The organism is Hymenobacter polaris (genome assembly GCF_012927305.1).
In the GTDB taxonomy this organism is placed as follows: Bacteria; Bacteroidota; Bacteroidia; order Cytophagales; family Hymenobacteraceae; genus Hymenobacter; species Hymenobacter polaris.
Genome location: NZ_JABBGH010000003.1, coordinates 1074128 through 1188540 on the forward strand (window position 1 = coordinate 1074128; position 114413 = coordinate 1188540).

Sequence of the window (114413 nt, forward strand, 5' to 3'; positions counted from 1 at the left end):
CGCGCGAGGCCGCCATTAAAGGGGTGCTGGCCATGAAGGTATTTGACGATGCGCTGGTGCCTCGCAACCAGGCCCTGGCCAATTACAAAGGGGCCCTGGCCCGCCACGCCCCCCCCGCCGAAGTGGCCGTTGCCCTGGCGCGCTACGGCAAAGCCAATAAATACAACGATTCGCTGCTGGTAATTGCCAACCGCTACTCGGGCGTGCGGGACTCAACCCGGCTTGGTACCGAGCTGGCGCACGTGTACCGCATCAAGAACAAGACCGGCGCGCTGGTAACTGATAGCGCCACCTTCGTGGTGTACAAAGGCGGCAAGGTAGAACAGCTGTAGCCCCTAGGGCACAAGCCGGCCAACAGGCTGGGGCTGCCACTAGAAACAACGTATTTTTAATTGCATTCTACGCGGGTCGTTGCCGCGCCAGTGCCGCTTGGGCCTGCTGGCGGCGGCACCTGTTTTTGGGGCTTTTGTAAAATTTGAAGTCAGCAATCTGTTTTGCTGACTTTTTACGTAAACAATTGTTAGTCAACATACTCTTGCCCGCTCACTTTTTAGTCTCTCCTCACACCTAGTTAGCTATGACTACCCTCGCCGAAATGCCCGCCCAGATTCAGCAAACCATGGAGGCGCGCGGCCTGCTCCAAACCCAGGCGCTGGGCGACGAGCAGCCGGCGGCCGTGCAGCACGCCCTGCCCCGCGTGAGCGAGCTGGTAATGACCAGCCTGGCCGAGCTGGCCAGCCAGCCCGAAGGCCGCGACCAAGTGTGGAAGCTGGCCCAGGAAGCCGCCGCGGCGCCGGCCAGCAGCCCGGTAGGGGCGGGCCTGGTAAAAGAGGTGCTGGTTGACCGTTTTCACGGCACGGTGCATGCCATTGCGACGGCCGCTGGCGTGCGGGCCACTACGGTAGCCAAGCTGCTCGACGTGGCCACGGGCGCCGCCCTAGGCCTGCTGGGAGGGCTGGTAGCCGAGCATAACTGGAGCGCGCCACAGCTGGCGCATTGGCTGCGGCCGCACCAGGCCGAGCCCGTGCTGGCTCCCCTGGCGGGTGGGGTGGCCCCCCTGGCGGCCGTGGGCGCCGGGCCCGAGCCGTCGTGGTTTGCCAGCCGCTCCAATTGGCTGCTCATGGCCGTTAGCGTGGTGGCCGTAGCCGAGCTGGGGTACATTATTGGCACGCGCTCGGCTGATGCCGATGTTGCGGCCCCAGCGGCTACCAGCGCAGCGGCGGGCAGCAACCGCCAATACACGGCCATTCCGGTGGCTAACCTGGCAACCAAGCCGGTGGCTTCGGCTACTACGGTGCCGGTCCCGGTCGTGCTCAAGCTCAAGGACGGCGTGCGGCAGGTAATCGGGGCTACTTCGACGGAAAGCAAGCTCTACCAGTTTCTGGTTGACCCCAGTAAGGGCGTGGACCCCACCGACCCCACCAAGGACTGGATTGGCTTCGACCGTATTTACTTCGACAGCAATAAGGCGACCCTGACCAACGAGTCACTGTGGCAACTCTCGAACGTGGCCAGTATTCTGAAGCGGTTTCCCGACGCCAAGATTAAGATTGGCGGCTACACCGACAATACCGGCCAGCCCCTCAGTAACTTGCGGCTGAGCAAGGACCGCGCCCAGGCCGCCCTCGACGCGCTGGTGAGCCTAGGGGTGCCTACCAGTCGCCTCACCGCCGTAGGCTACGGCGTGCTGGATAATATCGCTAGCAACGACACCGAAGAAGGCCGCGCCGTGAACAGGCGCGTGAGCATGCAAGTGGTGCAGAAGTAGCCGGCTGGCTACCCGGCGCCCATACGCACAACCGGGCCGGCCTGCATCAGCAGGCCGGCCCGTTGTGCGTAGATAGGCAGCGTTCCTCTTAGCCATTGCGCCACTTGTAGAAGCGGAGCGTCTGGATAGTTTCGGGCCGCTTGCGGAAATTGTTGGTCAGGCCATCCAGCATGGCTTCGCTGTAGAGGAGCGTATTGTAGAGGCGGTTGGCGCGCTTGGCTAGGGCTTGCTGTAAGGTGGCTTTGGCGGCCCAGGCGGCGAAAACGAAGCGGCCCACCGTGTTGCCAAACTGGTTTTGCAGCACCCGGCGCTGGTTGCGCACGGCGTAGTACTGCTTCCAGGCGCCGGGCCACGGAATGCCGTTGCGGTCGAAGGCCGCCGGGTGGTAGAAAACGCTGCTCGGCACCGTCACCACCGGAAAGCCCATCTTCTGAGCGCGGGTCATGTACTCCACCTCATCGCCCCAGATAAACAGCGCTTTGTCGGGGATGCCAATAGCCTTGACCACCTCCGAGTGAATGAGCGTACCGTTGAAGAAGGAAGCCACGTCGTACACCAGCTCCACGTCGGTCATATCGCTCACCAGGCGGTAGGTTTTGTGGGGGCGCTGCACGAAGAAAGCCAGTTCCTCGTGGTTGCTGGCGCTTACCGACATCGAGTTTTTGATGCACGGCCCGAGGTGGGGCGCGGCCAGCAGCTGGGCCAGGGCGTCGGGAGCGGCCAGGCAGTCGTCGTCCATGCACCACAGCCAGGTGTGGCCGCCCCGGTAGGCGGTATCGATGCCCGTAGCGAAGCCGCCCGCCCCCCCTAGGTTGGGCTGGTTGGTTACTTGCAAGTCGGTTTGGGTGGCCAGCCACTCGGTGGTGCCATCGGTGCTCCCGTTGTTGATGACGTAGAAAGCATCGAGCGGGCGGCTCTGCTGGCGCAGGCTATCAAGGCATTTCTGAAGGTCGGCCAGGCGGTTAAACGTAACCACGACGGCGGCAATAGTTTCCATAATAAGCAGGTTGGATAGGTTGGATAAGCTAAGCTGAACGTTTGGTCAGGGCCAGCCAGCGCGACTTGGTGAAGTCCACGGTTTCGCGCAAGTGCGAGAGTTTGATAACTTCGATGCCTTTCCAGCGCAGGTAGCCATACATGGCACCCGTGATGTACAATTCGGTGATAACCAGCGCGTAGGCGGCCCCTACGTGGGCAAAGCGCCGGATGAGCAGCCAGTTGAGGGCGAGCCCTACCACCGAGCCCACGGCCGTGACCAGGAAAAAGGCCCGGTCCATGCGCAGGTTAAGCATAGTGTGCAGCCCTAGCAGGTTGCTGAGGCCGATAACCAGCGGCAGCACCGCCACCACGCGCAGAATAGTGCCGGCCTCCTGAAACTTGGCCCCGTAAAGCAGCGTGAGCACAAACGGCCCCACCAGCCACAGCCCTAGCGCCACCAGCACCAGCAGCCCTACCAGTGGGAAAAAGGTGTTGCGCACCATGCGCAGCCCCTCCTCACGGCCTTGCCCAAAAGCCTGCGCTACCACCGGAAAAAACGCCTGGTTGAGTGCTAATCCAATAAACGACTCGGCCATGCCCTCGAGCCGGGTGCCGGCCGCGTAGATGCCCACGTTATAGGGCACGCTCATCAGCCCCAGGATGAAGATGTTGGAGCTGGCGTAAATGGTAATCGTGACCGAAGAGAAGAACAGCGTGCGGTCTTCCCGAAACCGATTGGCCAACTCGGCCCGCGTGGGCCAGCGCAGCTTGATGTGGAAGCGCCGCAGCGCTACGTACAGCGCCCCCACGCTCACCAAAATCTGCGACACGCTGATGGCCAGGTTTTGGTAGAAATAGTCGCTAGCCTGCCGGATGAGCAGCAGCACCGACAGCGAGAAAATGAGCTTCACCGCCAGGTTGAACAGCGCCACCCGCCCTAGGTCCTCCATAGCCTGGTAGAGCCAGAAAGGCGACAGCACCGTGCCGATGCACACTAGGTAGGTGCACACGTGCAGCAGCAGGTGCTGCTTGAACTCGGGATTGGAAAGCGACACTACCGCGAAAATGACGGTAGATAGCACCCAGAGCAGTGCTTTGCCGGCCAGCACCTGGCTCACGATGCGGTTGGTGGCGTCCTGGTCGCTGCGGTTGGCCGCAATGGCGCGCACGGCCGCCATGTCGAAACCGTAGTTGATGAGCAGGCTGAAATACGTGACGTAGGCCTGCGAAAAGTTGAGCAGCCCCAGCTTTTCGGGGCCAATGATGCGCACCACGTAGGGCACGGTAAGCAGCGGCAGCAGAAAGTTGGCCACCTGCACCCCAAACAGCGATGCCACGTTTGTGGCAAAGCGCCGCATGCTGGTGCGAGCCACGCCCGCTTCGTTCTTAACAATAGTTACTTCTTCGCTCACTGGTTGCGGGGGCTAGGGCAAAAAGGCAGCCAAAAAGCAGACCGAGTAAAAGGACGCTGCTACCACCCTAGCATGGACAGCGCGACTACATACGGAGATAACTCGCTTTTAGTCAGTGAATTCTTCATGAAAACTTTTGCCGGGTTGCATTAATCCGCGAAACGCACCAATTAGCAGCGCGTCCTTTTCTGAGCCCTAGCTACCGCCAATGTACCGCCTGCTAGCATCTTAGCAACACGGGAGCGGGCCAGCGCCGGCTCCTTGCCAAAATGCATAAAAAACTTGGCCCATTGCTGAAAATAACTGCGGTAGGCTGATTTAACGGCCCTGCCCCTACCAGCCAGCGGCCCTAGGGCCTGCCCACCCGGCCAAGCCGCGTGGGCCCTGGGCGCCACCTTTGCAGCCATGAACTACTGGCTGGTTAAATCTGAACCCGAAGCTTACGCGTGGGCCGACTTGGTGCGCGACGCCGAAACCGACTGGACGGGCGTACGCAACTATCAGGCCCGCAACAACCTGCAAGCCATGCAGCCCGGCGACCTGGTGCTGTTTTACCACAGCGTGAGCGAAAAGGCGGTGGTGGGCGTGGCCGAAGTGACGGCCGCCGCGGCCCCCGATGCCACCGCCGAGGCGGGCAGCTCTTGGGTGGCTGTGCGCCTGCGCCCCCACGCGCCCCTGCCCCAGGCCGTGCCGCTGGCCGCCCTCAAGGCCGAGCCCCGGCTGGCCCAGCTGGGGCTGCTGCGCCAGTCGCGCCTGTCAGTAACGCCCGTGAACCCGGCCCACTTCGACTTGGTGCTGGCCCTAGGCAGCCCCGATGCCTAAAAGTTTAGGAGCCGCCCAGGCTTGGGGACCTGGTTACCCACAAGCTCGCCCGTAGGTTGCGCTGGTGCTGCCAGCCCTAGGGCCTTATGCCCGTAGGTAGCTTGGGTCGCTGCGGGTAGAGCAACCCTAGGGGCTGGCAGCGGCAGAAATTTTGGTAGGCAGCCGGTGCCGTTGCGGGGCAGGCAGCCATTGGAAAAGCGGCTAAAAAGGGGTATCTTCGTAAGGAAGGCTGCCCGGCCGCGTGGGCCGGCTTGCTGAGTACTTGGCTATGAGACAATTTCTTACTATCCTCTTGGTTTTGGGGGCGTTGGGCGCCCGCGCGCAGCGCCACCCCGCGCCGCCCCCGCCGCCCGATGCGCCCCAGCAGCTGGCGCGCGCCGAGCTGCTGCTCGACCCCGACCTAGACGAGGTACAGGTGCAGGCCCTGCCCGCCGACACGTCGGTGGTGCTCTTCATCCGGCACCAGGCGCCGGGGCAGCGCCAGGTGCGCTACGCCTTTCAGCGCTATGGCCTGCAGCTGCGCCTGCGCGATGAGGAAGCGGTGGAGATTCCGGCCGAGTTTGAGCTGCGCCGCATGTGCAGCGAGCCGGGCGTGGTGTACGCCCTCTTTAGCGCCCTCGATGGCAAGGGGCGGCTGCTGGCGGCGGCCTACGACGTGCGCGGCGGCCAGGTGCGGGTGCAGGCCTTCGACACCAAGCTGACCCGGCAGGTGGGAGCCCTCAAGGCCCTGAATGGCCGGCTGCTGGCCAACGTATCGCTCAGCGACGACCAGCACCAGACGGTATTGCTGCTCGATGTGGCCAGCGGCAAGTTTCAGTTTTTGCCCACCGTGTATGAGCCGCTCAACAGCGAGCTAACCAGCGTGGCCGACCGCCCCGGCCGCCGGGCCGAATTTGTGCTCAGCCAAAGCAACGGCCGCAAGCAGCGCCTCATGCTCAAGCGCCTCTCGGCCGAGCAGGGCGAGCTGCTCAACTCGGAAATGGTGCAAACCGAGAGTGAGCGCAGCCTGCTGACGGCCCAACTGAGCCCGCCGGCCGATACCACCACGCGCCTGCTGGCCGGTACCTACGCTCTGCGCGACGTGCAGTACGCCCAAGGCTTGTTCGCCACCGACCTCACCAAGTCCGCCAATGCCGCCAGCAAGTCGGCGCTGCGCTTCTACGATTTCCGGCGCTTGCGGCACTTCTTCGACTACCTCAACCCCGCCCATGAGGCCCGCCTGCGCGACCGCGCTGCTCGCCGCGAGGCCCGGGCGGCGGCCCCCATTCGCTGGCGCTACCACCTGCTGCTGCACGAGCTGCTGCCCCAGCCGGGCGGCGGCTACACGCTGGTGGCTGAGGTGTACACGCCCCAGTATACCTACCCCAGCAATGGCTACGGCAATGGCATGTTTACGCCCCTGGCAACCACCTATGCCGGCGGCCCCCGCACCCTAGGCATGCCCGGCGGCTACTATGGCGGGGGCCGGGTGCTGCTAGGCTTTCGCACCTCGCACGTGCTGGTGTGCGGCTTCGACAAGCGCGGCGGCCTGCTCTGGGACAATACCTACGTGGTGACGTCCGACGTCGTGCGCTCGGAGCTAGAGGAAGCCGTGCAGCCTCTTACGCTGGCCGATGGCCGGGTGGTGCTGGCATACCTCAACACCGAAAACGAGCTGCACTATAAGTGCATCAACCAGGGCGAGGCCGGCGCCAACGACCGCCAGGTGCCCTTGCTTACGTACAGCACCGATGGCAAAACCCCTGATAAAGTGCTCCATACCAGCCAGCCCGAACTGATGCCCTGGGCCGAAAACCAGTTTGTGGCCAGCGGCTTCCAGCGCGTGCGCAGCGGCCAGGGCCCCGAGCGGCAGGTGTTCTTCTTGCAAGCCCTGCGCTTCTAGGGACTGAGTAAGAACCGGGTCAAATAACCCGCCTGTCATTGCGAGCTTGCGCAGCAATCGCACCAGAACAACTGCCCTAGAGGGTCGTCCGGGTTGCGATTGCTTCGCTTGCGCTCGCAATGACAGCCGCCTTGTTTTGGCCTTGCTTACCCCCTAGGGCCGACTTTTACGCTATGTCAGCCTTTTTCCTAAGCCCCGGATGCTGCCCACCCCTCTGCTAGCCAGCCACACGGGCCACCCGCTGGAGGCGGGCCTTGATGAGGCGGGGCGCGGGTGCCTGGCCGGGCCCGTGTTTGCGGCCGCCGTCATTCTGCCGCCCGATTTCAATCCGGCCTTCCTCACCGACTCGAAGCAGGTGAGCGCCCGCCGCCGCGAGGTGCTGCGTGTGGCCATTTGCGCCGAGGCGGTGGCCTGGGCCGTGGCCGAAGCCAGCCCCGACGAAATTGCGGCCCTCAACATTGCGCAGGCCAGCTACCTGGCTATGCACCGGGCGGTGGCGGCCCTAGGGGTGCCCGCCGCCCACCTGCTGGTTGATGGCAACCGGTTTCGGCCCCACCCCACTATTCCGCACACGTGCATGGTGGGGGGCGATGGCCGCTTCCGCCACATCGCGGCGGCCTCCATCCTGGCCAAAACCTTTCGCGACGAGCGTATGAGCAAGCTGGCCCAGGAGTTTCCGGCCTACGGCTGGCAGCAAAACGCGGGCTACCCTACCGCCGCGCACCGGGCCGCCATCCGCGCACACGGCCCCACGCCCCACCACCGCCTAGGGTTCCGGCTGCTCTAAAAAGCAGGTGGCGCGCAAAAACCGACTTTGTCGCGGGCGCGTGCAACCGTGGTGGCTGCGGTCCGGTCAAGGCCGTAACCTAGCTACCCTACCCGTATGAACCGCGTCTTTGCCTTGCTTGCTGCCACACTAGCCCTAGGGGGTACCGCCTGCCAAAAAACCGAAGCGCTGCCCCAGGGCCAAGGCTTGGTAGGCGAGTGGAACTGGGTGCAAAGCCGGGGCGGCCTGACCGGCAACCAAACCTATACCCCGGCCTCGACGGGCACCACCATACGCTGGGTATTCCGGGCCGATAGTACCGTGCAGGTGAGCACAACCCGGCAGGGAGTGACGCAGCCTATGCAAATGGGAACCTACTCGCTAGGGGTAGCCAAGAGCATTTACAGCGGTCAACCCGCCCGGGCGTTAACCATCCGTTTAAAGCAAGCTCAAACCTATATACTTAGCGAGCTTAGCAGTAACCGGCTAGTAGTGGATGATAACGCGTATGATGGCTTCGGCGATACCTACGAGCGTCTCTAAGTGGCTACTCCACTACCTGTTCTTCAGCTGGAGCAAATCCAGAAATAAGCTGAAGCTATCGACGCCGCCGCCGCCTTCTCCAAACGAGTCGAAAGTGAGGGGCTTGATGATGTAGCCGCTCACGCCCAGCTCCCGAGCCCCCGAGCGGTCAAGGTCGAGGTCGGAAGTGGTCATAATAAACACGTTGAGGTCGCTAAATTCGGGGTCGTTGCGCACTATTTTCAGCAGCTCCAGGCCATTGAGGCGCGGCATGTTCAGGTCGAGCATAACCAGGCTGGGGCGGTTGATTTTGGTTTCGCCGTTTTCGCCGCGCAGCAGGTTCAGGGCTTCGCGGCCGTTGCGGGCGTGCACGAGGGGCACGGTGATGTTTTGCTTGCGCAGCTCGCGCTGCACGTTCATCACATCCATCTGGTCGTCTTCGACTAGCAGAATGGACGGGGAAGAATCAGGAGACATGGAAGAGGCAAATAAAGCGGCGCCACCGCTGGGCACCTTCACGTAAGCTTAACGCAAGCGCTGGTGAAAAGATGTGAGTGAGGGCCCTAGGCCGGGTGGGCAGCTACCAGCTGAGCCGCCGGCACGGCGGCGCCCGCCGAGACGGCGGCCGGCTTCTTGGGCCAGGTAAATACGAACGTGGCGCCCTGCCCCTCGGCCGATTCGACGGTGATGCGCCCGCCCTGGCGCTCCACTATCTTCTTCACGATGGCCAGGCCCACGCCGGTGCTTTCCAGGGCATCGCGCTCCACCAGGGTCTGGAAAATAATGAAAATGCGCTCGTGGTACTCTGGCGCAATGCCCGGCCCGTCGTCCTGTACCGAAAAGCGGTAAAACTGCTCGTTCAGGTCGTCGCAGCCAATGCGGATGGTGCCGGTGCTCGGGTGGTCATGGTACTTGATGGCGTTGGAAATCAAGTTGCTAAATACCTGATGCAGCTGCGTGCGGTTGGTGTCGAAGGTGGGCAGGAAGAAGGGCAGTTCCAGGTGCATGCCGTCGGGCAGGCCAATGGTATCGGCTATTTCACGCAGCAGCTGGCGCACGAACACCGGCTCGGTAGCTTCCACTACCTTGCCCACCCGCGCTAGCGACAGAATGCCCGTAATCAGGTTTTCCATACGGTGCACGCGCTGGCGCATCAAGGCCAGAAACTCGCGGATGTGGGGCGGCAGGCCCTCCTGGCCCATGTCCTCCTCAATCCAGCGCGAGGCGCTTTCGATGCCGCGCAGCGGGGCCTTCAAGTCGTGCGACACCACGTAGGCAAACTGGTCCAGCTCCTGGTTGCGGCGTTCCAGTTGGCCGATGTTTTCGCCAATAGTGCGGGCCATGGTGTTGAGGGCCATCGTCAGCTCGGTTACCTCGTCGTGCTCGGTATCCACAATCTGAGTGTGATAGTCGCCCTCGGCCAGGCGGCGAGCCAGCCGTATCATGCTGCGCAGGCGGCGCGACAGCAGCCGCACAATGTAGAGCGCCCACAGCAGCCCAAACACCAGCGCCGCCCCGGTAATAAGGCCCGAGAGCTTCTGGGCGCGGTCGATGCTGTCGGCCAGGCGCTGGCGCTGGCCTAGGCGCATCTTGTTTTCCACGCGGTCGAAGTTGCCCATCTGCATCCGGATGGCGTCCATGAGCTGCTTGCCCGCGAGCGACTCTACCAAGTAGCGGTGAGGCATGCCAGCGGTGCCCGTCTGCGCGTCGTTGCGCAGGCGGGCGGCGCGCTTCTCGCTAATCATCAGGTGCGTGTAGGCCGACCATTGGTCGAAATAATGCTGCGTAGAATCGAGGCGCTGGCGCTGGTCGGGCTCTAGCTGCAGCTCCTCGCGCAGCTGCTGGAAGCGGTGCAGCAAGTCGCGCTCGCCGTTGTAGTAAGGCTCCAAAATCTGCTCGTTGCCCAGCAGCAGGTAGCCTCGAAAGCCCGTTTCCATGTCAATAATGCTGCGCAGCAGCGTGGTGCCGTCGGCCGACACGTGCTGGCTGGCTTCTACGCGCTGCGAGTTGCGCAGCACCTGCTCGGCTAAGCGGTAGTTCACGAGCACCACGGCCGCAAACAAGCCCAGCAGCAGCAAAAACCCCGCGAACAGCTTGGTAGCGAGTTTAATTTTCATAAAAAAAGCGCCGAAGCGCTGTCAGCTAGCTAGTTATCAACGTTGGCAGTACGCACTTGGGCCTCAATGGTTCGTAGCAGCTGCGTAATAACGTCGGCCGTGTGCTGCACGTTGGCAAAGCCCGCCTTGGCCTGGTCGGGCTGCCCGGCCCGAAATAAATCCATGAGTTGGTTGGCTTGCTGGTGAATATGGCGGTGCTGCTGGTCGAGGGCCTTCATTTCGGGCACCTGGCGGTAGGCCCCGCGGCGGCGCTCGGCTATCCACTGGCCCAGCACGCACTGCGCGGGGTCGCGCAAGGGCCCCTCGGCGCTGTTGTTGCCATACAAGAAGGAGCGCAGCCGGGCCTTAAAAGCCAGGTGCTTCACCAGGGCCGATTCAAAATCCTGTTTTATCTCGTCAGAGTTCATACGGCGCTTGTATACGCAAGCCGGGCCGCCGGGGCCGGGCCGCCCGTAGCTTTGTGGGCGAGTAACCCCCTAGGCTTCTTCTTTCGTTATGGATTCGACCCCGCTCAAAACCGTTGCCCTGCACGACACCCACCAGCAGCTCGGCGCCAAAATCGTCCCCTTCGCCGGCTACGCCATGCCCGTGCGCTACTCTTCCGACTTAGAGGAGCACCACGCTGTGCGCCGCGGCGTGGGCATCTTCGACGTGTCGCACATGGGCGAGTTTCGGGTGCGCGGCCCCCAGGCGCTCGGCCTCATCCAGCGCACCACCAGCAACGACGCCAGTAAGCTTACGCCCGGCAAGGCCCAGTACTCGTGCCTGCCCAACAACGAGGGCGGCATCGTGGACGACCTGCTGGTGTACATGCTGGGCGAGGAGGACTACTTTTTGGTGGTGAACGCCTCCAACATCGACAAGGACTGGCAGTGGCTGCAGGCCCACAACACCGAAGGTGCCGAGCTGGAAAACGTGTCGGACGAGCTGAGCCTTTTCGCCGTGCAGGGCCCTAGGGCCGCCCAGGCGCTGCAAGGCCTGACGAACGTGCCGCTGACCGACATCCCCTATTACAGCTTTGTGCAGGGCACGCTGGCGGGCGTCGAAGGCGTCATAATCTCGGCCACCGGCTACACCGGCGCAGGCGGCTTCGAGCTGTACGTGCCCAACGCCCACGCCGCCGCGGTGTGGCAAAAAATTATGGAAGCCGGCCAGCCCTACGGCATCCGCCCCATCGGGCTGGGCGCGCGCGACACGCTGCGCCTCGAAATGGGCTACTGCCTCTACGGCAACGACATCACCGACACCACGTCGCCGCTCGAAGCTGGCCTGGGCTGGATTACCAAATTTACCAAGCCTTTCACCAACAGCGACAACCTTAAAAAGCAGAAAGAAGCCGGCGTGGCGCGCAAGCTGGTGGGCTTCGTGATGAACGGCCCCGGCGGCCTGCCCCGCGCCCACTACCCGCTGGTAGATGCCACCGGCGCTTCTATTGGCGAAGTCACCAGCGGCGGCCAGTCGCCCACTCTGGGCCGGGGCATCGGCCTGGGCTACGTGCAAACCGAGCTGGCCGCGCCGGGCACGCCAATCTTCGTGCAGGTGCGCGGTAAAAACCTGCCCGCCACGGTGAGCAAGCTGCCGCTGGTAAAAGGCACGGAGGAGGCCTAGGCTGATGTAGAAAATGTAGTGAATGCGAAAAATGTGAAAATGAAAAGGAGCGGTTAGGAAAGCTGCATTTCACATGCCTCTCACCTCATTTTCACATCTTTCACATTCACTACATTTTCTACATTCTTTTGAAATTAGACATTTGTTTCTCGCCCGAGCTGCTGCCCCTCTACGACCTGCGCGGCCAGGTAGCCGTGATAGTGGACGTGCTGCGGGCCACCAGCACCATTGCCACGGCCCTGGCCGCGGGCGTAACGGAGGTGTACCCGGTGGGTAGCTTGGACGAGTGCGCCGCCCTGGGCCGCGAGCACGGCTGCCTCACCGCCGCCGAGCGCGACGGCGTGGCGGCCGCCGGCTTCGACATGGGCAACTCGCCCTTCGAGCTGCTGCACGAGGATTTTCCGGTGCGGGGCCGCGCCCTGGCCATCAGTACCACCAACGGCACCAAGGCGCTCCTAGGGTCGCTCAGTGCCGAAGCCATCGTGTGCGGCGCCTTCCTGAACCTGCAGGCGGTGGCCGAGTTCTGCGCCGCGCAACAGCGCGACATCTTGGTGGTAGCTGCTGGCTGGAAGGGCCAGTTCTGCCTCGAAGACACGCTGCTGGGCGGGGCCCTGGCCGAGCGCCTGTTGCCCCTGGGCCTCGACATCAGCCACTCCGACGCCGCCCTGGCCGCCCACGAGCTGTGGCAAAACGCCCAGGCCGACCTACCCGGCTACCTGCTGCAGTCGGCCGCCGTGCGCCGCCTGCGCAAGCTAGAGGCCAACGACGACTTCGTGTTTTGCACCAAAATCGACATTTACCCCGAGGTGCTGCCGCTTTGGGACGGGCAGAAGCTGGTGCGGAGGTAACGTTTCGTAGCTTACGGAGGTACTTGCCCTCAACTACCTAACCGTCTCACGATGCGCCGTTTATTCGCTTTATTGCTTTGGGCTGGGCTCGCCTTCCTAGGGCCGCAACGCCTCGCGGCGCAGCCGGTGGCGCCGGTGCGCGTGCTGGTGTATCCGGGCACGGAGCTGCTGCAAGTAATTCATCTGCTCTCCGACACGGCCCAGCTGGCGCAGTCCACCTACAACGCCGAAGTGGCGCGCTACTTCGCGCCCTATAAGCGACACCCGGCCGTGCTGGCTGCTCGCCATTTATCGCGGCGCATCAGCTGCGACTTTCCGGTGCGCCTCAGCTGGGCCTTCTACGATTTTCCCAACGTGAAGCTGGCTACCATGCGGCCCGAGCATATGGATGGTTACGAAACGGTGATGCCGCTGGCCGAAGTGCAGGCCTATTTTCAACAGTGCGTTGCTTTTTACCACGATGCCCATTTCTGGGAGTTTTACCAGGCCCACGCTGCCCAGCGGGCCGGCTGGGTGCGCGCGTTCGAGCAGGGTATGAAGCAGCAGCAGCTGCTCGAAACCATCCAGCAATTTTACCGGCTGCCGCGCCAAAAGCCCGTGGCCCTGACCCTAGGGGTGCTCAATTGTAGCTCCTACGCCATGCAATCTATGCGCGGCATCAACCCGAATCTGCCCGACCAATACACCATTATGGTGAGTTACCACCAGCTGATGCAGGGGGAGGATTCGCTCGCCAAGGCTCCGCAGTTTCAGCCCACGGCCTTCACCTCGCAGCTGGTGTGGCACGAGCTGGGCCACGTGTACCTCGCGCCCGTCTTTGCCCGTCACCAGGCCGAAGTCAACCAGCTGGCCTACCTCGCCCAGCAAGACCCTAGGGCCAAGCGCTGGTCGGAAGCGCGCGGCAGCTGGGCCAACTTCCTGAACGAGAACGTAACCCAGGCCGCCACGAGCTTGCTGCGCGTGCGCACCGGCAAGGCCACGCGCGCCGAAGCCCTAGAGCCCGACGACTTCTACATCTACTACCCCGAGCTGGCGGAAATAATTGAGCGGGAGTACTACCAAAACCAGCGCTACAAGAACTTTGACGAGTTCTTTCCGGTGCTGCTCCAGGAGTTCGGAAGAAAGCATCCTGCCGTAGCTGGTAAGTAGCTCGTGCGCTGCTTGTTACAGGGCGGCTGCTAAGGCTTGGCGCGCGGCGACAGCAGAAACCGCAGCGGCTCGGCCAGGCGGCGGCTCCAAGCGCGCTCCGAGTGGTCGGCGCCGGGGTACACGCGGGTTTCCCAGTTGGCGGCCGAGTAGCCGCGGCGGCGCAAAATGGCGTCGATGGCCTGCTGGTGCGGGGCGTAGAGACTGTCAAGCGTAGTGCTGCCGTGGTCGAAGTACAAGCGGTGCCCGGTATTGGCCGGCGGCAAGTGCGCCTGCACATACTGCTGGAAGCCAGCGGCCAGCGCTGCCCGGTCGGTGCCCCAGCCGCCAATCCAGTGCGTAGAGAGGCAGGCCGCCCCGCCGAATACCTGCGGGTACTCGCACAGCGCGTACAGCGAAATCAGCCCGCCCATGCTGCTGCCCATGATGAAGGTATGGTCGCGCTCGGGCCGCGTGGCAAAGGTCTTGTCCACGAACGGCTTCAGCTCCTGGGTTAGGAAGCGGAGGTAGTTGTCAGCCAGTGGCGGGCTCTTGAACACGCCCTGCACCAGCCGGCGCCGCACGGCCGTGTCGAGGGTGGCCAGGGGCTTTTGCGGGTAGTATTCGGGATGGCGCAGGGCGCCGTTGTTCCAGATGGCCACCACGATGGTGGGCCGCACGGTCCGGCTGGCTTCCAGGCGGCCTAGGGTTTCGTCTACCTGCCATTCCTGGTGGTTCCAGGTAGTGGTGCTGTCGAATAACGCTTGGCCGTCGTGCATATACAGCACGTCGTAGCGTCCGGCGGCCGGGTAACCGGCCGGCAGCCACACATCCACCGAGCGCGGCGCCACAAACTTCGACGGGAACGCCTCGAAGCGCCGCACGGTGCCGCTGGCCACGTGGGGTAGGGGTGGCTTAGGCACCGGCGCCTGCCCTAGGGCAAACAGGGGCGCAAAGGCGTGCAGCAGGCATAGCAATACTATTTGCAATTGGACTGCCAGGGGCTTGCGCATGACGTACTGCATCACTGCTTGAAAGTAAGCCTGAACTCACTCAAACTCCTTCACTGCCTCGCCCAGGTCGTACACGGGCACACCGGGCAGCGCATGCTGAATAATGCTGGCGCCCGCCGCCGAGCGGTAGCCGCCCGCGCAGTGCACCAGCACCGGCTTATCGGCCGGCACTTCGCTCACGCGCTCGCGCAGCTCGGGCAGCGGAATGAGCAAGGCATTGGCAAATAGTGGTTGGGCGGCTTCGGTCGGGTTGCGGATGTCCACGATGGTGAACTGCTCGGGGTGCTGGCGCACTGCCTCCACGTCTACCGAAGGGCTGGTAGCCGGCTGGGCAGCGGGGGCCAGCAGGGCGCCTTTGATGTGGGCCTCGTAGCCAATTTTGGCCGCCTTGCGGATAACCGCGTCGAGCTGAATCTGAGTGTCGGCCAGCAGATAAAAATCTTCGTCGGGCGCCACGACCGAGCCCAGCCAGGTTTCAAACTTGGCGCCGTCCATGAGGTTGAGGGCACCCGGCAGGTGGCCGGCCCGGAACTGGGCCGCCGGGCGGGTATCGAGCAGCAGCACACCGGCTGCGGGCTCGGCCTGGCCGCTCATGAGGCGCGGCACGGCACGCACGCTGTCCTCAAAGTTGGTGGCCCCCAGCTTGTTAAGCTGCACGTCGTAGCCGAAGTACTTGGGCATGAAGGGCTGGTCGCTCAGCAGCTGGCGCACAAACTCGGCCTCGGCCATGGGCTGCAGGGCGTAGTTGGTGGCCAGCTCTTTGCCAATGGTGCTGTCGAGGTCGGGGCTGGTGGTTTTGCCGCAGAGTGAGCCGGGGCCGTGGGCCGGGTACACCCGCGTAGTGGGGGGCAGCGGCATCAGCTTCTGGCGCAGGCTGTGGTAGAGCTGGGCGGCTAGGGCTTCGCGCTGGTGACCACCCACGGCGGCGTCCTCGCGCAAGTCGGGCCGGCCCACGTCGCCCACAAACAGCGTGTCGCCCGTAAAGACGGCGCGGGTTTGGGCCAGGTCGTCGATGAGCACGATGCTGATGCTATCGGGCGAGTGGCCAGGGGTATTGAGGGCGTGCAGCTCGACGGTGCCGAGCTTGATGCGGTCGCCATCGTCGAAGTTCTTGTGGGGGTAGCGCGCGCCCGTCAGCTTGCTGCAATAGAGGGTGGCGTCGGTTTCCTGCGCGATTTCGAGGTGGCTGCTCACGAAATCGGCGTGTGGGTGGGTTTCTATCACCGCGACTATCTCGGCGTCGTGCTCGTCGGCAAAGTCGTAGTAGGGCTGGGGGTCGCGCCCCGGGTCGATAAGGGCTACCTGGCGGCCGGCGCGCACGGCGTAGGACGCCTGGGCCAGGCCCTTATCATAAAACTGCTGAATTTGCACCGCGGGGGTGCTACTACTCGGTAGGGGCATTGGGGAGCGCGGCTAACTGCTTGATTCGCTGGCTGCCGCAGGAAGTGGTAAACCCCAAAGTTACGAATTAGCGCCGAATGAATACCGGGAAAATCTGGGGGCGAGGTGCCCAGGTGCGCTGCTGGTAAAGGGCGGCCCGGTTTCGCTAATTACCCAGGGGCCCGCCGGGAGTCGGGGCGCCTGCCCGCGCCCGGCGGCCCTGGCGCTGCGCCAGCAGCTGCTGGTAGCGCCCGTACTGGTCGGGGGTAAGCACGGCGCGAAGCTGCTCATCAGTTTGGGCGCGAGTGGCTTTCCGCGCCCGGCCCGTGCCCCGGCGCAGCCCCGTGGCCTGCGCCTGCTGGCGGGTAGCGGCCAGGTTCTGGTACGCGCCCAGCAAAATCTGGCGCACCTGGCCTTGCTGGGCGGCCGAGAGGCCTAGGGCCCGCGCCAGGTGCTGGCTCTGGCGGTCGGCCTGCTGGTCGGGGGGCAGGGGCGCACGGCGCGCGGCCGTTGGCGCCGGCGCGGGCTGGTTGATAAGCGGCACGCCCGAGGCGTCGGTAGCCGGAGTTGTTTGGGCGCGGGCCGCCAGCGCCGAGGCAGCCACCAGGGCCAGTAGCAGCAGGTTCTTCATAGCTTCAGAAAGTCGATTTGCAGCAGCTAGGACGCCCCGCAGGCCCTAGGGTTTAAGGCGGCCGCTAAAGCGGGTTTCCACAGGCCCAGCCCGCTGCCCCAGGCCCGCGCCCTGCCGCTCGCCAGCGAGCAGCAAGGTGCCCGGCGGCGCGGGGGCAACTACCTAGTTGCTAGTCCGTCTGCGAGGTCATGCGCAGTTGGCCGATGCGCTGCGCCTTGTACTGCTGGTAGCGCACGTACTGGGCCGGCGTCAACACCTCGCGGATAAGCTCTTCCGATTTGGCGCGGTCGTAGGCCATGGCGGTGCGCAGGGCGGCGGGGTTGGCGGCGTTGGCGGTGCGGTCGGCATCCATGTGCTGGCGCGTGAGCAGCAGCACGTTGCGCAGGCGGCCCTGCTGGTCGGGCGAGAGGCTTAGCTCGTGCGCTAACTGCTTGGCCTGGCGCTCGACGGCGGCGCGGGCGGTAGGGGTAGCGGCGGGCAGGCTGGTTTGGGCCTGTGCGCCGGCAACCAGTAGCCAGGTAGCGGCCAGGGCCAGGAGGATTTTCACGGAATGACGCATAAAGCACTAGCGATAGAACGTACTTGGTTAGGAGAATAAAGCGATTAAAAGTACTATAACCTGGGCCGTTGCCCGGCCAGGTGGCCTAGGGCCACCACCCCCCTAAAACGCGGGAGTCACAAAGTTTCGCGTATTTTCGGCCCGGCTGGTACCCTTCGCTGGTAAAAATTCATTGCCGGCTGCCCCTGTCTTTCGACTTTTCTCTACCCACTGGTTCATTCTCTTCTCTTTGCATGGCAAGTATTTTCGCTAAAAAACCACTCGCGCAGCTGCTAGGCGAGGCCAACTCGGGGCACGGCGGGCTGCAACGCACGCTAGGCGCCGCCAACCTCGTGGCCCTGGGCGTAGGGGCCATTATTGGCGCCGGCCTGTTTGTGCGCACCGCCGCCGCCGCCGCCCAAGCCGCCGGGCCGGGCGTCACGCTGGCCTTCATCGTGGCGGCCATCGGTTGCGCGTTCGCCGGGCTGTGCTACGCCGAGTTCGCGGCCATGATTCCCATCGCCGGCTCGGCCTACACCTACGCCTACACTACCATGGGCGAGTTCGTGGCCTGGATTATCGGCTGGGCCCTCATCATGGAATACGCCCTAGGGGCCGCCACCGTCAGCATTGCCTGGAGCGAATACCTCAATAAGCTGCTCAATATATTCGGCACCGAGATACCATTCAACTACTGCCACGCGCCCGCCGAGGGCGGCTACCTCAACCTGCCGGCCCTGCTGGTTATCGTGGCCCTGAGCTTGCTGCTCATCAAGGGGACGCAGGAGTCGGCTACGTTCAACGCGTTTATCGTGGTGCTGAAAGTGGCTATCGTACTGGTGTTCATCGGGGTGGGCTACCAGTTCATCAACCCCGCCAACCATACGCCCTACCTCATTCCGGCCAACCAGCCCGATGTGCTCGACAAGACGGGCAAGGTGCTGATTTCGTACCACGGCTTCTTTAAGCACGGCATCGGCGGCATCGTGGGCGGCGCGGCCATCGTGTTCTTCGCCTTCATCGGCTTCGACGCCGTGAGCACCGCCGCCCAGGAGGCTAAAAACCCCAAGCGCGACATGCCCATCGGCATCCTCGGGTCGCTGGTGGTGTGCACCATCCTCTACATCCTGTTCGGGCACGTGCTGACGGGCGTGGCCAACTGGACCGAGTTTGCCGACCCCACTAAGGGCCGCGAAGCCAGCGTAACCTACGCCATCGCCCAGCACATGCCCGGCTACGGCTGGCTGGCCAACGCCGTGACGCTGGCCATCCTGGCCGGTTTCTCATCGGTTATTCTGGTGATGCTCATGGGCCAGAGCCGCGTGTTTTTCTCGATGGCCAACGACGGGCTGATGCCCAAGGCCTTCGCCGAGCTGCACCCCAAGTTCCACACGCCCTACAAGTCGAACCTGATTCTACTGGTGTTCGTGGGCGCCTTCGCGGCCTTCGTGCCGGGCTCGCTGGCCGGCGACCTCACCTCGTTTGGCACCTTGCTGGCCTTTGTGCTGGTGAGCGCCGGCATCTGGATTATGCGCAAGTCGGACCCCGACCAGCCCCGGCCGTTCCGTGCGCCGCTCTCGTCGGCCAGCTTCCCGCTGGTGCCCATCCTGGGCATGGTTATCTGCGGCGGCATGATTGTGGCGCTCGACAACTTCACGCTCGAAGTAGCTATGGGCTGGATGGCCCTAGGCTTCCTGGTGTACTTCCTCTACGGCCAGAAAAACTCTAAGCTCCAGCAGGGTATCGTGGTCATTCCTACCGAAGTGGAGAAGGAAGCCTTCATCAAGCCCGACAAGCACAACGCCTAAGACCGCAGATTAAACGGATTTAACTGATTTCGCGGATACGCTGCTTCGCAGCTGACTACGCGAGACTGAAAATGCGGCCCTGGTCATCGACAGATGATGGGGGCCGCATTTTCAGTTTCTGGCTTCTCATTATTTCGCAAATTCTCAGCCTTTGCGCGCTTACTAATCACACACTGCGCGTAGTCAGCTTGCCGCAGGCAAGCGTATCTGCGAAATCAGTTAAATCCGTTTAATCTGCGGTCTTCACTTCGCTTTGCAGCTTGAGCACCTTGTCGCCGTTGTCTTGCACGATGACCAAGGCGGGGTCGTCGGCGGTGCCGTTGCGGGTGATGTCGCTGCCTTTGAGCTTGCGGGTGATGGATTCCTTGTGGATACTTTCAATTTTGCCGGTGGCCGTGCCGGTGCCGTATTTCCAGCTGACTTTGGTGCCTTTGCGCATAAGGGTGGGGCTAGGGTTTTTTTTTGAGATTTACGCGGGGGCGCGGCCGGAGTTGTGCGCAACCTTGGCCCTAGGCGCGCTACTTTAGCGCCGGGCGGCGGGCTCCTTATTCTTCAATTCATTCTTTATCGAATACACATTGACTCTTACTCGGAAAACCTTCCCGCGCCTGGGGCTGGCCCTGCTGGGCCTAGGCGCCGCGGCGCCGGCGCTGGCGCAGCCCGGCACCTACCCGCGCAATGGCGTCTACGACCAGCGGCCGGGCCTCTACGCCTTCACCCACGCCACCATTCAGGCCGATTACCAAAACCGGCTTACCGACGCTACGCTCGTCATTCGGGATGGGCGCGTGGTGGCCCTAGGGCCCACGGCTACCGTGAAGGTGCCGGCCGGCGCGGTGGTGCAGGACCTGAGCGGCAAGTACATCTACCCCGGCCTGGTGGATATTTTCAGCAGCTACGGCGTGCCCGAGGCGAAGGCGCCCGAGCGCCAGGGCCGGCGCGGCGCGGGCCCGCAGTTCGACTCGCAGAAGCCGGGGGCCTTTGACTGGAACCAGGCCATTCACCCCGAGGTAAACGCGGCCGAGGTGTTTAAAGTGAATGCCGAGCAGGCCGGCGCCTACCGCAAGCTGGGCTTCGGGGCGGTGCTCACGCAGCAGCCCGACGGCCTTATGCGCGGCACGGCGGCCCTGGTCAGCCTCAACTCCGACCGCAAGGAAAACGAGGTGCTGTTGCTCGACCGCGCCGCCAGTGGCCTCTCGTTCGATAAGGGCAGCAGCACCCAGGACTACCCCAGCTCCTTGATGGGCAGCATCGCGCTGCTGCGCCAGAGCTATATCGACGCCGCCTGGAACCAGCGCAACCCCAAGCGCGAGCAGAACCTGTCGCTGCTGGCCCTGACGCAGCAGAAAAGCCTGCCCGCCCTCTTTGAGGTGCGCGACAAGAACTCGGCCCTGCGCGCCGACAGGGTGGGGGATGAGGCTGGCGTGCAGTACATTATCAAGGGCCGCGGCGACGAGTACCAGCGCCTGCCCGAGCTGAAAACCACCGGCGCCACCTTCGTGCTGCCCGTCAACTTCCCCGAAGCCTATCAGGTCGAGGACGTGTACGACGCCCAGCGCATTGCCCTGGAGGATATGCAGCACTGGGAGCAGGCGCCCGCCAATGCCGCCCGCCTCAAGCAAGCCGGCGTGGCCTTCTGCCTCACCAGCGCCGACCTCAAGGACAAAACCAAGTTCTGGCCCAACCTGCGCAAAGCCGCCCGCTACGGCCTCACCGAGCAGGACATCGTGCAGGCCCTCACCGCTACCCCCGCCCGCCTGCTGCGTGCCGAGGGCGAGGTGGGCAGCCTGCAACCGGGCCGGCAAGCCAACTTCCTGGTTTGCTCGCGGCCCCTGCTGGATGAGGCTAACGTGCTGCTCGATAACTGGGTGCAGGGCGAGCGCTACCAGCTCAGCACCCTGCCCACCGACTACCGCGGGGTGTACGCCTTCCGCCTAGGGCAGCAGCCCGAGCAAAAGCTGCTCATTCAGGGCAGCAAGCCCGAGGCGCCCGAACTGCGCGTGGTGCCCACGGCCGGCGACACGGTGAAGGGCACCCTGGCCGTGAGCACCGAGCTGGCTACCATCGTCTTCAACCCCAAGGATAAGGTGAAAGGCAAGGCCGCCAAGCAGCCCGCCAACAGCCAGCCGGCCGCGGGCGACCCCGGCGCCATCCGCCTCAGCGGCTACTACGCGGCTGAAAACAAGACCTTTAGTGGCGACGGGCAGTTGGCCGACGGCACGCCCGTGACCTGGAGCGCCCGCCGCCTCGACGAGGCCAGCCGCCAGGCCCGGCGCGACTCGGCCAAGACGCTGCCGCCGCTGGTGCTGGCGCCCGTCACGTACCCGATGGGGGCGTATGGGCTAAGCGCCGCGCCCGTGCTGGAAACTGTGCTCATCAAGAACGCGACGGTGTGGACCAGCGAAAAAGCCGGCAAGCTGGAGAATACCGACGTGCTGCTGAGCGGCGGTAAGATTCAGAAAATCGGTAAGAACCTGGCCGCCCCGGCCGGTGCCCGCACCCTCGACGGCACCGGCAAGCACCTCACGCCGGGCATCATCGACGAGCACTCGCACCTGGCCATTGCCGAGGGCGTGAACGAAGGTACCCAGGCCGTGACGAGCGAGGTGCGCATCGGCGACGTGATTGACCCCGAAGACATTGGCGTGTACCGCGACCTGGCGGGCGGCGTGGTGGCGGCCCAGCTGCTGCACGGCTCGGCCAACCCCATCGGCGGGCAGTCGGCGCTGGTGAAGATGCGCTGGGGCGCCACCGGCCAGCAAATGAAAATCGCCGACGCGCCCGGCTTCATCAAGTTTGCCCTAGGGGAGAACGTGAAGCAAAGCAATTGGGGCGAGCTGAATATCAGCCGCTTCCCGCAAACGCGCATGGGCACCGAGCAGGTGTTCGTGGATGCGTTTACCAGGGCCAAGCAGTATGAGAAGGACTGGCAGAGCTACAACAAGCTCAGCAAGAGCCAGCAGGCTAAAGCCGCCGAAACCCCGCGCCGCGACCTGGAGCTGGAGGCGCTGGTAGAAATACTGCACGACACGCGCCACATCACCTGCCACAGCTACGTGCAAAGCGAGATTAACATGCTGATGGGCGTGGCCGACCGCATGAACTTCAAAGTCAACACGTTCACCCACATTCTGGAAGGCTACAAGGTGGCCGACAAGATGAAGGCGCACGGCGTGAACGCCAGCACGTTCTCGGACTGGTGGGCCTACAAGAACGAGGTGCGCGACGCCATCCCGTTCAACGCCGCCATTATGCACCGCGTGGGGCTGAACGTAGCCATCAACTCGGACGATGCCGAGATGAGCCGCCGCCTCAACCAGGAAGCGGCCAAGAGCGTGAAGTATGGCGGCGTGCCCGAAACCGAGGCGCTGGAGTTCGTCACCATCAACCCGGCCCGCATGCTGCACTTGGATAGCCACATGGGCAGCATTGCCGTGGGCAAGGACGCCGACGTGGTGCTGTGGAACGATAACCCGCTGAGCATCTACGCCAAAGCCGAAAATACCTTCGTGGATGGCCGCGAGTATTTCAGCCTGAAGAAGGACCAGGAGTTGCGCCAGCAGCGCGACAAGGAGCGCCAGCGCCTGGTGCAAGCTATGCTGGCTGCCCCCAAAGCCACGCCCGGCGCCACCCAGCCGCCCGTAGCCCGCACCCGCGGCTTCTGGACCTGCGACACCCTAGGCCAGGAAAAGGAGGAGAAAGAGTAAATTAAACACTTAATAACGAACGTCATGCTGAGCCTGTCGAAGCATCTCTACCGCGCCCCTAGGGAATCGTTGGGTAGAGATGCTTCGGCAGGCTCAGCATGACGGACTACCTAAATCCATGCAAAAACTTCTATCCTCCCTCCTCGCCCTAGCCCCGCTGGCAGCCCTGGCCCAGGTGCCCATGCCGGCCCCGCCGCAGGCCGCGCCCATCGTGCTGGTGGGCGGCACCCTGCACACCGGCACCGGCCAAGTAATCGACAACGCCGCCGTGGCCTTCGACAAGGGCCGGCTGGTGTACGCGGGGCCGCGCGCCGGCTTCACGCAAGCCGGCTTCGAAGCCCGCGACATCAGCGGGCAGCAGGTGTATCCGGGGCTTATTCTGCCCAATACCACCCTAGGGCTCAGCGAGGTAGAAGCTATCCGGGCTACCGTGGACGACCGCGAGGTGGGCGACTTGAACCCCAACGTGCGCTCGCTCATCGCCTTCAATACCGACTCGGACGTGCTGCCCACAGTGCGCCTCAACGGGGTGCTGCTGGTGCAACCCACCCCGCGGGGCGGCCTTGTGACGGGCCAAAGCTCCATTATGCAGCTCGACGCCTGGAACTGGCAGGATGCCGTAGTGAAGGCCGACGACGGCATCCACCTCACCTGGCCCGAAATGGTGATTAAAACCAATCCGGCCGAGGATGCGGCCGCCCTCACGCGCCGTCAGGAAGCGCGCACCCACCGCCTGCGCGACCTGGAGCAGCTGCTGAGCGAGGGGTCGGCCTACCGCCAGGCGCCCGCTGGTCGCAAGGAAAACCTGCGCCTCACGGCCCTGGGCGGCTTGTTCGACGGCTCCAAAACCCTCTACATCCACGCCGACTACGCCAAGGAGCTTGTGGAGTCGGTGCGCCTGGCCAAGCGCCTGGGCGTGCAGCGCGTGGCGCTGGTGGGCGCCCGCGATGCCTGGATGGTGCTCGACTTCCTGAAGCAAAACGACGTGATGCTGGTGCTCAACCGCACCCAGGCCCTGCCCCGCCGCGATGGCGACGACTACGACCAGCCCTACCGGCTGCCCGCCCAGCTGCAAGCCGCCGGCATTCGCTACTGCCTCGATTTTCAGGGCGACCAGGAAACCTCGCGGGGCCGCAATCTGCCCTTCGTGGCCGGCCAGGCGGCCGCGTTCGGCCTCACCAAAGAGCAGGCCCTCACCGCCGTTACGCTCAGCCCGGCCCGCATCATGGGCATCGACAAGGACTACGGTAGCCTGGAGGCGGGCAAGTCGGCCACGCTGGTCGTGAGCAAGGGCGACCTGCTCGACATGCGCACCAACGCCGTAACCCAGGCCTACATCGACGGACGCCGCATCACCCTCGATAGCAAGCAGCTGGCGCTGGACAAGAAGTTTCGGGCCAAGTACGGGCTGGAGTAAGCGCAGGCGATATACTGGTACGGCTTGTAACCCACTTAGCCGCGTCTTATGCGTCCATCTTGCCTGAACTTAACGCTGTTGGCCGCGGCCAGCCTGCTTGCGCAAGCAGGCTACGCGCAGCACGCGCCAGTAGCGCCGCTAGCGCCGGCCAAGGTGGCGGTGCAGCCTGCCGCCTCCGCCGAGGCCCTAGGGCGGCCAGTGCCACCACGAGCAGCTGCCGAAGCTGGGCTGGCGGCAATGCCGGCCGGCAACCAGGCGCGGCCCGTTATGCCTCAGCCGCTGTACCTGGCGAATTCCTGTATTATCGTGGGCAGCAGCCTTAATACAATTAACCCGCAGTCCATCGAAAATATAGTGGTCTACAAAGGCGAGGACATTCCGGTCCGCTGGCGCACGGCTACCGCGAACGGCGTCATCGACCTGACGCTGAAGCCGGGCGTCAAGATTCGCTCGGTGTCGCTGGCCCGGTTGAAGCGCCGGCAACACCTTACCGGCCCGGTTAGGTTTGAGCTGGATGGGCGGCCGCTGGCGGATACTTCCCTACGCATCGCCACGGCGGCTATTCAGGAGCTGGTAATGGGTGCAGCAGACAATAGTGGTGCTGGTAAGGTATTGAATATAAAGCTGGTGCCGTGGAATTCCGAGCCCAGCAAGCACCAGCCTGGCACCATCCTGATTCGAGGTGTGGCCGGGCGCTAAGTCAGCCGCTGCCCCTGGCCGCCAACATCCGGCCTAGGGCTGCGTTGGTAGGCTAAGGCTAGGCAACGTGAATTCTGCCCGACCTTTGCCCGCATGCTTCGAGTACTTTTCCTGTGTTTAGTAGCACTTTCGGCCGCCGCCCAGGCGCCCGTGCCGGCCACCATCTCGCCCGACGACCGCGCCCTGTACGGGGTTATTAACCGCGCCAGCGGCCGCAGCCTCGACGTGTCGAAGGCCTCGACGCTGAGCGGCGCGGCGGTGGTGCAGTGGGAGTTCACCCATGCCGCCAGCCAGCAGTGGCACCTGGTGCGCATCAGCGAGGGCAGCGAGTATTACCGCCTAGAGGACAAGAACAGCGGCCAGTGCCTGGCCCTGGAAATAGTCCCCACGGCCCCGCCCGGCGCCAACACGCCGCTGGTGCAGCGCCCCTACACCGGCGCCCTAGGGCAGCAGTGGAAGCTGGTGCCGGTGGGTCAGCCGGGCTCGTTTCAGCTCGAAAACCGGCTCGATGGGCGTGTGGCTACCCTGGCCAGCAACGACAAGTTTAACGGTACGGCGGTGGTGGCGGCGCGGGGCGTGGGGCGCGGCACCCAGCAGTGGCGCCTGTTTCAGCTGCAGCTGCGGCTGTTTGCGGGCCCGCCCTATTTCACGGTGCCCGAGGCCCTAGGGGCGCTGTCCTCGACCGGCAACGAGCTGCAGCCCGTGCCCACCCCCGATGGCAACACGCTGTACTTCAACCGCACGCGCTTTGCCGGCAACGCCGAAGGCGCCGCCGAAACCGGCGATATTTGGGTGAGCCGCAGCGCCGACCACGGCCGCACCTGGCCCGCTCCCACCCACTTAGAGGCGCCCGCCGGTCTCAACAACGGCCAGAACAACGCCGTGCAAAGCGTGGTGGGCCCGCCCGGCAGCCCGGTGCTGCTGCTGCGCGACGCCTACACCCCAAGCAGCGCAGCCGGGCCGGCAACTGGCATCGGGCTGGCCCGCATCGGCGCGGCCGGCACTGGCACGCCCGCACCGGTGCGCATCAGCGGCTTTTCGTCGCTGAGCCCCGCCACCGGCTTTTTTATGACGCCGGACGAGAAAATTCTGCTGCTGAGCTTAGAGCGCGAAGACTCGCAGGGGCTCAACGACCTCTACCTCAGCCGAGCCGACGGCAAGGGTGGCTACTCGGCGCCGCAGAGCCTAGGACTGGACGTGAACTCGCCCGGCTACGAGTTTGCGCCCTGGCTGGCGCCCGATGGCAAGACCTTGTACTTCAGCTCGTACGGCCACCAGGGCTACGGCTCCTCAGATATTTTCGTGAGCACGCGGCTCGATGAGAGCTGGACCAAGTGGAGCCCGCCCCAAAACCTGGGGCCGCGCTTCAACGGGCCGGGCTACGACGGGTTTTTTGCCCTAGGGCCCGATAGCGCGGCGTACTTCGCCTCGTCGGGCCCCAAGGATACGGCGCCCAAAAAGCTGTTTCGCACACAGCCCGGACCGCCGCCCGCGCCCGACTCGGCCGCCCTGGCCGCCGCCGCCAACCCGCTGGCCCAGCCCCGCGCCATCGTGACGGGCCGAGTGCTGAACGCCACCACCGGGCAGCCGCTGGCCGGCGGCGCCGAGGTGCAGGCCCTGATGGTGGGCGGGCCCATCGACTTCCGGGCCACGGCGCAGGCCGATGCCCTCGGGTTTCAGATGTCGCTGGCGCCGGGGCGCTACCGCGTCACCACCACGGCGGGCCTGCTCACGCGGGTCGATACGTTTTCGGTGCGGGCCGGCGAGTCGCGCCGCTACGAGCCGCGCCTAACGCCCGCCACCGCCGGCACCCGCCTCGAGCTGCCCGACATCATCTTTGCCCAAAGCCAGGCCCGGCTGCTGGGCAGCAGCTACGCCACGCTCAACAAGCTGGCGCAGTCGCTCAAGGAAAACCCTAGCCTCGAAATTCGGGTGGAAGGCCACACCGACAACCAGGGCGAAGCTGATAAGAACCAAGTGCTCAGCGAGCAGCGCGTGGCCGAGGTGAAGCGCTACTTGGTGGGCCGCGGCGTGGCGGCCAGCCGCATCAGTACCATCGGCTACGGCGGCTCGAAGCCCAAGTTCAGCAACGACCGCGAGGAAACCCGCCGCCTCAACCGCCGCGTCGAGCTGGTGATTACGAAGTAGTTGCGTAGGAATAGTAAGCAACAAAAAAGAACGTCATGCTGAGCTTGTCGAAGCATCTCTACCGCGGCAGTAATTCTAACGTCCGGAGTTAGTTACGCGGTAGAGATGCTTCGACAAGCTCAGCATGACGTTCTTTTTTGTTGCTTACAACTACGCGACCCCTAGCGCTGCTTGCGCCGCCCTTGTAGGATGCGGTAGAACGAGCGGGTTTCAATCTCCTCCAGGGTGAGGCCCGTGGGCGCGATATCTTCCTCCGAGATGGCGCCGCAGTTCAGGGCCTTGAGGAAGAAGTTGAGCAGGCCTTGGCCGGTGGCCGCGTCGTCGAAGATGTCGCCGGTGAGGGTCGAGATGGCCGCGCGCTCCACGAACACGCGCAGGCGGTGCACGGCCTCCTCGTAGGCCCCTAGGAAGAAGGCGTAGGTGGCGGCGTAGCGCATCGGCAGCTGGGCGGGGTTCAGGTCCCAGCCCTGGTAAAAGCCGTTGATGAGCGAGTGCATGGTGTGGTGGTAGGCCTGGCGCCAGGCGCGGTGCACGGCCTCGCGGTTTTCGCGCTGCTGGGCAAACGTCAGCTCGTCGCCGCGGTGCGGGCCGATGGGCATGACGTTGGTGGCCCCGTCGCTCAGGAAGATGCCGGTGCCCCCTAGGGCTACCTTGGTCATGTGGTGGGCGAAGTCGCACACGGGGTGCGCCATGGTCTGATACTTGGCCGTGATGCCGGCCGAGGCCGTGTAGTCGTAGGTGCCGAAGTGGGCCGCCACGCAGCGCCCCTCGCCCGCCCGGATGATGCGCAGCAGCGGGTTGCGCCCCTCTTCGTCCATAATGATTTGGGTGGCCTCCACCATCGTTTCCATCTTTAGGGTGCCGGCCGGTAGGTTATTGGTCTTTTCCAGGAGGTCGTAGAGGCGCACCAGCGTGGTCATCTGCTCCGGAATGGTCACTTTGGGCAGCATCACCACGAAATTAGCCGGCAGCTGGCCGCCAGTTTCTTCCAGCAGGGTGCTTAAAAACAAGTCGAGCGTGCGCACGCCCCTAGCCTTCAAATCTTCGGTAAAGGGCTTGATGCGAATGCCAATGAAGGGCGGTAGCGAGTTTTCGCGCATTCCCTTGGCTACTTCCTGGGCCGCCTGAATAGCGGTGGCGTCTTCCTCGGCATCGGGCCGGTTGCCGAAGCCGTCCTCAAAGTCGATGCGAAAATCCTCCACCGCTTCCGTCTTTAGCTTTTGCACTATCTTGCTGTGCACCGCGTGCGCCAGCCAGGCCGGGTGCTGCCGGCGCTCGTCGGGCCCTAGGGCATCGAGCTGGGCCGTGAGGTCGTGAATATCCTTCTCCAGGGTGGGCAGCGCCTCGTGGCCGGGCAGGGCCAGCACCCGCGCCAGCTCCACGAAGTTGGGGGCGTAGGTTTGGAGGTTGCGCAGGGCAATTTCGCCCATGCGGGCGGCCGTATCGGCCCGAAACAGGTTGGCCCCGCCGTACACGGTGTGCACCGGCTGGCGGTCGGGCCGGTCGCCGGGGTAGGTTTCCTGGAAGCGGCGGTTGGCGCTGCCCAACTGGTCGAGCAGGGCGCTGGTATCGAGGTCGGGGAGGGAGCGTTTCATAAGATTTTTTACCGCGGGAGACGCGGAGGATTTACGCGGAACCAAAGGTCAGCGTAGCTAAGACGCGGGGGCTCAAGAGCCGCGGTAGGTACTGTAGCCGAAGGGATTAAGTAGCAGCGGCACGTGGTAGTGCGCCTCGTCGGCCACCGTGAAGCAGATTTCTACCACCGGGTAAAAATGGGGCGTGCTCGTGCGCTCGAAGTACGCGCCCGTGGCAAACCGCAGCTTGTACACCCCCGGCGCCAGGCGCTGCCCTAGGGGCAGCAAATTCGTCAGGCGGCCGTCGGCGTTGGTGGTGCCGTGGGCCAGCTCGCGCCAGTCGGCGGGGCCGGCGGGCGCCAGCAGCGCCACGGCCACGCCGGCGGCCGGGCGGCCCAGAGTGGTATCGAGGATGTGGGTGGTGAGCTGGCTCATGCGGCAAGGAGTTTTTGCAGGCGCAGACGGGTGATGTTGGCTTGCTCGGCCATGGCTACCCTGATTTCTTCGGCGGGCGAGTGGGGCAGGCGGGCTTGCAGCAGGGCCAGCATGTCGGCGGCCGACTTGCCGGTGGCGCACACGATGAAGATGTAGCCGAACTTGTGCTCGTATGCCTCGTTGCCGGCGGCCAGGGCCCCTAGGGTTGCTTCCGAAGCCTGGGCCACGGCGCCCTGCTCGCTGGCGGCCCAGGCGGCAGTGCTAGCAAATTTTTCGCGCAGGGCACTCACGTCGCCGATTTTAGGGTGCTGGGCGAAGGCCTCGCGCCAGTCGGTTTCCGTCAGGCCGTACCACACGTGCTCGGCGGCGGCCAGCAGGGACTCTTCGTTTTCGAAGGGAAATAGCAGGTTCAGGCCCTCGACCCAGGCCGGCGAGCCGCAGCAGGTAGCCAGGGCTTCGGCGCGGGCGGTGGGGGCTAGGGCATTGAGGTCGGAGAGGGACATGGATGGTTACACTTGGCAAATACAAATCAACTAAAGAACGTCATGCTGAGCGCAGCCGAAGCATCTCTCCCGAACAACACCCTAGGCGGCGTGGGAGAGATGCTTCGGCAAGCTCAGCATGACGTTCTTTATTGACACAAGTTAAATCACCGTCGGGAAGCGGTTGACGTTTTTATAGTAGATGTACACCGACGGCTCTTTGCCGATGCTGGCGGCCCACTGCTGGCAGTACGGCGCCATCCAAATCGAGTCGCCCTGCTGCACGGGGTACCACTGCTGGTCGAGCAGGTAAATGGCTGAGCCTTGCAGGTACAGCAGGCCGTGCTCCATCACGTGGGTTTCCACCATGGGCAGGTTGCCGCCGGGCTGGTAGGTGAAGATGTTGACGGCCATATCAAACGCCAGCTCGTTGGGCAGCAGCTCCTGAATACGCAGGGCCTCGTCATTCATGTAAACGGGCGCCCGGCTGTCGTCCTTCTCGCCCCAGCAGACCCCAGGGGCCGCGTGGCCCGCCAGGGGCTCATACACCTTATGGAAGGTGAGGACCTGGGTGCCCGCCGTGGGGTTTTTGAGCGCGTAGGCCTGCCCGCCCGCCGGCACGTACACAAATTTGCCCGTCGTCAGAATGCGGCTGTCGGCGCCGATGGTAGCCTGCACTTGGCCGCTCACGACGTAGAAAAACACCTGGCTCGCCTGGGTTTCACCCGTCAGCTGGCCCGCGTCGGTGAGGGTGACGAGCGTTTGGCAGAGCCGCGCGCCCATCTGCTCGTTGATGATAACGTTGACTGTGCAGCCCGTCCAGCCCGGCACGGTGCTGTTGATGTAGCCATCGGGCGCAATGATGGCGTGGTTGCGCCGCGTGACGGAGCGCGTGAAAGAGGTAGGAAGCATGATAAAGTGTTTTCGGCAAACGAAAAAGAACGTCATGCTGAGCGCAGCCGAAGCATCTCTCCCATGTAACTAATTCCAAACGTTAGGATTATTTGCGCGGGAGAGATGCTTTGGCTGCGCTCAGCATGACGGGCTAGTAGCGGCCAAATTAAGCAAAAACCGCTCGGCCACGGCCAGGGCCGCCGCCACGTCAGGCGCCTCCACGTTCTCCAAAGGGTTGTGGCTGATGCCTTTGTAGCAGCGAATGAAGGCCATGGTGGCCGGCGCCACCGCCGAGATGGGCACCGCGTCGTGGCCGGCGCCACTTACCAGGCGCACCACCTCGTGGCCGCTGGCGGCAATGGCCTCGGCCAGCAGCGCATTGAGGCCCGCGTCGCAGGGCGCGGGGGCGGTGGCCTGCACCAGCTGCCACCCCAGGGCCACGCCGCGCCGGGCGGCAATGGCCTCGGCGTCGGCGCGCAGCGCGGCGTAGGCGGCCGCCAGCGGGCCGGCGTCGGGGCTGCGCAGGTCGAGGCTGTGCACCACCTGGCCGGGTATCACGTTGCTGGCCGCGTGGGGGATGTACAGCTGGCCCACGGTAGCCACCAGCCCTAGGCCCTGCTGGCGAGCAAAAGCCTCGGTGGCCAGCACAAACTCGGCGGCGGCGGTGAGCGCGTCCTGGCGCATGGGCATGGGCACGGTGCCCGCGTGGCCAGCCAGGCCGGTCCAGGTCAGCTCCACGCGCTGCTGCCCGGCAATGGCCGTCACCAGCGCTACCGGCACGCGGTTTTCCCACAGCACCGGCCCCTGCTCGATGTGCAGCTCGAAGTAGCCCAGCCACTCGGCGGCGGGCAGCGCGGCGGCGGCCAGGGCGGCGGGGCGGGGGTCGCCGCCCATCTCGGCAATAGCCTGGGCCAGGGTGATGCCCTGCGCGTCGGTAGTGGCCAGCAGCGCCGGGTCGAAGGCGCCCGTGAGCACCTTGCTGCCCAGGTAAGTGGTGTGGAAGCGCACGCCCTCCTCGTCGCTAAAGGCAATGACTTCTAGGTGAAAAGGCAGTTCCGCGCCCACTTGGTGGGCGTGCTCGGCCAAGTCGAGGGCCAGGAGTACCCCTAGGGGCCCGTCGAAGCGGCCAGCGTTGCGCACGGTGTCGATGTGCGAGGCCAGCACAAAGGTTTTGGCGCCCGGCCGCCGGCTGGGCAGGCGCCCGCGCAGGTTGCCGATGGCGTCGAGGCGCGGGGCTAGGCCAGCTTGCTCAAACCAGCCTTGCACCAGCTCGCGCCCTTTTATAAAAGCCGGCGTGCCAAAGGTGCGCGTTACCCCGTCGGCGTCTTCGCTGATGGCGGCCAACTCGTCGAGGCGGGCTAGAATACGGGCGGTACGGGTTTCGTAAGTGGTCATCAAGTATCCATTATACAGTCCTCAAAGAACGTCATGCTGAGCCCCGCGAAGCATCTCTGCTGAACGTCACCCGAGCGATGCAGTAGAGATGCTTTGCGGGGCTCAGCATGACGTTCTTTGAGGACTGTTAAAGGAGCTGGCCGTGGTTGAGGTGCATAAAATTGGGGTGGCGAAAGACTTCCTCGCCAGCCAGGAAGGTGTGTGTCACCACGCCCGTCAACTCGCGGCCCAGGTAGGGCGATACCTTGTGGCGGTGGTGCAGCAGCTCCTCGGTTACGGTGAAGGGTTGGTCGGGCGCCAGCACCAGCAGGTCGGCGTCGAAGCCCTTAGTAAGCTGGCCTTTGCGCAGGGCCTGGCCGGCCAGCTGGGCGGGGTTCTGGCTTAGCCAGCGGGCCAGGTGCCCTAGGGTGGCGCCGCGCGCGCGGGCGGCCGTCCAGAGCACGGGCAGCGCCAGCTGCAGCGAGGCAATGCCGCCCCAAGCCTGGGCAAAGTCGCCGCTAGCCAGGTGCTTGAGGCCAGGCGGCGCGGGCGAGTGGTCGGTGGCCACGAAGTCGATGAGGCCGCTTTGCAGTGCCTGCCACAGCTGCTCGTTGTTGGCCCGCTCCCGAATGGGCGGCGCGCACTTAAACTGGGTTTGGCCGTCGGCAATGTCCTCGGCGCTGAAAAAGAGGTAGTGCTGGCCGGTTTCCACCGTTAGGGGCAGCCCGAGGGCCTTAGCCTCGGCAATAGCCGGCAAGGCCTCGGCCGACGACAGGTGCACGATATGGGTGCGGCAGCCCGTTTCCCGGCACAGCCGTATCATCAGCTCAATGGCCGCGTTTTCCCAGTGCTTAGGTCTGGAGGCCAAGTAGTTCTGATACGAGCGGGTGTCGCCGCGCGTCCACTCCTGGTTGTCCTCGCTCAGCTCGCAGTGCACCAGCAGCGGCAGGCCGTGGCGGGCCAGCAGCGGCATCACCTGGCGCAGGTCGGCCTCGGTGGCGTTCGGGAAATCGTCGATGCCCGAGTGGGTCAGAAAAGCCTTGAAGCCCAGCACGCCGGCCGCGATGAGCGGTCCCACTTCAGCCGCGTTGCCGGGCACGATGCCGCCCCAAAAGCCCACATTGCAGTGCAATTGGCCCTGGGTGGCGGCCTGCTTCTGGCGCAGCGCGGCCACCGACGTCGTGACCGGCGCCGAGTTCAAGGGCATGTCTACCAGCGTGGTAAGGCCGCCGGCCAGCGCGGCGCGGGTGCCGGTGTCGAAGCCTTCCCAGTCGGTGCGGCCCGGCTCGTTGAGGTGCACGTGCGGGTCGATGACGCCGGGCAAAATGGCCGCGTCGCCCACGTCGAGCACGGGCAGGGCCACGGTAGTATCGGGCGGCAGCACATCGGCCAGGCGGCCATTGTCGAGCACCAGCAGGGCGGGGCGCACGCCGGTGGGCGTTACCACGGCGGTACTTTTCAGAGCTAAAGCAGGCATGGCGGAAGCGAGCGGCGAGTATCTTGCCGCCTTGGTTGGGGCCGAAAGCTACGCGCCCGCCGCAGGAAGTAGCAGCAGCAACCAAAAAGAACGTCATGCTCATCTGGCGTCCGCCTGCCGAAGCATCTCTATCGAATAGTACTGCGAGGTAGATGCTTCGGCAGGCGGACGCCAGATGAGCAGGACGTCCTTACTAAATTCATAGTAAGTACTTAAGCACATGGCCATTAAACTTGGTAAAAACCACTACGGCAAGCAGGCGGTGCACCTCACCCGCGTTATCCGCCACCCGGGCCACCACGAGCTGCGCCAGGTGACGGTGGGCGTGCAGCTCTCGGGCGACTATGAGCGGGCGCACACCCACGGCGACAACGCCCTGGTGCTGCCCACCGACACCCAAAAAAACACCGTGTACGCCCTGGCCAAAGAGCACTTCACGGGCGCCATCGAAAGCTTTGCGCTGGTGCTGGCTCGGCATTTTGTGTCGCGCAACCCGCAGGTCAGTCAGGCGCGCATCGAGGTAGTGGAGCACCCCTGGCAGCGCCTGCACTTCGACGGGCAGGCGCACCCGCACGCCTTCGTGGGCGGCGGCTCCGAGAAGCGCCGCGCCGTGGTGGAGCTGCCGGCCGGCGGCGCGCCCCCTAGGGTGTGGGCCGGCCTCCAGGGCCTGCTAGTGGCCAAAACCGCCGACTCGGGCTTCGTGGGCTACCCCAAGGATGAGTACACCACCCTGCCCGAAACCACCGACCGCATCCTGAGCACCGAAGTGGAAGCCGAGTGGGAGTACACCAGCGCCGAGCTGGATTTCAACGCGTTATTCGACAAAATACGCCTAGGGATGCTGCATACGTTCGCCGGCCACCCGAGCCAGTCGGTGCAGCACACGCTCTACGCCATGGGCGAGCGGGTGCTTGAAGCCACGCCGGAAGTGAAGGAAATTAGCCTGGTGATGCCCAATAAGCACCACATTCCCTTCAACCTCACGCCCTTCGGCCAGGAGAATACCAACGAGGTATTCGTGGCTACCGACGCGCCGTTCGGCTATATCACGGGCACGGTAGTGCGGGAGTGAGGGCCTAGGGGGCTACAGCTCCGTCACGCCCAGCTCGACCCAATAATTGTGCGGGCGGTAGCGGGGTAGCTGGGGTACGCTCAGGGAGGCGCGGCGCCAGCGCTGGTCGCGCCCACTGCTCCACGTCACGGGCTGCTCGGTAGTGACGATGGTGAGCAGGCTGATGTAGTCGGCGGCGCTTACCAGCCGGGTAGTGCCGCTGGTCTGGCTGCGCACCTGCACGTAGGCCACCCGGCGCTGCTCGCCGCCCAGCTTTTCCAGCTTCATCGTGTCGGCCACGAAGGCTTCGCCAGGCGCGGGGGCGCCGGTTAGCAGCACGAATACCCCCTGGGGCGGTAGCGCCAGCTGCCCTTGCAGCCCCAAGGTGAGCGTGCCGCGCCGGGCCCGCCGCACCTGCCGGGCAGTGAGCACGTAGGGCGCCGGCAGCAGGTAGCGGCTGGTGGGCTCGCCGGTGCTGTCGGCCGGCGCCAGCTGCACCAGCAGGCTGCCGGTAGCACTGGCGTTAAAGAGCACCGAGCAGTGCAGTGTAACCGACCGAATATCATACTCGTGCCCGGCCGCCGGGGGCTGAAACCGCACGGCCACCCGCCGCCCTGGCGGCAGCGGCAGCCCTGGCGGCAGCGGCAGCCCACCAAACCGGGTGGCCCGCTCGCCTGGTGGCAGCAGAGTCAGCTGCTGTACCTTGCCGGTCACGGCCACGGTGTCGAGCGCTACGCTGCGGGCGGCCGGGCTGGTTTGCGCGGTGGCGCGGTGCCCTAGGGCGTTCAAGGCTAGTAGCCCGGCGAGCACAGAATGCTTCTTCATGAGGCCAAAGAACGCACTGGTTTAGGCGCAGGCGGCGCAGTGCTTAATCTAGAGCATTTTCAGAGTCAGTGCACAGTAGGGGCGGGGCTGGCCCACGCCCGTCGGCCGCGCTAATTCAACGATTGTCGTTCAACGACGGGCGGGGACCAGCCCCGCCCTTACGCTCTAACTGCGAGTTTGCCGTAAGAAGCCCAACTGCCTATTTTCACAGCTGCCACAGTTCCTCGGTTTGTAAAATCATGCCCAACGCCCCCCGCGACCTGCCCGCCTGGACCCTGGCCGCCAACGCCCTGCGCGCCGGCCAGCCGGCTGCCCTGCTGCTGGTGGTGCGCAGCGAAGGCAGCAGCCCCGGCCGCCAGGGCTTTAAGATGGCCGTGACCCTATGGGCGGTGGCCGGTTCGGTGGGCGGCGGCGTGATGGAGCACAAGTGGGTGGAGCTAGCCCGCCAGCGCCTGCAAGCCGGCGACGCCGCGCCCCTGCTGCGCCCTCAGATTCATCGGCGCGAGGCGCCCGCCCACCGCTCGGGCATGATGTGCGCCGGCGAGCAGGAGCTGCTGCTCTGGCCCCTAGGCCCCGCCGACCTGCCCGCGCTCGAAGCCATTGAGGCCGCCTGCCGGGCCTTAGGGCAAGGTGCTGCCTGGGAAGTGAGCGCGGCAACCGGCCTGCGTCTGGCCGCCGAAGCGCCCGCCGCTTTTTACGACTACCAGCCCGGCCCGGCGTGGCACTACCGCGAGCGCCTGGGCTTCCGCGACGAGCTGCTGCTGGTGGGCGGCGGGCACGTGAGCCTGGCGCTGGCGCGGGTGGCGGCCCAGCTGGAGTTTGAGATAACCGTGCTCGACGACCGGGCCGACCTGCCTACGCTGGCCGCCAACGAGGCCGCCCACCATATCCGGCAGGTCGAGTACGACAGCCTGGAAATAGCCCCCGGCCCGCACCGCTACGTGGCAGTCATGACCGTGGGCTACCGCACGGATGCCGTGGTGCTGCGCCGCCTGCTGGCTAGCCCGGCCGCCTACCGCTACCTGGGCGTGCTGGGCAGCGCCGCCAAGGTAGCCGAGCTGCGCCGCGTGCTCAGCGAGGAAGGCTTCGACCTAAGCCAGCTGCGCGGCCCCATCGGCGTGCCCATCAGCAGCCGCACGCCCGAGGAAATCGCCGTGAGTATAGCGGCCGAACTAATTGCGGTGAGGAATGGCAGGCTCTAGAAGCTATGGTACACTTATAATGGTGCCGTAACAGGTTTTACGCACAATACATGCTTGATTGTCAAGAGGTATTGCTGTATTAAGCGGTGCTGCTTCAGCCCAAATAACCTTTACCGGATGTTGCCTATCATATCTCCGGAACTCGCAGAGACTCAGTACCCGAATAGTATCTCCTGCCGAAGTTTCAATGAGTGCTACCGCAGCAGCAGGAAGTAGCCCGCAAAGAAACGGAGCTGGCTGACTGGAAAGTAGTCGGCCAGATAAGGTGTCTTGTAGAGCGAAATACTGCCAGCGTGCTCTGCAGCTTGCCGCCGTGTAGTTACTTACTCTACGCGTAAAGCAGCCGGTGACGAATACGCAGAGTATTGATAATAGAGCAAAACGCATTTAACTGGTAAGATGAGCTGTTATACTAGTTGCCGTCGAAAATCTGGATGGTTATTGCACTCCTACCAGCCTTTTCGCCGCGCCGATAATAGCCAGCTCGGCCTGGCCGGCGGGCTTGGCGGCGGCTTCCAGCTGCACTTTGGCGGCGGCCACCCAGGCGGGCAGCGGCGCTTGGCCCTGCTGCAGCTGCAGAAAGCGCTGGCTTAGCAGTTCGCACACCACGCCGAGCTGCGCGGCCAGCGGGGCGTATTCAGTGAGGTTAGGGCTGGCTACTAGCAGGGGCGGCAGCTCGGTAGTGGCCTGCTGCCAAGTGGCCACCTGCCGCTGCAACGCTGCTAGTTGACGCTGGCCAGCCGCCGATAATTGTGCCGGAGCCGCCGCGGCTGTCGCCGAGGTGAGGGGGGCTAGGGCCACCTCGCGCAGCAGGCTGTCGGCGGTGAGGCCGAAGCGGCGCGCCACGTCCGACTCGGCGGGGGCGGCATCAACCAGCCGGGTCAGGGGCGTTTCAGTGGTGTACTTAAAGCCTTGGAAGTGACGCTTGTAGTCCTTCACGGGCTCGACGATGGCGGCCAGGGTTTGCAGGGCGGGCAGGGCCGCCGGGTAGGGCGCCGCCAGCTGGCGCAGCAGGGCGGCCGGGGCGCGGCGGTGGCGCAGCCCGAGGGCCTCCAGCTCGTCGCTCACCACGGCCAGGCGGCGGTAGAGGTCGGGCACGTCCTGGCTGCTGGCAGCGGGGCTCCAGAGGCGCTCGGCCACGGCGGCGGCCCTAGGCCACACCCGGCTGTCGTACACGGTGCTATCGGCAAACTCGCTCCACATGGCGGCCTCGCCCCCCAGCACCCGGCTTTGCAGCGAGTCGGGCACGCCCTGGGTGGGGTCGGCAGCGTAGTGCCTAGCGGCCGGGTAATTCAGGTCGAGGTAGTAGCCGGCCGAGTAAAGCGCGGGGTGGCCCTGCTGCACGGCCTGCACCAGCGCCTTGGGCCCGCGCCAGCTTTGCACCACCACGTCGGGGGGCAGGTTGGGACCGAGCACCTCGTCCCAGCCAATCATGATTTTGCCGTGGCGGCGCACCAGCGAGTCCACCTTCTGGCTGAAGTACAGCTGCAACAAATGCTTGTCGGGCGTGATGCCATCGGCCTTTACTTGCCCGTGCGCCCGCATAAAGGCCACGATGCGCGGCGTGCGCCGCCACTGCCGGCCATCGTTTTCGTCGCCTCCGGTATGAAAATAACGGTCAGGAAAAAGCGGTATCATTTCGGTCAGCAGCGAGTCGATGAAGGCGTAGGTGCCGCGCCGGGTGGGGTCAATGGCCACGTTGGTAGTGCGCCAAAGCTGGTAGGGCGCGTAGGTCGAATCGACGGAGGCCAGCCGGGGATACGCCACAATCCAGCTGGTGGTGTGGCTGGGCATGTCGAACTCGGGCACCACCCGAATGCCGCGCGCGGCGGCGTAGGCCAGCACCTCGCGCACCTGCGCGCGGGTGTAAAACTGCTTGTCGGTGCTGGCTTGGTTGAGGCGCGGAAATAAGTGGCTCTCTACCCGAAAGGCCTGGTCGTCGCTCAGGTGCCAGTGCAGCACATTGAGCTTCACGGCGGCCATGCCGTCGAGGTTGCGCTTGATAACGGCCACCGGCAGAAAGTGCCGGGCCGCATCCACCAGCAGCCCGCGCCAGGCAAAGCGCGGCTGGTCCTCAATGGTGCAGTACTGCGCCCGCCAGCCCCTAGGGGTGCTTTCGAGCACCTGCCGGAAGGTGGCAATGCCGCGCTGCACCCCCGCCGCCGAGCCCGCCACCAGCGCCGCCCCGGTGGGCCCCACCCGCAGGCGGTAGCCCTCGGCTGGCAAAGACGGGCTTACCTGCTTGCGCAAGGCCAGCAGCGGCGCAGTGGCAAAGCGGTAGTAGCCGGTTTCCCAGGTGGCCTGCACCGGCACGGGCAGCAGCGGGCGCTGGGCGCGGGCCGCCAGTGCCACGAGCAGCAGCAGCAGGATAGCGCCAGGTTTCGCCAAGTGGCGCCAGGTTTCGCCAGGTTTTGGCGCCCGCCCGCTTGATAAGAAAAAAATACCTTGCGAAACCTTGCTCCACCTAGCGAAACCTTGCGCGCTCATATCATACCCCTGGCCTTAAACTCCAGGTATTTATTTATCGTGTTCACCGTCAGCTGCTGCGGCGGCGTCAGCAGGGCCTGAATACCCAGGCGCTGCAGCTCCAGCACTATCTGGCGCTTTTCCTGCTGAAATTTTTCGGCAATCGTTTGGTTATAAACCTCCTCCGTAGTGGCGGCCGGCGCGTCGAGGTAGGTGCGCAGCTCGGTGTTCTCGAAGAACATCACCAGCAGCAGGTGCCGCCGGGCCAGCGCCCGCAGGTAGGGCAGCTGGCGCTGCATGCCCTGCAGGGTTTCGAAATTGGTGAACAAAACTAGCAGGCTGCGCTGCTTCACGCGGGCGCGCACCGTGGCGTAGAGCAGCTCGTAGTCGGTTTCGAGGTACTTGGTTTTTTGGCGGTACAGCACTTCCAGCAGCGTGCGCAGGTGGCCCGGCCGGCGCTCGGCCGCTACCACCGCCCCCGGCCGGTTCGAGAACGTGAGCAGCCCCGCTTTGTCGTGCTTGAGTAGGGCCACGTTGCTGAGCACCAGCGTGGCGTTGATGGCGTAGTCGAGCAAGCTCAGGCCCTCAAAGGGCATCCGCATCACCCGGCCCTTGTCAATCAGGCAGTACACCTGCTGGGCGCGCTCGTCCTGAAAGTGGTTGACTTGCAGCGTGTCGGCGGCCCCCGGCACGGTGCGCCGGGCGCTGGCCCGCCAGTTGATGGTGCGCGGGTCGTCGCCGCTGGCGTAGGGCCGAATCTGCTCGAACTCCTGGCTCTGGCCCACCCGCCGAATGCGCTTGATGCCCACCTCCGTCAGCCGGTTATGGATGGCCAGCAGCTCGAACTGCCGCAGCTGCAAAAACGAGGGGTACACCGGCACCGTGCGCCCCTGCGGCTCGCAGCGAAACCGCCGCCGCACCAGCCCTAGGGGCGAGGCGGCGTACACGTTGAGCGCGCCAAACGCGTACTCGCCGCGCTTGGTGGGCCGCAGCTGGTAAGTAATCACCTGCGTTTCGCCCGGCGCCACGGCCACCCGGAACAGCACGTCGCGCCGCTGAAACTGGTGCGGAATCTCGTCAATCACCTCCAGGTGCGCGCCGAAGCGGTAGCGGTTCTCGAGGTAGAGCTTGATGTCGTTCTCGTCGCCGTTCGAGAGCTTGTCGCCCAGCACCCGGCGGCCAAACAGCGGCGCCACCCGGCCCGGCGCGTACAGCAGCGCCGCATCGAGCAGGGTGAGCAGCGCGGCAGCCCCGAGTAGCACCCGCACCGGCCCCAGCAGCCAGGGCAGAAAGAACGCCAGAATGAAGCCGGTGGCCAGGGCCCCTATGGCGTAGAAGAACCGGTTGGTAAGGAAGAAGCTCATGCGGCGCGGAGTTGGTCGCGCACGGCCATCAGGGCAAACCCTAAAAGGTTTTCGCCGGGCCAGCTTGCCGGCCGTGCGGCATCGGGGTGGTCGGCCGCTAAGCCAATGCCCCAAATGGCATCCATCGGGCTGGCCTCCACTAGTACCCGGTCGCCGGTCGCCACCAAATAGTCGCGCAATTCGGCGTGCTGGCTGAATTTATAGAAGTTGCCCGCCACTACCAGGTTAAATTTTACCTCGTCCCAGCGGGCGGGCTCAAAGCCTTGCACCAGCCGCCCCAGCTTCTTCGCTTCGTGCGGGTGCCGGGCCCCTAGGATGCGCTGGCGCACCGCCTCATCCTCAAACAAACGCGCCTTTTCGGTCATCATCCAGTGCTCGGCGGTGGGATACGTTTCGCCCGCTACTTCAAACGCTGCTGGAAACCACTGGCTAAAGCAGCTTTTATCAACTATGCCTGGTTGCTTAGGCGTGTGGCCCCAGAAAAACAAGTATTTAGGTGCGGGCTGGGCCAGGAGCCAGTCGAGGGAATAAGGCATAAGGAAGCTATTCGACGCTAGTTAACCTGCATTATCTACCTAGGTACTTCTAAGCCCTGCACAATCTGCTGCACCACCTCATCGGCCGAGCCGCCTTCCAGCTCCCGCTCGGGCGTCAATTGTATCCGGTGACGCAGCACCGGGGCGGCCAGCGTCTGCACATCCTCGGGCGTCACGAAGTCGCGGCCGCGCAGGGCAGCCAGGGCCTTGGCGCCGTTGAGCAGGGCTAGGCTGGCGCGGGGCGAGGCCCCCAGGTACAGCGCCCGGTGCGCGCGGGTTTGGCCCACTAGCTTGGCAATGTATTCCAGCAGGTTAGCCTCTACGCGCTGCTGGCCCACCTGGCGGCGCAGGGCAGCCAAGTCGGCAGCCGTGAGCACGGGCTGCACCCGGTCGAGCGGGGTGCCGCCGAAGCCGCTGTGGTGGCCCTGCAAGATTTGCACCTCCTCGGCCAGGGTGGGGTAGCCCACGGTCAGCTTGAAGAGGAAACGGTCGAGCTGGGCCTCGGGCAGGCGGTAGGTGCCCTCCTGCTCCACCGGGTTTTGGGTGGCCAGCACCACGAAGGGCGTGCCCAGCTGGTGGGTGGTGCCGTCCTGGGTCACGGTGCGCTCCTCCATCACCTCAAACAGGGCCGACTGCGTTTTGGCCGGCGCTCGGTTTATCTCGTCAATCAGCACCACGCTGGCGAAGATGGGGCCGGGCCGAAACTCAAAATTGCCCTGCGCTGGCCGGAAGATGCTGGTGCCCAGCACGTCGGCCGGCATCAGGTCGGGCGTGAACTGAATGCGGCTGAAGGGCACGTCGAGGGTGCGGGCCAGCAGCTTGGCGGTGAGGGTCTTGGCCACGCCCGGCACGCCCTCCAGCAGCACGTGGCCATCGGCCAGCAGCGCCACCAGCAGCAGCTCCTGCAGCTCGTGCTGGCCCACGATTACCTGGCCGATTTGCTGGCGCACAGCCTCAGTGCGCTCGGTGAGGCGGGCCAGGTCGGTGCGCGGGGCGAAGGTGGCGGGCGCGGCGGCGGCGGCAGGGTCGGCCAGGGGCAGCGCGGTTTCCACCCCTAGGGTTTCGGCCACCGAGGCCTGCGTTGGCGTAGGGTCGGGCGGGGTAGAAGTGGGCAGGTCGGCAGCGAAGGGTTCCATAACGAAGGGGGCCTAGGCCCCGAGTAAACAAATAAGCGGAAAGGTAAAGCTAGCGCCGGCCCGCCTCGCGCCGAAAATCGCTGATGGCGCGGCTCAGGGCCAGCAGCTCGCGGTCGGTAACGGCGGGGGCGGTGCGGGCGAAGTTGATGAGGCGCACCAGCTCATCGACGCGGGCGCGGGGCAGACCGGCCTTCTGGCTTAGGCGCTCGCGGAAAGCCTCGTCGGCCAGGTCGGGGCTGGGCTCGTGGAAGCGGGTGCGCAGGTAATCCAGAAACAGCGCCACCTTTTTTTCGGCAATAGGGCCGTGGCGGCGGCCCTGGCGGTAGAGGCCCGCCACGGTGCGCGTAAACAGCAAAGTGGTGTTGGGCAGCGGTTTGAGGACGGGAATGACGCGCTGGCGACGCCGGGCCTCTACCAGCACCAGCAACAGGGCGCCGGCTAGCAGCAGGTAGTAGGCGGCGCGCAGGGCGGGGCTGCCCAGCACCACGCGCAACAGCGACTGCTCGCCGGCGCGGCCCTGCTTCTGGTACTCGTCCCACCACACCGGGCGGCCGGTGGGCAGCGCCGAAAGGGCCGCCAGCGCAAAGTCGCCCTGCTGCGGCCGCAGCAGCCAGTAGTTGCCCAGCGCCAGCGGCACCGAGCACAGGTAGAGGTGGCCGCGGCCCACGTCGAGGCGCAGCAGCACGGGGCGGCCCTGCGCATCGGCGGCCAGGGTGGCACCGCGCTGGGGGTAGTGGCTGGTGAGCGCCAGCCGGTAGCCCGCCACCGCCGCCGGGAAGCGAAACGTGGCCCTAGGGCCCGCCGCGCCCAGCAAGTGCAAAGCCACCGAATCGGGGCGCAGGCGAGTTGGCAACCGGCTCGCTAGCCGCCGGGCGCGGCCCCTAGGCTGCACTATAGTGCGCAGCCGCGCCAGCGAGGCAGTGGTATCGGCGGCTACCAGCTGCACGCCCAGCGAGTCGGCCAGGCTGGGGCTGCGCCCGTCAAAGCTTTCGGCGGCGATAAACACGTTGTTGCCCTGCCCAATGAAGCGCAGCAGCGCATCGGTTTCGAGTGGACTGCTCTCAAACGACTGGTTGACAAATACGTAGGTAACCCGCTGGGTGGTGAGCGGCTGCTGGCTGGCCGCCAGCCGGGCCGCGGCCGCGTCGTTGGCGCGGTCGGCCGAGTCGTCCTTAAACGCGACGTTGGTGGGCCGGCTGGCGGCGGGCACGGGCTCGTCGGCGCCCAGCAGCTGGTTGAAGATGGGCAGGCGCACGCTCACCACCGAATCGGTGCCCAGCACGGCGGGCAGCACGTCGTAGAGGGCGTAGGTGCCGTAGGGAATCTTGTCCTGGTTGCGGAGCGTGGGCGTCCAGTCCAGGGGCTTGGGCTTGTAGTATTCCAGCGCCACGTAGGCCCCAAACAGCGCCAGCAGCCCCACCAAGTACCAGCGAAACGTGTTCATAATTAGGCGCCTAGCAATTCCTGGTACACGTCCATATACTCCTGCGCGGCCTGGGCCCAGCTAAACTGCGCGGCGTGGGCCACGGCGGCGGCCGCCCGCGCGGGCGAGTGCTGGGCCAGCCCCTCGGCCAGGCGCTGCCTGAGGTGGGCGGGCGTGAAGTCGTCGAAGTAGTAGGCCGCGTCGCCGCCCACCTCGGGCAGCGACGTGAAGCGGCTCAGAAACACGGGCTTGCCCAGCTGCAGGGCCTCCACCACGGGCAGGCCGAAGCCCTCGGCCAGCGAGGGCTGCAAGTAAGCCAGGCAGTGCGCGAAGTACCAGGCCTTGTCCTCCTCGCTGATGCGTGTGAGCAGGTGCAGGCGGTCGGCCACGCCGGCCCGGCGCGCGGCGGCCAGCAGGTTTTGCGCGTAGTCGTGCTCGGCAAAGCTGCCCGCAATAATCAGCTCGTAGTCAGTGCCTTCTAGCAGCGGCAGCAGCACGTGCCAGTTCTTTTTGGCGTTGATGGTGCCTAGGCCAAATAAGAAGGGCCGGGTGGGCACCAGCGCCGGGCGATGGTCCTGGGCGGGCAGCAGCGCCTCCACGCCGCGCCGGATGTAGCGCAGCGGCTGCTCGCCGGTGTAGCCCAGCAAGTCGGCGTGCTGCAAAATGTCCTGTAGCACGTAGTCGCTGATAGTCACGATGCTATCGGCCCGGCCGATGTTGCGGCGCACCATGGCCAGCTGGCGGGTGTAGGTGTGCTCGTCGGGGTTTTCGTGCAGGAAGTTGAGGTCGTGCACCGTCAGCACCACCTTGGTAAGGGGACTGGTGGGCACGTACCAGCTCAGCTGCTGGGTGGCGTGCCAGAGCCGTAGCCGGTAGCTGTGGGGGTTGAAGTACTTGTGGAAGCTGTGCTGGGTGAGGTACTTAACGCCCTGCGTGCCCAGCACCCCCTGCGCGGCCGGTGGCGTAAAAAACGACAGCCGAAAGCGCGGCTGCTGCCGGTTGAGGGCCAGCAGCTCGTGGGCCAGCGGCACCACAAAGTGGCTGAAGCCGCTGTTCAAGTCTTTCAGCGCCTCGCAGTCGAGGCACACGCGGGGTAACGACATAAGGTAGTGAGCTAGTAGCTACTAGCCGCTGGCTAGTAGCTTCTCGGATAACTATTAACCTGCAAGCTAACTCAAGTTGCGAGGTAGCGTCAGTCAGTCAATTCCCCTCCTTAGCCAAGGAGGGGATGTTGGTGCACCGCGCCAACGGGGGTGGTTGCGGGCGTTGAACGAGTCGGCGGCCACTCCAGTAGCCGGTCGTTCTACGACGTCAACCACCCCAGCTTCGGCTTCGCCGAAGCGTCCCCTCCTTGGCTAAGGAGGGGAATTGACCGACTGGTGCTACCTCGCAACTTGAGTTAGCTTGCGGCCAACCTAGGAAAGCGGCGTGGCGGCCGGCTCACCCAGCATCCGGCCCAGCTGCTGCTGCTGGGCGCGGAGCGGCGGGTAGCTAGCGGCCCCCAGGGGCCACTCGCCGTACCACACGTACTCGAACTGGCGCGTCAGCTCGGCAAAGGCGGGGCGCAAATCGGGACGGGCGGCGGCCAGCTCGCGCCCGTACGCCTGGTTGGTTTTGTCGGGCTGCCAGTCGATGAGGTGCTGGTCGGTGAGCTGCTTGAGCAGCTGCAAGTAGCCGAGGCGCACGGCCAGGCGCAGCTGCCCGGCTGCCTCGGCCGCGGCCAGGGCGGCCCCAAAATCGAGGGCGTGAATATCCTCGCCGCCTACCGAGTACCCTAGGCCCCCCGCCCGCGCCGAGCGCCCAAACAAGCGCGCCACGCCCAGCTGCCGCAGCTTGAGCGCCGCAAACACCAGCACCCCGCTGGTCAGGCCATAAAAGACTATGTTCCAGGCCACGCGCCCGCTTTTGGTGCGCGGCGTGCGCCCCAGTAGAGCGGCCAGCCAGCGCACCAGGCGCGCCAGCAGGCCCTCACTTTCGGGCTCGGCGCTCACGTCGCGGTAGGTCAGCTCGGGGCGGGCGCGCAGGGTGCGCAGGCGCGCTGCCGGCCGCCGCACTACTACGGTCGCCGGGCCCGGTAGGGGCGCCACGGGCTGGTCGGTGGGGGCGGCGGGGGGCGCGGCCGCGGCGGCCCTAGGGCCGCCGGCCGTCAGCAAGGCCCCCAGGGTTAGCCCGATTCCTAAAAAATGCCGTGCCCGCATAAGGGGAGGAAGTAGCTTGTAAATCAAGTAGGGGCGGCGCTTAATACTCGCCCTCCTCGTCGGGCTGGTAGTGCTGCGAGCGCGCGGCGATGGCCGGCTGGCCCAGCTCATCTACCAGCAAGCGCAGGCCGAAGCCCTCGCGCCGCTCCACCAGGTTGAAGTACTGGAAGGCCAGCGCCAGCAGCGGAATGCAGTAGGTGAACAGCAGCCCCACCGAGTAAAATGTTTGGGCCACCAGCCCTAGCACGTCGGAGCCCAAGCCGGGCAGTTGCAGCATCTTGCCTCCCATTACCGCGTACTGCGGCATCGCAAACACAATGCTCATAGTGCTCTGAATCAGCCCCGACACTAGCAGCAAGCCAAACGTAGACCACCATTTGCCCCGCACCAGCTGGAAGCAGCGCCCGAGCGCCGCCGCCGCGTCGGTATCCTCCAGCCACAGCACCGGGAAGTACAAGCCGAGGGCCACGCCAGCGTAGGCCAGCAGTATTCCCAGCACCACGAAAAGCAGCATAACCATGCCCACTTTGCCGGCCGAGGGCTCGCCGCCGACACCCAGCAAGCCGATGCCCGCCACGAAGCCAAACACGACCAGCAGGTACAGCCCGCCCAGCAGCAGCAGCGCCAGCAGCATGCTGCCCAGCCGCGCCCGCAGCTCGGCCCACACGGCGGCGGGCGTCACGGGCTCGGTGGCCGGCAGGCGCAGGCGGGCCCGCAGGTAGCCATACACGGTGCTCACTACCAGCAGCATACCCAGTAGCCCGCCCATAAAGGCGAGGCCCATGCCCTGAAAGTTGAAGGCCGTGCCCAGCGAAGAGCCCGACCCGGACTGCGCAGTCCACTGCTTGTGCTGCATCACGTCCCCCATGCGGTTCCACATGGTGTTGGTCATCAGCCCCAGGCCGATGCCCATGAGCAACGCCCCCGGCAGCACAAAATACACCAGGCACTTGCCCAGCGGCCGCCAGTGCGCGCCAATGAACTCGAATGCGGCCGAGATTTTGGCGCCGAAGTCGCGCTCTTGCCAAAAGTCGGCGGGCGTGGTAAAGGTGTTTTTCATAGGGAGGTAAATAGCTTAATGGTAAGTTAAAAAGAACGTCCTGCTGAGCGTAGCCGAAGCATCTCTCCCGCGTAACTAATTCCTGACGTTAGGATTACTGCGGCGGTAGAGATGCTTCGATAAGCTCAGCATGACCGCCTTTTTTAGGCCCGCTCTCCAGCGCTACCCGCCGGGCCACTTGCCTAGGGTACACTCCGAAGTACCAGACGATAAAAGCCGCCGAGCCGCCGATGATGCCCAGGCTCAGGACCACCGGCATCTCGGTGTGGCGTGTCACGAAGCCTTCCAGAAAGGCGGCCGCCACAATGATGGGCACCAGCCCCAGGGCCAGCTTCAGGGCGTCGCGGGCGGCCAGGGCCAGCGCCGCGCCCCGCGCGTAGGTGCCCGGAAACAAGATGCCGCCCCCCAGAATGAACCCCGCCCCGCCCGCCAGCACGATGCTCGGAATTTCGAGCGTGCCGTGAATCCAGATGGTCAGCAGCGAGGCCCGCAGCACGTGGTGCTGGTAGAAAAAATACTGGAACGCGCCCAGCAGTACGCCGTTCTTGAACAGCGAATACACCGTGCCCAGCCCGAGGGTCAGCCCCAGGCCGAAGGTGCGCAGCGCCACTTTCAGGTTGTTGGCCGCAATGCCCAGAAACGACAACACCTCGCCCTGCGACTTGTACACGGCCAGCGGGTCGCCGCGCCGAATGTTGTCGAGGGTCATGTTCACGTAGTCGTCGCCCAGCACCACGCGCACAAAGTCCTCGTCGTAGGCGGCCGACAGCGCCCCTAGGGCCGTAAACAGCACAAACAGGGCCCAGGCCCAGGCCAGCGCCCGCTGGTGCCGGGCCACCGCCAGCGGCACCTCCACCGCCCAAAAGCGCCCTAGGCGGCCCCGCTCCTCGGGCTTGGTGCGGTACAGCTGCTGGTGCAGGCCGCTGGCCAGCGTGTTGAGGTAGGTGGTAGTGGCCGAGTTGGGGTAAAAGGTTTGGGCGTAGGCCAGGTCGTCGGTCAGGGCCACGAAGCGGGCGGCCAGCTCGTCGGGGCCAGCGGGGGGCTGGGCTTGGTACTGCTGCCAGCGCGCCTGGTTTTGGCGCAAAAAAACGGCCTCGCGCATACGGTGCTCAAAGTTTAGCGCTTAAAGGTAGGCAGCGCCCTTGCTGCCGCGCCAGTGGGCGGCGTATTTTCGGGCCGCCCGCGCAAGCTCCCCCGTTCTTCAATTAGCGCGGCCGCCAGCTGGCTTTCGTTTATGGCTTCCATCCGCGTTCATACCACCCAAAACGTCACCCTCGAATACCAGGTGGCCAGCATCGGCGACCGCATCGTGGCCACCCTCATCGACTCGCTGGTGCAGATAGCTTATGTGGCCGTTTGGGTGGGCATTTTCTACTGGATTGGTGCTAGCAGCGGCCGCGCGGCGCGGCACTCCGACTGGCACTGGGGCGACGCGGGCACCATCGGGGCGGCGCTGGTTTTGTTTCTAATTGCCGCGCCCTACCTGTTTTACAACCTGCTGTGCGAGATTTTTCTCAACGGCCAGAGCATCGGCAAGAAGGCCCGCCACCTGCGCGTGGTGCGCCTGGACGGCACGGCCCCGAGGGTGGGCGACTACTTTTTGCGCTGGCTGCTGCGCTTCGTGGATATGTTTTTTTACGGGGCGGTGGCCATGATAACCATTGCCGCCAACGGCCGCGGGCAGCGCCTGGGCGACCTGGCTGCCGGCACCAGCGTCATCAACCTGCGCGCGCAGCCCGCCCCCGTGCCCAGCGCCGCCAGCCTAGCCCCGCCGGCGGGCTACCAGCCGGTGTTTCCGCAAGCCGCCAACCTGGCCGACCACGACGCCGCGCTGCTGCACCGCCTGCTGGCGCGCCCCCTCACGCCCGCCACCGCCACGCTGCTGCACGAGGCCGCCCTCAAAACCAAGGACCTGCTGCGCATCCACACCGACCTCGACGATGCCGCTTTCCTGCACACCGTGCTGCGCGACCACGCCCACCTAACCCACGAGGCCGCCGCGCGCTAGCTCGGCCCCTGGCCCCTAGGGGCTACCAACCGAAAAAAGGCCGGCCCCAACGGGACCGGCCTTTTTAGCGTGGAACAAACAGAAAAGCCGAAAGCCTACTGGGTAAGGGCGGCCTGGCGGGTGCCGGCGGGCTGCCCATCGAAGCGCAGGCGGAAGAAGTAGAGGCCGGCGGCCTGGCTGCCGCGGCTCCAGCGCACGGTGTGGGCGCCGGCCGGCAGCAGGCCCGCATCCAGGGCGTCGACCTGGCGGCCCAGGGCGTCGGTTACCAGCAGCTCGACGCGGGCGGCGCGGGGCAGGCCGAAGCTGAGGCTGGTAGTGCTAGCCAACGGATTGGGAAACAGCGAGAAATCAGTAGCCAGCTCGGTGGGCCGCGCGGCCGTCACCACGCCCGCAGCGCCGGCAATGGCAATGTTGCGGGCCGCCAGGCCCTGGCCGATGGCGCCCACCAGCGTGGCGGCGCCCGTGGTCAGGTTCACGGTGTAGAGCGAGGTATTGGCCGAGGTGCCGGTGTTAGCCACCAGATACGCCGTATTGGTGCCCGCGGCGGGGCTGTAGATGTCGAGGTCCACGTTGGGCGTGCCGCTGTTCACCGTAATGCCCGAGCTACCCACCAGGTTCAGGGTGCCGTCGTTGGGCGGGGCCTGGGTGTAGAGGTTGTTCAGGCCCTGGTCGTAGTCATAGAGCGTGGTGGTCGAAGTAGCGCTGGCACCCATAAAGCTATTGGTGTAGGCCACCGCCCCGATGCTGGGCGTGCCCGTGCCGCCGGCAAACGCCAGGGTGCCATCGGTGGCCGAAATGGTGCCGTCGGCGGGGTTGAGGCGGTAGTTGGCGCGGTTGGCCCCTACCACCCGAATGCGGTCCACGGTGGGGTTGAAGTCGAAGCCAATGCTGCCCATGCCCAGCTCGAGGCGCACGGCGGTCCCCACGGCCCGCGCCACGCCGGTGGCACCGTTCACAGTGTAAATCTGCGCGTTAGCGGTAGTGCCGGTGGCGGCCGCGTTGTACCCTAGGGCATACAGGGTGTTGGTAGCGGGGCGCACGTCCAGGCCCACCAGCGTTTGGCTAGCATCCACGCCCGTAATGCCCAGCGAGGTGCGGATGGTGCCGGGCACGGCCGTGTCAAACGTCACCAGGTTGGTGCCGGCCAGCGCGTAGGCCAGCTGCCCCGTCACGGTGGCGGGCACCGTGCGGTCGATGGCCACCGCAATATCACTAATGCCGGAGGAGGCGTTGGCGCTGCCCAGCGTGCCTACGGCCGTGGCCACGCCGGTAGTCAGGTTCACAGTGTAGAGCTGCGAGGTGGCCGTGCCCGTAGCCTGGGCCGTGGCTACGGACAGGTAAGCCACGTTCTGGCCGCCGGTGTAGGCAATGTCCAGGTCGGTTGTTTGCAGCAGGCCATTCACCGTTACCCCTAGGGCCCCAATGGTGTTCAGGGTGCCGTCGTTGGGCGGGTTCTGGCTTACCAGGCGGCTAGCCGTTTCATCCACGTTGTAGAGCGTGGTGGCCGTGCTGCCGATGTAGGAGTTGGTGTAGGCCGAGGCGCCCACGCCCGGCGTCTGGCCGGTGTTGGTGTCGGTAGTGGCGTAGGCCAGGTTGCCGTCGGTGGCCGCAATGCCCCCGGTCACGGGGTTGAGGCGGTAGTTGGCGCCATTGGCCGCCGTCACCCGAATGCGGTCCACGGTGGGGTTGAAGTCGAAACCAATTTTAGGTAGCAAGTCGGCCCCTAGCGCCAGGGTAATGGGGCTGCCCACGGCCGTGAGCGCGCCCGTAGTAGCCAACCGGTACACCTGCGCGTTGGCCGTGCCGCTGGCCGCGGAGTTGTTGTACCCCAAGGCAAACAGCTCGCCCGTATTGGGCCGCGTGTCGAGCCCCACCAGCGCCTGCCCGCTGGCCAGGCCCGTAATTGGCGCCGTGGCCGTGAAGGTGCCCGGCGCCGTGGCCTGGAACGTGACCAGGCTGAAAGTAGACGGCAGCGCCAGCTGCAGGCCATAAACCGTTTGGGCGGTGGCCGGCGCGGTAGTGGCCGCGCCCAGCAGCGCCGCCAAGGACAACGCTTTGACCCCGTGAGTAAGTAGTGTTGGCATACGTTAAAAAATAGGAGGATACGAATTGCCCTAAGCCAGGCAACTGCTGCACGCAAGTACGGAAGCTAGAAGCAGTTCGGATGAATTTTAAATGAATATTCATGAAAAAATCATCGTATGCCATTGCGCGTGGAAGTATAAATGCTTGTTAGGCAACAGCTTGATAATCAGAAAAGGCCTAGGTTATCGCCCGCCAGCAAAAACGCCGTTACGGAGTACCCAGGGCTATTTTACCAAAAAAGGCCAGCCGTTTAGTCGGCTGGCCTTTAGGCAACTGGTGGCCCCTAGGGCTTAGCTGGCACGCTTAGTCGGTGCTGAGGGCGGCGGCCACGACCTTGCGGCGCGTGGGCTTGGTGCTGGGCTGACGCTCCTCGCCCTGGCTGAGCAGCTCGTCGTCGCGCTCGGTTTTCTTCACCCAGCTCACGCCGTATAGGTCCTTGCGGCGGTCGCGCAGGTTGCGCACGGCACCGCTGGTATTCAGGTCTTTCAGGAGGTCCAAGTCGAGGTCGGCAATCAGCGTCATCTCGGTGTTGGGCGTGGCCTCGGCCACGATGGCGTCGTGCGGGAAGGCGAAGTCGGAGGGGCTGAACACGGCCGATTGCGAGTACTGAATATCCATGTTCTCGACCCTCGGCAGGTTGCCCACCGAGCCCGTGATGGCCACGTAGCACTCGTTCTCAATAGCGCGGGCCTGGGCGCAGATGCGCACGCGCTGGTAGGCGTTCTTGGTGTCGGTCCAGAAGGGCACGAACAGGATTTTCATGCCCTGGTCGCTCAGCAGCCGGCTCAGCTCCGGAAACTCGGCGTCGTAGCAAATCAGGATACCGATTTTGCCGAAGTCCGTGTCGAAGCACTTGATTTTGTCGCCCCCGCGCATGCCCCAGTAGCTGGCCTCGTCGGGCGTCACGTGCAGCTTGTACTGCTCGTCTACGGTGCCATCGCGGCGGCATAAGTAACTGACGTTGTAGAGCATCCCATCCTCGTACACCGGCATCGAGCCCGCAATCACGTTGATGTTGTAGCTCACGGCCAGCTCCATCATGCGCGTCTTGATAGGCTCGGTGAAGGCTGACATCTGGCGAATGGCCGCCGAGGCTGACCGCTCCTCCACCAAGGCCATCATGGGCGCGTTGAAGAACTCCGGAAACAGCACGCAGTCGGCTTTGTAGCCGCTCACGGTATCCACAAAAAACTCAATCTGCTGGAAGAAGTCCTCCAGGCTAGCCGTGGCCCGCATCTGCCACTGCACGATGCCAATGCGCACGTTCGACTTCTGGTTGCCAATGAGCTTGTCGGTTTCCTCGTCGTAGTACACGTTAATCCACTCCAGCAGCGTGGCGTAGGCCTTGCTCTCGGAGTCGTAGGGCAGGTAGCCGCGGATGATTTTGCGCACGTGAAACTCGTTGGCCAGCTGGAAGGTCAGGATGGGGTCGGTCAGCTCCTTGTTGCGCACCAGCTCCACGTACTTGGCCGGCGTCATCTCGCCTGCGTAGGCCGCGTAGCCGGGAATGCGGCCGCCAGCCACCATGGCGCGCAGGTTTAGGTTTTCGCACAGCTCCTTGCGGGCGTCGTAGAGGCGGCGGCCCAGGCGCAGGCTGCGGTACTCGGGGTCCACAAATACGTCCACGCCGTAGAGGGTGTCGCCCTCGGGGTCGTGGGTGTCAAACTTGCCGTTGCCGGTAATCTTGGCGTAGGTGTGCTTGTCGCCAAACTTGCTATAATCCACAATGATGGCCAGCGCCGCCGCCACCAGCCGCCCGTTGTCCTCAATGCCAATTTGGCCCTCGGGAAACTTGCGCAGCAGGGCCGCAAACTCGTTGGCCGACCAGGCGCCCTCCATATTCGAGTACACCTTGTCCATGATGCCCTCCACGGCCTTAAAGTCGGAGCGGCGCAGCGTGCGCAGCACCAGCTTGTGGGCCGGCACGGCGGTGGGCGTTAGGCGCTCGTCGATGGCGGCGGTTGCGGGGCCCAGCTTACTACCTTTTTTGTGATGATGCGCGCCACCGGGCGCGGCTTTGCCATTGCTGGAAGAAGTAGCCATAAGGAGGAAAGAAACGACAGAAATAAAGCCGGCCAGCGAAAGCCCCGCGCCTGCCCCAAAGCCCTAGGGGATGCTGCAGCAAGTGGCGGGCCGCGCGGGTGCTGGCAGCTAGTGGAGTAGTTATAACCCGTAAACGGGCAAAAGGGTGCGCCGGGTTACTGGCGCACCACCCGGCAAGTGGCCGTGCCCTGGCTGGTTTTCACCGTCAGCAGCAGCACACCGCGGTGCTCGCCCAGGGCGCGGGCGTCCAGCACTACTTCGCTGGCGGCCCTAGGGCACTGGCCGCTGAAAAGGACGCGGCCCACCACGTCGGTAGCCGTTACGGCTACAGGCTCGCTGCCGGCCGGCACCGCCAGGTGCAGCGCGGCGCCCGCGGCCGAAGGATTCGGGTAGGCGCTCAGCCCGCTTGCCAGTGCACCGCTGCGGGTGGCTAGAATGACCAAGCGGCGGTACACGTCGCGGTACTCTACCCCCGTCACGGTTTCCAGCCCGGCCACGGTAACCGTCGTGATGGTAAGCAGGGGCACGTGCACGCCGTTGGCCAGCCACTTGTACTCGCGCTGCAGCGGTAGGTCGATGGTTTGGCTAGGGGTGGTGCCCATCGTCAGCACGTCGTGGTCGAGGAGGCTGCTGACCACCCGCAGCGCCTGAAACGTGCCGAAGGGCGTAGTAAGCGTGCCCCAGCCATCGGCCTGGGTGCTGCGCTGCCGCTGCTGGCTGAACGACCCTGTGCTGGCCAGCGCGGCCGGGGTAGCCAGCAGCGAGTTGCTCACCACGGCCGCCCCGCCATACGCCAGCGGAAACTGATAGATAACGTCCTGCTGCGCCTTGCTCGCGTAGGTAACGGGCACGGCCGTGCCGCTAAACGTGGCCCCGTAGCCCACCAGCCGGTAGTCGGCCGCTGTGAGCGCCGAAAACTCTACCGGGTCGGTGACGGGCAGGGCGGCGGCCGCGGCGGGCAGCTGCTGGGGCGCGGCCAGGGTAGCGCGGTTGTCGGGGCTCAGCGGGCTATTGAACGTGAGCTGCAGAAAGGCCCCCGCCACCGAGCCTACGCTGGCGTAGCGCACCACGCGCTGGCTGGCGGCCGACAGGTCGGCGTAGTTCCAGGTGCGGTTAGCGCCGTTGAGGCTCAGGGGTGGGGCGCTGGCGGGCAGCGCGATGGAGGCCGCGCTCAGGCGTAGCGTGTCGCCCACCACGGGCATGTCGGCGGCGGTGATGGTGGGCGCGGTTTGAGCGGCGACTCCGGTGGTTAGGACCAGGCAGGCAACGAACAAGGGTAGCGGTAGGCGCATAAGTAGGCTGGATGAGTTGTTTTCAGCCTAAAGCTACGCCGGCGCACCCGCTGCGCAGCCGGCTCTTTACACGCCCGTCATCTCGGGCACCTGCTCGTCGGGCACCGGCACCACCAGCCGGCCCGCCGTGGCCGCGCGTATTTGGGCTACGCTCACGCCCGGTGCCCGCTCGCGCAGCACAAAGCCATCGGGCGTCACGTCGAGCACGGCTAGCTCGGTCACTATTTTTTTCACGCAGCGCAGGCCGGTGAGGGGCAGCGTGCAGCTGGGCAGCAGCTTGCTGCTGCCGTCGCGGGCCACGTGCTGCATGGCCACGATGATATTTTTGGCCGAGGCCACCAAGTCCATGGCGCCGCCCATGCCCTTCACCATTTTGCCCGGAATCTTCCAGTTGGCAATGTCGCCGCGCTCGCTCACCTCCATCGCCCCTAGGATGGTCAGGTCCACGTGCTCGCCCCGAATCATGGCAAACGACTCGGCCGACGAGAACAGGCTGGAGCCGGGCAGCGTGGTCACGGTTTGCTTGCCGGCGTTGATAAGGTCGGCATCTACTTGCACCTCGGTGGGAAACGGCCCCATGCCCAGCAGGCCGTTCTCGCTTTGCAGCTCCACATTAATGCCCGGCGGGATGTAGTTGGCCACCAGCGTCGGAATGCCGATGCCGAGGTTTACGTAGGAGTTGTTGGGTACTTCCTGGGCGATGCGCCGGGCAATACCGTGCTTGTCTAAGGGCATGGGGTGGGAAAAGTTAAGGTAGGATAACTACAAGAACGTCATGCTGAGCTTGCCGAAGCATCTCTACCGTGTAAGTAATCCTAACGTTTAGAGTTAGTTACGCGGTAGAGATGCTTCGGCAAGCTCAGCATGACGTTCTTGTAGAAAAAATCACTTGGCCGCCAGGCGCTTGCTGAGCGCCGCGTACACGGCTTTGCGGAAGTGCGGCACCAGGTCGGGCGTGTTGGCGTGCGGAAATTTCTGGGTGTAGAGCAACACTACCAGCTTCTCCTTGGGGTCGACCCAGTAGTCGGTGCCGAAGGCACCGCCCCACTCGTAGCTGCCCACCGATTGGCCGGTTTCGGCGGCCCCGGCGGGCGTCACGATGCTGAAGCCTAGGCCAAACTTGTTGCGGCCCTGGTTGATGTCGCCCATTTGGTTTTGGGTCATCAGGGCCACGGTGGCGGGCTGCAGCAGGCGGTGGCCCTGGTAGGTGCCGCCGTTGAGCAGCATTTGCAGAAACACCGCGTAGTCGTCGATGGTGGACGAGAGGCCCCCGCCGCCCGAAAAGTACGTGCCGGTCCGCGTGGGGTAGTCGGGCCGCAGACCCAGCAGGCCGCTGGCGGGCATGGGCACGGTGCGCCCTTGGTACTCGGTGTAGAGGGGCTGCAGACGGCTGTGCAGCGCGGCGGGCAGGTAGAAATAGGTGTCGCGCATGCCGAGGGGCGCGAAGATGCGCGCCCGCAGGTACTGGTCGAGCGGCTGCCCGCTCAGCACCTCAATCAGCCGGCCCAGCACGTCCACGCTCAGTCCGTAGGTGAAGCGCTCGCCCGGCTGGTTCATCAAGGGCAGCTTGCCCAACGCGTCGACGGCCGGCCCTAGGGTGCCCGGCGGCGAGCCTACCCCGCTGGGAATGTGCGCCTTGGCATAAATAGCCCGCGCCTCGGGCGTACCAATCACCGCGTAGCCAATGCCCGAGGTGTGGGTAAACAGCTCGCGGATGGTGATGGCGTGGCGCGCCGGCACGGTAGTATAGCTCGAATCTTTGGGGTTGAACGAGGCCAGCACCCTGGCCCGGCCAAACGTGGGCAGATACTTCGCCACCGAATCGTCGAGCTGAAACTTGCCCTGCTCGTAGAGCATCAGCATGCCCACGCTCGTGATGGCCTTGGTTTGCGAGGCAATGCGCACGATGGCATCGGGCTGCAGGGGCGTTTTGGCGGCCACGTTGGCGTAGCCAAACGCCTTGCGGTACACCACCTTGCCATTGCGCGCCACCAGGGCAATGGTGCCCGGCAGCCGCCCATCGGCCACGTAGCCTTGCAGCAGCTGGTCGATTTGCGCCAGCCCCGCCGCGCTCACGCCTTCGCTGGCCGGGGCCACCGCGGGCAGCATTGTAGAGGCCGCCGCCGGCCTAGCAGGCTGCGCAAAGGCCCTAGGCCCCGCCAGCAGCAAAAGGCCCAGTGAGAGTTGTTTTATCATGTGTAAATCAATTGTAAGCTGCTGTTTGACAATTAGTAGGACTTACGCAAAACCGTCTCTCATTGCTTCGCAGGGCCCACCATAACAAGCGACCCAGGCTACTTAGTTAGCCCCACACCCACCCGCCTAGTCAGCTGCGCAGCAGCGTATCCGCGAAATCCGTTAAATCTGCGATACGGTACGCTGCTCGATGCGCTTCTCGTAGCCCTGCCCCTGGAAGATGCGCTGCACGAAGATGCCGGGCGTGTGAATGTGGTTGGGGTCCAGCTCGCCGGCGGGCACCAGCTCCTCCACCTCGGCCACGGTAATGACGCCAGCCGTGGCCATCATGGGGTTGAAGTTGCGGGCCGTGCCGCGGTACACCAGGTTGCCGGCTGTGTCGCCGCGCCAGGCTTTAACCAAGGCAAAATCGGCGCGCAGGGCGGTTTCGAGCAGGTACATCTTGCCGTTGAACTCGCGGCTTTCCTTGCCCTCGCCCACCTCGGTGCCGTAGCCGGCCGGGGTATAAAAGGCCGGGATGCCCGCGCCGCCCGCCCGGCAGCGCTCGGCCAGGGTGCCCTGGGGTATCAGCTCCACCGCTAGCTCGCCACTCAGCAGCTGGCGCTCAAATTCGGCATTTTCGCCCACGTAGCTAGCAATCATCTTGCGCACCTGCTTGGTTTGCAAGAGCTTGCCAATGCCAAAGTCATCGACGCCCGCGTTGTTGCTGATGCAGGTGAGGTTGTTGACGCCCAGGCGCAGCAGCTCGGCAATGGCGTTTTCGGGGATGCCGCAGAGGCCGAAGCCGCCCAGCATCAGGGTCATGCCGTTGGCCACGCCGGCCAGGGCGGCTTCGGCGTCGGGCACTACTTTATGTATCATGGGATGGGAGATAGAGGAGCGTAGTTCAAAGGTAGAAACTCGCCCATCTTCTCGAAGCCCCAGTAGTCCTGCACCAGCACCGCCAGCGGGTTTAGCAGCTGGCCATTGGGCTGCAGCTCGGCCTCGTGCGCCAGCAGCTGCAGCCGCGACACCTGCTGCCGGGGCGGCGGGTCGGGCGGGCCACCCGGTAGCCGCGGCGGCCCCGGATACAGCGGGTCGGGCGGCTCGCGCGAGTAAGTGACCCGCAGGTAGTCGGTGAAGCGTAGGTACACCCGGCCATCGGGGGCTACGCGGCGTAGGCTGTCGAGGGGCCTAGGGGCGGTGTAGAGCAGCTGCAGGCTCGGGTATACGCGGGCCCAGCGCGCCACCGAATCCATCTCGGCCGAGCTGAGTGCCGTGTGCTGGTGCTGGCGCAGCAGCTGGCGGCGCAGGCTATCGGCGCGGGCAAAGGGCGGGTTGGGGATGACGCGCAGCTTCTGCGCTAGAAAACCCTGCGCCGCTACTTTATCGAGGTACACGCTGCACAAAAAATGCGTGAGCGAGCCCCGGTAGGCGGTGGCCCGGTTGTTGGCCCAGCGCTGCCGCTGGCCGGCGCTGCGCGGCACCAGCTCCTCAAAAACCGGCTGGCCGTAGAATGTCACGAGTTGCTGCCCAAAATTGGCGCTGAAATGCATACCGTAGTACTTTAGGCGGTAGCCCAGGGCCTGATTTTCAACCTCCACGTAGTCGGTGGCCGAGGCAGTCAGCTCGTTGGCCTTGGCATCGTAGTCAACAATTACGGCCCTAGGGTTACGGATGCGGCACTGGCGCGAAAACGAGGTGCGCCCCAGAAATAGCTCGATGAAGCGCTGGTAGTCTTCGGGCCGGTTGGCGTGCCGCCTGGCGCGCACCACCACTTCGCCCAACTGGCTGCTTTCGGGGGCTAGGGGCAAGGCAACTTGCTGCGGCGCGGGACCACCCACTGTCACGGCCACTTTGGCCAGGCGGTAGCCCACGAAGGACGCCACCAAATCGTAGCTGCCGGCCGGCACGCGCGCTAGCGTAAACTCCCCCTGCTCGTTGGTGGTAGCCCCTAGGGTGGTATTGGCCAGAAAGACGCTGGCAAACGGCAGGGGCTTTTGGGTGAGCGAGTCGCGCACGGTGCCGCTTAGCGTGCTGCTTAGAGCAGCCTGCGCCAGCGCCCAGCCGGGTAGCAGCAGTAGCAGGGCAAGCAGGGCGCAACGCATAGGGCAGCAGCAAGTAAGCCTGCCAAAAGACGTAGCCCACGCCTTGCGAGTTGCTAGCGGTGCCGCGCTAGCCGGGACCTAGGGCTGCGCCGCCGCGCTGGGCGGCTGGTAGTCAAGGGGTAGCAGCTCGCCCATCTTCTCGAAGCCCCAGTAGCCTTCCGTCAGCACGGCCAGCGGCTGGGTGAGCACGCCGTTGGGCTCTATTTCGGCCACCAAAGGCGGCTGCAGGCGCAGCACCGACTCCTGGTAGCGCGGGCGAATTTGGCTGAAACCGGGGCCCGGCAGGCGGTAGTTAGCATCGGGCCGCTCCTGGGCATACGTTACGGCCAGCAGGTCGCGGAAGCGCAGCTGCACGCCGCCATCGGCCGCCACCCGGCGCACGCTGTCGAGCGGCAGCAGGGGGCGGTAGAGAATGGAAATGGTGTGGGGCTCGGACAGGTGGCGCCAGGTTTCGGCCGGCAAGTCGCGCTGGTTTACGAGCTTGCCGGTGGCCTGCAAGGCGCGTAGCGCGCTATCGGCCTGGGCCCAGCGGCGGTTGGGCAGCCGCTGCAGGCGCCGCAGCTCGAAGCCCTGCTCGGCGAGCTGGCCGGCGTAGCTGGCGCGCAAAAAATGCAGCAGCGAGCCTTGGTAAGCGCGCAGACGGTTGGCCGCCCAGCGCCGCTGCTGCGCCGCCGAGCCCGGCAACTCCTTAAAAACCACCTGGCTGAGCGTCGTCACGGTCACGGTTTCGTCGGCGAAGCTGGCCCGAAAATCCAAGTCGTAAAAGGTGAGCTGATAGCCCAGCGCCGGGTTGTCCACCACCAGCGGCTGGGTGGGCGTGCTGGCCGTAAGCTGCCGCGTCTGCGGGTTGTAATCGACCTGCGCGGCGGCGGGGTTGCGCACCTGGCACTGGCGCGAAAAGGTGGATGCTCCCAAAAACAGCTCCTGAAACCGCTGGTAGTCAGCGGCTAGCGCGGGGTGAGCGCGCACCACTACTTCGCCCAGCGCCTGGGCGGCGGGCGGTAGGGCAAAATTGACGGTGAGCGGCGCGGCGGCCACTACCACCGCCTGGCGCCGCAGCCGGTAGCCCAGAAAAGCAGCGGCCACCTCGTAGCGGCCCGGCGGCAGGGCGGGCAGCGCGTAGTGGCCTTGCTCGTCGGTAGTGGCCCCTAGGGTCGTGTTGACCACGAACACGCTGGCAAACGGCAACGGCTGCTGGGTGAGCGAGTCGCGCACGGTACCGCTAATGCCCTGCGCGCCCACCCAAGCCGGCAGTAGCAGTAACAGCAAAACCAATAGGCGGCGAGGCATAAGGCAGCAGTAAGAAGCTGGCGCAAAGAACGGCCGCCATTGCGTTAGCGTTGCGCCCTAGGCTCTTCGCGGGTTAACTAAAGGCCGTCATGCTGAGCTTGCCGAAGCATCTCTACTGCTAATCGTTCAACGACGCGGTAGAGATGCTTCGGCAGGCTCAGCATGACGGCCGGCTTTGTTTTATATCCTGTTATCTAGCAAGCGGGCCCTAGGGCAGGGGCACGGCCGAATGCCCCGGCGGCACGTAGTCCAGGGGCAGAAACTCGCCGATTTTCTCGAAGCCCCAATACTCGCCCACTTCCACGGCCAGCGGGTCGGCCAGCGTGCCATTGGGCATAATTTCCACTTCGGGGTCGGTCAGCTTGAGGCGCGATACCTCGCGCTGAGCGGGATAGGTAGCCTTGGTGCGGCCCAGGGGGCTCATGGGCTGCTCGTAGTTGGGGTCGGGCGCCTCGCCGAAATACGCTACCTGCAGCTCCTGCCGAAAGCGCAGGTACACGTGCTCGCGGTCGGCCGATACGCGGCGCAGGCTGTCGATGGGCTGTGCGCCGGGCTGAATGCTGGCCAGCACCGGCGCCGCATTGTTGAGCACGCCCATTAGCCGGGCCATCGAATCTTGCTGGGCATCGGAGGGGGCGCGGCCGTGCAGGCGGCGCAGCAGGCGCTGGCGCAGGGTGTCGGCCTGCACGTAGCGGCGGTTGGGCGTCACCTTCACTTGCTGCGCCAGGTAGCCTTCGCTTTTGAGGCGGTTGTCGCGCACGCTCTTCAAGAAGTGGGTGAGCGAGCCGTAGTAGGCGGCGGCGCGGGCGGCCACCCACTGCTGGCGCTGGGCGTCGTCCTTGGGTTTCATTTCTTCAAACACCGGCTGGCCGTAGAAGCTGGTGCCGCCGTTGTCGGCATCGTAGGCAAAGCGCAGGCCGTAGTACTTGATGCGGTAGCCGAGGGCCTGGTTTTCCACCTGCAAGTAGTTGTCGGCCTGGGCGGTTAGCTCCTTGGTAGTGTCGCTGTAGGCCACGTCCACATCGCCGGGATTGGTGATGCGGCACTGCTTGGAATTGGCGCTCTGGCCCACGAAAATATCGGCAAAGCGGCGGTAGTCGTCGGCCGCGTGCGAGCTGGCCTTCACCACCACTTCGTCGAGCTTCGGGCCCGACGAGGCCAGCGTCAACGTCACGGTCTGGGGCGCGGTGCCCACCGTAATATGCTGCTTGCTAAGCTTGTAGCCCACGTAGGAACCCACAATGTCGTAGCCGCCCCGCGGCACCCGGTCGAAGCTGAACTGGCCCTGCTCATTGGTAGTAACCCCTAGGGTGGTATTGGCCAGGAAAACGCTCGAAAACGCCAGCGGCTCGTGCGTCACCGAATCCTGCACCACGCCCGACACCCGGCCTTGGGCGTGGGCCGCCCCTATAAAGCCCAACCAGCACAGCAGGCAACCTATTAATCCTAAACGCATCAGTGAAAAAGAATAGTCCGGCTTTAGAACGTTAAAAAACGGCAGAAAAGTGTATTAGAACGTCATGCTTCGACAAGCTCAGCATGACGGTCTTTCCCATGCTCGGCTACCCTTGCCCCAGGGCCGCGCGGGTGGCGTCGGCATCTAGGGCCAGCTGGGCGGTGAGGGCGGCCAGGCCGTCGTATTTCTCTTCGCCCCGCAGCCAGGCCACAAACTCCAGCGTGAGCAGCTGCCCGTAGAGGTCGCCCGCAAAATCCAGCAGGTTCACCTCAATCGTCTGCGCCAGGCCCGCCCCGATGGTGGGGCGCACCCCAATGGCCAGCATGCCGGGGTGGCGGGTGCCGGCCGCCGTGGTCACCCACACCGCATAGATGCCGATGGCCGGCACCAGCTTCAGCATATCGGGTACTTGCAGGTTGGCGGTGGGGTAGCCGATGGTGCGGCCCAGCTGCTGGCCGCTCACTACCAGGCCGGTAAGGGGATACTCGTAGCCCAGGTAGCGGGTGGCGGTGGCCACGTCGCCCTGGCGCAGCGCCGCCCGAATGCGGGTGCTGCTCACGCCCACGGCGTCCACGTCCTGGCGCGGAATCTCCTCTACCGTAAAGCCGTAGCGGTCGGCGTGCTGGTGCAGGTAGTCGAGGCCGCCCTCCCGGTTTTTGCCGAAGCGGTGGTCGTAGCCAATCACCAGGTGCTTGGTGTGCACGGTAGCGAGCAGCAGCTTTTGGATGTATTCCTCCGACGTCCAGCCGGCAAACTCGCGGGTAAAGGGCATCACCAGCAGGTAATCGACGCCGGCGGCGGCCAGGCGGGCCACGCGCTCCTCCAGGGTATTTAGCAGCTGCAGCTCCAGCAGCTCGGGGTGCGAGGGGGGCGGGCCCAGCACCAGGCGCGGGTGGGGCCAGTAGGTAATCACCACGGCCGGGCCGCCCACCGCGTCGGCCACCTGCCGCAGCCGGGCCAAGATGCGCTGGTGCCCGCGGTGCACCCCGTCGAAGGTGCCGCTGGTAACCACGGCATTGGCGAGGAGAGGAAATTCGGCGGGGTCGGTAACGACAACCATGGACCGCAGATTTAACGGATTTAACGGATTACGCGGATACGCTGCTGCGCAGCTGACTGCTACTGCCTGGTACGCAGTGGGCGCGGCGGCGGTGGGCGCTGGCTGGGCGCAATTGGCCTAGGGCGCGCCCTAGGCCGGCTAGGTTGGGTCTTCGGCTTGCGCCTGCTGGGCGGCGTAGTAGTCGAGGCCCGGCCGGCTTTCGGCGCGCGGCAGGCGCTCGCGGCGCGGGCGGGTGGGCGCGGCCTCGCCAGCAGTAGCGCCGGGCGTAGCTGCCGGGGCGGGGCGCTGGGCTTGCAGCTGCTCGATGGTCCAGGCGTCGGCCAGGCGATACGCGCCAATACGAGTGCGCACCAAGCGCGTGAGGTGGGCGCCGCACCCTAGGGCCGCGCCTAGGTCGCGGGCCAGGCTGCGGATGTAGGTGCCTTTGGAGCATACCACCCGGAAGTCGATGTCGGGCAAGGCAATGCGCGTCAGCTCAAACGTCTTAATATCAACAGTCTTGGACTTTATTTCGGCCTCCTGTCCCTGGCGGGCCAGCTCGTAGGCGCGCTTGCCGCCCACCTTCACGGCCGAAAATACGGGCGGCACCTGCTCAATCTTGCCCAGGAAAGTGGCCGCCGCCGCCCGAATTTCGTCGTCCGTGAGGTAGGCGCAGGGCTGCTCGCTGTCCACGGGCGTTTCGAGGTCGAAGCTCGGCGTGGTTTGCCCCAGGCGGAAGGTGCCTTCGTACTCTTTTTCCTGAGCCTGAATCTGCTCTATCTCCTTAGTTTTCTTGCCAGTGCACATAATGAGCAAGCCGGTGGCTAGAGGGTCGAGCGTGCCAGCGTGGCCAATCTTGCGCGGGCGCAGCGTGTTTTTCACCTTGCGCACCACGTCAAACGAAGTCCAGGTCAGCGGCTTGTTCAGCAGCAGCACCACGCCTTCATCCAGGCTTTTGGCTGATAGCGATTGGCTGTTAGCTTCTTGCATGAAAAGAAATACAAAGCCAAAAGACCGTCATGCTGAGCCCCGCGAAGCATCTCTACCGCGTAAGTAATCCCTAACATTCGGGTCTAGTAACGCAGTAGAGATGCTTCGCGGGGCTCAGCATGACGGTCTTTTGGCTAAAAGCGTATAATTATACCAGCTGCAAATTTACGTGCAGCCCTAGCAGCAGCAGCAGCAAGCCGCCCACGATGATGCGGTAGATGCCAAAGGCCCGAAAGCCATACTTGGTAACGAAGCCCACGAACAGCCGGATGGCTAATAGCGCCACCACAAAAGCCACCACGTTGCCTAGTACTAGCAGGCCTACTTCCTGGCCTGAAAAAAGCTGCCCTAGGCTGGTGCCCTGCGCGTGCAACTCCTTGTAATAGTCGTACAAGTCCTTCGCCGTAGCTGCTCCCATAGTGGGCATGGCCAGGAAAAACGCAAACTCGGCCGCCGCCCGGCGCGTCAGCTTCTGGCTGAGACCGCCGATGATGGTAGCCGCCGAGCGGCTAACGCCCGGCACCAGCGCAATGCACTGAAATAGCCCAATGATGAAGGCCTCCTTGAAGCTGGGCGTCGTGACGGGGTGTCCGCCCTGCTGGGGACTTTCCTGCGGAAAAAGCCGGTCGATAAATACCAGCACAATGCCCCCCAGCAGCAGCATGACGGCCACCGTCGTGACCGATTCGAGCAGGGCATCCACGTATTTCTTGAGCAGTAGCCCCGCCACCACGATGGGAATGAAGGCAACTAAGAGCTTGAGGTAGAAGTCGATGCTTTGGAAAAAGCGCTTCCAGTACACCGCCAGCACCGATAGAATAGCCCCAAACTGAATGACTACCAGAAACAGCTTGCTAAACGGCGTGACCGCCACGCCCACCAGCTGGGCGGCAATAATCATGTGGCCGGTGCTCGACACGGGCAGGAACTCGGTGATTCCTTCCACAATGGCCAGCAACAGGGCCTGCCAGTAGGTCATAGTTTTAGTGATTAGTGAGTAGTGCTGAGTGATTAATGGATAGTGAATAACTTATTGGTAATTAATCACTAAACATTAATCGCTAACCACTACCTAGGGGCGCTTGTAGGTAGGCTTGGCGGGCGGCGGGGTGGGCCTGGGGGCTGCCGGCGCGGCCACGGGCATGGCCGCCGCCGCCGTGGCGGGCGGCGCCACGTGGGCCGTGGGGTCGATAACCGGAGCGTCGCTGGGCACCAGAATGGCCGCAAACTCCAGCAGGAAGCCGATAAAAAGCAAAATGGGCCCTAGGGTCAGGCCCAGGAAGCCCTCGCCGTACTGCGCCCCGTCGAGGGTCATGGTGATGAAGCCCACGGCGAGCACGGCCAGACCAGCCCACATCAGGCGGTAGTTGCGAGGGCCAAAAGCAAAGCGCATCATTGGTAGTTATGAGTTAAAAGTTATGAGTTAGAAGTTAAGTAGATAGGCGTTATGAATTGAGCAGCAAAGTTTTAGCAGTAGCAACTCATAATTCCTAACTTTTAACTCATAACTCAATAAAGGTCGTCGAGCGGGGCGTTGAGGTATTTGCTGACGGCGCGGTAGGCACTCAAAAAGCCGATGACCGTGCCGAGGCCCAGCACGGCCAGCAGCAGCAGGCCGAGCAGGTAGTCGTCGCGCAGCAGCCGCAGCTGGTTGATTTGCAGGTAGGCATATTGCAGCAAGCCCAGCAGCACCAGCGCCGCCAGCAGGCCGCTGGCAAATCCCTGCCAGGTAGCCCGCCGTAGAAATGGCTGCCGGATAAAGAACCGCGTGGCGCCCACCAGTTGCATAGAGCGAATAAGAAAGCGCTGCGAATACAGTGCCAACCGAATGGTATTGTTGATGAGCACCACCACGGCCACCACCAGCACCGCCGCGAAGCCCAGCAGCAGCAGGCTCACCTGCGTCAGGTTGTCGTTGATGCTGGTAAAGAGACTCCTAGGGTACTGCACCTCGAAAACGCCGCGTTGGCTCTGCAGGCTCTGGCTGAGCTGGCGCAGGTGGGTGGTATCGGTGTAGGCCGACTTAATCTTGAGGGCGTAGGCGTCGCGCAAGGGATTGTCGTCCAAGAAGCTGCGGAAATCCTCGCCGGTGGTTTGCAGCAGCTGGCGGGCGGCTTCCTCCTTGCTCACGAAGCGTACTTGGGGGCGGCCGTTGCGTTCGGCCACGTAGGGCTGGTGCTCCAGGTCTTGCTGCAGGCGCAGCAGCTCGGGCTGGGGCAGGTCGCGCTCCAAGTACACTTGCACCTCCAGGTTTTGGCGCACGGCCTCGCTTAGCTTGTGGGCGTGCAGCAGCAGCAAGCCGAATAGCCCAATCACGACCAGCGCCAGCGTAATGCTGAACACTACCAGCGGGGTAGGGTAGGAGCCCAGTTTCTTTTTGCGGCGCTTCGGCATAGAAGCCGCAAAGATAGACCGCAGATTTAACGGATTTAACGGATTACGCGGATACGCCCGCTGCGCGGGCTGACTACGCGGGTGGCGGCACCATTTTACCCCCTAGGGTCTTAAAGACAGCGTGCAGCGTAAAGCAAATAAAATTCCCCTTCCCACCCGCGTAGTCAGCTGCGAAGCAGCGTATCTGCGCAATCCGTTAAATCCGTTAAATCCGTTAAATCTGCGATTAAAGGGACGTGCGCTTGTCTTCTTCCACCGTCAGCACTTCCTTGGCGCGCTTGGTGTCGCGGGCGCGGCGGCTGGGGGCATCGCGCCCAAACAGCTCGCGTAGGTTGTTGAAATCCTTGGTGTGCACCAGCGAGATGCCGGCGCGGGGCTGGTTCACGGTCGTCACCAAGTTGTCGCGCGGGGTGGTTTCGTAGCGCAGCTTGGCCCGGAACTTCCCGTCGGGCCGCAGAAAATACTCCAGGCTGAAGTCGCCGAGCAGCGAGTTTTGGTAAGGCAGGCCAGTGTTAGGGTTCAGGTTGTTGCTGGCGCCGTTGGTGATGCCGCCCTCGCGGGTCAGGCGCAGCCGCCCGTTCAGAAATGAGTAGCTCAGGCGCAGCTGCAGCGCTGCTAGCTGGTCGGCCGATAAGCCGTTGATATTGAAGTCGATTTCGAGGTTCTGGTCAATTTGCGACGTCAGCTGCCCGAGCTGCGACGAGATAATCTGCCCTAGGCTGCTTTGCACCGCCCCATTGTTGCCGGCCAGCGTAATGCCGCTGAAGTTGCTGTTGTTCAAGGGCGAAAGCGTGCGGAAGACCAGTAGGCTAAATACCTGCCGGTTAAGCTCCTGGTCGTCGTTGCGCAGCAGCGCAATGAACGAGGCCAGGTCGCTCTGCAGCGAGCCGGGCGCGTCGTCAAACTCTAGCGCCAGCTTAATCACCGGCTGCAGCAGCGGCCCCGTCAGGTTCACGACGGCCGTGACGGGCACCACGGCGCTGTTGGTGGGCACCACCGGCGCCACCGACGTGCGCTGGGTGTAGGTGGCCGCTACATTCATCTGCCCATCCAGCGGGTCGCCGTTCCAGGTGACGGTGCCACCCGGCCGCACCACAAACTCCTTGTCTACCAGCCCTTGCAGCGTGAAGTTGTAGGCGCCGCGCACGATTTCTACCTGCCCATACATGTTGAAGTCGCCCCGCGTGTCGATGTTGAGGCGCAGTTGGCCCGTGGCCACCCCCCGAATGACATCGCCGGTGGCCTCGTCGAGCAAAATCTCCAAGTAAGCGTCGGACGTCACCGTCAGGTTCATATTCAGCCGGATGCCCGAAAGGTCTACCTTGTCCTGGGCCGAGATGGTGGCGGCTTCTAGCGCCTGCCGGCGGCGCACCGAGTCAGGTAGGTTGCGGTTCACAAACTTGATGTAGCTGGCCTGCTGGGCCTTAGCAGTGTTGTCCAGGGGCAGGGCCAGGCGCGTGCCGGCCTCCGACGTGGCGCGCACGTCAACTACCAAGTCATCCACGGGCCCCGTTACGGTGGCGCGGCCCGTGGCGTAGGCCGTGCCGAAATACAAGTCGTTGTCGCGGCGGGTGGTGTGCAGCACCTGAAACTTCCGAAACTCGGCGCTCAAATTCAGGCTCATGTTTTGGAAGCCCTGGTGCCGAATTACCCCGTTCACCGTGCCCAGGTTGCCCTGGGCATCGCGCAGCTTTACGTTGCTAAGGCCTATCGAGGTGGTAGTGAATGTGATACGGTCATTAAAGGTGTAGGTAGTGCCCAGGTAGCCGAAGGTGAAGCGCCCATTGGTCACGTCTACGGCGCCGGCCAGGGTGGGCGCGCTAAACATGCCACCCAGTTGCAGCTGCCCGCGCCCGGTGCCCCCTAGATTGTCCAGCAGGCCCGCTAAAAAGGGTTGGGCCAGCACCACCGGCGCGTCGGCCAGCTCGCCAGTCAGGTTAAATTGCTGCGTTTCGGAGCCCGGCGCTAGGTAGCCCGTCACCGTCAGCACGCGCTGCTGCTGGCGGCTCACGTCGAGGTTCACGCGCAGCTGGCCGCTGGGGTTGTCCCAGTCGCCGCGGCCCGCCACCTGCCCAATGGGTGTCCCCTCGTATACGAGCGAGTCCACGGCCAGCGTGCTGTTGATAGCCAGCTGGTTATAAATGCCCGCCACCGAGGCCTTGAGGTTGAGCCGCCCCCCTAGGCGCTGGTTGATAACCGAGTTGAGCGACGTTAAATCGAAGTTCGCCACGTCGAGCTGCAACGGGGGCAGGCGCGAGTCGGGCGAGATAACGCCTTGGGCACTAATGCGCTCGGCGCCGCTGCTGAGTACGAAGCGGTCCACGTCGAACTGCTTGCCGCCGCCACTGATGCGCACCGAGTTGTCAGCCTCAATCACGTACTCGCGGTCCAGCAGGTGTAGCCCGCTCTTGCGAAACACAATCTGCACGGCCCTGGGCAAAAAGGCCAGCGACCCGTTGATGGTGGCCTGGTTGGTAGTGCCCGTCTGAGCCAGGGAGGTCGAGAAGTTAATTTTCTGCTGGTCCCACACGCCTTCCACCACGAAGTTCTGGGTGCGCCCCAAGCCCGGCAGAATCTGGCTGGCCGAGGTCACGTCGGCCTGGGCCAGCACCTCGGGCTGGTTGGGCAGCTTCGAGGTGGTGAGGTCAAACTCGGTGCGCACCGTGTGCACGGGCCCGTACCAAAGGCTGTCGAAGCGCCCACCAAGCTGGAAAATCGACGTTTCACCCTGCCGGAAAGAGCCATCGAGGTGACTGTTGTCGGCTATTTGCAGGTCGGGCAGCAGCAAGTTCAGCACTGGGTTGATGTGCTTGAGGTCCAGCTGCAAATCCACCTGGTAGTTGCGTAGCGGGCGCTGGCGCTTACGGTGGTAGTAGGCCGCCGTGGCCGCCGCGTTGCTTTCAAAGTTGAGCCGATACTCGTGCACCAGCATCTGAATATCGGCAATGACGCGGGCCGTTTCGAAGCGCCCGCTGGCGCGCAGGTTGGCCAGCTCCGAGCGCACCTGCACCAGCCGCTGGCCCTGGCTGCTGCGGGTGCTCAGTACATTAATGGTATCTACGTCAAGGCTTTGCTTGCCAATGGTAAAGCGCGAGTCGCGCAGCCGGGCCGTGCCCAGCAGCGAGTCGAGCTGGGTGCCGCGCAGGTTCACGGTGGCAGTGGTGCTCATCACCAGCGGGGTGGGCAGTAGGCCTAGGGCCCCCAGGTTGGCGCGCAGCACGCGGGCGCTCACAATGATGTGCGGGTGGCGCGCATCAAGGTCGAAGTCGCCGTCGGCGGCCAAGCGCAGGTTGGGGTCGGCGGCCGTTACCTTGCCCTGGAAGCCGCGGCCCGCGAAGTCGCCGTTCAGCGTCAGGTTGTGGTAACGGTAGCCACTCAGCCAAATGGCGGGCACCGTGACTTCGGCGTGGCCGTGCGCCTCAGGTGGCGTAAAGCCCGTGCCGCGCACCTTGCCGCTCAGCGTCACGTCCCGAATCACCGACTCGTCGCCCAAAAACTTGCCCAGGTTAAAGGCCGTGCTTTGCACCGCGCCCTCGTACACAGCGTGGTCAAAATCAGTTTTAGTCTTGAGGTTCAGGTCGGTAGTAACGGCGCCGATGGCCGTATTAAAGGTGGCATTGCCTACAAAGTCGTTGTAGAAGCCAATGAACTGCCCGTTGAGCTGCACCAGCCCTAGGCGCGCAATGAGCTTGTTGGCCGAGGCCGGCAGCCAGCGGCGCAAGTCGGCGCCGTCTATCTGCGAGGGCTGCAGGCGCAAGTCAATCAGGCTTTCGCGCCAGTTGGGCAGCTTGTCGGCGTTGGCGCGGGTAGCCACGATGTGGGTGCGGCGGCCGTAGCGCACATCCAGGTTTTTGAGTTGAAAATCACGCACGTAGCCCTTGGCATCCATCGAAATCTGCACCGAGTCGTGCAGGGGGGCCAGGTCGGGCGCAAACTTGGCAATGTCGTCGGTGTACAGCTTGGCCCCGCGTAGGTTAGCCACCACCCGCATCGAGTCGTTGAAGTCCGAAAAGTTGCCAAAGCGCTTGTACTCAAAGCGCACGAACTTGCGCAGCTCGCTGCGGCCCACGCGCAAGGTCAGTCCCCCAAACTCCCAAAAGTGCGCGTTGTAGCTGATGTCGGCCGTCAGCTCGCGCAGGTGGGTTTGCGAGGGCACCTCCACCGCCCGCAGGCCGGCAATGCGCGCCCGCAACGTGTCAGTTTTCCAGTTCAGGTGCGAAATGTTGGCGTAAATGCTGTCCACCTGCATGTGGGCGTAGTCCACGCTGCGGCCGTACTCCTTGATGCGCGGCTCATCGGGGCGCTCTAGCCCGAAGTGCCCGTTGCGAATGGCAATGTCATGCAGCTGAAAATCAAACGGCTTGCCCTGGGTTTGGGTGGTATCGGGCGGGCCCATGAGGCGGTGCAGGGCCGTCAAAAACTGGTCGAGCGTGGTCGAGTCGGGGTGCCCGGCCACGTCGCGCAGCACAAAGCGCGGCTCGTCGAGCGTGAGGGTGCCCACGTGCAGGTGCCTAGGGTCGAAAACCGAGAAAAGCTGAATGTCGGCATCCACCCGGCCCACGCCAAATAGTTCTTTACCAGCATGGTCGAGCACGTTCACGCCTTCCAGCAGCACGTGCGAGAAGGGCCGCACGTCTACGCTGCCGATAACTACTTCCTGCCCCAGCTTGCGCGTCAGCACGCTGGCTACCTCGTGGGCCACCCGCGTTTGCACGCTCGGCACGCGCAAGGCTAGCAGCACTGCCACCACCGCCACTACTGCCAGGCCCAGCGTCCACAGCAGGACACTCAGCAGCAAGCGGAAAGCACGGCGCACGAACGACACGCGAAACGGGGTTGGTGAAAAGGTATTAACGCAAAGGTGCGGCTTTTCGCGCGCAATGATTGAGCCAACGCGCCCGCCGCACCCCAGGTTTCCCCGAACTTTGCCGCCGGGCGCAAGGTTTTTTATTGCTGGCCGCTTGCCACGATAAACGGGCCCTAGGGCATTGTTACTTAATAACTGCTAACTGTTACTTAAAAATGACACTTCTCGCCATCGAATCCAGCTGCGACGACACCGGGGCCGCCGTGTTTCGCGACGGCCAGCTGCTGAGCAACGTGGTGGCCGGTCAGGCCGTGCACGCGCAGTACGGCGGGGTAGTGCCCGAGCTGGCCTCGCGGGCGCACCAGCAGCATTTGCTGCCCGTCGTCACGGCTGCCCTGCGCCAGGCCGGCGTCGATAAAAAGGAACTGAGCGCCGTGGCCGTGACGCAGGGGCCGGGCCTGCTGGGCTCGCTGCTGGTGGGGCATTTGTTTGCCAAGGGCCTGGCCCTGGCCCTCGGGGTTCCACTGCTCACCGTCAACCACATGCGGGCGCACGTGCTGGCCCACTTCATCCGCGACCCCAAGCCTGATTTTCCCTTTCTGTGCCTTACCGTGAGCGGCGGCCACACCCAGCTGGTGCGCGTGCTAGGGGCCCTGGACATGGACATTCTGGGCCAGACCATCGACGACGCGGCCGGCGAGGCCTTCGACAAAACGGCCAAGCTGCTGGGCTTGCCTTACCCCGGCGGCCCTAGGCTCGACAAGCTGGCCCAAACCGGCAATCCGCTACGGTTTTCCTTCCCCGAAGGCGCACTGGAGGGCTTCAACTTCTCGTTCAGCGGCTTGAAAACGGCGGTACTCTACTTTCTCAAAAAGCAAACTGCCACCAATCCCGCCTTCATCGAGGAAAACCTGGCCGACCTCTGCGCCAGCATCCAGCACACCATCGTGCAAACGCTGCTCAAGCAGCTCAAACGGGCCGTGCAAGCCACGGGCCTGCGCCAGGTGGCCCTGGCTGGCGGGGTAGCCGCCAACTCGGGCCTGCGCCGCGGGCTGCAAGAGCTGGCGAAAACCGAAGAGTGGGAGGTGTTTATCCCCGATTTTGAGTTCTGCACTGATAATGCCGCCATGGTGGGCCAGTCGGCGCTGTTTCAGTACGCGGCCGGCGACTTTGCCAGCCAGCTCGCCAGCCCCGACCCGCGCCTCAAGCTGGCCTAGGGCCCTAGGGCGCAGGCGGCGGTGGCCAACCTGCCCTAGGGCTACGGTCACCCCCCAAGCCGCAAAATCTGCGTAAGCAGGCGCCAGCTACGCCCGTTCGCGCAGGGTCTGCCCGCCGCTACTCCGGCGCGCCCGAAGCTGCGCAATCCGTTACATCCGTTAAATCTGCGGTTCAACTCCTGCGGTATGAAAGACAATACGCCCGCTCCTATCAATATTAAAAACCGCCGCGCCAGCCACGAATACTCGTTTCTGGCCAAGTACGACGCGGGCATTATGCTGCAAGGCACCGAGATAAAGAGCATCCGCGCCGGTGAGGTGAACCTGCAAGACGGCTACTGCACCTTCGACCACAAGGGCGACCTCTGGATTCATAGCCTGCGCATTGCGCCCTATAGCCACGGCACCTACACCAACCACGACCCCCTGCGCACCCGCAAGCTGCTGCTCACCAAGCGCGAGCTGAAGCAGCTAGCCAGCAAAAGCATCACGCAGGGCCTCACCATCATTCCGCTGCGCTTGTTCGTCACCGACCGCGGATTTGCCAAGGTAGAGATTGCGCTGGCCCAGGGCAAGAAGCACTACGACAAACGCGAAGACTTGAAAGCCAAGGACATCAAGCGCGAAATGGAGCGGTATAGCTAGCAGCAGCCACTAAAATAAGACGGTCATGCTGAGCTTGCCGAAGCATCTCTACCGAACAATGATGCGCGGTAGAAATGCTTCGGCAAGCTCAGCATGACGTTCTTTGTATGTCTTTTACTATCCACGAAAATTGAACCACGGTATTTGCGCGCTGAGCGCCGTGCCCGTCCGCGCCGAGCCCACCGACCGGGCCGAACTAGTCACCGAATTACTGTTTGGCGAGTGCTACACGGTGCTGCAAACCCAGGGCAGCTGGTTGCGCATCGAAGCCGCCGCCGACCACTACCTGGGCTGGATTGACTTCAAGCAGCACCTGCCGGTGAGCGCCGACTACTTCCGGGCTTGGCAGGCCCAAGACCACCCTAGGGTGCTCGACGTGGTGCAAGTAGTGTCGGACGCCACTACGCGCCAGCCGGTTACGCTGGGCTGCCGCCTGCCCTTCTTCGATGGCATGACCCTGAAGCTAGGCGACGACCGGCCGCTGTTTTACAACGGCCCGGCTACCAACCCCGCCCAGCCCGGCGCCCCCGAGCGCCAGCTGCACCTGCTGCGCAAAATGGGCCAGCACTACTTGAAGGCGCCCTACGTGTGGGGCGGCAAAAACGTATTCGGCCTCGACTGCTCGGGGCTGATGCAGAGCCTCTTTGGCCTGGTGGGCGTGCAGCTGCCGCGCGATGCCCGCCAGCAAATCGCCCTCGGCCAGCCGGTCGATTTCGTGACCCAGGCCCGGCCCGGTGACCTAGCGTTTTTTGATAATGTCGAGGGCGCCATTGTGCACGTGGGCATGGTCTACGACGATGGTCTCATCTTGCACGCCCACGGCGAAGTGCGCCTCGACCCGCTCGACCACCACGGCATCTTCAACCCCGGCCGCCAGAAATACAGCCACAAGCTGCGCCTGATAAAGCGCGTCATCAATTGAGTAATTAGCAACAAAAAGGCGGTCATGCTGAGCTTGCCGAAGCATCTCTACCGCGCATCATTGTTCGGTAGAGATGCTTCGGCAAGCTCAGCATGACCGCCTTTTTCTCTCTGTCATCCTACCATTCAATCGGTTGTTCGCCGTGCTGCTGCAGCCACGCATTCGTTTTGCTGAAAGGCTTGGAGCCGAAAAAGCCCCGGTCGGCCGAGTAGGGCGAGGGGTGCGCGGCCTTGAGCACCAAGTGCTTGCTTTGGTCAATCAGCTCTTCCTTCTTCTGGGCGTAGGCGCCCCACAGGATGAACACCACGTGCGGGCGCCCGGCCGACACCTGCCGAATGACAGCGTCGGTAAATTCCTCCCAGCCCTTTTTTTGGTGCGAGCCGGGCGTGGCCGCGCGCACCGTGAGCGTGGCGTTGAGCAGCAGCACGCCCTGGCGGGCCCAGCGGTCGAGGTTGCCGTTGGCCGGAGCAGGGGTGCCAGGCAGGTCGTCTTGCAGCTCCTTAAAAATATTTTGTAGCGACGGCGGCGTGCGCACGCCCTCATTCACTGAGAAAGCTAGGCCGTGCGCCTGGTTTTTGCCGTGGTAGGGGTCCTGGCCCAGAATCACCACCTTCACCTCGTCGAAGGGGCAGGCGTCGAAGGCGTGGAAAATCTGGGAGCCTAAGGGATATACCGTGGTAGTGGCGTACTCGCCGCGCACCCAGGCGGTTAGCTTCTGGAAATAAGGCTTTTCGAACTCGGCTGCCAGCACCGGGCGCCAGCTTTCGGCAATCTTGACCATAGAAAAAAGAGAAGAAACAAGTAAAGCCGCGCGGCAACGAAAATCGCCGCGCCCCAGGGCCGCCGTAAACTAAAGGCCTAGGGCGCCCGTTAGGCCCTTAGCGCGTAATTTCGCCGGCCACCGCCATGCCTACCACCACTACGCAAGGCGTAACCGTTACGGTTACGACCAACTACCTGCCCGACTACTCCAGCCCCGCGCAGGAACACTATGTATTTGCTTACCGCATCGAAATTCGCAACGACGGCGAGTTCACGGTCAAGCTGTTGCGCCGGCACTGGTATATCTCCGACGCCAACAACAGCGTGCGCGAAGTGGAGGGCGAGGGCGTAGTGGGCCGCCAACCGGTGCTGGAGCCCGGCGAAACCCACCAGTACGTGAGCGGCTGCAACCTGAAGTCGGGCGTGGGCAAGATGCGCGGCACCTACCTGATGGAGCGCCTGGGCACCGGCGCCCAGTTCGAGGTCGAGATTCCGGAATTTACCCTCATGGTGCCCTACCGGCTGAACTAGATACGGCGTAGCTGCTGCTAAAATCGGCTGTCATTGCGAGCCCGCCAAGCAATCGCACCAGCACGAGTCGGGCGATTTTTGTTTAGATGCGATTGCTTGGCGGGCTCGCAATGACAGCCGATTTCATGTACCAATCTTTCGCCTACCTGCGCTACTGGCTGCGCTCGGGCAATGCGCACGGGCTGCACTCGCCGTTCGTGTTTGGGCTCTATACCACCGTCATTTGCCACGACGGGCAATACCGCGCCTACCCGCTGATAGAGGCGCGCCGCCAGGCTTTACTAGCTAGCGACCAGGTGCTGGACGTGTGTGACTTCGGAGCAGGCTCGCGCGTGGCGAACACTAATACGCGCCGCCGGGCCGTGCGCGACATTGCCCGCCACGCGGCCAAGCCGCTGCGCCTGGCGCAACTGCTATTTCGGCTGGTCAACCACTTTCGGCCCGCCACGGTGCTGGAGCTGGGCACCTCCCTAGGTCTCACCACCGCCTACCTGGCCCTGGCCGATTCGCGGGCGCAGGTCGTCACCTTCGAGGGCTGCCCCGCCACGGCCGCCGTCGCCCGCGAAACCTTCGCCGCGCTAGGCCTGGCCAACGTGCGCCTGGTAGCCGGCAACCTGGATGAGACGCTGCCCGCCACCCTAGAAACCCTAGGCCAGCGCCTCGACTTCGTATTCTTCGACGGCAACCACCGCTACGAGCCTACGCTGCGCTACTTCGAGCAGTGCCTGGCCAAGGCGCACGAAAACAGCGTGTTCGTGCTGGACGATATTCATTGGTCGGCCGAGATGGAGCAAGCCTGGACGGCCATCAAAGCCCACCCGGCCGTGACTGTGACGGTCGATTTATTCTACGTGGGGCTGGTATTTTTCCACAAAAAGCAGCCTAGGCAGGATTTCTGGCTACGGTACTGAAAGACTAGGTTCCGCAGTACCTTCGGTTATAAACATACACGCACATACAAAACCACAAACCACAAATGCCCACCGCCGACCAACGCCTCGACCAATTAGAACCTGTTATTAGCGAAATGCTGGCTCGCCAGGATGAATTGAGCGCCAAGCAAGACGAACTCAGCGCCAAGCTGGAACGAGTAAGCGCTAAGCTGGAACGAGTATCAGCTCAAGTAAAGCAAATTACAGTTACGTTCACCTCGGCACTAACCCGGCAAAGCGATAATATCTTATTTCTGCTGGAGCGAACTGACGCGCTAACGGACAAAACTGATGCGCTGACAGACAAGAATAATGCGTTGACAGACAAGGTTAATGCGCTAACGGACAAGACTGATGTGCTGACAGAAAAAACAGCTAAAATAGACCGGGACGTAAGTGACCTACGCGTTGAAATGAATCAACGCTTTGAGCGGATAGACCAGCGCTTTGAGCGAGCAGACCAACGATTTGAGCAATTGTTTAATTACTTGAAGGAGCGGCTGAAATAGGTTAGTGCTCCTAGGCGTCCAGCCCGTGCAACGCCACGTCGCCGGCGGGGCGCACGGCCTCACGCACGCGGGTGAGGCGCTGCAGCAGGCCTTCGAGCTGGTCGAGGGGCAGCATGTTGGCGCCGTCGGAGAGGGCGGTGGCGGGCGTGGGGTGCGTTTCGATGAACAGCCCGTCGGCGCCCACGGCAATAGCGGCCTTGGCAATGGTTTCGATGAGGGCTGGCTGGCCGCCCGTGATGCCGCTGGCCTGGTTGGGCTGCTGCAAGGAGTGCGTCACATCCATTACCACCGGCACGCCAAACTGGCGCATGATGGGCAAGTTGCGGAAATCGACCACCAGCTCGCTGTAGCCGAACGAGTTACCGCGCTCGGTGAGGATGACGTGCTCGTTACCCGCGCTCTTTACCTTGTCCACGGCCCACTGCATAGCTTCGCCGCTGAGAAACTGGCCCTTCTTGATATTCACCACCTTGCCGGTTTGGGCGGCGGCCAGCAGCAAATCGGTCTGGCGGCACAAAAAGGCCGGAATTTGCAGCACGTCCACGGCCTGGGCCGCCTCAGCGGCTTCCGGCGATTCGTGAATATCGGTGACGGTGGGCACGCCGATTTCGCGGCCTACTTTCTCCAGAATGCGCAGCGCCGCCTCGTCGCCAATGCCCGTGAACGAGTCGCGCCGCGAGCGGTTAGCCTTGCGGTACGAGCCCTTGAAGATATAGGGAATCTGGAGCTTATCGGTAATATGCTTGATGCGCTCGGCGATGCGCAGGGCCATGTCCTCGCCCTCGATGACGCAGGGCCCAGCCATAAGGAAAAACTGGCCGGAGTTGGTGTTGCGGAAGTGGGGCAGGGTGCGGGCGAGGGCGCTGAGCATAGTTTTTTAATGTAGTGAATGTGGAAATGTAGAGAATGTAGAAAATGAAAAAAGGTAGAAAACTTAGAATGTAATGGCTAATTAATTCTCACATTTCTATATTCTCTACATTTTCACATTTTAACGTTTTTGCAAGCAAACAAACAGCTCGCGGCCCCGGCGGGCGGGTAGCGAGTTATACGCCGTTTCGAAGTGTACGAAGTCGAAATACGGCGCAAAGAGCGCCTGGTACTCGGCGCGGCTGCCGCCGAAAGGCGGCTCGGCAGCGCCGGCAAAGGCATCGTCGAAGAGCAGGCCCACGAGCTTGCCGCTGGGGCGCAGCAGGTGGGCGCACTGCCGGGCGTAGGCGGGCCGCTGGGCGGGGGCCAGGGCCGAGAGGAAGGTTTGCTCAATGAGCAAGTCAAACTTCTCCTTAGGGTCTAGCTGAAAAAAATCTGCCTGCCAGAGGTGCGCGGCGGGGAAATCGGGCACGCGGACGGCCAGCTCGGCCAGGGGTGTGGCGGCCAGCTCGGCCACTACTACGTGCTGGAACCCTAGGCGGTGCAGATACTCGGCCTCGTAGGCGCGGCCGGCTCCCGGAATGAGGATGCGCGGCTGCAACCCTAGGGGCAGCTGGTCGAAATACGCTCGCAGGGGCGGGGTGATGCGGCCGGCATCCCAGCCGGCGCGGCCGGGGGTGGCGTAGCGGGCCTGCCAATAAGCGGCATCAAAGGGTGAAGTAACCGTTTGCATCAGAGCCAAGTATAACGATGGCCGCGTCCGGGCCAGAATTTCCCCTATTTTTACCCGCCGCAAAGGTAGGCGCACCCCAGTTTGCCAGCGGGTGCCGTTAGGTACTTACATCGTTCAACTTTTCCCCCGCCCTTCCGCATGGACCCTAACCAGGAACAACCCGAACCCCGCCAAAATAACAGCCGCGTCTTGCTATGGGTGGCGCTCGTACTCGTGCTGCTAGGCATCAACGGCGTACTGTTTTACCTGAACTCGCAAAAAAAGACGGAAAACGAGCAGCTAACCACGCAGGTGCAAGCCACCGATAGCAAGCTCACCGAGCAGATTAAGCAGTATGAGGACTTAAAAGCTAGCTACGAGCGCCAAAGCCAGGAGCTGCAAAAGCTGGGCCTCAGCAACGACTCGCTGAATTCGCGCCTGGCAGGCATCAACGCCGACTTGCTGCGTTTACGCTCGTTTAAGGCCGGTTCGTTCTCGCTGGCCGAGCAGCGGCGCTTCAAGGAGCGCGCCCTCAACCTGGAAAGCCAACTGAAGAAGCGCGATGAGGAAATCGCCGAGCTGAAGAAGTCCAACGAAAACCTGTACACCGAAACGACCACGCTGAAGGAGCGGCAAAACAAGCTTACCGACACCATCAGCACCATTGCCAAAACCAACCAGGAACTCAGCAGCAAGGTGTCGGTGGCTTCGCGCATTCAGGCCGATAACATCCACGTAAGCGTGCTCACGGCCAAGAACAAGGAGAAGGACGACGATAAGGAGGAGTTCAAGGCCAAGCGCGTGGACCGCGTGAAGGTGACCTTCAACCTGGCCCGCAATGACGTGACGCCCAAGGATACCAAGACGATTTACATGCGCATTTTGGAGCCCGATGGCGCGGCGCTCTACAACCTGAGCACCGGCGGCGGCACCTTCACCGTGGATGGCCAGGAGGCCTTCTACACCCAAAAGCAGGATATTGTATTCGATAACTCGCGCCAGAAAGCGGAGTTTGTGTACGCTAAGGGCGGCGACTACAAGATTGGCCAGCACACCGTGGAACTGTACGAAGGTGGCGCCCTAATGGGCAAAACGACCTTCACACTGAAATAAACCGCAGATTTAACGGATTTAACTGATTTCGTGGATACGCTGCTTTGCAGCTGACTACGCGACTGGAATGACGGCCTGCTGCCTTGGGGCGGCAGGCCGCTTTTTTTGCATTTGTATGGCGATTTGGTTGGGATGATACCTGCGTTGATGAGTTGGAGCGGGGGCAAGGACTCGGCCCTAGCGCTGCACCACGCCCGGCGCGACCCTAGGCGCCGCGTGGCGGGGCTGCTCACGCACGTGAATGCGCACTACGAACGCGTATCGATGCACGGCGTGCGCACCGAGTTGCTGGCGGCGCAAGCCCAGCGCCTGGGCTTGCCGCTGCGGCAGCTGCGCCTGCCCGAAAACCCTCCGATGGCCGCCTACGAGCAGGCCCTAGGGGCTACGCTGGCCGAGGCGCGGGCGCAGGGCGTGGAGGAGGTAGTGTACGGCGACATTTTTTTGGAGGACCTACGCGCCTACCGCGAGCAACAGCTGGCGCGGGCGGGGCTGCGCGGCGCGTTTCCGCTGTGGCAGCGCGTGGGCGCCAACTTGCTGCGCGAGTTTCTGGACCTAGGCTTCCGGGCAGTGGTGGTGTGCGTGAACGAGCAGTGGCTGGACGCTAGCTTCTGCGGGCGCCTGCTCGACCGCGACTTTCTGCGCGACCTGCCGCCCGGCGTGGACCCCTGCGGCGAAAACGGTGAGTACCACAGCTTCGTGTTCGACGGGCCGGATTTCAGTGAGCCAATCGAAGTAGTGCGAGGCGAGCTGGTACGCCGCACCTACCCGGCGCCCGGCGTCGGCGGCGCGATGGAGCTAGGCTTCTGGTTTTGCGACTTGCTGCCCGCGGGGCCCTAGGGCAGTTTTTTAGATAATATTACGTCATCGCCCTGGGCGCTTACCCCACCCCCGGCCCCTCCCCTCCGGGAGAGGGGAGCCATGGTGGCGCGGTAAAGGGTTTGTCAGGCTCCCCTCTCCCGAAGGGGAGGGGCCGGGGGTGGGGTAAGCGCCCAGGGCGACTAAATGCGCAAATACCGGCGCTGCGTGCGACTTTTGCCGGGTTCACTTTCAGGTCCCGCCCTTTGTCATTGTTCCGCTCTCTTTTGCTGGCGCTGCTGCTTTCGCTGCCGCTGCTGGCCTCGGCCCAGCACCGCCGTGCACGGGCAGCCCGCCCCAAAACCAGCCTGGCCAAGTTTCGCCCGCCCGTGAAGCCCACGCCCAGTGGCCCGGCGTTTTTGCAATACCAGCACTCGCGCTGGGTTGATAGCCTGATGCGCGTGCTGACCCCTAGGCAGCGGGTGGCGCAGCTGTTCATGGTAGCGGCCTACTCCAATAAAACGCGGCTCGACGAGGACTCGGTGTCGCTGCTGATTAAGGACTACGGCGTGGGCGGGCTGATATTCTTCCAGGGCGGGCCGGTGCGCCAAACGCGCCTGCTCAACCGCTACCAGCGCGAAAGCCAGGTGCCGCTGCTGGTGGCCATGGACGGCGAGTGGGGCGCCGGCATGCGCCTGGATAGCATATTGCGCTTTCCGTACCAAATGAGCCTGGGGGCCGCGCCCGAGGCCGACTCCAGCCTGATTTACGACATGGGGCGCGAGGTGGCGCGACAGTTTGCGCGGCTGGGCATGCACGTCAATTTCGCGCCGGTGGTGGACGTGAACAACAACCCCAACAACCCGGTCATCGGCTTCCGCTCGTGGGGCGAGAACCCGGCGGCCGTGGCGCGTCTTAGCCGCCTCTATATGCGCGGTATGCAGGACGCGGGCGTGCTGGCCGTGGCCAAGCACTTTCCCGGCCACGGCGACGTAGAGGCCGACTCGCACTTGGCCCTGCCCATCGTGCGGGTAGACCGGCGCCGGCTCGACTCGCTGGAGTTTCCGCCCTTTAGAAGCGTGATACGCAGCGGTATTGGGGGCATGATGGTGGCTCACCTCAACGTGCCGGCCCTGGATACGACCGGCGCGCCCACCACCCTCAGCCAGCCCGTGGTGACGGGGCTGCTGCGCCAAAAAATGGGCTTCCGGGGCGTGGTGTTTACCGATGCCATGAACATGCAGGGCGTCATCAGCCGGGTGCCCACCGGCGAGGCCGAGGTGCGGGCGCTGCTGGCCGGCAACGACGTGCTGGAATTCAGCAAGAAGGTGCCGGTGGCCCTAGGGGCCGTGCTGGCCGCCGTGGACAGCGGGCGCATCAGCCAGGCCCGCATCGACGAAAGCTGCCGCCGGGTGCTGGCCCTCAAGCAGTGGGCCGGCCTGAACCACTACCGGCCCGTACCCGAGCAAGCTATCTACGCCGACCTCAACCCTGCCCACGCCCGCTACCTGGCGCACCGCCTCACGCAGGATGGCCTGACGCTGCTGCGCAACCAGCGCCAGCTGCTGCCTTTGCAGCGGCTGGATACCCTGAAAGTAGCCACGCTGGTAATTGGCGGCGCGCCCGCCGATACTACTGATTTTCAGCGTATGGTGACGGACTACGACGCCCGCGCCGCGCACTTCCACCTGCCCGCCGCGCCCACTATGGACGAGCTGATGGCCACGCGGGCGCGGCTGCTGGGCTACCGGGTGGTGCTGGTGGCGCTGCAGGGCCTAGGACGGTTGCCGGCCACCAGCTTCGGCATTGCGCCCGAAACCAACCTGTTGCTGCGCGAATTGACCCAGCCCGGCCGGCAGGTGGTGCTCACCCTCTTCGGCTCGGCCTACGCCGCGGCCAAGGTGCGCGATTTCGACCGGATGGGCGCCGTGGTGATGGCCTACCAGGAAAGCCCCGATGCCCAGCGCCTGGCCGCGCAGCTCATCTTTGGCGGCATCGGGGCCACCGGTAAGCTGCCCGTCACGGTCAGCCCCAGCCTGCCCGCCGGCTTTGGCCTGAGCACCCAGCCCGGCCTGCGCTTAGCCTACGCCAACCCCGAGGATGCCGGCATGGACAACCGGCTGGAAGACCGCGTAGATAGTCTGCTAAACAGCGCTTTAGCCGCTGGCGCCATGCCCGGCGCGCAGGCCCTCATTGCCCGGCGCGGCGTGGTGGTGCTGCGCAAGAACTACGGGGTTAGAAGCAGTGATGCCCTAGCAAATGTCCAACAGGCATTTATGTCTAAAATTTCTAGAAGTTTCCCAGAGCATCCCGTACAACCTGTTCTGACGGTTGAAGCTAAAGAGCGACTTGAAAAGGAGCTTACTAAAGACGTAGAGGGTTTTCGTGCCGCAATCAAAAGCGCATATGTCACCGACGCCGACCGCTACGACCTGGCCTCGCTCACCAAGATTCTGGCGGCCACGCCGGCGCTGCTCTCGTTGCAAGCGCAAGGCAAATTCAGCCCCGACAGTACGATGGGGCAGCTGTTTCCCTTCCTGGCTAAAACCAACAAGGCGCCGCTGCGCATGCGCGACGTGCTCACCCACCAAGCGGGCCTGCCGGCGTTCGTGCCGTTTTACAAGGCCTTTCAGAAGCCGAGTGGCGAGCTGCGCCGGCGCTGGCTGCGCGCCGACTCGTCGGCTCGGTTTCCGCTGCCGGTGGCGCGCGGCATCTGGTCGCGGCGCGATATGCCGGAATACATAAATGAGCAGATTGGGGCAGTGCCGCTGCTGCCTAAGCGCGAGTACGTGTACTCCGACCTGTCGTTTTACCTCACGCCGGGGCTGGTGCGGCGGCGCACGGGGCTGGGCTTCGAGGAGTACCTGACCCAGCAGGTATACGGGCCCCTAGGGTCGGGCCTGCACTTGCAGCCGCTGCACCACTACCCGCTGGCCCGCCTGGTGCCCACCGAGTACGACTCGCTGTTTCGCAAGCAGCTGGTGTGGGGCTACGTGCACGACGAGGGCGCGGCCCTGCTGGGCGGCATCAGCGGCCACGCCGGCTTGTTTGGCAATGCCAACGACGTGGCCCAACTCACCCAAACCTACGCCTGGGGCGGGCGCTACGGCGGCCAGCAAATCTTTGATAAAGCCATTCTGGCCGAGTGGACGCGCTGCCAGTTTTGCGAGCAGGGCAACCGCCGCGCCCTGGCCTTCGACCGGCCGGTTAAGGTGGTGCCCGGTGGGCCCTCGGCCAGCAGCTACGGCCACACCGGCTTCACGGGCACCTACTTCTGGGTTGACCCCGCCAAGGACCTGGTGGTGGTGCTGCTCACCAACCGCGTGAACCCCACGCGCCGCAACTCGAAGCTCGGCGACCTGAGTTTGCGCAGCAAGTTTTTGCAGCTGGCCCTGGACGCGGCGCGGTAGGGCCCTAGGGATGGGCGGCGGGGGCTACTGGCGCCGGTGCCTGGCGGTTGCTGACGAGCGTGGTGGGTTGGTCGAAGGTGCGGGTGAGGTAGCTGCGCACGGGAATATCAATCCACTTCAGCACCGCATACGCTAGCAGCACCAGCGCCAGCATAGCCGTTGGAATAACCAGCGCCAAGGTGCTCAGGGGCGGCTGGTATTTGTGCAGGTAGCTGAAGAACACCCAAATAAACGGGTAGTGCACGATGTAGAGCGGGTAGGAAATGTCGCCTAGAAAGCGACAGAGCTTGGCGTAGCGCGGCGTGAGCTGCCCGCCGGCCCCTAGGGCAATGAGCAGTGGAAAGTAAAACAGCACCACGAGCGAGTCGACGCGCCAATTGATTCTATCTATAAAGGGCAGCAGCAGGGCCCCCAGCAGCAGCAGGGCCAGCGCGCCAAATCCCAGCCGCGAGCGAATCAGCCAGTTGGCCCGGTATAGCAGCAAGCCCATCAAGAAGGAAAAAGTAACCCGCAGGAAGCCCGCAATGGCATCTTCGCGGCCCCAGCCGCCACCGAGCCAGCCCGTGCGCCGGGCCTCGTAGCACAGGGCTATGGCGGCCGGCACCAGCAGTATCTTCAGCAGCCGCGCCGGCAGCCGCACCAGCACCAGCGCGTAGGCTACGTTGGCTATGTATTCCCAAAACAGCGACCAGGTGGGCGGGTTGAGGTGGAAGAGGTTGGCGTAGCGCTCGGTCACTACCGGATACGGAACCAGCAGGCAGGACGAGAGCAGCAGTAGGGGCAGGCGGGTGGCGTACTGGTCAACCAGGTGGCTGAATGGGTCGAGCCAGAAGGTGAGCAAACCCAGCAGCGCGCCAACAACTACGAGCGGGTGGAGGCGAATGAGGCGGCGGCGCAGAAACCGCCCCACCCCCAGCTGCGCCAGGCGCGCGTCGTAGGCGTAGGCGATGACGAAGCCCGAGAGGCAGAAGAAAAAATCGACGGCCAGGTAGGCATGGGCAATGAAGTTGTTGGCCGGCTTGGTTTCCACCAGCTCCATGAAGTGAAACAGCACCACGGCCAGCGCGGCCACTCCCCGCAGGCCATCGAGCAGGCCAAAATGCAACGGGCTAGCGGCCGGCGACAAAGCCGGAACGGGTGAAACGGGAGCGGGAGCAGGCACAGGCAAGTGGAAAAGGCCAGAAAAAGTTGGTAAAGTACGCCCCCGCGCCGCGCAGTTCGGCCGCTTGGCGGCGCGGGGCGGCCAAATAAGAGGGCTGGCCGCTGCGATGGCCGCTGCCCTAGGGGTTGCGAGCCAGCCACTAAGGGTTAACTTACTGCCGCTTTTTTCCCACTCTTTTGCCCTCGCCCCGCGCCATGCTCGGACTGATGATGCCCACGCCCCTTCTGGTGAAGGGTTTGATTGAACACGCCGCCCGCTGGCACGGCAGCACCGAAATCGTGTCGCGCCTGCCCGAGGGCGGCCCGCTGCACCGCACTACCTACGCCCAGGTGCACGCCCGCGCCCGCCAGCTGGCCCATGCGTTCACCCGCCTGGGCGTGGCACCCGGCGCCCGCGTGGCCACCCTGGCTTGGAATACCCACCGCCACCTAGAGCTTTACTACGGTATTTCGGGCCTAGGGGCGGTGTGCCACACCATCAACCCCCGGCTGTTTTTCGAGCAGTTAGTGTACATCGTCAACCACGCCGAAGACGAGGTGCTGTGCTTCGACCTCACGTTTCTGCCCCTGGTGGAGAAGCTGGCGCCGCACTGCCCCACCGTGCGCCACTGGGTGCTGCTGACGGGCGCCGCCCACCGGCCGGCCGCCACCAGCCTGCCCGGTTTGCTCGACTACGAAACTCTGTTGGCGGCCGAGCAGCCCAATTTTGAGTGGCCAGAACTTGACGAGAACACGGCCTCGTCGCTGTGCTACACCTCGGGCACCACCGACCAGCCCAAGGGCGTGCTCTACTCGCACCGCTCCACGCTGCTGCACAGCTACGCCGCCTCGCTGCCCGACTGCTTCGGCTGCGGCGCCCGCGATGTGGTGCTGCCCGTGGTGCCCATGTTTCACGTCAACGCCTGGGGTATCCCGTACCTGGCGCCGCTCAACGGCTGCAAATTAGTCATGCCCGGCCCGGCCCTCGACCCGGCCAGCTTGTTTGAGCTGTTTGAAAGCGAAGGCGTTACCTTCTCGGCCGGCGTGCCCACCATCTGGTTTGGGCTGCTGCAGTTTATGCGCGAAGGCCCGCGCCGCTTCAGCACCCTTCGCCGCATGATAGTGGGCGGCGCCTCGTGCCCGCCGGCGCTGCTGCGCGCCTTTGCCGAGGAGCTGGGCGTCGAAATTCGCCACGCCTGGGGCATGAGCGAAACCTCGCCCCTAGGTACCGTGAGCACCCTCAAGACCAACCAGTTGAGCTGGCCGCCGGCCGAGCAGTTCCGGGAGCTGACCAAGCAGGGCCGCGCCATCTACGGCGTGGATATGGAGATTGTGGACGACGCCGGCCAGCCGCTGCCCCACGACGGCGTGGCGTTTGGCGACTTACTGGTGCGGGGGCCCTTCATTGCCAGCGGCTATTTCGGCGGCGTGCAGTCGAGCCAGTTTGCGGCCAGCGGCTGGTTTCGTACCGGCGACGTGGGCACCATCGACGCCGAGGGCTTCCTGCAAATCACCGACCGCTCGAAGGACGTCATTAAGTCGGGCGGCGAGTGGATTTCCAGCATCGACCTCGAAAACCTGGCCGTGGCCCACCCCGCCGTGGCCGAAGCCGCCGTCATTGGCGTGCCCCACCCCAAGTGGAGCGAGCGCCCGCTGCTCATCGTGGTGCGCAAGCCCGGCCAGCAAGTGTCAGCCCAGGAGCTGCTGGCGTTCTACGACGGCAAAATAGCCGCCTGGCAGCGCCCCGACGCGGTGGAGTTTGTGGAGCAGCTGCCCCACACGGCCACCGGCAAGCTCCTCAAAACCCAGCTGCGGCAGGATTTTGCAGGGTATGAGCTAAAAGCTTAGAGGCTGTAAACAGCCGCGAACAAAAAACCGTCATGCTGAGCCCCGCGAAGCATCTCTACCACGCCATCTAGGGTCACTAACCCAACGAAGCGGTAGAGATGCTTCGGCAGGCGAACACCAGATGAGTATGACGGTCTTACTTTAGGTTACTGCATCTTAAAAAAGATATGCTTCTCAAATCCCTTTTCCTCGCCCTGCTGGCCCTAGGGGCCGCGCCCGCCCTGGCCCAAACCACCCCCGCGCCCGACCGCGACGGCCTAGGGCGCTACGCCGCGGCCAACCGGGCCCTACCTGCGCCGCAGCCCGGCCGGCCCCGCGTGGTGCTGCTCGGCAATTCCATCACCGATGCTTGGCCGCGGGCCGACTCGGCGTTTTTTGCCGACCGCCGCTACGAGCTGGTGGGGCGCGGCATTAGCGGGCAAACCACGCCGCAAATGCTGGTGCGCTTCCGCCAGGACGTGCTGGATTTGCACCCGGCCGTGGTGGTCATCCTGGCCGGCATCAACGACATCGCCCAAAACACCGGCCCCTACGACCAGCAAGCCACGCTCAACAACATCAAGTCGATGACCGAGCTGGCGCAGGCCCACGGCGTGCGAGTGGTGCTCAGCTCGGTGCTGCCAGCCTACGATTTTGCCTGGCGCCGCGGCCTCGAGCCCGCGCCCAAGGTGCTGGCCCTCAACCAGCAGCTGCGCGCCTACGCCGCCGAGCGGGGCGCCACCTACCTCAACTACCACGCGGCCATGGCCGATAGCCGCCAGGGCCTGCCCCCGGCCCTCTCCAAAGACGAGGTGCACCCCACCCTGGCCGGCTACCAAGTGATGGAGCCGCTGCTGATGCAGGCCATTGCCCAGGCGCTGAAAACCAAGGAGAAACCCGTTAAAGCCACGCCTTAGCCGAGTTGCGGGGCCTAGGGCGCCGTCGCCTAGCTTTGGGCCCATGAAGAACCTCCTGCTACTGGCGCTGCTGCCCGCCCTGCCGGCCCTGGCCCAAACCGCGCCTAGCCCCCTGCCCGCCAACGTAGGCGTGCGGCGCGTCATAATTGGCTCTGACACGCCGCCCGAGCCGCAAGCCGATGCGGAAGCTGCCCGGCTAACGGGCCAGCTTGGCCTGAGCCCAGCGCAAGCCACCCAGGTGCGCGCCGCCGCGCTGGTGCAGTACCAGGCCCGCCAGGCCAAGCTGCGCCGGCTCGAAGCCGCTCACGCGCAGGGCCGCATCCCGCTCGATGCGGAGGATAAAGCAATTGAGGATAACTTCGAGGCGCAGCTACATGCCATTTGCACGCCCGAGCAGTACCAGAAGCACCAGCTCATCCGCGCCCGCTTCCGCCGCCTCCGCGCCCGCGCCGACTCGCTGCGCCAGGCCGGGCCGGCGCCCGTTGCGCCCCATTAACCGGGAAGTGTACACAGGCATAAATAGCACGCCATGCTTCAACAAGCTCAGCATGGCGTGCTATTTTATACATAATAAGGTCCCGTTAACAGCTCCCAACAGCCAAAAGGCCGCCCTGCTCCGAGAAGCAGGGCGGCCTTTTGGCTGTTGGGAGGCCCTAGGGCCTACTGCTGCTGCGCGCGCAGGTAGGGCTCCAGCACGGCGTAGGCTTTCTTGGCCCGCGCCTCGTCGTGCACCAGCGGGTTGCTGGCGGCTTGGTAGATGCTTTGCAGCACGTAAAGGTACTGGCGCTGGCTGTCGTCGAAGAGGGCGCCGTCGTGGCTCTGGTAGTAGTTGAGCACCTGGATGCTGCGCGTGGTGAGCTTGTCCATGATGTCGTCGGCCTTGGCTTTTTCGCCGCCGGCCACCAGCGCCGGAATCAGCTGCGGCGTGTAGTAGTCGTAGGGGATGGCCGCGTCGGGCATTACGGCCAGGCACTTGCTGGCTACTTCCTTGGCCTTGGCCGTGTTGCCTTCGGCCAGGTAGGCGTTGGCCAGGCGGGCAAACTTATCGCGGTAGTTGGCCGGGAAGCGCAGGTTGTTTTCGTCGTAGAAGATGTTGGCGTTACTCAGCCCGCGGTAGCGGAATACGTTCATCAGCTCATTGTAGCAGATGGGTTTCTCCACGTAGCCTTCCTCGCCGCGCTTGTCGTAGTTGGGGTCGCGCAGGGGCAGCAGGCGGTAGGCCATGCCTTCGAGCTGGAAGTAGGGCTCCAGGTTCATGTAGTCGGAGGGCGTCACCGTCGAGCTGAAGTAGATGGGCCGCTTCCAGTTGTTAGTGGCAATCATGTCCAGAATCACCAGATTCTTCTTTTCAATAGCGCGCTTGCCCATGCTCCAGCGCAACTCGCTCACCAGCTGGTTTTGGCGGTCGGCCGGCACAATGCCTAGGGTCTTCACGGCGGCCGTATCCACCTTCATAAAGAACTTGGGCGTGGGATAGGTGCTGGTAGTGTAGCCGCCTTCCGAGTACTTCAGCAGCGGGCTGCCCGAACCCACCAGGCCGATGAACTGCTTGAGGTCGAGGCTATCCACGGCTGCGTTGGGCATGAAGGGCAGCATGTCGTTGTTGCCCTGGGCGTAGGCCGCGTCGCCCATCGAAATGGGCAGCGGCGCCGACTTGTACGAGGGCCGCTTCATCTGGGCAATGTACCAGTCGGTGTTCAGGTACGAAAGCACCGCCACGCGCACGTCGGTGCGCACGCCCTCCACCTCCTGCACGTACCAGAGTGGGAAGGTGTCGTTGTCGCCGTTGGTGAACAGGATGGCGTTCGGGGCGCACGAGTTCAGCAGGTTACGGGCCGAATCGACCGAGTTGTAGCGGCCCGAGCGGTCGTGGTCGTTCCAGCCCTGCGCCGCCAGAATGGCCGGTGCGCCCAACCCCAGCAGCACCGCTACGCCGGTGCGCAGGTTGTCGGCCTTAAGAACGGCTTGCAGGGCCTGCGCGATGCCGATGACCCCTAGGCCAATCCAGATGGCAAAGGCAAACGTGGCCCCGGTAAAGGTGTAGTCCCGCTCGCGCGGCTCAAGCGGCGGCTGGTTGAGGTACACCACAATGGCAATGCCCGTAAACAGGAACAAGAGGCCCACAATGAGCGCGTCGTGGCCGCGCCGCCGCAGCTGCACAAACAAGCCAATGAGGCCCAGGATGAGCGGAATGGCGAAGAAATTGTTGCGCGCGAAGCTCTGGCCGATGCGCGCCGGCACGGTGCTGGCGCTGGGCGCAAACGGCGTAAGTACGCCCGCCTGTTGAATGTCAGAATCGCGCCCGATGTAGTTCCAGCCGAAGTAGCGCCAGAACATGTGCCCAATCTGGTAGCGGAACAAAAAGCCCAGGTTTTGGCCCATCGTGGGCTTTTGACCCTCCACCAGGTCGGGTATCCACTTCTTATACTCTTGAATATGAGCCGGGTCGGGGCTGTAGATGCGGGGCAGCAGCATCTTGTCGGCGTCGGCGTAGCCGGGCTCCTGGGCGCGGGGCAGAATCTCGACGTACTTGCCGCCTTCGCGCCGGTAGCGCGGGGTGCCGTCCTCATAGTGGTCAGGCTGGGCGTTGTACTGCGGGCCGTAGAGCAGGGGCCGCGAGCCGTACTGCTCGCGCTTGAGGTAGCTCACGAACGAGAGCACGTCCGAGGGGTCGTTCTCGTTGATGGTGGGCTTAAAGGCGGCCCGGATGGGCACAATCAGGTAGGTAGAGTAGCCGATGAGGATAAACACGAAGCACAACATGCTGGTGTTCAATAGCTGGCTGCGGCGCTGAAACGACTGCCGGAAGCCCAGCCAAATCAGCCCCACGAACAGCCCCAGGAAGATAAGCAAGCCCGCGTCGAAGGGTAGGCCGATGCTGTTGACGAAGAACACCTCGAACGAGCCCGCCAGCGTGGGCAGGCCCGGAATGATGCCCACCAGCACCGAGCCCACAATCACCAGGCTCACCACCAGTGTGATAACCCCGCCCAAGACAGTTGGGTTAGGGTGGCGGCGGTAGTAGTAGATAAGGGCCAGGGCGGGCACGGCCAGCAAATTGAGCAAGTGCACCCCGATGCTCAGGCCAATGACGTAGGCAATCAGAATCAGCCACTTATCGGCGTCGGGCTCGTCGGCGCGCTCCTCCCACTTCAGCATTATCCACACCACCGCTGCCGTGCACAAGCTCGACATGGCGTAGACCTCGCCCTCGACGGCGTTGAACCAGAACGAGTCGGAGAAGGCAAACGAGAGCGCGCCCACCGCCCCGGCCCCGAGGATAAGCCAGATTTGCAGACTGGTGGGCTCGGGCGTCTCGGTCTCGAACTCGGTGCGGGCCAGCAGCAGCTTGCGGGCCATGCGCGTGATTATCCAGAACAGAAACAGCACGGTAAACGCGCTGCTCAGCCCCGAGAGGGCGTTGATGAGCGGGGCCACGTGTTCGCGGTTGCCGAAGCTGAGCAGCGAGAGGAGGCGGCCCAGGATGAGGAAGGTGGGGGCGCCGGGGGGGTGGGGCACCAGCAGCTTGTAGGAGCAGGCGATGAACTCGCCGCAGTCCCAGAACGAGGCCGTGGGCTCGAGCGTGAGCAGGTACGTGGCCAGAGCCAGGGCAAAGACCACCCAGCCCACCAGGTTATTCAACCTATTAAACGATTGCATACGGGAAAATAGCTGTGGAAATAGAGCCCATGTGCTGGATGTGAAAATGATTGCCAACCGTGCTAAAGCACCTGCGGACGCTTCATTTCTACATTTTTACATCCGCCTTATTCCTTACATTTTGGATTAGCCCCCAAAAGTAGCAACAACCCGCCGAGGGTTGCGCTGCCTAGCCCCTAGGGTCCAAAAAAGGCCGCCCCCTCGCGGAAGCGGCCCCTAGGCAAGCGTAGTATCGCGCTACAGCACGGTCAGGCGTTTCGTTACCAGCGTCTTATCGTTCACCAGCAACGAGCAGAAATAGAGGCCGGGCGGCAAGTCACTCAGGTCGAGGGCCACGCCGTCGGCGGCGGGTGTGTTTTCGGGGCGCACGGGCAGGCGGCGCACTTCGCTGCCTAGCACGTTGCTCAGGCGCACCTTGTAGTCGGCGCCGCCGGGGCCACTCACTTGCAGGGTGGTTTGGCCGCGGGCCGGGTTGGGAAACACGCTGAGGGCCGGCACAGGGCTCTGGCCCTGCCCGGTGGCCAGCGCCGCCTGCACCGTGATGGTACCTACCATGCCTACGTAGCCGGTGCTCGTTTGGCCCGCGTGGACGGTGCAGTGGTAGGGATAGGAGCCGGCCTGCGCAAAAGTGACAATTTGGCTGGCGTTGCTGCTGCTGAGCGTGAAGGTGGGCCAGGCCGCGGGCGAGGAATCGGACATGGTGGGGTGCACCCCCGACACCCAGGTGAACTTCACCGCGTCGCCCACGCGCAGGGAGGGCAGCGCCTGAGGCGAATATGAGTTCTCGCCGTTGGGGCCGATTTTCACCTCGTAGGTGGTGGCCATGGCCACGCGCAGCCCCAGGATAGTACTAAAAATTAGGGTAGCGAAGCGCGTCATAGGAGGGCGGGTAAAGGAAGGCGATGGACAAGAGCGGCGCCGGCTTGGTAAGCTAGAGGCAACTTAACCAGCCGGCAATGAACCTGCTGTGAACAAGCACCGTGCCGGGTCGCTTAGTTCCGGTTCAGCTAGCCAAAAATACCTTATTGCCGGCCCGCTCGGTCACGCCGCTCGACCAACGGCCCTAGGGCATCGGCCAAGGCACCAGGGCTCGCGCGCGGCCCACCCCGCCGCGCTACAGGTGCCGGATTTCCTGCAGGCCGAAGCGGCGCACGGTGCCCGCTATTTCTACCGCCAGCTGGCCGTCGGCCTCTACGCCCACGATGCAGCCCTGCACCCGCTGCCCACCTACCTCAAACGGGTGCCACTCCTGGTAGCGGTACAGCACCCCTAGGTAGTCGCGCCGCAGCTCGCCTACGCGGCCGGCCCGCAGCTGCAGGTAGCGTGCCTCTAGGCACTCGAGCAGGCGGGCGGCCAGCTCTTCGCGCCGGAAGTAACGGCCCGTGAGCAAACTAAGCGAAGTAGGCGTGGGCAGGCCAAAATGCCGCTGGTTCACATTTAATCCCAAACCCACGACGCTAGCCTGAATCATTGCGCCGCCCAGGGTGTTCTCAATGAGAATTCCCCCTAGCTTCTGCTGGCCGAAATACAGGTCGTTGGGCCACTTGAGGCGCAACTGCTCGGCAGCCGGCAAAAACAGCGCCGCCCAATCGTGGGCGGCCAGCGCCACCGCCTGGCTCAGTGAAAACTGCTGGGTGGCGGCTAAAAAAGTGGGCTTCCACACCACCGAAAGCGTTAGGTTTTCGGCAGGGGCAGCCTGCCAGGTGTTGCCGCGCTGGCCCCGGCCAGCCGTCTGGTCGTCGGTTATGACGGTGCAGCCTTCACTGGCCCGGTTTTCGCGCAACAGTTGGTGCGCTTCCGTGTTGGTAGAAGGGCAGGCCGGCAACCAAATGAGTTGCTGGCCCGTGAAGATAGTATTAGGGCTGATGACCACGCAGTTTAGCAGTCGTACCTTAGCTTAGTTAAAACGAAAACGCACTCTATGAAGAGCACCCAGGTCCGGCAGGATTCGGACACATTGGCAGAAATCGCCGTTCGCGGCTTGCAAGAACGCAAAGGGCAGGACATCGTCGTGCTCAATTTGAAAGAGTTGAAAAACGCGGTAGCCGACTACTTTGTTATCTGCTCGGCTTCCAGCGATACTCAGCTCGACGCGCTGGCCCGCTCGGTAGAAGAAGAAGTAGAAAAAGTAACCGGCCAGGCTCCCTGGCAAAGCGAGGGCCGCACCAACCGCGAGTGGGTACTGCTGGACTATGTAGATGTGGTCGTGCACGTTTTCCTGCGCGACCGGCGCCAGTTCTACGCGCTCGAAGAGCTGTGGGGTGATGCCAAGATTACCTACGTGGAAGATACGGCCGACGTGGCGCGCCACTAGTTGCTAGGGCCGGGCTGGCTGCCAAGCCCGGCCAGCGTGCGCGGCTGGCCGGGCGGTAGTAGTTACAAGATTTGGGCTTTACGCGTTGGCATAAAATACCTAACCCAATTCGTGCGTCTACTACCAGGTGCTCGGCACGCGCCGCCGCTTACTAACTTAGTAACCAATTAGTTTTTAATCATTTATGTCCGATACGACGCCCCCTAAGCGCCGCAAGCCGTCGCTGCCCACGCCCACTCCCCGGCCGGGAGTGCAGCTTTGGGTTATGGCCGGGCTGCTGGTGCTGTTCACCGGCCTGTTATTCTTCAATAACCGCAACGCCCCCATTAAAATCAACCAGCAGCGCTTTGAGCAGATGCTGGCCGCCGGCGACGTCAAAGACGTCACCGTCGTGAACAAGCAGGTAGTGGAGGTAGACCTCAAGCCCAGCGCCGAGCAGAAAGCCCCCTACAAGAATGAGCTGCTGTCGCAGCGCGGCCCGCTCATGGGCGACCGCGGCGCGCAGTACTACTTCCCGGTGCTCGATTCCAAGCTGTTTCAGGAGCAGTTGGATAAGCTGCAGGCCAACGTGCCGGCCGGCCAGCAGGTGCCCCTGAACGTGACCGACCGCCAAAGCATCTTCGACTTCATCAGCGGCTACGGGCTCATCATTCTGAGCGTGGTGCTGTTCGTGTTCCTCATGCGCCGCATGAGCAGCGCGGGTGGTCCGGGCGGCCAAATCTTCAACATCGGCAAGAGCCGCGCTGCCCTCTTCGAAGGCGGTGATAAGGTGAAGATTACGTTTAAGGACGTGGCCGGCCTGGAAGAAGCCAAGGAGGAAGTGCAAGAGATTGTGGAGTTCCTCAAGAACCCCAGCAAGTTCACCATCCTAGGGGGTAAGATTCCGAAAGGCGCCCTGCTGGTAGGGCCTCCTGGCACCGGCAAAACGCTGCTGGCCAAGGCCGTAGCTGGCGAGGCCGACGTGCCCTTTTTCTCGCTATCGGGCTCCGACTTCGTAGAGATGTTTGTGGGCGTGGGCGCGGCCCGTGTGCGCGACCTCTTTAAGCAAGCCAAGGCCAAGGCGCCGTGCATCATCTTCATCGACGAGATTGATGCCGTGGGCCGCTCGCGCAGCAAGGGCGCCATGCCCGGCGGCAACGACGAGCGCGAAAACACCCTCAACTCGCTGCTGGTGGAGATGGACGGCTTCGGCACCGACTCGGGCGTTATCATCCTGGCTGCCACCAACCGCCCCGATACCCTCGACTCGGCCCTACTGCGCCCCGGCCGCTTCGACCGCCAGATTAGCATCGACAAGCCCGATATCGTGGGCCGCACCCAGATTTTCAACGTGCACCTTAAGCCCCTGACCCTAGGGCCCGACGTGGACGCCAAGAAGCTCTCGGCCATGACCCCCGGCTTTGCGGGTGCCGAAATCGCCAACGTCTGCAACGAGGCTGCCCTTATTGCCGCCCGCCGCGACAAGAAGATGATTACGGCCCAAGATTTCACCGACGCTATCGACCGCGTAATCGGCGGCCTGGAGAAGAAGAACAAGATTATCAGCCCCGGCGAGAAGAAAATTGTAGCTTACCACGAGGCTGGCCACGCTATCGCCGGCTGGTTTCTAGAGCACTGCGACCCGCTGGTGAAGGTGAGCATCGTGCCCCGCGGCGTTGCCGCGCTCGGCTACGCGCAGTACCTGCCCAAGGAGCAATTTCTATACAATACCGAGCAGCTGATTGACGAGATGTGCATGGCCCTAGGGGGCCGCGCCGCCGAGGAATTGGTATTTGGTAAAATCTCGACCGGCGCGCTGAGCGACCTCGAGCGCATTACCAAAATGGCCTATAGCATCGTGACGATGTACGGCATGAACGCCAAGCTTGGCAACGTGTCGTTCTACGACTCCAAGGGCCAAGGTGAATACGGCTTCACCAAGCCGTATTCGGAAGCTACCTCGCAAATGATTGACGAAGAGGTGCGTAGCATCATCGAGCAGTCATATGTGCGCACCAAGGAGCTGCTGACCGAGCGCCGCCACGAGCTGGAGGTAATTGCCAAGGAACTGCTGGAGAAAGAAGTGCTGCTGCAAGACGACCTCGAGCGCCTGGTAGGCCCGCGCCCCAACGGCGCCCAAACCAACTACCAGGCCCACATGGCCGGTACTGACCGCTCGGAAACCGCTACCGACCTGCGCCGCGAGCACCCCGACGCATTAACCGGCGACCTGCCCGAGCTGCACTTACCCGGCCAGCCTGAGTCAGAGCCCGTGTAGAGCTGCGTGACGCGCTGCTAGTTAGCCAAGTAAACGGCCAGCTTCTATCCGGAAGCTGGCCGTTTTTTTAGCGCCCAAGGTACCCTAGGGGCTTCGCCGCCGGGCGCGTGCGGCGCGTTCCTACCTTTGTAGCCATGTCCACTTCCCGCGAAGCTATGCTGGCCCGCATTCGCACTGCGCTGGCGGCCGGGCCGGCGCCCGCCCCGCCCGAGCCCGACTGGGCGGCCCCGGTGCATCCGCCGCTGCCCCCTGGCGCCACCCTGGCTGAAGTGTTCGCGGCTAATTTTCAGCGCATTGGGGGGGAGTTCTTTTACTGTGACACCCTAGGAGCGCTGGGCGAGCAGCTGCAAACCTGGCTAACCGAGCGGCTGCCGGCGACCGGTGGCCGGTTTTACGCCTGGGAACCCGCTATGCAGGCGCTGCTGGCTGCCGCTGGCGTACCTTTTCAGGCCGATGAAGAGGAGTTTATCGACCAGGCTGCGGCGGGGCTCACGAGCTGCGAGGCGCTGGTGGCGCGCACGGGCAGCCTACTGCTAAGCGCCGCCACGGCCAGCGGGCGGCGCCTCAGCATCTACCCCGAGCAGCACGTGGTGCTGGCCCGCCCCAGCCAGGTGGTGGTCGAAATAGCCGACGCGCTGGCCGTGACGGCCGCCCGCTACGGCGGGGTGCTGCCGTCCATGCTTTCGCTCACCACGGGGCCCAGCCGCACGGCTGATATTGAAAAAACGCTGGTACTCGGGGCCCACGGCCCGCGCCGGCTCACGCTGTTTCTGCTTGCTGATGGTGCCGAAAACCTGGCCTGAGCTGCCGCCCCAGGCCCTAGGGCCCGGCCAGCAGGTATACTTCGCCTCCGACTTCCACCTGGGTGTGCCCGACGCTGCCACCTCGCGCGAGCGGGAGCGCCGCATTGTGCGCTGGCTCGACCAGGCAGCCCGCGATGCGGCGGCCATTTACCTGCTCGGCGACGTGTTCGACTTCTGGTTTGAGTACAAGCATGCCATCCCCAAGGGCTTCAGCCGGCTGCAGGGCAAGCTGGCCGAGCTGACCGATAGCGGCCTGCCCGTCACGCTCTTTACCGGCAACCACGACCTGTGGATGTTCGACTACTTCACCCAGGAGATGGGCATTCCGGTGCACCGCCAGCCGGTAAGCCAACAGATTGGCGATAAATACTTTCACCTGGGCCACGGCGACGGCCTGGGGCCCGGCGACTTTGCCTACCGCCGCGTGCTGAAGCCCGTGTTTGAGTCGCGCCTGATGCAGTGGCTGTTTGCCCGCGTGCACCCCAACCTGGGCATTGGCTTGGCCAATGGCTGGAGCCAGCGCTCGCGCCTGAGCAACGGTGCGGCCGACGAGAACTATTTTGGCGAAGACGAGTGGCTGCTGCAATACTGCCGGGCCGTGGAGGCGCGCCGCCACCACGATTACTACGTGTTTGGCCACCGCCACCTGCCCCTCGACGTAGCAGTAGGCCCCGGCAGCCGCTACCTTAACCTCGGCGAGTGGGTCAATTATTGCTCGTATGGGGTGTATGATGGGAGTACGATGGAACTGTGCGACTACAAGGGCTAGCCGGCGCCTGGCGCTGATGGCGGCCTGCCTGCTGCCCCTATTGGCCTGCGCCCAGGCCAACGTGCCCGCGGGCGCCTCGGTGGCCCCGGCGGCCGGCCTGGCCCCGGTCGAGTCGACGCGCCTGCCGGGCCAGATTAGCCCGACGGCACCCGCGCCGGCCGCCGCCACTTGGCTGCCCATAAAGGCCCTAGGGCTGCCCGCGCCCGGCCCGGCCTCGCTGGATAGACGCGGCACGCTCTACGTGGCCGACCGCGACAACAACCTGCGCCAGCTCAGCCGCGAGGGGGCGCCGCTTAATACGTACTCGCCCGCCCAGCCGGGCCACGTGGCCCTGATTGAAGCCTGGAACCAGAACAGCCTGCTGGTTTTTTACGACGACCGCCAGCAGGTGCTGCTGCTCGACCGCTTTCTGGCGCCGCTGAGCGAGATACGGCTGGCCGACTACGTGGACGGCACCGTGCGCACCGCCACCCTGGCCCCCGACGGCCTGCTGTGGCTGCTCGACGAAAGCACCCTCAATCTGCGCGAGTTCGACCCCCAGGCCCTGCGCGTGGTGCAGAGCACGCCGCTCGATTTGCTGATTGGGCGCGGCGCGCGGCCCGACTTCCGCTTCCTGCGCCAGTACCAAAACAACGTGTACCTGGTAGACCGCGCCAGCGGCATCTTCGTATTCGATAACCTAGGCAACTACCGCAAGAAGCTGCCCTTTGCGGGCCTCGACAACATCACGTTCAGAGGCGATGAGCTGGTGTACCTCAGCGGCGGGCTGCTGCACTTCTTCCACCTCTACAACCTCACCGAGCGCACCCAGGCCCTGCCCGACGGCCTCGATGCAACGACCGTGCGCCAGGTGCTGCTGGGCGATGACTTTGGATATTTTATAACCGCGGCCGGAGTGCAGATTTACCGGCTTTGAGGCGCGCCCCGAAATGCTGGTAGTGAGGTCTTGCCGGCCGGTACGGTACGGCTAAGCGTAAGTAAATGATTGAAAGTAACTAGGTTGCAGAAAGCGCCTAGGCCGTAACTCGCCTTCAAAAGGGCCGTTAGCCTAGGAGTAATCTTTTCCACCTTGTTCCTTTTCCCATGAAAGCTTTGATGTTTCACGGCCCGCGCAACGTTAGCGTCGATACCGTTGACGACCCCATTCTGAAGGACGCGCGCGACGCCATTATCCGCGTGACGAGCACGGCCATTTGCGGCTCCGACCTGCACATCTACAACGGCTCGCTGCCTACCACGCCCATGGTGCTGGGCCACGAGTTTATGGGCATCGTGGAGGAAGTGGGCAAGGGAATAAGCAACCTCAAGCGCGGCGACCGCGTGGTGGTGCCCTTTCCGGTGGCGTGCGGCACGTGCTTTTTTTGCAACCACGAGTTGCCCGGCCACTGCGAAAACTCCAACCCCAAGCACTACGGACCCGAGGGCGGCCTGCTAACCCAGAAGGGCGGCGCGCTCTTCGGCTACACCGACCTCTACGGCGGCTACGACGGCGGCCAGGCCGAGTTTGTGCGCGTGCCCTACGCCGACTACGGCCCGCGCAAAGTACCCGATTTTCTGAGCGATGAGCAGGTGCTGTTCCTGACCGATATTTTTCCCACCGGCTACTCGGGCATCGACTGGGCTGAGGTGCGCGGGGGCGAGTTCGTGGCCATTTTTGGGGCGGGCCCGGTGGGCATTATGGCCGCCAAAAGCGCCTGGCTGCGCGGCGCGGCTCGGGTGCTCATCATTGACACCCAGCAGTACCGGCTGGACAAGGCCAAGGAAACCACGCGCTGCGAAATTTTGCGTTGGGAAAGCCACGACCAGGTGGTGCAGGTAATCCGCGACATGAGCGAGGGCCGCGGCGCCGACGTGTGCGTGGACTGCGTAGGCTTCGAGCCCGACCGCGACCTGCTGGACCGGGTGAAGGCGGTGGTGAACCTGGAAAAGGGCTCGCCCAAGATTATTGAAACCTGCATGAGCGCCGTGCGGCGCGGCGGCGTGGTGTCGGTGCTGGGGGTGTACGCCACCACCAACGACAACTTCCCGGTGGGCCAGTTTTTCGATAAGGGCATCAAACTGGTGGGCGGCCAGGCCCCGGCCCACCGGCACATCGACAAGCTGCTCGACCATATCATTAAGGGCGAAGTAGTGCTCGACGACATCATCTCGCACCGCCTGCCGCTAAGCCAGGCGGCGCACGGCTACGACATCTTCCGCCACAAAAAGGACAATTGCCTGAAAGTGGTACTCAAGCCCGGCGAATAGCCTTTGGTTACTGCCCCACGTTTGCCAAGCGCCTCGGTCCCTGCGGCTGGGGCGCTTTTTTGTGGGCCGCGCATTGCGTGGCGCTAGCAGGCCTAGGGATGATAGCGTGATGGTAAGATGAAGGAATATCAAAATTAATCGTTACGTTAGCGGCCTCAACTTGCTGCCGGTTAGTTCGCTACCTCATGGATGACGAAGCGCTGATTAGCCAGAAGATAGCGGAAATTGCCGCCACGGCCGACCAGTATCCCTGCGTGGTCATTATTCACCACGTGCCCACGCAAACCGTGCGCTACATGTCGGCGTGGGGCCTGCGCCTGCTGGGCGCCACCCTGGAAGAGCTGCGGGCCCTAGGGCCCCAGTTCTCGCCCACTTACTTTAATACTGCGGAGTCGGACGAATACGTGGCGCAGGCGTTTGAACTGGTACATAAAAACAGTCAACCCGAGGTGCAGACTTGCTTTCAGCAGGCGCGCACCACCGAGCGCCCCGGCTGGAGCTGGTACCTCACGGCCATGCGCCGGCTACTGAGCGACGCGCAGGGCGCGCCCCTGCTGCTGCTATGCCTGGCCGTGCCGCTGCACCCCGACAACCACTTTGCCGCCAAGGTGCAGCGCCTGATTGATGATAACGGCTTTTTGCGCGCCAATAGCAGCCGCTACGCCACGCTCACCACGCGCGAGCGCGCCGTGCTGCGCCTGCTGGCCCTAGGGCACAGCGCGGCCGAAATAGCCGGCCAGCTCTTTATTTCGGTGCAAACGGCCGAAACCCACCGCCGCAACATTCGGCATAAGCTGGCGGCGCCTTCGCTATTCGAGCTAGGGCAGTACGCGCGGGCTTTCGACTTGATTTAGCGTTGCCTGGGCGGGCGGGCCCTAGGCCCCGGCGCCCGTGGTAGCCGGCCAAGGTTTGCGGGTGACCAGTGGGCCCGGTGTGGCGCTCACGCCTAGGTTGTATGAACGGACCAAGCCGCCCTTTGCGCTCGGCCGTGGGCTCGGTGGCCGTCAAGTTTCTTAGCCCAGAAGAACTGCGGCCAGGTGGCTACCCGCTGCCATTCGCGCCCGCCACGGGCAGTGCCCTGCTTAGCCGCCGAAGCCGCCCGTGTCGCCTTTAGGCTGGCTGTCGAGGTTGCTGGCGGGCTTGTTGCTGCCCAGAAACCAGGTAAAGCCTAGGTAGCCCACGCGCGTCTCATACTTGGTTTGCAGGTCGGTGCTGAGCCCGGCGGCGCCCAGCTCCGAGTACTGGCGGCGCGTGTTAAAAAGGTCGCTCACGCGCAGCGTAAGCGCCGCCCGGTCGTGCAGCAGGCGCTGGCGCACGGCCACATCGACCCCGTACACGGCTAGCAGGCGGCCCTGCGGCACCACCTGCGGGGCGCGGTAGTTACCGCTGAGCTGCACGGCCAGGGTCTGGGTTGGGCTAAAAATATTGAGCAGATAGGCCGTGCCGGTAAAATTGGCGCGGGTGCCAGCGTCGGTGTAGCTGGCCACTTGGTTGTGGTAAAACGAGCCGTTGGCGGTGATTTTCCACCACTTGGTAACGGTCTGCGACAGCGATGCTTCCAGCCCGTAGCTGGTGGTGCGGCCCAGGTTCTGGTAGCTGGTGCGGGTGATGAAGTCGGGCTGGCCGCTGAGGCGGGTCGCGAGCGTATCGATGGTGCGCAAGCTCTGGATGGCCTGGCTGGTGAAGCGCCCAAACAGCGTCGTGCTGAGCGTGGTGGACTGCCAGCTTACCTGGTGGCCCAACTCGGCTACGTGCACGTATTCGGGCCGCAGGTCGGGGTTGCCCACTACGTAGTTGCGCGCATCGGAGTAGATAGGTAACGCAATGATTTGTAGAAAATTAGGTCGGTTCAGGCGGCGCGCATAGCTGAGCTGCAAGCGCTGGTCGTGGGGTAGGCTGCGCGCCACCGTGGCCGACGGAAATAGGTTGAAAAGGCGCTGGCTGGCCGAGCCGCTGGGCAGCACCTGCGCCCGCAGCCCGGTAAACTCAGCCCGCAGGCCCGCCTGGTAGTCCCACCGCTCAGCTTTGTGCTGGTAGGTGCCGTAGGCTTGCGGAATAACCTGCTGGTAGTGATAGCGATACGAGCCGGCCGCCTGCGGAACAAAGTCGGTGCCGGCCACTGGCTGCACCGCGTACTCGGCCGTGCCGGGCGTTAGCAGTACATCCGTCTTCATGCCGGCTCCCCAGCGGCGCTTATCGCCTAGGGGGTGCACATAGTCCACCTGCGCCGAAGGCATCTGGATGGTCACGTCGAGCAGCTGCCGGCGCGCTTGCCGGGGGTAGCTGGCGGGCCCGTCCAGCACGCGCTGCTCATTGGTTACGGTGCCGCCATCGAGGGTGTAGGTGGCGCTGGCTGTTAGCTCGCGGCCGGGCTGCGCCGCCCAGGTGCGGCGGTAGCTGCTCGATAGGCGAGCGTAGTAGAGGTCATCCACTTCTAGATTCTGGTTTTGCAGGGTAATGGCCGGGTCGGGGTCCCGCGTGAGCAGGGTCGTGAAATTGCTGGTTTGGTGCAGGACATTCTGGTTGACCTCCATGCTTAGAGTGAGGCGCTGCTGGTCGCTAGGGGAGTAGTCTACCCCCAGCTGTAAGTCTTTGCTGGCCTGGTAGCGCGTGTTCAGGCCGGTTTGGTTGGTGCGGGTGGTGCGGCCGTCGGCCGTGGCTACCTGCTGCAAAGCCGAGCTGCCGTGAAACCAGTTATTGACCCCGTTGGCACTGCCAAAAAAGTTGAATCTTCCCACTTTGCGGTTGAGGTTCAGCGCGGCAAAATACTTGTCGCGGGTGCCTAGGGTGGCCAGCGCGTCGCCATTCCAGCTATCCTTAGCCTGCTTTTTCTGCACCAGGTTGATGATGCCGCCCGCGCCCTGGGCCGAGTAGCGCGCCCCTGGATTGGTAATGACCTCAATGGTTTCGAGGCGGCTGGCGGGCAACTGGTCGAGGCGTAGGTTGCTGGGCGCGGGCTTGCCATCTAGGTAAAGCGTGACGCCCGTGCTGCCGCGCAGGCTGACTTGCCCGTTCTCGTCCACGGCCACGGAGGGCACCTTTTGCAGCACGTCGGCCGCCGTGCCGCCCGCGCTGTTCAAGTCTTTGCTCACGTTGATGACTTTCTTGTCCAGGTCATCGACCAGGGCCGCCTTCTCGCCCTGCACCACCACGCTGCCGAGCTGCACGGCTGCCGGCGCCAGCCGCCACTCGCCCAGCCTAACCACTGGCGCCGCCGCCCCCAGCACAACGAGCCGGCGGTCGGGCCGGTAGCCCAGCGCCTCCGCCCGCAGGGCGTAGCGCCCCAGCGCGAGCTTTGTCAGGGTAAAGCTGCCATTTTCAGCGGTTTGGGTATTAGCTACTACCGCCGAGTCCGGCAGTTGCAGCAGTAGGACGTTGGCAAAGGGCAGGGGCTGGCGCGTGCCCTGGTCGAGCAGCGTGCCCGACACTGCGCCTAGGGTCTGCGCGGGCAGCCTGCCGGGCCATAGGCCAGCTAGCACCAGCCCCAGCCCGCCCACCCAGCGCCCACCCGGTAAAAGCCTGGTAAGCTGACGCCCCCACCCCCCTAGGCTCCTCATAAGCCTGGCAAACAATTGGCTAACAAAGTTTATTGCAATGCAAGTTACTAGGTATTGCCTAGTAAACGGAGCTGAAAATGCCGACTGCTTCATGAAGCTAGGAACTAGAAAGGGTAGAAAAAAATGCGTGGCTAGGACCCTGGCGCCCGCTGGCTAATGGCTAGCTTGGCGAATAGGCGCGCGGCTCAATACCTAGTGGCAAAGCCGCGCACGGGGCTACTTTGCTTGGCGGCGCAGAAACAGGTAATAGGCCAGAAAGCCGAAAGCCGTGCTGAATAGAAGGATAATGACGGAGTGCAGCCCTAGGGGCAAATACCAGTTGCAGAGCGTGAGCCCTACACTGCTACTCAGCAGCAGCGCCACCCACTTCACTATCCGGTTTTGCTCGTCCTGCGGGCCGGGCAGCAGGCGCTCGACCACGCGTTCCGAAATGACGGCCGTATCGATTATCTTATTTTTTAATAAGTAATTCAACACCAGCTTAATGGCTCCCAAAATGAAGTAGCCAAGTAGAAAAAGCGCGACGGCCGGAAAAATGACTCGGCGGCTGAACTCCAGCGTGTTGGTGTCGAGAACCAGGGCGCCTTGCGCGTGGGCAGCCCCGGCGGCCAGGCAGCAAAGCAGGAGCAGCAAAAAACGTTTCATAAGTCGGGCCGGGGGTACTACTGGATGAGACCGGCCGTTGCCGGTCATGTTGCAAAAATTTACGAAAAAGTCAACTGGCGCATTTGCTGGCGGTGCCGGGCCACTAGCTCCACGCCTTGCGCGGCCACCAGAAAGCCCACTACCACCGCCAGCCCAGCCCCTAGCCCGTTGGGCCAGCCCTGGAAAGCCTGCGCCAGCGCGCCCCCCAGCACGGCCAGGAACAAAGCAACTACCCCCAGCACCAGCGCCGCCACGCCGCCAATCACCCACGAAAAAGCCGGCCGCGCCCGTGGTAGCTGCGCCAAAACGCTGGCCGTGAGGTCGAAATCGAAAGTGGGCGGTGGCAGCTGCGCCGCCGCCGCAAATAGCTGCTGGTAAGCTGCTACGCGGCTTTGGCACGTGCGGCAGCCACGCAAATGGGTTGCTTCTGGGGCCGACAGCGCGGCCAATTCGGCCGCCGCCTGGATGGTGTAGTCGGCGAGGTGGGGGCTGGTCATAAGTCGTCGCGTTGGTAGCGGGCCAGCAGGCGTTGCCTAAGCAGCTTGCGCGCCCGAAAGAGGTAGTTTTTCACGGTGCCGTCGGGCAGCGAGGTTATCTGGGCAATTTCTTCGTAGCTCAGCTCCTGCTGGTGATACAAGGAAATCAGGGTGCGGTAGAGCGGCGGCAGGTCCTCGATGGCCGCCCCCAAAACGCTGGCCAGGTCGTGGCTGAAAAGGGTTGATTCGGGGTCGTAGGCCGGGTCCGCAACCAGCGGGGGCGGGGCCCGGCGGCCGGTTTCCACCGCGTCATCCAGCGCCGCTTCGGCGGGGTCTAGCAGCACTAGCTGCTTTTTCTCCAAGTAGTGCAGGCAGGTGTTGTAGGCTACTTGGCCGACCCAGGTGGACAGCTTGGCTTGAAACTTGAAGCTGGCCAGATTCTTAAAAACCTTTAAGTAAACCTCTTGCGCGATGTCGGGGCGGTCGGCGGGGTGCCGAATCATCTTGAATACCAGTTGCGCAACCAGCCCTTCCGTGCGCTGCACGATATGCCCAAAAGCGGCCGTATCACCGCCCAGCACCTGCGCCACAAGCTGCTGGTCGGTGCTAGAGGAAGGAGGGAGGGTGCGCATTTAGGCATGAGACCGGCCTGCGGCAAGGATGTTGCACCCACATTTTTTTGGCGCAGCTACCACTTGCCGGGCGCGGCCTGCCCTAGGGCCATGCAGCGTTTTCGCAGCTACTAAACCCCGCAATCAGCCACTGGCTTCGGCAGGACATTTCGTGGGTTTCTGCCCGGCCAAAACTGTTCGTAACGGCCGAGCTAAGCAACTGGCTGGGGCGGGGCCGCCCGGCACTAGCGGCAGTTGGGCGCCGGGCCTGCTTGGTGGGCGCCCGAGAAAGGGGAGGTAAGTACGCACCATTCGCCCTGGCTAACGGGTTATCTTTGCTAGGTTCCCACTTTCGTGCGGCCCCTTATGGCGGCTGCCTAATTATATATTCTTCAGCCTCATGGCTTGTACTTCTTGTTCATCCGGCGGCGGCTGCTCTACCTCGAAGGTGGGCGGCTGCGGCTCCAAGGGTGGCTGCTCATCGGGCGGCTGCACCCGGCTTAATGTATTCGACTGGCTGGCCGACGTGGACATGCCTAGCGATTTTCGGGGCTTCGACTGCGTAGAAATCCGCTTCAAGGGCGGCCGCAAAGAGTTTTTCCGCAACGATAAAAACCTGCCCCTGGTAACCGGCGACGCTGTGGTAGTGGAGGCCGCCGGCTCGGGCTGGCACCTGGGCCACGTGAGCCTAAAGGGCGAGCTGGTGCGCCTGCAAATGCGCAAAAAGAAGGTGCCTACCGACTCGCGCGACATTCGCCCCCTGCTGCGCATCGCCACGCCCGACGACGAGGAGCGCTGGCAGGCCGTGCGCGACCTCGAAAGCAGCACCATGTTTCGGGCCCGCGCCGTGGTGGATGAGCTGCGGCTCAAGATGAAGCTCTCGGACGTGGAGTACCAGGCCGACCGCACCCGCGCCATGTTTTATTACTCGGCCGAGGACCGGGTAGATTTTCGGGAGCTGATTCGGCGTTTGGCCGACGAGTTTCGCATTCGCGTCGAGATGCGCCAGATATCCCTGCGCCAGGAGGCGGGGCGCATTGGGGGTATCGGGGTGTGCGGGCGCGAGCTGTGCTGCTCTACCTGGCTCACCGACTTCAAAGCCGTGAGCACCACCGCCGCCCGCTACCAAAACCTGAGCCTCAACCCCCAGAAGCTGGCCGGCCAGTGCGGGCGCCTCAAGTGCTGCCTCAACTACGAGCTAGACGCTTACCTCGACGCCCTCAAGGATATTCCGCAGGTGCAGCGCCCGTTGTTGGTAGCCACCGGCGAGGCCTTTTTGCAGAAAACCGACATCTTCCGCAAGCGCATGTGGTTTGCCTTCCGGGGCGATAACAACTGGGTGATGCTGAGCACCGAGCGCGTGCGTGAAGTGCAGGAGCTGAATAAAAAAGGTGAAAAACCCGACGCCCTGCTGGCCGCCCGCCCCGAGGTAGAAGTAGCGCCCGCCGTATCGACCCTGATGGAGGGCGAGCTGGACCGCCTCGACGACCAAATTAAGTCGGGTGCCAAGCGCCGCCGCAAGCGCAAGGACCGGCCCGACGGTGCCGCACCCGAGGCCGCTGCCAGCGTCCCGCGCGCCGAGCGCCCGCCCCGCCGCGAGCGCCCCGCTGCCCCTGCAACTGCCCCGGCGGCCGCTGCCACCCCGCCGGCCCCGGCGCCCAGCCCTAGCCCCACTCTCGCCCCCGAAGGCCCGGCCGAAAGCCGGGGCCGGCGCGGCGCCGCGGCCCGCCCCCTCAACCGGCGCGGGGGCCGCAACCGGGGCGAGAGCAGCAACTCGGCTGAGGCCGGCGCCCCCCGCCCCGAGCGCACCCCGCGCCCCGAGGGCAATGCGCCCCGCCCGCCCCGCGCAGCGGGCGACAGCCAGCCCGAGGGCGGCCAGCCCCGCCCCGAGAGCACCCGCAACCGCGGCCGGCGCGGGGGCCAAGGCCGGCGCGGCAATGCCCCCGGCGCCGAGGGCGGCTCCTTACCCAGCGCTTCTTAACTTACTCATGACTAGAATTTTTGCTAGCTACCGGGCGGCTGGGCTGGCGGTGCTGGCCAGCGTCGCGCTGCTCACCGCCTGCGACCCCAACCGGATTTACGAAGAGAACGTGGACTTGAAGTCGCCCACCGGCGACCCTTACGTGTGGGACGTGCAGCAGCGCCCCGCCTTCACCTTCAACATCGCCGACCCCGCCGCCCGCTACGACGTGTACTTCAACGTGCGCAACGCCTCGGGCTACGGCTTTTACAACCTCTACATCAAGCACACGCTCACCGGGCCTACCGGCCGCCTGGTGGGGCCCGCCCTGCTGCACCAACTGGTGCTGATGAATCCTAAAACGGGTGAGCCCCTAGGGTCGGGCGCGGGCGATATCTTCGACCATGAGTTTCTGGCGCTGCGGCAGGTGAAATTCCCGCGCGCCGGCACCTACAAGCTGACGCTGGAGCAGTACATGCGCCAAAATAAGCTGCCCGGCATCATGGACGTAGGTATCCGGGTGGAGAAGATGAAATAGTGCTTGGTACTTAACAAAGGCGGTCATGCTGAGCTTGCCGAAGCATCTCTACCGAACGACACCCTAGGCGGCGCGGTAGAGATGCTTCGGCAAGCTCAGCATGACGGCCTGCTATTAAACGCTAAACGCTAGGCACTAATTACTATTTTAAGTCTTTCCAAAGCACGTTCAGTCCCTCAGCCCAAGCGGGGTGGGCGATTACCATATTTTCGAGCTGCTGGTAGCGCAGGCGGCCCATCATGGCTAGCTGCAGCATAGTCATTACCTCACCACCCTCGGGGCTCAGGATGGCGGCGCCCAGAATGCGGTCGTCGTCGCCCACCAGCACCTTCCAGAAGCCGTCTCGCTGGCCGGTGTGCTGGGCGCGGGCAATCCGCTTCACGTCGAGGCAGGCCACGCGGTAGGGCACGCCTTTTTCTTTCGCCTGGCTTTCGCTAAGGCCAATGCGGCCCAGCTGCGGGTCGGTGAATACGCAGTAGGGCAGGGGGCGCTGCTTGGCCGAGCGGTGACCGCGGTGCAGCAGATTGTCGCGCACCACCCGAAAATCGTCGTAGCTGATGTGGGTGAATTGCGGGCCGCCGTGCACGTCGCCTAGGGCATACACGCCGCGCACGCTGGTTTGCAAACGCGCATTCACCTGGATGTAGCCTTTGTCGTCGAGCTTAATCTTGGTTTTTTCCAGGCCTAGGTTATCGGTATTGGGGGTGCGGCCGGTGGCCACCAGCAAGTGCGAGCCGTGCAGGCGTCGCTCGCCGGCCTTGGTCTTGACGCTGAGCGTGTACTGGCCGGCGGCATTGCGCGAGACGTGGTGCGTTTGGGCCTCTAATAAAAACTCGATGCCTGCTTTCTCGGTCAGCAGGTTCTGCAACACTTTGCACACGTCGTCGTCTTCGTGCTCCAGCACCTGGTCGCCGGTTTCAATGATGGTGACCTGGCTGCCGAAGCGCCGGAACATCTGCCCAAACTCCAGCCCAATGTAGCCGCCACCAATGATGAGCAAATGCTCGGGTACTTCCTGAATATCGAGCAGCGAAGTGGTGGTGAGAAAGCCCGCCTCGGCTAGGCCCGGAATGTCGGGCGTGGTCGCGTGGGTGCCTACGTTGATGAATATTTCGTGGGCGGTTACTTGGTGGGTTTCGCCGTGCTCGCCGGCTTGCACCCGCACCCGGCGCGCCGCCTCAAACCGGGCGTGCCCGCGCAGCAGCGTAATGTTGGGGTGGCTAGAACCCAGCTCCTCGGCCAGGTTGCGGCGCGACTTGGTCAGCAGCTCATCTTTGCGGCCCACTACGGCGGGCATATCCACCCTAGGAGCGCTGGCGGAGTCGATGCCTAGCTGGGCGGCCTGCCGGATTTCGTGGGCGCGGGTGGCCGAGGCCAGCAGGGTTTTGGTGGGCACGCAGCCATAGTTGAGGCAGGAGCCCCCTAGGTGGGCTTCTTCCACTAAAATGACCCGGCGGCCGGCTTCGGCCAGGGCCGTGGCCAGAGGGTTGCCGGCCTGGCCCGAGCCAATAATAAGAGCGTCGCAGGAGTAGTCAGACATAAAGAATGGAGGAGTTAAGCTGTCCGCCTATACGCGAAAACTACACCCGTGAATAACTCAGCTGCAACGTTTAGCGCCTAAATAGGCTCTGCTGGTAACTTGCCGCTTGGCCACCAGCCAGTAGCCACCGCTGCGGTTCACCTTACTCCTTCATGAAGTATTTTCCTGCCCTGCTCCGCCTGGGGTACCTGCTGCCGGCCCTGCTAGGCGCCACGGCCTGCTCGGTATACGTGCCCATGCAAAACGCCGCCCCCGAGATTCGCCACCGGGGCGAGGTAGAAGTGGCCGGCAGCTGGTCGTTCACCAACCGCCTGGAAGCCGCGGCCGCCTACTCGCCGCTGCCGCACCTGCTGGTGCGGGCCGCCTTCAGCACCAAGGGCAGCCGCCCCGGCCCCGGCGACAGCACCGCCTACGCCCACGTAAACCAAACCGAGCTGGCCCTGGGCACCTACTGGCCCCTAGGGCCCTCCTGGCTGCTGGGGGGCCTGCTGGCTACCGGCCAGGCCCAGCCCGACGCCCTGTTTCGGGGCGACGGCGGGTCGCTGCACGGCTTTGTGCTGGTTAACCACGACCCGCTGCACCGCTTCGAGGGCAGCTACCGCAAGCATTCGGCCGAGCTGTACGCCGTGTGGCAGCCCGGCCCTAGGGTGGGCTTTGGCCTCTCGGGCCGCCTGGTGCAAACGCGCCTCACCAGCGTCACCGACCTGGGGGCGCCCGTGCAGGCCGCGCCCAGCTGGCGGGCCGAGCCCATGTTTTTTGTGCGCTTTTGGCCGCGCGTTACCCAACCGGGCCTGCTGCAGGTGCAGCTGGCTTTGGGCGCCTCCCGCACCCTAGGCTACGACCCCCTCACGGCCGGCGATACCAACGACCCCGCCCGGCAGTTTAAGCTCGGCCAAGCCTACGCCTCGGTGGGCCTGGCGCTCTACCCGCACGTGTGGTGGCAGCACCGCGACGAGTAGCGCAGGTCTAGGGCTACTGCGCAGTATTGCCATGCTATCTTGCTCTGTTAACGTCTTCATAGTCAGTATCGTGCTTTTGCATCATTTTTACTGGCCGATTGCTTTGCTAGGCTTAGCTGGCTGCACGGTTTACGTGCCCACCATCCCCAGCACCCCCTTGCTTAGCAAAGGGCAGCTGCAAGTGTCGGCAGGCCTGCGCAATCTCAATAGCGTGGAGGGCGGGGCAGCCTGGGCGCCCACCCGCCACTTGCTGCTAAGCGCCGAGAGCGCCCTGAGTAGTGGCAATGGGAGCAAGGGTAGCTTCCACCGGCAGCTTAGTCTGGGGGCGGGCTACTACCATGCTTCTGCAGCATCGCATACGTACCTAGCAGTGCTAGGGGGCGCGGGCCTAGCTGGCGCTACCGTATACGACAAAACGCTTTACCTATCGCTGGGCTTAAGTCCCTCGCTTAATGAGGTGCCCTACCAGGCCAACTACTGGCGATACTACGCCCAGGCCTACCTAGCCAGCGACTTATCGGCTAAGGCTATAGTTGGCTTTTCGCTGCGCACGGTGTATGTTGACTACACACGCCTTACCTACGGTGGAAAACCCTTCGCATCCGATAACAACGTGTTTGTGGAGCCTACCTTTTTTGTGAGAGCCGGCAACGGTCCACTGCAAGTACAAGGCGCGGCCGGCTTGTCACTACCCACCCACACGGGCCCCGACAACCAGCCCGGCAACAGTACCTCGCCCATATCCTCACTGGTGGGGGTGGCCCTCATCTTTCGCCCCGACTTGCTGAAGCACCGCCAAAAAGAAAACTAACCTAGTGGATGAGTTAACTCAGCAATGAATGCTAAGCGACCCAAAATAAAGCCCCCTCACTAAGCAACTAGCAAGGGGGCTTATTAGTAAGCTGACAGATTTCTTATTACTTGCTCCCTAGGGCCTTCAGCATAGTGTCGCCAATCTCGGCGGGCGAGTCTACGACGTGGATGCCGCACTCGCGCAGGATGGCCATTTTGGCGGCGGCCGTGTCATCGGCCCCGCCCACGATGGCGCCGGCGTGGCCCATGCGGCGGCCGGGAGGCGCGGTTTGGCCGGCGATGAAGCCTACTACCGGCTTCTTGTTGCCGCTCTCCTTAATCCAGCGGGCGGCTTCGGCTTCCATGCCGCCGCCAATCTCGCCAATCATCACGATGCCTTCGGTTTCGGGGTCGTTCATGAGCAGCTCCACCGCCTGCTTGGTGGTGGTGCCGATGATGGGGTCGCCGCCAATGCCGATGGCCGTCGTCTGGCCCAGGCCGGCTTTGGTGAGCTGGTCCACGGCCTCGTAGGTCAGGGTGCCCGACTTGCTTACGATGCCCACGCGGCCCTTCTGGAAAATGAAGCCGGGCATGATGCCCACCTTGCACTCGCCGGCCGTAATCACGCCGGGGCAGTTCGGCCCAATCATCGTGATGCCGGGGCGGTCCTTGAGGTAGTGCTTCACGGCAATCATGTCCTTGGTCGGAATGCCCTCCGTGATGGTCACAATCACCTTAATGCCAGCCTGCGCGGCCTCCAGAATGGCGTCGGCGGCGAAGGCCGGGGGCACGAAAATGATGCTGGTATCGGCCTGGGTGGCCGCCACGGCGTCGGCCACGGTGTTGAACACGGGCCGTCCTAGGTGCTCGGTGCCGCCCTTGCCGGGCGTGACGCCGCCCACCACCTGGGTGCCGTAATCCATCATTTGCTGGGCGTGGAACGAACCTTCGGAGCCCGTAAAGCCCTGCACGATAACCTTGGAATCTTTATTGACGAGAACGCTCATGGGCGGCTTGCTTGTTAAGAGGAATTCGGAGTTGGGGCAAAAGTAGGGCTAGCGGCGGGCATTCCGGGTACATTTAGGGCGGCAACTGCCGCCGGGCCGGAAACGCGCCGGACGCAACTCCGATACCTGCCTGCCGTTTCTTTGGCTAGGGCACCCCACCGCCTAATTGCTGCCATTATCCGCCTATGCTTCTCAACCACCTCAACCTTTGCGTTAGTGACGTGCTCGCCCAGTGTGACCTTTTCGCCCGCCACTTCGACTTCCGCGTAGAGCAGCGTGCCAATGAGGGTGCCCTGCTCTACGGCCCCGATGGCTTCTTTCTGGTGCTAACGAAGATTGGCTCCGAGGTACACACGTACCCCAGCAGCCCGCCCTTCAACTTCCACGTCGGTTTTATGGTAGAGTCGGAGGCGCAAGTACTAGCCAAGCACCAGGAGCTGGACGCAGCCGGCCGGCAGCCCGGCCCCGTAAAGCGCTACCAGGCACTAGGCGCGGACTGGGTGGCCTTCTACTGCCCCATCGGCGACGGTATTGATATTGAGGTGAATACGCACACGCCGCACGCCGCGCGCTAGGTCGGCCCCACCCCGCCGGCCGGGGGTGGGGTTACCTTTGCGAGCGCAGCGCTTCCAGTGCCCACCCCGCATTATGTACTACAACCACATTATCGATACGCTCGGCAACACGCCGCTCGTGAAACTCAACAAGGTTACCGACGGCATCAAGGGCACCATCCTGGCCAAGGTCGAGTACTTCAACCCCGGCAACTCCGTGAAGGACCGCATGGCCCTGCGCATGATTGAGGACGCCGAAGCCGACGGGCGCCTCAAGCCGGGCGGCACCATCATTGAGGGCACCAGCGGCAATACCGGCATGGGCCTGGCCCTCGGGGCCATCGCCAAGGGCTACAAGTGCGTGTTTGTGATGAGCGACAAGCAAAGCAAGGAAAAGCAGGACATCTTGAAAGCCGTGGGCGCCGAGGTGGTGGTGTGCCCCGTCGATGTGGAGCCCGATGACCCGCGCAGCTACTACTCGGTGGCCCGCCGCCTCACGGCCGAAACGCCCAACTCGTTCTACCCCAACCAGTACGACAACCCCGCCAACACCGCCGCCCACTACGCCACCACCGGTCCCGAAATCTGGACGGGCACCGAGGGCCGCATCACGCACCTGGCGGCCGGCGTGGGCACCGGCGGCACCATCTGCGGCACTAGCAAGTACCTCAAGGAGCAAAACCCCAGCGTCTTTGCCCTAGGCATCGACACCTACGGCTCGGTATTTAAGAAATACAAAGAGACGGGAATTTTTGATAAAAATGAGATTTATCCGTACAAAACTGAGGGCATCGGCGAGGATATTCTGCCCCAGAACGTGGACTTTTCGGTTATCGACCAGTTCATTAAAGTAACTGACAAGGACGGCGCGCTGATGACGCGGCGCCTGGCCCGTGAAGAGGGCTTATTTGTGGGCTGGAGCTGCGGCTCGGCCGTATTTGGGGCCCTGGAGTATGCCCGCGAGCACTTGCGCGAGGGCGACCTAATGGTGGTGATTTTGCCCGACCACGGCACCCGCTACCTCGGCAAAATCTATAACGACGACTGGCTGCGCGCCCAGGGCTGGCTGTAGGCCCTAGGGTTGCCCGCGCCGCCCGGCGGGCGTATTTTCGTAAACTTTTGCTGAGAATACTATCAATTATGCCGGATACGCTCAACCACATTGTGCTGGTGGATGATAACGAGACGACGAGCTTTCTGAATAACCGCCTGCTGAGCCGCCTGGCCGTAGCCCGGCAGGTAAGTACGTTTATGCGCGCCGACGAGGCGCTGGATGTTCTTTGGGGAACGCCCGAGAATGCGCAGGCAGCTCCCGACCTAGTGTTTGTAGACCTGAAGATGCCTGGCCTCAGCGGCTTCGATTTCTTAGAGCGCTACACTAGCCTGCCCGCCGCCCAGCAGGAGCGCACCGTGGTGGCCGTGCTCACTACCTCCATGCACTCGGCCGATACCGCCCGCGTGGCCAAGTATCCCAACGTAGAGTACCTCACCAAGCCCCTAACCGAGGAAAAGATGCAGCGCCTGCTGGCCAAGCGCTTCCCGGCGGCAGAGTAGGGTAGATAGACAGAATAAAAAGGCGGTCATGCTGAGCGCAGCCGAAGCATCTCTTCCGAACGATACCCTAGGGGCGTGGGAGAACTGCTTCGGCTGCGCTCAGCATGACCGCCTTTTTATTCTCTATTTTCTTACTTCACAAACTCAAACTTCTCGCCATCGAACAGTCCCTTATCGCTGAGCTTGAGGCTGGGGATAACCAGCAAGGCCATGAAGGAGAGCGTCATAAACGGCGCCTGCAGCGTTGAGCCTAGGGTGCTTTTAGCCAGCTCGTCGAGGGCGGAGTAAGCGGCTGCCACTGCCGGGCCCGGCTGGTCGCTCATAAGGCCGGCTACAGGCAATGGCAGCACCTGCTCGGTACCGCCGCCCACGGCGGCCAGGCCTCCCTGGGCTTCTACTACCAGGTTGATGGCGCGGGCCAGGCTTTTGTCGTCGCAGCCTACGGCCGTGATGTTGTGCGAATCGTGCCCTACGCTGCTGGCCAGGGCCCCTTGCCGCAGTCCAAAGCCCTTGATAAACGCCACGGCTGGCGGCGCATCGGGCGCGTAGCGGTTGAGCACCACCAGCTTGCACACATCCTGCGCCGGGTCGGGGCTGGGGCGGCCCTGGGGGCCTAGGGGCAGCGCCAGGTCGCGCCGGGCGGTGATGAGCTGGCCATCAAAGCACTCGATAACGGGCACTAGCGGCCCTAGGGCAGCGGGCGCCCCCAGCGCGGCCGCGGCCACCGGGCGGGCGTGGAAGTTATTGGCCAGCGCCACGGGCGCGGCGGGCAGCCGGCACTGCCCAGCTTCGGCCACCAATACCCCATCGAGGTAAGTTTGCTGCACCTCGAACGCGGTAAGGTCGGTTACCACAATAAAATCGGCCGGGTCGCCCACGCGCAGCTGGCCCACGGGCAGGCGGTAGTGCGCCACGGGGTTGAGGCAGGCCATTTGCAGCACTTGATACACGTCGTACCCTAGGGCCACGGCGCGGCGCACTAGTTGGTCGATATGGCCCAGCAGCAGCGTGTCGGGGTGCTTGTCGTCTGAGCAAAACATGAGGTGCTCGTAGTGAGCGGGCACCAGCTCGATGAGGGCGTCGAAGTTGCGGGCCGCCGAGCCCTCGCGAATCAGGATTTTCATGCCCGCCGCCAGCTTGTCGCGCGCTTCGTCGGCCGCGAAGCACTCGTGGTCGGTGGCGATGCCCGCGCTGGCGTAGCGGACGGCGTCGGGGCCGCGCAGGCCGGGCGCGTGGCCATCCACGGGCCGGTCGTAGCGGTGGGCCAGGGCTATTTTTGCGAGCACGTCGGCATCGCGGTGCAGTACGCCGGGCCAGTTCATCATCTCGGCCAGGTAGCCAATGCGCGCGTCCTGAAACAGCTCCTCAATGTCGGCGGTCGTGATGGCGGCGCCCGCCGTTTCGAAGGGCGTGGCTGGCACGCAGCTCGGCGCCCCAAAGCAGAACTTAAACGGTACCTGCGCCGCGTTGTCGAGCATGTAGCGCACGCCGGCCA

Annotated in this window: 97 protein-coding genes and 1 pseudogene (2 of these 98 running past the window's edge); 43 read left to right on the forward strand and 55 right to left on the reverse strand. The window is 64.0% G+C overall.

The window, feature by feature from the left end; translation table 11 throughout:
• Positions 1-332, forward strand: the 3' portion of a protein-coding gene (locus tag HHL22_RS21180; RefSeq protein WP_169533373.1) for a hypothetical protein. Its footprint begins 202 nt before the window's first position; only the last 332 of its 534 coding nucleotides appear in the window; the start codon falls outside the window, past its left edge; it ends in the stop codon at positions 330-332.
• Positions 333-577: 245 nt separating this feature from the next.
• Positions 578-1768 carry an OmpA family protein gene (locus tag HHL22_RS21185; protein WP_169533374.1) on the forward strand — a complete coding sequence of 397 codons (1191 nt, stop codon included), beginning with the start codon at positions 578-580 and terminating at the stop codon, positions 1766-1768.
• Between the two features lie 88 nt (positions 1769-1856).
• On the opposite strand, the gene HHL22_RS21190 is transcribed toward HHL22_RS21185, so the two are convergent.
• Positions 1857-2765: a glycosyltransferase family 2 protein gene (locus HHL22_RS21190; protein WP_169533375.1), complete on the reverse strand. Its 909-nt coding sequence runs from the start codon at positions 2763-2765 to the stop codon at positions 1857-1859.
• 28 nt (positions 2766-2793) lie between these two features.
• On the reverse strand, positions 2794-4158 hold the full coding sequence (locus HHL22_RS21195) for a flippase (protein WP_317172714.1): 1365 nt from the start codon (positions 4156-4158) through the stop codon (positions 2794-2796).
• A 405-nt stretch (positions 4159-4563) separates the two neighbouring features.
• On the opposite strand from HHL22_RS21195, the gene HHL22_RS21200 reads away from it, so the two are divergent.
• The 4 genes from HHL22_RS21200 (at position 4564) to HHL22_RS21215 (ending at position 8171) form a co-directional block, all read left to right on the forward strand.
• On the forward strand, positions 4564-4980 hold the full coding sequence (locus HHL22_RS21200; RefSeq protein WP_169533376.1) for an EVE domain-containing protein: 417 nt from the start codon (positions 4564-4566) through the stop codon (positions 4978-4980).
• Positions 4981-5248: 268 nt separating this feature from the next.
• A complete protein-coding gene (locus HHL22_RS21205; protein ID WP_169533377.1) occupies positions 5249-6862 on the forward strand; it encodes a hypothetical protein in 1614 nt (537 codons plus the stop codon).
• Between the two features lie 199 nt (positions 6863-7061).
• Entirely contained in the window at positions 7062-7649 is a 588-nt protein-coding gene (locus HHL22_RS21210; protein WP_169533378.1) for a ribonuclease HII, read from the forward strand.
• A 96-nt stretch (positions 7650-7745) separates the two neighbouring features.
• A complete protein-coding gene (locus HHL22_RS21215; RefSeq protein WP_169533379.1) occupies positions 7746-8171 on the forward strand; it encodes a hypothetical protein in 426 nt (141 codons plus the stop codon).
• 12 nt (positions 8172-8183) lie between these two features.
• Here HHL22_RS21215 and HHL22_RS21220 read toward each other — a convergent pair whose 3' ends face one another.
• From HHL22_RS21220 to HHL22_RS21230, 3 genes are all read right to left on the reverse strand, one after another.
• Positions 8184-8627, reverse strand: a complete 444-nt coding sequence (locus HHL22_RS21220; protein WP_169533380.1) for a response regulator — start codon at positions 8625-8627, stop codon at positions 8184-8186.
• A gap of 86 nt (positions 8628-8713) precedes the next feature.
• A complete protein-coding gene (locus tag HHL22_RS21225) occupies positions 8714-10267 on the reverse strand; it encodes a sensor histidine kinase (protein WP_195809342.1) in 1554 nt (517 codons plus the stop codon).
• A 29-nt stretch (positions 10268-10296) separates the two neighbouring features.
• Positions 10297-10674: a CZB domain-containing protein gene (locus HHL22_RS21230; RefSeq protein ID WP_169533381.1), complete on the reverse strand. Its 378-nt coding sequence runs from the start codon at positions 10672-10674 to the stop codon at positions 10297-10299.
• 88 nt (positions 10675-10762) lie between these two features.
• On the opposite strand from HHL22_RS21230, the gene gcvT reads away from it, so the two are divergent.
• The 3 genes from gcvT (at position 10763) to HHL22_RS21245 (ending at position 13872) form a co-directional block, all read left to right on the forward strand.
• Positions 10763-11875: a glycine cleavage system aminomethyltransferase GcvT gene (gcvT, locus tag HHL22_RS21235; RefSeq protein ID WP_169533382.1), complete on the forward strand. Its 1113-nt coding sequence runs from the start codon at positions 10763-10765 to the stop codon at positions 11873-11875.
• Between the two features lie 128 nt (positions 11876-12003).
• On the forward strand, positions 12004-12723 hold the full coding sequence (locus tag HHL22_RS21240) for a 2-phosphosulfolactate phosphatase (RefSeq protein ID WP_241738194.1): 720 nt from the start codon (positions 12004-12006) through the stop codon (positions 12721-12723).
• 51 nt (positions 12724-12774) lie between these two features.
• Positions 12775-13872: a DUF4932 domain-containing protein gene (locus HHL22_RS21245; RefSeq protein ID WP_169533383.1), complete on the forward strand. Its 1098-nt coding sequence runs from the start codon at positions 12775-12777 to the stop codon at positions 13870-13872.
• Between the two features lie 29 nt (positions 13873-13901).
• On the opposite strand, the gene HHL22_RS21250 is transcribed toward HHL22_RS21245, so the two are convergent.
• The 4 genes from HHL22_RS21250 to HHL22_RS21265 form a co-directional block, all read right to left on the reverse strand.
• Positions 13902-14873: an alpha/beta hydrolase gene (locus HHL22_RS21250; protein ID WP_206680751.1), complete on the reverse strand. Its 972-nt coding sequence runs from the start codon at positions 14871-14873 to the stop codon at positions 13902-13904.
• A gap of 24 nt (positions 14874-14897) precedes the next feature.
• On the reverse strand, positions 14898-16262 hold the full coding sequence (locus tag HHL22_RS21255; protein WP_195809343.1) for an MBL fold metallo-hydrolase: 1365 nt from the start codon (positions 16260-16262) through the stop codon (positions 14898-14900).
• A 145-nt stretch (positions 16263-16407) separates the two neighbouring features.
• Positions 16408-16872, reverse strand: a complete 465-nt coding sequence (locus HHL22_RS21260; protein ID WP_169533384.1) for a hypothetical protein — start codon at positions 16870-16872, stop codon at positions 16408-16410.
• 169 nt (positions 16873-17041) lie between these two features.
• On the reverse strand, positions 17042-17431 hold the full coding sequence (locus tag HHL22_RS21265) for a hypothetical protein (protein ID WP_169533385.1): 390 nt from the start codon (positions 17429-17431) through the stop codon (positions 17042-17044).
• Positions 17432-17664: 233 nt separating this feature from the next.
• On the opposite strand from HHL22_RS21265, the gene HHL22_RS21270 reads away from it, so the two are divergent.
• Positions 17665-19218, forward strand: coding sequence for an amino acid permease (locus HHL22_RS21270; RefSeq protein ID WP_169533386.1), 1554 nt, complete (start codon positions 17665-17667; stop codon positions 19216-19218).
• A 229-nt stretch (positions 19219-19447) separates the two neighbouring features.
• Here HHL22_RS21270 and HHL22_RS21275 read toward each other — a convergent pair whose 3' ends face one another.
• Positions 19448-19657, reverse strand: coding sequence for a hypervirulence associated TUDOR domain-containing protein (locus HHL22_RS21275; RefSeq protein WP_169533387.1), 210 nt, complete (start codon positions 19655-19657; stop codon positions 19448-19450).
• A 139-nt stretch (positions 19658-19796) separates the two neighbouring features.
• On the opposite strand from HHL22_RS21275, the gene HHL22_RS21280 reads away from it, so the two are divergent.
• From HHL22_RS21280 to HHL22_RS21295, 4 genes are all read left to right on the forward strand, one after another.
• The gene (locus HHL22_RS21280) at positions 19797-22925 is read left to right on the forward strand and encodes an amidohydrolase family protein (protein WP_241738195.1); all 3129 of its coding nucleotides are present in this window, start codon (positions 19797-19799) and stop codon (positions 22923-22925) included.
• 118 nt (positions 22926-23043) lie between these two features.
• Positions 23044-24342 (forward strand): amidohydrolase family protein, encoded by a 1299-nt coding sequence (locus tag HHL22_RS21285; RefSeq protein WP_169533388.1) that lies wholly within the window; start codon positions 23044-23046, stop codon positions 24340-24342.
• A gap of 48 nt (positions 24343-24390) precedes the next feature.
• Positions 24391-25041, forward strand: a complete 651-nt coding sequence (locus tag HHL22_RS21290) for a hypothetical protein (RefSeq protein ID WP_169533389.1) — start codon at positions 24391-24393, stop codon at positions 25039-25041.
• Positions 25042-25134: 93 nt separating this feature from the next.
• Positions 25135-27189, forward strand: coding sequence for an RICIN domain-containing protein (locus tag HHL22_RS21295; protein ID WP_169533390.1), 2055 nt, complete (start codon positions 25135-25137; stop codon positions 27187-27189).
• Positions 27190-27350: 161 nt separating this feature from the next.
• Here the strand turns inward: HHL22_RS21295 and HHL22_RS21300 are convergent, their stop codons facing one another.
• The 6 genes from HHL22_RS21300 to allB form a co-directional block, all read right to left on the reverse strand.
• Positions 27351-28784, reverse strand: a complete 1434-nt coding sequence (locus HHL22_RS21300; protein ID WP_169533391.1) for a DUF6986 family protein — start codon at positions 28782-28784, stop codon at positions 27351-27353.
• 72 nt (positions 28785-28856) lie between these two features.
• Entirely contained in the window at positions 28857-29198 is a 342-nt protein-coding gene (gene uraH, locus HHL22_RS21305) for a hydroxyisourate hydrolase (protein WP_169533392.1), read from the reverse strand.
• Positions 29195-29701 carry a 2-oxo-4-hydroxy-4-carboxy-5-ureidoimidazoline decarboxylase gene (uraD, locus tag HHL22_RS21310; RefSeq protein ID WP_169533393.1) on the reverse strand — a complete coding sequence of 169 codons (507 nt, stop codon included), beginning with the start codon at positions 29699-29701 and terminating at the stop codon, positions 29195-29197. The genes uraH and uraD overlap by 4 nt, the downstream gene beginning before the upstream one ends.
• A gap of 141 nt (positions 29702-29842) precedes the next feature.
• Entirely contained in the window at positions 29843-30592 is a 750-nt protein-coding gene (gene allE / locus HHL22_RS21315; protein ID WP_169533394.1) for a (S)-ureidoglycine aminohydrolase, read from the reverse strand.
• Between the two features lie 120 nt (positions 30593-30712).
• Positions 30713-31969 (reverse strand): allantoate amidohydrolase, encoded by a 1257-nt coding sequence (locus HHL22_RS21320; RefSeq protein ID WP_169533395.1) that lies wholly within the window; start codon positions 31967-31969, stop codon positions 30713-30715.
• A gap of 127 nt (positions 31970-32096) precedes the next feature.
• On the reverse strand, positions 32097-33425 hold the full coding sequence (gene allB / locus HHL22_RS21325; protein ID WP_169533396.1) for an allantoinase AllB: 1329 nt from the start codon (positions 33423-33425) through the stop codon (positions 32097-32099).
• Between the two features lie 220 nt (positions 33426-33645).
• Here allB and pucL point away from each other — a divergent pair, with 220 nt between their 5' ends.
• Positions 33646-34497, forward strand: coding sequence for a factor-independent urate hydroxylase (pucL, locus tag HHL22_RS21330; RefSeq protein WP_169533397.1), 852 nt, complete (start codon positions 33646-33648; stop codon positions 34495-34497).
• A 12-nt stretch (positions 34498-34509) separates the two neighbouring features.
• Here pucL and HHL22_RS21335 read toward each other — a convergent pair whose 3' ends face one another.
• The gene (locus tag HHL22_RS21335) at positions 34510-35301 is read right to left on the reverse strand and encodes a hypothetical protein (RefSeq protein WP_169533398.1); all 792 of its coding nucleotides are present in this window, start codon (positions 35299-35301) and stop codon (positions 34510-34512) included.
• 239 nt (positions 35302-35540) lie between these two features.
• Here HHL22_RS21335 and HHL22_RS21340 point away from each other — a divergent pair, with 239 nt between their 5' ends.
• A complete protein-coding gene (locus HHL22_RS21340) occupies positions 35541-36503 on the forward strand; it encodes an XdhC family protein (RefSeq protein ID WP_169533399.1) in 963 nt (320 codons plus the stop codon).
• A 438-nt stretch (positions 36504-36941) separates the two neighbouring features.
• Here HHL22_RS21340 and HHL22_RS21345 read toward each other — a convergent pair whose 3' ends face one another.
• The 9 genes from HHL22_RS21345 to HHL22_RS21385 form a co-directional block, all read right to left on the reverse strand.
• Positions 36942-38891 (reverse strand): family 20 glycosylhydrolase, encoded by a 1950-nt coding sequence (locus HHL22_RS21345; RefSeq protein ID WP_169533400.1) that lies wholly within the window; start codon positions 38889-38891, stop codon positions 36942-36944.
• A 95-nt stretch (positions 38892-38986) separates the two neighbouring features.
• Positions 38987-40333, reverse strand: a complete 1347-nt coding sequence (locus HHL22_RS21350; protein WP_169533401.1) for a DUF58 domain-containing protein — start codon at positions 40331-40333, stop codon at positions 38987-38989.
• Positions 40330-40869, reverse strand: a complete 540-nt coding sequence (locus HHL22_RS21355) for an NADAR family protein (protein ID WP_169533402.1) — start codon at positions 40867-40869, stop codon at positions 40330-40332. Before HHL22_RS21355 ends, HHL22_RS21350 begins: the two co-directional genes overlap by 4 nt.
• 35 nt (positions 40870-40904) lie before the next feature.
• Entirely contained in the window at positions 40905-42005 is a 1101-nt protein-coding gene (locus tag HHL22_RS21360; protein ID WP_169533403.1) for an AAA family ATPase, read from the reverse strand.
• Between the two features lie 49 nt (positions 42006-42054).
• Positions 42055-43449 (reverse strand): DUF4350 domain-containing protein, encoded by a 1395-nt coding sequence (locus tag HHL22_RS21365; RefSeq protein WP_169533404.1) that lies wholly within the window; start codon positions 43447-43449, stop codon positions 42055-42057.
• Positions 43450-43451: 2 nt separating this feature from the next.
• Positions 43452-44531: a glycosyltransferase family 4 protein gene (locus tag HHL22_RS21370; protein WP_169533405.1), complete on the reverse strand. Its 1080-nt coding sequence runs from the start codon at positions 44529-44531 to the stop codon at positions 43452-43454.
• A 312-nt stretch (positions 44532-44843) separates the two neighbouring features.
• Entirely contained in the window at positions 44844-45626 is a 783-nt protein-coding gene (locus HHL22_RS21375; RefSeq protein WP_169533406.1) for a DUF4129 domain-containing protein, read from the reverse strand.
• A 40-nt stretch (positions 45627-45666) separates the two neighbouring features.
• Complete coding sequence (locus tag HHL22_RS21380; RefSeq protein ID WP_169533407.1) at positions 45667-46686, reverse strand: hypothetical protein; 1020 nt, start codon at positions 46684-46686, stop codon at positions 45667-45669.
• Between the two features lie 94 nt (positions 46687-46780).
• Positions 46781-47788 carry a stage II sporulation protein M gene (locus HHL22_RS21385; protein ID WP_169533408.1) on the reverse strand — a complete coding sequence of 336 codons (1008 nt, stop codon included), beginning with the start codon at positions 47786-47788 and terminating at the stop codon, positions 46781-46783.
• 132 nt (positions 47789-47920) lie between these two features.
• Between HHL22_RS21385 and HHL22_RS21390 the strand changes: the two genes are divergently transcribed.
• Positions 47921-48694, forward strand: a complete 774-nt coding sequence (locus tag HHL22_RS21390) for an RDD family protein (protein ID WP_169533409.1) — start codon at positions 47921-47923, stop codon at positions 48692-48694.
• Between the two features lie 95 nt (positions 48695-48789).
• On the opposite strand, the gene HHL22_RS21395 is transcribed toward HHL22_RS21390, so the two are convergent.
• From HHL22_RS21395 to HHL22_RS24430, 15 genes are all read right to left on the reverse strand, one after another.
• A complete protein-coding gene (locus HHL22_RS21395; protein ID WP_169533410.1) occupies positions 48790-50778 on the reverse strand; it encodes a DUF4394 domain-containing protein in 1989 nt (662 codons plus the stop codon).
• Positions 50779-51082: 304 nt separating this feature from the next.
• Positions 51083-52639 (reverse strand): carbon-nitrogen hydrolase family protein, encoded by a 1557-nt coding sequence (locus HHL22_RS21400; protein WP_241738235.1) that lies wholly within the window; start codon positions 52637-52639, stop codon positions 51083-51085.
• Between the two features lie 338 nt (positions 52640-52977).
• Complete coding sequence (locus HHL22_RS21405) at positions 52978-54114, reverse strand: hypothetical protein (RefSeq protein WP_169533412.1); 1137 nt, start codon at positions 54112-54114, stop codon at positions 52978-52980.
• A 66-nt stretch (positions 54115-54180) separates the two neighbouring features.
• Complete coding sequence (locus HHL22_RS21410) at positions 54181-54849, reverse strand: 3-oxoacid CoA-transferase subunit B (RefSeq protein ID WP_169533413.1); 669 nt, start codon at positions 54847-54849, stop codon at positions 54181-54183.
• Positions 54850-54999: 150 nt separating this feature from the next.
• Positions 55000-56310: a serine hydrolase domain-containing protein gene (locus tag HHL22_RS21415; protein WP_169533414.1), complete on the reverse strand. Its 1311-nt coding sequence runs from the start codon at positions 56308-56310 to the stop codon at positions 55000-55002.
• Between the two features lie 162 nt (positions 56311-56472).
• Positions 56473-57171 carry a CoA transferase subunit A gene (locus HHL22_RS21420; protein WP_169533415.1) on the reverse strand — a complete coding sequence of 233 codons (699 nt, stop codon included), beginning with the start codon at positions 57169-57171 and terminating at the stop codon, positions 56473-56475.
• Complete coding sequence (locus HHL22_RS21425) at positions 57168-58397, reverse strand: carboxypeptidase-like regulatory domain-containing protein (RefSeq protein WP_169533416.1); 1230 nt, start codon at positions 58395-58397, stop codon at positions 57168-57170. Before HHL22_RS21425 ends, HHL22_RS21420 begins: the two co-directional genes overlap by 4 nt.
• 78 nt (positions 58398-58475) lie before the next feature.
• Positions 58476-59687: a carboxypeptidase-like regulatory domain-containing protein gene (locus HHL22_RS21430; RefSeq protein WP_169533417.1), complete on the reverse strand. Its 1212-nt coding sequence runs from the start codon at positions 59685-59687 to the stop codon at positions 58476-58478.
• Positions 59688-59895: 208 nt separating this feature from the next.
• Positions 59896-61143 (reverse strand): carboxypeptidase-like regulatory domain-containing protein, encoded by a 1248-nt coding sequence (locus HHL22_RS21435; RefSeq protein WP_169533418.1) that lies wholly within the window; start codon positions 61141-61143, stop codon positions 59896-59898.
• A 106-nt stretch (positions 61144-61249) separates the two neighbouring features.
• Entirely contained in the window at positions 61250-62203 is a 954-nt protein-coding gene (locus HHL22_RS21440; RefSeq protein ID WP_169533419.1) for a bifunctional riboflavin kinase/FAD synthetase, read from the reverse strand.
• 138 nt (positions 62204-62341) lie between these two features.
• Entirely contained in the window at positions 62342-63172 is an 831-nt protein-coding gene (gene truB, locus HHL22_RS21445; RefSeq protein ID WP_169533420.1) for a tRNA pseudouridine(55) synthase TruB, read from the reverse strand.
• Positions 63173-63320: 148 nt separating this feature from the next.
• Positions 63321-64151, reverse strand: coding sequence for an undecaprenyl-diphosphate phosphatase (locus HHL22_RS21450; RefSeq protein ID WP_169533421.1), 831 nt, complete (start codon positions 64149-64151; stop codon positions 63321-63323).
• A 93-nt stretch (positions 64152-64244) separates the two neighbouring features.
• Entirely contained in the window at positions 64245-64568 is a 324-nt protein-coding gene (locus tag HHL22_RS24425; protein ID WP_169533422.1) for a DUF3098 domain-containing protein, read from the reverse strand.
• Between the two features lie 113 nt (positions 64569-64681).
• Positions 64682-65566 carry a cell division protein FtsX gene (locus HHL22_RS21460; RefSeq protein WP_169533423.1) on the reverse strand — a complete coding sequence of 295 codons (885 nt, stop codon included), beginning with the start codon at positions 65564-65566 and terminating at the stop codon, positions 64682-64684.
• A gap of 226 nt (positions 65567-65792) precedes the next feature.
• Positions 65793-70391, reverse strand: coding sequence for a translocation/assembly module TamB domain-containing protein (locus HHL22_RS24430; protein WP_169533424.1), 4599 nt, complete (start codon positions 70389-70391; stop codon positions 65793-65795).
• A 197-nt stretch (positions 70392-70588) separates the two neighbouring features.
• Between HHL22_RS24430 and tsaD the strand changes: the two genes are divergently transcribed.
• The 3 genes from tsaD (at position 70589) to HHL22_RS21480 (ending at position 73157) form a co-directional block, all read left to right on the forward strand.
• Complete coding sequence (gene tsaD, locus HHL22_RS21470; RefSeq protein WP_169533425.1) at positions 70589-71590, forward strand: tRNA (adenosine(37)-N6)-threonylcarbamoyltransferase complex transferase subunit TsaD; 1002 nt, start codon at positions 70589-70591, stop codon at positions 71588-71590.
• 186 nt (positions 71591-71776) lie between these two features.
• Positions 71777-72235, forward strand: a complete 459-nt coding sequence (gene smpB, locus HHL22_RS21475; protein ID WP_169533426.1) for an SsrA-binding protein SmpB — start codon at positions 71777-71779, stop codon at positions 72233-72235.
• Positions 72236-72365: 130 nt separating this feature from the next.
• Positions 72366-73157, forward strand: coding sequence for a C40 family peptidase (locus HHL22_RS21480; protein WP_241738196.1), 792 nt, complete (start codon positions 72366-72368; stop codon positions 73155-73157).
• 118 nt (positions 73158-73275) lie between these two features.
• Here HHL22_RS21480 and HHL22_RS21485 read toward each other — a convergent pair whose 3' ends face one another.
• Positions 73276-73938: a uracil-DNA glycosylase gene (locus HHL22_RS21485; RefSeq protein WP_169533427.1), complete on the reverse strand. Its 663-nt coding sequence runs from the start codon at positions 73936-73938 to the stop codon at positions 73276-73278.
• Positions 73939-74063: 125 nt separating this feature from the next.
• On the opposite strand from HHL22_RS21485, the gene apaG reads away from it, so the two are divergent.
• The 3 genes from apaG to HHL22_RS21500 all read left to right on the forward strand — a co-directional run bounded on the left by apaG (position 74064) and on the right by HHL22_RS21500 (position 75891).
• Positions 74064-74450 (forward strand): Co2+/Mg2+ efflux protein ApaG, encoded by a 387-nt coding sequence (gene apaG / locus HHL22_RS21490; protein WP_169533428.1) that lies wholly within the window; start codon positions 74064-74066, stop codon positions 74448-74450.
• A gap of 125 nt (positions 74451-74575) precedes the next feature.
• On the forward strand, positions 74576-75361 hold the full coding sequence (locus HHL22_RS21495) for an O-methyltransferase (protein WP_169533429.1): 786 nt from the start codon (positions 74576-74578) through the stop codon (positions 75359-75361).
• 65 nt (positions 75362-75426) lie between these two features.
• Positions 75427-75891, forward strand: a complete 465-nt coding sequence (locus HHL22_RS21500; RefSeq protein ID WP_169533430.1) for a hypothetical protein — start codon at positions 75427-75429, stop codon at positions 75889-75891.
• Positions 75892-75901: 10 nt separating this feature from the next.
• Here HHL22_RS21500 and kdsA read toward each other — a convergent pair whose 3' ends face one another.
• Both kdsA and HHL22_RS21510 read right to left on the reverse strand, forming a co-directional pair.
• Entirely contained in the window at positions 75902-76762 is an 861-nt protein-coding gene (gene kdsA, locus HHL22_RS21505) for a 3-deoxy-8-phosphooctulonate synthase (protein ID WP_169533431.1), read from the reverse strand.
• 120 nt (positions 76763-76882) lie between these two features.
• On the reverse strand, positions 76883-77494 hold the full coding sequence (locus HHL22_RS21510) for a methyltransferase domain-containing protein (RefSeq protein ID WP_169533432.1): 612 nt from the start codon (positions 77492-77494) through the stop codon (positions 76883-76885).
• 138 nt (positions 77495-77632) lie between these two features.
• Here HHL22_RS21510 and HHL22_RS21515 point away from each other — a divergent pair, with 138 nt between their 5' ends.
• The 3 genes from HHL22_RS21515 to HHL22_RS21525 all read left to right on the forward strand — a co-directional run bounded on the left by HHL22_RS21515 (position 77633) and on the right by HHL22_RS21525 (position 82791).
• Positions 77633-78586 (forward strand): hypothetical protein, encoded by a 954-nt coding sequence (locus HHL22_RS21515; RefSeq protein WP_169533433.1) that lies wholly within the window; start codon positions 77633-77635, stop codon positions 78584-78586.
• 132 nt (positions 78587-78718) lie between these two features.
• Positions 78719-79423: an adenine nucleotide alpha hydrolase gene (locus HHL22_RS21520; protein WP_241738197.1), complete on the forward strand. Its 705-nt coding sequence runs from the start codon at positions 78719-78721 to the stop codon at positions 79421-79423.
• 230 nt (positions 79424-79653) lie between these two features.
• The gene (locus tag HHL22_RS21525) at positions 79654-82791 is read left to right on the forward strand and encodes a glycoside hydrolase family 3 N-terminal domain-containing protein (protein ID WP_169533434.1); all 3138 of its coding nucleotides are present in this window, start codon (positions 79654-79656) and stop codon (positions 82789-82791) included.
• A gap of 4 nt (positions 82792-82795) precedes the next feature.
• Here the strand turns inward: HHL22_RS21525 and HHL22_RS21530 are convergent, their stop codons facing one another.
• Positions 82796-83953, reverse strand: coding sequence for an acyltransferase family protein (locus tag HHL22_RS21530; RefSeq protein ID WP_317172716.1), 1158 nt, complete (start codon positions 83951-83953; stop codon positions 82796-82798).
• Positions 83954-84129: 176 nt separating this feature from the next.
• On the opposite strand from HHL22_RS21530, the gene HHL22_RS21535 reads away from it, so the two are divergent.
• The 3 genes from HHL22_RS21535 (at position 84130) to HHL22_RS21545 (ending at position 87171) form a co-directional block, all read left to right on the forward strand.
• Positions 84130-85779, forward strand: a complete 1650-nt coding sequence (locus HHL22_RS21535) for a 3-(methylthio)propionyl-CoA ligase (RefSeq protein WP_241738198.1) — start codon at positions 84130-84132, stop codon at positions 85777-85779.
• A 167-nt stretch (positions 85780-85946) separates the two neighbouring features.
• Positions 85947-86675 (forward strand): GDSL-type esterase/lipase family protein, encoded by a 729-nt coding sequence (locus HHL22_RS21540; RefSeq protein WP_169533435.1) that lies wholly within the window; start codon positions 85947-85949, stop codon positions 86673-86675.
• Positions 86676-86718: 43 nt separating this feature from the next.
• The gene (locus tag HHL22_RS21545) at positions 86719-87171 is read left to right on the forward strand and encodes a hypothetical protein (RefSeq protein WP_169533436.1); all 453 of its coding nucleotides are present in this window, start codon (positions 86719-86721) and stop codon (positions 87169-87171) included.
• 164 nt (positions 87172-87335) lie between these two features.
• On the opposite strand, the gene HHL22_RS21550 is transcribed toward HHL22_RS21545, so the two are convergent.
• The 3 genes from HHL22_RS21550 to HHL22_RS21560 form a co-directional block, all read right to left on the reverse strand.
• Complete coding sequence (locus HHL22_RS21550) at positions 87336-90335, reverse strand: glycosyltransferase family 117 protein (protein ID WP_169533437.1); 3000 nt, start codon at positions 90333-90335, stop codon at positions 87336-87338.
• Between the two features lie 237 nt (positions 90336-90572).
• Positions 90573-91214: a T9SS type A sorting domain-containing protein gene (locus tag HHL22_RS21555; protein ID WP_169533438.1), complete on the reverse strand. Its 642-nt coding sequence runs from the start codon at positions 91212-91214 to the stop codon at positions 90573-90575.
• Positions 91215-91449: 235 nt separating this feature from the next.
• Positions 91450-92208 carry a biotin--[acetyl-CoA-carboxylase] ligase gene (locus HHL22_RS21560; protein ID WP_317172717.1) on the reverse strand — a complete coding sequence of 253 codons (759 nt, stop codon included), beginning with the start codon at positions 92206-92208 and terminating at the stop codon, positions 91450-91452.
• 48 nt (positions 92209-92256) lie between these two features.
• Here HHL22_RS21560 and rsfS point away from each other — a divergent pair, with 48 nt between their 5' ends.
• From rsfS to HHL22_RS21595, 7 genes are all read left to right on the forward strand, one after another.
• Positions 92257-92649 carry a ribosome silencing factor gene (rsfS, locus tag HHL22_RS21565; protein ID WP_169533439.1) on the forward strand — a complete coding sequence of 131 codons (393 nt, stop codon included), beginning with the start codon at positions 92257-92259 and terminating at the stop codon, positions 92647-92649.
• A 184-nt stretch (positions 92650-92833) separates the two neighbouring features.
• Positions 92834-94906, forward strand: coding sequence for an ATP-dependent zinc metalloprotease FtsH (gene ftsH / locus HHL22_RS21570; RefSeq protein WP_169533440.1), 2073 nt, complete (start codon positions 92834-92836; stop codon positions 94904-94906).
• Between the two features lie 134 nt (positions 94907-95040).
• Entirely contained in the window at positions 95041-95709 is a 669-nt protein-coding gene (locus tag HHL22_RS21575) for a LutC/YkgG family protein (protein WP_169533441.1), read from the forward strand.
• Complete coding sequence (locus HHL22_RS21580) at positions 95687-96478, forward strand: UDP-2,3-diacylglucosamine diphosphatase (RefSeq protein ID WP_169533442.1); 792 nt, start codon at positions 95687-95689, stop codon at positions 96476-96478. Before HHL22_RS21575 ends, HHL22_RS21580 begins: the two co-directional genes overlap by 23 nt.
• A 16-nt stretch (positions 96479-96494) precedes the next feature.
• Positions 96495-97394, forward strand: coding sequence for a hypothetical protein (locus HHL22_RS21585; RefSeq protein ID WP_169533443.1), 900 nt, complete (start codon positions 96495-96497; stop codon positions 97392-97394).
• 167 nt (positions 97395-97561) lie between these two features.
• Positions 97562-98725 (forward strand): zinc-dependent alcohol dehydrogenase, encoded by a 1164-nt coding sequence (locus tag HHL22_RS21590; protein ID WP_169533444.1) that lies wholly within the window; start codon positions 97562-97564, stop codon positions 98723-98725.
• A 185-nt stretch (positions 98726-98910) separates the two neighbouring features.
• A complete protein-coding gene (locus HHL22_RS21595; RefSeq protein WP_169533445.1) occupies positions 98911-99579 on the forward strand; it encodes a response regulator transcription factor in 669 nt (222 codons plus the stop codon).
• Between the two features lie 228 nt (positions 99580-99807).
• On the opposite strand, the gene HHL22_RS21600 is transcribed toward HHL22_RS21595, so the two are convergent.
• The 4 genes from HHL22_RS21600 to HHL22_RS21615 all read right to left on the reverse strand — a co-directional run bounded on the left by HHL22_RS21600 (position 99808) and on the right by HHL22_RS21615 (position 104035).
• The gene (locus HHL22_RS21600) at positions 99808-102282 is read right to left on the reverse strand and encodes a TonB-dependent receptor domain-containing protein (RefSeq protein WP_169533446.1); all 2475 of its coding nucleotides are present in this window, start codon (positions 102280-102282) and stop codon (positions 99808-99810) included.
• Between the two features lie 216 nt (positions 102283-102498).
• The gene (locus HHL22_RS21605; RefSeq protein ID WP_169533447.1) at positions 102499-102927 is read right to left on the reverse strand and encodes a hypothetical protein; all 429 of its coding nucleotides are present in this window, start codon (positions 102925-102927) and stop codon (positions 102499-102501) included.
• A 59-nt stretch (positions 102928-102986) separates the two neighbouring features.
• Positions 102987-103424: a cupin domain-containing protein gene (locus HHL22_RS21610; RefSeq protein ID WP_169533448.1), complete on the reverse strand. Its 438-nt coding sequence runs from the start codon at positions 103422-103424 to the stop codon at positions 102987-102989.
• Positions 103421-104035, reverse strand: coding sequence for an RNA polymerase sigma factor (locus tag HHL22_RS21615; protein WP_169533449.1), 615 nt, complete (start codon positions 104033-104035; stop codon positions 103421-103423). Before HHL22_RS21615 ends, HHL22_RS21610 begins: the two co-directional genes overlap by 4 nt.
• A gap of 379 nt (positions 104036-104414) precedes the next feature.
• Here HHL22_RS21615 and HHL22_RS21620 point away from each other — a divergent pair, with 379 nt between their 5' ends.
• Together HHL22_RS21620 and HHL22_RS21625 are read left to right on the forward strand one after the other, a co-directional pair.
• The gene (locus HHL22_RS21620) at positions 104415-105995 is read left to right on the forward strand and encodes a PSP1 domain-containing protein (RefSeq protein ID WP_169533450.1); all 1581 of its coding nucleotides are present in this window, start codon (positions 104415-104417) and stop codon (positions 105993-105995) included.
• Positions 105996-106002: 7 nt separating this feature from the next.
• Complete coding sequence (locus HHL22_RS21625; RefSeq protein WP_169533451.1) at positions 106003-106512, forward strand: gliding motility lipoprotein GldH; 510 nt, start codon at positions 106003-106005, stop codon at positions 106510-106512.
• Between the two features lie 142 nt (positions 106513-106654).
• Here HHL22_RS21625 and HHL22_RS21630 read toward each other — a convergent pair whose 3' ends face one another.
• Positions 106655-108052, reverse strand: a complete 1398-nt coding sequence (locus HHL22_RS21630) for a mercuric reductase (RefSeq protein WP_169533452.1) — start codon at positions 108050-108052, stop codon at positions 106655-106657.
• Between the two features lie 152 nt (positions 108053-108204).
• On the opposite strand from HHL22_RS21630, the gene HHL22_RS21635 reads away from it, so the two are divergent.
• Both HHL22_RS21635 and HHL22_RS21640 read left to right on the forward strand, forming a co-directional pair.
• Positions 108205-109011, forward strand: a complete 807-nt coding sequence (locus tag HHL22_RS21635) for a hypothetical protein (protein ID WP_169533453.1) — start codon at positions 108205-108207, stop codon at positions 109009-109011.
• Positions 109012-109114: 103 nt separating this feature from the next.
• Positions 109115-109822 (forward strand): hypothetical protein, encoded by a 708-nt coding sequence (locus HHL22_RS21640; RefSeq protein WP_169533454.1) that lies wholly within the window; start codon positions 109115-109117, stop codon positions 109820-109822.
• A gap of 106 nt (positions 109823-109928) precedes the next feature.
• On the opposite strand, the gene sucD is transcribed toward HHL22_RS21640, so the two are convergent.
• The gene (gene sucD / locus HHL22_RS21645) at positions 109929-110810 is read right to left on the reverse strand and encodes a succinate--CoA ligase subunit alpha (protein WP_169533455.1); all 882 of its coding nucleotides are present in this window, start codon (positions 110808-110810) and stop codon (positions 109929-109931) included.
• A 185-nt stretch (positions 110811-110995) separates the two neighbouring features.
• Between sucD and HHL22_RS21650 the strand changes: the two genes are divergently transcribed.
• The 3 genes and pseudogenes from HHL22_RS21650 (at position 110996) to HHL22_RS21660 (ending at position 112918) form a co-directional block, all read left to right on the forward strand.
• Positions 110996-111385: a VOC family protein gene (locus HHL22_RS21650; protein ID WP_169533456.1), complete on the forward strand. Its 390-nt coding sequence runs from the start codon at positions 110996-110998 to the stop codon at positions 111383-111385.
• 73 nt (positions 111386-111458) lie between these two features.
• A pseudogene (locus tag HHL22_RS21655) lies at positions 111459-112433 on the forward strand (PLP-dependent cysteine synthase family protein); the annotation flags it as partial.
• A gap of 71 nt (positions 112434-112504) precedes the next feature.
• Positions 112505-112918, forward strand: a complete 414-nt coding sequence (locus HHL22_RS21660; protein ID WP_169533458.1) for a response regulator — start codon at positions 112505-112507, stop codon at positions 112916-112918.
• Between the two features lie 131 nt (positions 112919-113049).
• Here HHL22_RS21660 and ade read toward each other — a convergent pair whose 3' ends face one another.
• Positions 113050-114413 carry the 3' portion of an adenine deaminase gene (gene ade / locus HHL22_RS21665; RefSeq protein WP_169533459.1) on the reverse strand. 280 nt of this gene lie beyond the right edge of the window, so the window shows 1364 of its 1644 coding nt (coding positions 281-1644); the start codon falls outside the window, past its right edge; its stop codon occupies positions 113050-113052.

Coding starts and splice junctions, on each gene's coding strand:
- HHL22_RS21185 (WP_169533374.1), top strand. CDS start 578: ATGACTACCCTCGCCGAAATGCCCGCCCAGATTCAGCAAACCATGGAG.
- HHL22_RS21190 (WP_169533375.1), bottom strand. CDS start 2,765: ATGGAAACTATTGCCGCCGTCGTGGTTACGTTTAACCGCCTGGCCGAC.
- HHL22_RS21200 (WP_169533376.1), top strand. CDS start 4,564: ATGAACTACTGGCTGGTTAAATCTGAACCCGAAGCTTACGCGTGGGCC.
- HHL22_RS21205 (WP_169533377.1), top strand. CDS start 5,249: ATGAGACAATTTCTTACTATCCTCTTGGTTTTGGGGGCGTTGGGCGCC.
- HHL22_RS21210 (WP_169533378.1), top strand. CDS start 7,062: ATGCTGCCCACCCCTCTGCTAGCCAGCCACACGGGCCACCCGCTGGAG.
- HHL22_RS21215 (WP_169533379.1), top strand. CDS start 7,746: ATGAACCGCGTCTTTGCCTTGCTTGCTGCCACACTAGCCCTAGGGGGT.
- HHL22_RS21220 (WP_169533380.1), bottom strand. CDS start 8,627: ATGTCTCCTGATTCTTCCCCGTCCATTCTGCTAGTCGAAGACGACCAG.
- HHL22_RS21225 (WP_195809342.1), bottom strand. CDS start 10,267: ATGAAAATTAAACTCGCTACCAAGCTGTTCGCGGGGTTTTTGCTGCTG.
- HHL22_RS21230 (WP_169533381.1), bottom strand. CDS start 10,674: ATGAACTCTGACGAGATAAAACAGGATTTTGAATCGGCCCTGGTGAAG.
- gcvT (WP_169533382.1), top strand. CDS start 10,763: ATGGATTCGACCCCGCTCAAAACCGTTGCCCTGCACGACACCCACCAG.
- HHL22_RS21245 (WP_169533383.1), top strand. CDS start 12,775: ATGCGCCGTTTATTCGCTTTATTGCTTTGGGCTGGGCTCGCCTTCCTA.
- HHL22_RS21250 (WP_206680751.1), bottom strand. CDS start 14,873: ATGCAGTACGTCATGCGCAAGCCCCTGGCAGTCCAATTGCAAATAGTA.
- HHL22_RS21255 (WP_195809343.1), bottom strand. CDS start 16,262: ATGCCCCTACCGAGTAGTAGCACCCCCGCGGTGCAAATTCAGCAGTTT.
- HHL22_RS21260 (WP_169533384.1), bottom strand. CDS start 16,872: ATGAAGAACCTGCTGCTACTGGCCCTGGTGGCTGCCTCGGCGCTGGCG.
- HHL22_RS21265 (WP_169533385.1), bottom strand. CDS start 17,431: ATGCGTCATTCCGTGAAAATCCTCCTGGCCCTGGCCGCTACCTGGCTA.
- HHL22_RS21270 (WP_169533386.1), top strand. CDS start 17,665: ATGGCAAGTATTTTCGCTAAAAAACCACTCGCGCAGCTGCTAGGCGAG.
- HHL22_RS21275 (WP_169533387.1), bottom strand. CDS start 19,657: ATGCGCAAAGGCACCAAAGTCAGCTGGAAATACGGCACCGGCACGGCC.
- HHL22_RS21285 (WP_169533388.1), top strand. CDS start 23,044: ATGCAAAAACTTCTATCCTCCCTCCTCGCCCTAGCCCCGCTGGCAGCC.
- HHL22_RS21290 (WP_169533389.1), top strand. CDS start 24,391: ATGCGTCCATCTTGCCTGAACTTAACGCTGTTGGCCGCGGCCAGCCTG.
- HHL22_RS21295 (WP_169533390.1), top strand. CDS start 25,135: ATGCTTCGAGTACTTTTCCTGTGTTTAGTAGCACTTTCGGCCGCCGCC.
- HHL22_RS21300 (WP_169533391.1), bottom strand. CDS start 28,784: ATGAAACGCTCCCTCCCCGACCTCGATACCAGCGCCCTGCTCGACCAG.
- uraH (WP_169533392.1), bottom strand. CDS start 29,198: ATGAGCCAGCTCACCACCCACATCCTCGATACCACTCTGGGCCGCCCG.
- uraD (WP_169533393.1), bottom strand. CDS start 29,701: ATGTCCCTCTCCGACCTCAATGCCCTAGCCCCCACCGCCCGCGCCGAA.
- allE (WP_169533394.1), bottom strand. CDS start 30,592: ATGCTTCCTACCTCTTTCACGCGCTCCGTCACGCGGCGCAACCACGCC.
- HHL22_RS21320 (WP_169533395.1), bottom strand. CDS start 31,969: ATGACCACTTACGAAACCCGTACCGCCCGTATTCTAGCCCGCCTCGAC.
- allB (WP_169533396.1), bottom strand. CDS start 33,425: ATGCCTGCTTTAGCTCTGAAAAGTACCGCCGTGGTAACGCCCACCGGC.
- pucL (WP_169533397.1), top strand. CDS start 33,646: ATGGCCATTAAACTTGGTAAAAACCACTACGGCAAGCAGGCGGTGCAC.
- HHL22_RS21335 (WP_169533398.1), bottom strand. CDS start 35,301: ATGAAGAAGCATTCTGTGCTCGCCGGGCTACTAGCCTTGAACGCCCTA.
- HHL22_RS21340 (WP_169533399.1), top strand. CDS start 35,541: ATGCCCAACGCCCCCCGCGACCTGCCCGCCTGGACCCTGGCCGCCAAC.
- HHL22_RS21350 (WP_169533401.1), bottom strand. CDS start 40,333: ATGAGCTTCTTCCTTACCAACCGGTTCTTCTACGCCATAGGGGCCCTG.
- HHL22_RS21355 (WP_169533402.1), bottom strand. CDS start 40,869: ATGCCTTATTCCCTCGACTGGCTCCTGGCCCAGCCCGCACCTAAATAC.
- HHL22_RS21360 (WP_169533403.1), bottom strand. CDS start 42,005: ATGGAACCCTTCGCTGCCGACCTGCCCACTTCTACCCCGCCCGACCCT.
- HHL22_RS21365 (WP_169533404.1), bottom strand. CDS start 43,449: ATGAACACGTTTCGCTGGTACTTGGTGGGGCTGCTGGCGCTGTTTGGG.
- HHL22_RS21370 (WP_169533405.1), bottom strand. CDS start 44,531: ATGTCGTTACCCCGCGTGTGCCTCGACTGCGAGGCGCTGAAAGACTTG.
- HHL22_RS21375 (WP_169533406.1), bottom strand. CDS start 45,626: ATGCGGGCACGGCATTTTTTAGGAATCGGGCTAACCCTGGGGGCCTTG.
- HHL22_RS21380 (WP_169533407.1), bottom strand. CDS start 46,686: ATGAAAAACACCTTTACCACGCCCGCCGACTTTTGGCAAGAGCGCGAC.
- HHL22_RS21385 (WP_169533408.1), bottom strand. CDS start 47,788: ATGCGCGAGGCCGTTTTTTTGCGCCAAAACCAGGCGCGCTGGCAGCAG.
- HHL22_RS21390 (WP_169533409.1), top strand. CDS start 47,921: ATGGCTTCCATCCGCGTTCATACCACCCAAAACGTCACCCTCGAATAC.
- HHL22_RS21395 (WP_169533410.1), bottom strand. CDS start 50,778: ATGCCAACACTACTTACTCACGGGGTCAAAGCGTTGTCCTTGGCGGCG.
- HHL22_RS21400 (WP_241738235.1), bottom strand. CDS start 52,639: ATGGACAAGGTGTACTCGAATATGGAGGGCGCCTGGTCGGCCAACGAG.
- HHL22_RS21405 (WP_169533412.1), bottom strand. CDS start 54,114: ATGCGCCTACCGCTACCCTTGTTCGTTGCCTGCCTGGTCCTAACCACC.
- HHL22_RS21410 (WP_169533413.1), bottom strand. CDS start 54,849: ATGCCCTTAGACAAGCACGGTATTGCCCGGCGCATCGCCCAGGAAGTA.
- HHL22_RS21415 (WP_169533414.1), bottom strand. CDS start 56,310: ATGATAAAACAACTCTCACTGGGCCTTTTGCTGCTGGCGGGGCCTAGG.
- HHL22_RS21420 (WP_169533415.1), bottom strand. CDS start 57,171: ATGATACATAAAGTAGTGCCCGACGCCGAAGCCGCCCTGGCCGGCGTG.
- HHL22_RS21425 (WP_169533416.1), bottom strand. CDS start 58,397: ATGCGTTGCGCCCTGCTTGCCCTGCTACTGCTGCTACCCGGCTGGGCG.
- HHL22_RS21430 (WP_169533417.1), bottom strand. CDS start 59,687: ATGCCTCGCCGCCTATTGGTTTTGCTGTTACTGCTACTGCCGGCTTGG.
- HHL22_RS21435 (WP_169533418.1), bottom strand. CDS start 61,143: ATGCGTTTAGGATTAATAGGTTGCCTGCTGTGCTGGTTGGGCTTTATA.
- HHL22_RS21440 (WP_169533419.1), bottom strand. CDS start 62,203: ATGGTTGTCGTTACCGACCCCGCCGAATTTCCTCTCCTCGCCAATGCC.
- truB (WP_169533420.1), bottom strand. CDS start 63,172: ATGCAAGAAGCTAACAGCCAATCGCTATCAGCCAAAAGCCTGGATGAA.
- HHL22_RS21450 (WP_169533421.1), bottom strand. CDS start 64,151: ATGACCTACTGGCAGGCCCTGTTGCTGGCCATTGTGGAAGGAATCACC.
- HHL22_RS24425 (WP_169533422.1), bottom strand. CDS start 64,568: ATGATGCGCTTTGCTTTTGGCCCTCGCAACTACCGCCTGATGTGGGCT.
- HHL22_RS21460 (WP_169533423.1), bottom strand. CDS start 65,566: ATGCCGAAGCGCCGCAAAAAGAAACTGGGCTCCTACCCTACCCCGCTG.
- tsaD (WP_169533425.1), top strand. CDS start 70,589: ATGACACTTCTCGCCATCGAATCCAGCTGCGACGACACCGGGGCCGCC.
- smpB (WP_169533426.1), top strand. CDS start 71,777: ATGAAAGACAATACGCCCGCTCCTATCAATATTAAAAACCGCCGCGCC.
- HHL22_RS21485 (WP_169533427.1), bottom strand. CDS start 73,938: ATGGTCAAGATTGCCGAAAGCTGGCGCCCGGTGCTGGCAGCCGAGTTC.
- apaG (WP_169533428.1), top strand. CDS start 74,064: ATGCCTACCACCACTACGCAAGGCGTAACCGTTACGGTTACGACCAAC.
- HHL22_RS21495 (WP_169533429.1), top strand. CDS start 74,576: ATGTACCAATCTTTCGCCTACCTGCGCTACTGGCTGCGCTCGGGCAAT.
- HHL22_RS21500 (WP_169533430.1), top strand. CDS start 75,427: ATGCCCACCGCCGACCAACGCCTCGACCAATTAGAACCTGTTATTAGC.
- kdsA (WP_169533431.1), bottom strand. CDS start 76,762: ATGCTCAGCGCCCTCGCCCGCACCCTGCCCCACTTCCGCAACACCAAC.
- HHL22_RS21510 (WP_169533432.1), bottom strand. CDS start 77,494: ATGCAAACGGTTACTTCACCCTTTGATGCCGCTTATTGGCAGGCCCGC.
- HHL22_RS21515 (WP_169533433.1), top strand. CDS start 77,633: ATGGACCCTAACCAGGAACAACCCGAACCCCGCCAAAATAACAGCCGC.
- HHL22_RS21520 (WP_241738197.1), top strand. CDS start 78,719: ATGATACCTGCGTTGATGAGTTGGAGCGGGGGCAAGGACTCGGCCCTA.
- HHL22_RS21540 (WP_169533435.1), top strand. CDS start 85,947: ATGCTTCTCAAATCCCTTTTCCTCGCCCTGCTGGCCCTAGGGGCCGCG.
- HHL22_RS21545 (WP_169533436.1), top strand. CDS start 86,719: ATGAAGAACCTCCTGCTACTGGCGCTGCTGCCCGCCCTGCCGGCCCTG.
- HHL22_RS21550 (WP_169533437.1), bottom strand. CDS start 90,335: ATGCAATCGTTTAATAGGTTGAATAACCTGGTGGGCTGGGTGGTCTTT.
- HHL22_RS21555 (WP_169533438.1), bottom strand. CDS start 91,214: ATGACGCGCTTCGCTACCCTAATTTTTAGTACTATCCTGGGGCTGCGC.
- rsfS (WP_169533439.1), top strand. CDS start 92,257: ATGAAGAGCACCCAGGTCCGGCAGGATTCGGACACATTGGCAGAAATC.
- ftsH (WP_169533440.1), top strand. CDS start 92,834: ATGTCCGATACGACGCCCCCTAAGCGCCGCAAGCCGTCGCTGCCCACG.
- HHL22_RS21575 (WP_169533441.1), top strand. CDS start 95,041: ATGTCCACTTCCCGCGAAGCTATGCTGGCCCGCATTCGCACTGCGCTG.
- HHL22_RS21580 (WP_169533442.1), top strand. CDS start 95,687: ATGGTGCCGAAAACCTGGCCTGAGCTGCCGCCCCAGGCCCTAGGGCCC.
- HHL22_RS21585 (WP_169533443.1), top strand. CDS start 96,495: ATGGCGGCCTGCCTGCTGCCCCTATTGGCCTGCGCCCAGGCCAACGTG.
- HHL22_RS21590 (WP_169533444.1), top strand. CDS start 97,562: ATGAAAGCTTTGATGTTTCACGGCCCGCGCAACGTTAGCGTCGATACC.
- HHL22_RS21595 (WP_169533445.1), top strand. CDS start 98,911: ATGGATGACGAAGCGCTGATTAGCCAGAAGATAGCGGAAATTGCCGCC.
- HHL22_RS21600 (WP_169533446.1), bottom strand. CDS start 102,282: ATGAGGAGCCTAGGGGGGTGGGGGCGTCAGCTTACCAGGCTTTTACCG.
- HHL22_RS21605 (WP_169533447.1), bottom strand. CDS start 102,927: ATGAAACGTTTTTTGCTGCTCCTGCTTTGCTGCCTGGCCGCCGGGGCT.
- HHL22_RS21610 (WP_169533448.1), bottom strand. CDS start 103,424: ATGACCAGCCCCCACCTCGCCGACTACACCATCCAGGCGGCGGCCGAA.
- HHL22_RS21615 (WP_169533449.1), bottom strand. CDS start 104,035: ATGCGCACCCTCCCTCCTTCCTCTAGCACCGACCAGCAGCTTGTGGCG.
- HHL22_RS21620 (WP_169533450.1), top strand. CDS start 104,415: ATGGCTTGTACTTCTTGTTCATCCGGCGGCGGCTGCTCTACCTCGAAG.
- HHL22_RS21625 (WP_169533451.1), top strand. CDS start 106,003: ATGACTAGAATTTTTGCTAGCTACCGGGCGGCTGGGCTGGCGGTGCTG.
- HHL22_RS21630 (WP_169533452.1), bottom strand. CDS start 108,052: ATGTCTGACTACTCCTGCGACGCTCTTATTATTGGCTCGGGCCAGGCC.
- HHL22_RS21635 (WP_169533453.1), top strand. CDS start 108,205: ATGAAGTATTTTCCTGCCCTGCTCCGCCTGGGGTACCTGCTGCCGGCC.
- sucD (WP_169533455.1), bottom strand. CDS start 110,810: ATGAGCGTTCTCGTCAATAAAGATTCCAAGGTTATCGTGCAGGGCTTT.
- HHL22_RS21650 (WP_169533456.1), top strand. CDS start 110,996: ATGCTTCTCAACCACCTCAACCTTTGCGTTAGTGACGTGCTCGCCCAG.
- HHL22_RS21660 (WP_169533458.1), top strand. CDS start 112,505: ATGCCGGATACGCTCAACCACATTGTGCTGGTGGATGATAACGAGACG.